Annotated in this window: 109 protein-coding genes and 2 tRNA genes; 62 read left to right on the top strand and 49 right to left on the bottom strand. The window is 63.9% G+C overall.

Translation table 11 applies throughout. The annotated features are described in order from the left end of the window. The 3 genes from BLT75_RS14120 to BLT75_RS14130 all read left to right on the top strand — a co-directional run. On the top strand, positions 1-446 hold a 446-nt coding region (locus BLT75_RS14120; RefSeq protein WP_143028534.1), incomplete at its 5' end, for a (2Fe-2S)-binding protein. Positions 447-496: 50 nt separating this feature from the next. Then, a complete protein-coding gene (locus tag BLT75_RS14125) occupies positions 497-2,863 on the top strand; it encodes a xanthine dehydrogenase family protein molybdopterin-binding subunit (RefSeq protein ID WP_093029739.1) in 2,367 nt (788 codons plus the stop codon). A 91-nt stretch (positions 2,864-2,954) separates the two neighbouring features. Next, positions 2,955-3,746 carry an FAD binding domain-containing protein gene (locus tag BLT75_RS14130; protein ID WP_093029741.1) on the top strand — a complete coding sequence of 264 codons (792 nt, stop codon included), beginning with the start codon at positions 2,955-2,957 and terminating at the stop codon, positions 3,744-3,746. Positions 3,747-3,991: 245 nt separating this feature from the next. Here the strand turns inward: BLT75_RS14130 and BLT75_RS14135 are convergent, their stop codons facing one another. Further along, on the bottom strand, positions 3,992-6,058 hold the full coding sequence (locus BLT75_RS14135; RefSeq protein WP_093032882.1) for a 4Fe-4S binding protein: 2,067 nt from the start codon (positions 6,056-6,058) through the stop codon (positions 3,992-3,994). 120 nt (positions 6,059-6,178) lie between these two features. Here BLT75_RS14135 and BLT75_RS14140 point away from each other — a divergent pair, with 120 nt between their 5' ends. After that, a complete protein-coding gene (locus BLT75_RS14140) occupies positions 6,179-6,766 on the top strand; it encodes a PQQ-dependent catabolism-associated CXXCW motif protein (protein ID WP_093032885.1) in 588 nt (195 codons plus the stop codon). Between the two features lie 14 nt (positions 6,767-6,780). Here the strand turns inward: BLT75_RS14140 and BLT75_RS14145 are convergent, their stop codons facing one another. From BLT75_RS14145 to BLT75_RS14180, 9 genes are all read right to left on the bottom strand, one after another. Then, positions 6,781-7,734 carry a quinoprotein relay system zinc metallohydrolase 1 gene (locus tag BLT75_RS14145; RefSeq protein WP_093032888.1) on the bottom strand — a complete coding sequence of 318 codons (954 nt, stop codon included), beginning with the start codon at positions 7,732-7,734 and terminating at the stop codon, positions 6,781-6,783. Then, positions 7,734-8,516, bottom strand: coding sequence for a quinoprotein dehydrogenase-associated SoxYZ-like carrier (locus BLT75_RS14150; RefSeq protein WP_093032891.1), 783 nt, complete (start codon positions 8,514-8,516; stop codon positions 7,734-7,736). Before BLT75_RS14150 ends, BLT75_RS14145 begins: the two co-directional genes overlap by 1 nt. 94 nt (positions 8,517-8,610) lie before the next feature. Then, a complete protein-coding gene (locus tag BLT75_RS14155) occupies positions 8,611-11,823 on the bottom strand; it encodes an efflux RND transporter permease subunit (protein WP_093032894.1) in 3,213 nt (1,070 codons plus the stop codon). Beyond that, the gene (locus BLT75_RS14160; RefSeq protein WP_093032897.1) at positions 11,816-12,799 is read right to left on the bottom strand and encodes an efflux RND transporter periplasmic adaptor subunit; all 984 of its coding nucleotides are present in this window, start codon (positions 12,797-12,799) and stop codon (positions 11,816-11,818) included. The genes BLT75_RS14155 and BLT75_RS14160 overlap by 8 nt, the downstream gene beginning before the upstream one ends. Positions 12,800-13,084: 285 nt before the next feature. After that, the gene (locus tag BLT75_RS14165; protein ID WP_093032900.1) at positions 13,085-14,233 is read right to left on the bottom strand and encodes a BamA/TamA family outer membrane protein; all 1,149 of its coding nucleotides are present in this window, start codon (positions 14,231-14,233) and stop codon (positions 13,085-13,087) included. 246 nt (positions 14,234-14,479) lie between these two features. After that, a complete protein-coding gene (locus BLT75_RS24385) occupies positions 14,480-14,626 on the bottom strand; it encodes a hypothetical protein (protein ID WP_176828029.1) in 147 nt (48 codons plus the stop codon). Continuing rightward, positions 14,623-15,228: a LysE family translocator gene (locus tag BLT75_RS14170; RefSeq protein WP_093032903.1), complete on the bottom strand. Its 606-nt coding sequence runs from the start codon at positions 15,226-15,228 to the stop codon at positions 14,623-14,625. Before BLT75_RS14170 ends, BLT75_RS24385 begins: the two co-directional genes overlap by 4 nt. Continuing rightward, positions 15,222-15,404 (bottom strand): hypothetical protein, encoded by a 183-nt coding sequence (locus tag BLT75_RS14175; protein WP_093032906.1) that lies wholly within the window; start codon positions 15,402-15,404, stop codon positions 15,222-15,224. Before BLT75_RS14175 ends, BLT75_RS14170 begins: the two co-directional genes overlap by 7 nt. Continuing rightward, positions 15,401-16,384, bottom strand: a complete 984-nt coding sequence (locus BLT75_RS14180; RefSeq protein ID WP_245706533.1) for a sugar kinase — start codon at positions 16,382-16,384, stop codon at positions 15,401-15,403. The genes BLT75_RS14175 and BLT75_RS14180 overlap by 4 nt, the downstream gene beginning before the upstream one ends. 252 nt (positions 16,385-16,636) lie before the next feature. Between BLT75_RS14180 and BLT75_RS14185 the strand changes: the two genes are divergently transcribed. After that, positions 16,637-17,029, top strand: a complete 393-nt coding sequence (locus tag BLT75_RS14185; RefSeq protein WP_093032909.1) for a hypothetical protein — start codon at positions 16,637-16,639, stop codon at positions 17,027-17,029. Here BLT75_RS14185 and denD read toward each other — a convergent pair. Continuing rightward, positions 17,026-17,997 (bottom strand): D-erythronate dehydrogenase, encoded by a 972-nt coding sequence (gene denD / locus BLT75_RS14190; protein ID WP_093032913.1) that lies wholly within the window; start codon positions 17,995-17,997, stop codon positions 17,026-17,028. The genes BLT75_RS14185 and denD overlap by 4 nt on opposite strands. 176 nt (positions 17,998-18,173) lie before the next feature. Here denD and BLT75_RS14195 point away from each other — a divergent pair, with 176 nt between their 5' ends. The 6 genes from BLT75_RS14195 to BLT75_RS14220 are packed head-to-tail and all read left to right on the top strand — an operon-like array spanning position 18,174 to position 23,461. Further along, on the top strand, positions 18,174-18,917 hold the full coding sequence (locus BLT75_RS14195; RefSeq protein ID WP_093032916.1) for an SDR family oxidoreductase: 744 nt from the start codon (positions 18,174-18,176) through the stop codon (positions 18,915-18,917). 16 nt (positions 18,918-18,933) lie between these two features. Beyond that, entirely contained in the window at positions 18,934-20,715 is a 1,782-nt protein-coding gene (locus tag BLT75_RS14200; RefSeq protein ID WP_093032919.1) for an IlvD/Edd family dehydratase, read from the top strand. A gap of 15 nt (positions 20,716-20,730) precedes the next feature. Beyond that, positions 20,731-21,576 (top strand): fumarylacetoacetate hydrolase family protein, encoded by an 846-nt coding sequence (locus BLT75_RS14205; RefSeq protein WP_093032922.1) that lies wholly within the window; start codon positions 20,731-20,733, stop codon positions 21,574-21,576. Then, the gene (locus tag BLT75_RS14210; protein ID WP_143028564.1) at positions 21,569-21,793 is read left to right on the top strand and encodes a hypothetical protein; all 225 of its coding nucleotides are present in this window, start codon (positions 21,569-21,571) and stop codon (positions 21,791-21,793) included. The genes BLT75_RS14205 and BLT75_RS14210 overlap by 8 nt, the downstream gene beginning before the upstream one ends. Positions 21,794-21,827: 34 nt before the next feature. Further along, the gene (locus tag BLT75_RS14215) at positions 21,828-22,646 is read left to right on the top strand and encodes an HpcH/HpaI aldolase family protein (protein ID WP_093032928.1); all 819 of its coding nucleotides are present in this window, start codon (positions 21,828-21,830) and stop codon (positions 22,644-22,646) included. An 11-nt stretch (positions 22,647-22,657) separates the two neighbouring features. Beyond that, the gene (locus BLT75_RS14220) at positions 22,658-23,461 is read left to right on the top strand and encodes an NAD-dependent epimerase/dehydratase family protein (protein ID WP_245706534.1); all 804 of its coding nucleotides are present in this window, start codon (positions 22,658-22,660) and stop codon (positions 23,459-23,461) included. A gap of 162 nt (positions 23,462-23,623) precedes the next feature. Here BLT75_RS14220 and BLT75_RS14225 read toward each other — a convergent pair. The 6 genes from BLT75_RS14225 to BLT75_RS14250 form a co-directional block, all read right to left on the bottom strand. Beyond that, positions 23,624-23,698 (bottom strand) — tRNA-Glu (locus BLT75_RS14225). Between the two features lie 144 nt (positions 23,699-23,842). After that, positions 23,843-23,917, bottom strand: a tRNA-Glu gene (locus BLT75_RS14230). Positions 23,918-24,028: 111 nt separating this feature from the next. After that, a complete protein-coding gene (gene recJ, locus BLT75_RS14235; RefSeq protein WP_093032931.1) occupies positions 24,029-25,768 on the bottom strand; it encodes a single-stranded-DNA-specific exonuclease RecJ in 1,740 nt (579 codons plus the stop codon). 109 nt (positions 25,769-25,877) lie between these two features. After that, positions 25,878-26,840 (bottom strand): class II fructose-bisphosphatase, encoded by a 963-nt coding sequence (gene glpX / locus BLT75_RS14240; protein ID WP_093032934.1) that lies wholly within the window; start codon positions 26,838-26,840, stop codon positions 25,878-25,880. A gap of 94 nt (positions 26,841-26,934) precedes the next feature. After that, on the bottom strand, positions 26,935-28,221 hold the full coding sequence (locus tag BLT75_RS14245; protein WP_093032937.1) for a homoserine dehydrogenase: 1,287 nt from the start codon (positions 28,219-28,221) through the stop codon (positions 26,935-26,937). 101 nt (positions 28,222-28,322) lie between these two features. Continuing rightward, positions 28,323-28,607 (bottom strand): hypothetical protein, encoded by a 285-nt coding sequence (locus tag BLT75_RS14250; RefSeq protein WP_143028565.1) that lies wholly within the window; start codon positions 28,605-28,607, stop codon positions 28,323-28,325. 101 nt (positions 28,608-28,708) lie between these two features. Here BLT75_RS14250 and BLT75_RS14255 point away from each other — a divergent pair, with 101 nt between their 5' ends. Further along, a complete protein-coding gene (locus tag BLT75_RS14255; protein WP_093032943.1) occupies positions 28,709-29,293 on the top strand; it encodes a TetR/AcrR family transcriptional regulator in 585 nt (194 codons plus the stop codon). Between the two features lie 23 nt (positions 29,294-29,316). On the opposite strand, the gene BLT75_RS14260 is transcribed toward BLT75_RS14255, so the two are convergent. After that, positions 29,317-30,228, bottom strand: coding sequence for a pirin family protein (locus BLT75_RS14260; RefSeq protein ID WP_093032946.1), 912 nt, complete (start codon positions 30,226-30,228; stop codon positions 29,317-29,319). Between the two features lie 398 nt (positions 30,229-30,626). On the opposite strand from BLT75_RS14260, the gene BLT75_RS14265 reads away from it, so the two are divergent. After that, a complete protein-coding gene (locus BLT75_RS14265) occupies positions 30,627-31,112 on the top strand; it encodes a hypothetical protein (RefSeq protein ID WP_093032949.1) in 486 nt (161 codons plus the stop codon). 3 nt (positions 31,113-31,115) lie between these two features. On the opposite strand, the gene BLT75_RS14270 is transcribed toward BLT75_RS14265, so the two are convergent. The 3 genes from BLT75_RS14270 to BLT75_RS14280 are packed head-to-tail and all read right to left on the bottom strand — an operon-like array spanning position 31,116 to position 33,874. After that, complete coding sequence (locus BLT75_RS14270) at positions 31,116-31,667, bottom strand: TadE/TadG family type IV pilus assembly protein (RefSeq protein ID WP_093032952.1); 552 nt, start codon at positions 31,665-31,667, stop codon at positions 31,116-31,118. 3 nt (positions 31,668-31,670) lie between these two features. Continuing rightward, complete coding sequence (locus BLT75_RS14275; protein ID WP_093032955.1) at positions 31,671-32,204, bottom strand: TadE/TadG family type IV pilus assembly protein; 534 nt, start codon at positions 32,202-32,204, stop codon at positions 31,671-31,673. Beyond that, positions 32,201-33,874: a TadE/TadG family type IV pilus assembly protein gene (locus BLT75_RS14280; protein ID WP_093032957.1), complete on the bottom strand. Its 1,674-nt coding sequence runs from the start codon at positions 33,872-33,874 to the stop codon at positions 32,201-32,203. The genes BLT75_RS14275 and BLT75_RS14280 overlap by 4 nt, the downstream gene beginning before the upstream one ends. Before the next feature lie 313 nt (positions 33,875-34,187). Here BLT75_RS14280 and BLT75_RS14285 point away from each other — a divergent pair, with 313 nt between their 5' ends. From BLT75_RS14285 to rpoD, 9 genes are all read left to right on the top strand, one after another. Next, the gene (locus tag BLT75_RS14285) at positions 34,188-35,618 is read left to right on the top strand and encodes a Glu/Leu/Phe/Val family dehydrogenase (RefSeq protein ID WP_093032960.1); all 1,431 of its coding nucleotides are present in this window, start codon (positions 34,188-34,190) and stop codon (positions 35,616-35,618) included. A 122-nt stretch (positions 35,619-35,740) separates the two neighbouring features. Next, a complete protein-coding gene (locus BLT75_RS14290) occupies positions 35,741-36,640 on the top strand; it encodes a hypothetical protein (protein ID WP_245706535.1) in 900 nt (299 codons plus the stop codon). Positions 36,641-36,890: 250 nt separating this feature from the next. Further along, a complete protein-coding gene (locus tag BLT75_RS14295) occupies positions 36,891-38,144 on the top strand; it encodes a sarcosine oxidase subunit beta family protein (RefSeq protein ID WP_093032963.1) in 1,254 nt (417 codons plus the stop codon). Between the two features lie 54 nt (positions 38,145-38,198). Beyond that, positions 38,199-38,462, top strand: coding sequence for a sarcosine oxidase subunit delta (locus tag BLT75_RS14300; protein WP_093032966.1), 264 nt, complete (start codon positions 38,199-38,201; stop codon positions 38,460-38,462). Further along, positions 38,459-41,392, top strand: coding sequence for a sarcosine oxidase subunit alpha family protein (locus BLT75_RS14305; protein ID WP_093032968.1), 2,934 nt, complete (start codon positions 38,459-38,461; stop codon positions 41,390-41,392). Before BLT75_RS14300 ends, BLT75_RS14305 begins: the two co-directional genes overlap by 4 nt. Further along, complete coding sequence (locus BLT75_RS14310; RefSeq protein WP_245706536.1) at positions 41,385-41,930, top strand: sarcosine oxidase subunit gamma; 546 nt, start codon at positions 41,385-41,387, stop codon at positions 41,928-41,930. Before BLT75_RS14305 ends, BLT75_RS14310 begins: the two co-directional genes overlap by 8 nt. A gap of 35 nt (positions 41,931-41,965) precedes the next feature. Continuing rightward, positions 41,966-42,262 (top strand): hypothetical protein, encoded by a 297-nt coding sequence (locus BLT75_RS14315; RefSeq protein WP_093032974.1) that lies wholly within the window; start codon positions 41,966-41,968, stop codon positions 42,260-42,262. Positions 42,263-42,355: 93 nt separating this feature from the next. Continuing rightward, entirely contained in the window at positions 42,356-44,305 is a 1,950-nt protein-coding gene (gene dnaG, locus BLT75_RS14320; protein ID WP_093032977.1) for a DNA primase, read from the top strand. A gap of 110 nt (positions 44,306-44,415) precedes the next feature. Continuing rightward, a complete protein-coding gene (rpoD, locus tag BLT75_RS14325) occupies positions 44,416-46,401 on the top strand; it encodes an RNA polymerase sigma factor RpoD (RefSeq protein WP_093032980.1) in 1,986 nt (661 codons plus the stop codon). Positions 46,402-46,457: 56 nt separating this feature from the next. Here rpoD and BLT75_RS14330 read toward each other — a convergent pair whose 3' ends face one another. Beyond that, positions 46,458-46,844, bottom strand: a complete 387-nt coding sequence (locus tag BLT75_RS14330; RefSeq protein ID WP_093032983.1) for a metallopeptidase family protein — start codon at positions 46,842-46,844, stop codon at positions 46,458-46,460. A 265-nt stretch (positions 46,845-47,109) separates the two neighbouring features. Here BLT75_RS14330 and BLT75_RS14335 point away from each other — a divergent pair, with 265 nt between their 5' ends. The 19 genes from BLT75_RS14335 to cysE all read left to right on the top strand — a co-directional run bounded on the left by BLT75_RS14335 (position 47,110) and on the right by cysE (position 62,410). After that, positions 47,110-47,454, top strand: a complete 345-nt coding sequence (locus tag BLT75_RS14335) for a hypothetical protein (RefSeq protein WP_093033291.1) — start codon at positions 47,110-47,112, stop codon at positions 47,452-47,454. Between the two features lie 52 nt (positions 47,455-47,506). Next, positions 47,507-48,733, top strand: coding sequence for a DNA-packaging protein (locus tag BLT75_RS14340; protein ID WP_093032986.1), 1,227 nt, complete (start codon positions 47,507-47,509; stop codon positions 48,731-48,733). Between the two features lie 124 nt (positions 48,734-48,857). Beyond that, entirely contained in the window at positions 48,858-50,030 is a 1,173-nt protein-coding gene (locus BLT75_RS14345) for a phage portal protein (RefSeq protein WP_093032989.1), read from the top strand. Then, positions 50,023-50,247 (top strand): GTA head formation protein, RCAP_rcc01685 family, encoded by a 225-nt coding sequence (locus tag BLT75_RS14350; protein WP_093032992.1) that lies wholly within the window; start codon positions 50,023-50,025, stop codon positions 50,245-50,247. Before BLT75_RS14345 ends, BLT75_RS14350 begins: the two co-directional genes overlap by 8 nt. A 28-nt stretch (positions 50,248-50,275) precedes the next feature. Further along, a complete protein-coding gene (locus BLT75_RS14355; RefSeq protein WP_093032995.1) occupies positions 50,276-50,833 on the top strand; it encodes an HK97 family phage prohead protease in 558 nt (185 codons plus the stop codon). Between the two features lie 33 nt (positions 50,834-50,866). After that, entirely contained in the window at positions 50,867-52,045 is a 1,179-nt protein-coding gene (locus BLT75_RS14360; protein WP_093032998.1) for a phage major capsid protein, read from the top strand. 166 nt (positions 52,046-52,211) lie between these two features. Beyond that, positions 52,212-52,811 (top strand): head-tail connector protein, encoded by a 600-nt coding sequence (locus BLT75_RS14365; RefSeq protein ID WP_093033001.1) that lies wholly within the window; start codon positions 52,212-52,214, stop codon positions 52,809-52,811. Beyond that, positions 52,808-53,146 carry a phage head closure protein gene (locus BLT75_RS14370; protein WP_093033005.1) on the top strand — a complete coding sequence of 113 codons (339 nt, stop codon included), beginning with the start codon at positions 52,808-52,810 and terminating at the stop codon, positions 53,144-53,146. The genes BLT75_RS14365 and BLT75_RS14370 overlap by 4 nt, the downstream gene beginning before the upstream one ends. Continuing rightward, positions 53,143-53,556 (top strand): DUF3168 domain-containing protein, encoded by a 414-nt coding sequence (locus tag BLT75_RS14375; RefSeq protein WP_093033008.1) that lies wholly within the window; start codon positions 53,143-53,145, stop codon positions 53,554-53,556. Before BLT75_RS14370 ends, BLT75_RS14375 begins: the two co-directional genes overlap by 4 nt. Before the next feature lie 24 nt (positions 53,557-53,580). Then, entirely contained in the window at positions 53,581-53,994 is a 414-nt protein-coding gene (locus BLT75_RS14380) for a phage major tail protein, TP901-1 family (RefSeq protein ID WP_093033011.1), read from the top strand. Positions 53,995-53,996: 2 nt separating this feature from the next. Then, positions 53,997-54,317 carry a gene transfer agent family protein gene (locus BLT75_RS14385; RefSeq protein ID WP_093033013.1) on the top strand — a complete coding sequence of 107 codons (321 nt, stop codon included), beginning with the start codon at positions 53,997-53,999 and terminating at the stop codon, positions 54,315-54,317. Continuing rightward, positions 54,314-54,523, top strand: coding sequence for a rcc01693 family protein (locus BLT75_RS14390; RefSeq protein WP_093033016.1), 210 nt, complete (start codon positions 54,314-54,316; stop codon positions 54,521-54,523). Before BLT75_RS14385 ends, BLT75_RS14390 begins: the two co-directional genes overlap by 4 nt. Further along, entirely contained in the window at positions 54,510-55,172 is a 663-nt protein-coding gene (locus tag BLT75_RS14395) for a phage tail tape measure protein (protein ID WP_093033019.1), read from the top strand. Before BLT75_RS14390 ends, BLT75_RS14395 begins: the two co-directional genes overlap by 14 nt. Positions 55,173-55,187: 15 nt before the next feature. Continuing rightward, positions 55,188-55,820 (top strand): DUF2460 domain-containing protein, encoded by a 633-nt coding sequence (locus BLT75_RS14400; protein WP_093033022.1) that lies wholly within the window; start codon positions 55,188-55,190, stop codon positions 55,818-55,820. After that, positions 55,820-56,707, top strand: coding sequence for a DUF2163 domain-containing protein (locus BLT75_RS14405; RefSeq protein WP_093033025.1), 888 nt, complete (start codon positions 55,820-55,822; stop codon positions 56,705-56,707). Before BLT75_RS14400 ends, BLT75_RS14405 begins: the two co-directional genes overlap by 1 nt. After that, the gene (locus BLT75_RS14410) at positions 56,704-57,150 is read left to right on the top strand and encodes an NlpC/P60 family protein (protein ID WP_093033028.1); all 447 of its coding nucleotides are present in this window, start codon (positions 56,704-56,706) and stop codon (positions 57,148-57,150) included. The genes BLT75_RS14405 and BLT75_RS14410 overlap by 4 nt, the downstream gene beginning before the upstream one ends. Further along, positions 57,150-61,106: a baseplate multidomain protein megatron gene (locus BLT75_RS14415; RefSeq protein WP_093033031.1), complete on the top strand. Its 3,957-nt coding sequence runs from the start codon at positions 57,150-57,152 to the stop codon at positions 61,104-61,106. Before BLT75_RS14410 ends, BLT75_RS14415 begins: the two co-directional genes overlap by 1 nt. A gap of 3 nt (positions 61,107-61,109) precedes the next feature. Then, positions 61,110-61,406 carry a DUF7742 family protein gene (locus BLT75_RS14420; RefSeq protein ID WP_093033034.1) on the top strand — a complete coding sequence of 99 codons (297 nt, stop codon included), beginning with the start codon at positions 61,110-61,112 and terminating at the stop codon, positions 61,404-61,406. 182 nt (positions 61,407-61,588) lie between these two features. After that, positions 61,589-62,410, top strand: coding sequence for a serine O-acetyltransferase (gene cysE / locus BLT75_RS14425; protein WP_093033038.1), 822 nt, complete (start codon positions 61,589-61,591; stop codon positions 62,408-62,410). A 68-nt stretch (positions 62,411-62,478) separates the two neighbouring features. Here the strand turns inward: cysE and BLT75_RS14430 are convergent, their stop codons facing one another. The 5 genes from BLT75_RS14430 to BLT75_RS14450 all read right to left on the bottom strand — a co-directional run bounded on the left by BLT75_RS14430 (position 62,479) and on the right by BLT75_RS14450 (position 67,725). Further along, positions 62,479-63,804: a pyruvate dehydrogenase complex dihydrolipoamide acetyltransferase gene (locus tag BLT75_RS14430; protein ID WP_093033041.1), complete on the bottom strand. Its 1,326-nt coding sequence runs from the start codon at positions 63,802-63,804 to the stop codon at positions 62,479-62,481. Between the two features lie 12 nt (positions 63,805-63,816). Continuing rightward, complete coding sequence (locus tag BLT75_RS14435) at positions 63,817-65,199, bottom strand: pyruvate dehydrogenase complex E1 component subunit beta (protein WP_093033044.1); 1,383 nt, start codon at positions 65,197-65,199, stop codon at positions 63,817-63,819. 14 nt (positions 65,200-65,213) lie between these two features. After that, on the bottom strand, positions 65,214-66,206 hold the full coding sequence (gene pdhA, locus BLT75_RS14440) for a pyruvate dehydrogenase (acetyl-transferring) E1 component subunit alpha (protein ID WP_093033047.1): 993 nt from the start codon (positions 66,204-66,206) through the stop codon (positions 65,214-65,216). A gap of 167 nt (positions 66,207-66,373) precedes the next feature. Further along, on the bottom strand, positions 66,374-66,673 hold the full coding sequence (locus tag BLT75_RS14445) for an FtsB family cell division protein (protein ID WP_093033050.1): 300 nt from the start codon (positions 66,671-66,673) through the stop codon (positions 66,374-66,376). 119 nt (positions 66,674-66,792) lie between these two features. Then, positions 66,793-67,725, bottom strand: a complete 933-nt coding sequence (locus BLT75_RS14450) for a hydrogen peroxide-inducible genes activator (RefSeq protein WP_093033053.1) — start codon at positions 67,723-67,725, stop codon at positions 66,793-66,795. A 134-nt stretch (positions 67,726-67,859) separates the two neighbouring features. Between BLT75_RS14450 and BLT75_RS14455 the strand changes: the two genes are divergently transcribed. Both BLT75_RS14455 and BLT75_RS24390 read left to right on the top strand, forming a co-directional pair. Beyond that, positions 67,860-68,108: an HP1242/YdcH family protein gene (locus BLT75_RS14455; protein WP_218128921.1), complete on the top strand. Its 249-nt coding sequence runs from the start codon at positions 67,860-67,862 to the stop codon at positions 68,106-68,108. Further along, positions 68,108-68,254: a hypothetical protein gene (locus BLT75_RS24390; protein WP_176828033.1), complete on the top strand. Its 147-nt coding sequence runs from the start codon at positions 68,108-68,110 to the stop codon at positions 68,252-68,254. Before BLT75_RS14455 ends, BLT75_RS24390 begins: the two co-directional genes overlap by 1 nt. Positions 68,255-68,280: 26 nt before the next feature. Here BLT75_RS24390 and BLT75_RS14460 read toward each other — a convergent pair whose 3' ends face one another. Beyond that, positions 68,281-69,477, bottom strand: coding sequence for a phosphoglycerate kinase (locus BLT75_RS14460; protein WP_093033059.1), 1,197 nt, complete (start codon positions 69,475-69,477; stop codon positions 68,281-68,283). Between the two features lie 130 nt (positions 69,478-69,607). On the opposite strand from BLT75_RS14460, the gene BLT75_RS14465 reads away from it, so the two are divergent. Next, positions 69,608-70,114: a peptidylprolyl isomerase gene (locus tag BLT75_RS14465; RefSeq protein ID WP_093033062.1), complete on the top strand. Its 507-nt coding sequence runs from the start codon at positions 69,608-69,610 to the stop codon at positions 70,112-70,114. Then, positions 70,107-70,652: a peptidylprolyl isomerase gene (locus BLT75_RS14470; protein WP_093033065.1), complete on the top strand. Its 546-nt coding sequence runs from the start codon at positions 70,107-70,109 to the stop codon at positions 70,650-70,652. The genes BLT75_RS14465 and BLT75_RS14470 overlap by 8 nt, the downstream gene beginning before the upstream one ends. 142 nt (positions 70,653-70,794) lie before the next feature. Here BLT75_RS14470 and BLT75_RS14475 read toward each other — a convergent pair whose 3' ends face one another. From BLT75_RS14475 to BLT75_RS14490, 4 genes are all read right to left on the bottom strand, one after another. Then, the gene (locus tag BLT75_RS14475) at positions 70,795-71,310 is read right to left on the bottom strand and encodes a bactofilin family protein (RefSeq protein WP_093033068.1); all 516 of its coding nucleotides are present in this window, start codon (positions 71,308-71,310) and stop codon (positions 70,795-70,797) included. Then, positions 71,300-72,628, bottom strand: coding sequence for a M23 family metallopeptidase (locus BLT75_RS14480; RefSeq protein ID WP_093033071.1), 1,329 nt, complete (start codon positions 72,626-72,628; stop codon positions 71,300-71,302). Before BLT75_RS14480 ends, BLT75_RS14475 begins: the two co-directional genes overlap by 11 nt. Before the next feature lie 171 nt (positions 72,629-72,799). Next, positions 72,800-73,621, bottom strand: a complete 822-nt coding sequence (locus tag BLT75_RS14485; RefSeq protein ID WP_176828039.1) for a ferritin-like domain-containing protein — start codon at positions 73,619-73,621, stop codon at positions 72,800-72,802. A gap of 17 nt (positions 73,622-73,638) precedes the next feature. Continuing rightward, complete coding sequence (locus BLT75_RS14490) at positions 73,639-74,100, bottom strand: peroxiredoxin (protein ID WP_093033077.1); 462 nt, start codon at positions 74,098-74,100, stop codon at positions 73,639-73,641. Between the two features lie 62 nt (positions 74,101-74,162). On the opposite strand from BLT75_RS14490, the gene BLT75_RS14495 reads away from it, so the two are divergent. The 4 genes from BLT75_RS14495 to BLT75_RS14510 all read left to right on the top strand — a co-directional run bounded on the left by BLT75_RS14495 (position 74,163) and on the right by BLT75_RS14510 (position 80,697). Beyond that, positions 74,163-77,531 (top strand): YhdP family protein, encoded by a 3,369-nt coding sequence (locus tag BLT75_RS14495; RefSeq protein ID WP_245706537.1) that lies wholly within the window; start codon positions 74,163-74,165, stop codon positions 77,529-77,531. Between the two features lie 49 nt (positions 77,532-77,580). Continuing rightward, a complete protein-coding gene (gene queA, locus BLT75_RS14500; protein ID WP_093033083.1) occupies positions 77,581-78,630 on the top strand; it encodes a tRNA preQ1(34) S-adenosylmethionine ribosyltransferase-isomerase QueA in 1,050 nt (349 codons plus the stop codon). A 104-nt stretch (positions 78,631-78,734) separates the two neighbouring features. After that, positions 78,735-79,997, top strand: coding sequence for an MFS transporter (locus tag BLT75_RS14505; RefSeq protein ID WP_093033086.1), 1,263 nt, complete (start codon positions 78,735-78,737; stop codon positions 79,995-79,997). Positions 79,998-80,115: 118 nt separating this feature from the next. Further along, positions 80,116-80,697 carry a DUF924 family protein gene (locus BLT75_RS14510; protein WP_093033089.1) on the top strand — a complete coding sequence of 194 codons (582 nt, stop codon included), beginning with the start codon at positions 80,116-80,118 and terminating at the stop codon, positions 80,695-80,697. A 7-nt stretch (positions 80,698-80,704) separates the two neighbouring features. Here the strand turns inward: BLT75_RS14510 and BLT75_RS14515 are convergent, their stop codons facing one another. After that, positions 80,705-81,112: an ATP synthase subunit B family protein gene (locus tag BLT75_RS14515; RefSeq protein ID WP_093033092.1), complete on the bottom strand. Its 408-nt coding sequence runs from the start codon at positions 81,110-81,112 to the stop codon at positions 80,705-80,707. Between the two features lie 203 nt (positions 81,113-81,315). Here BLT75_RS14515 and lpdA point away from each other — a divergent pair, with 203 nt between their 5' ends. Both lpdA and BLT75_RS14525 read left to right on the top strand, forming a co-directional pair. Next, complete coding sequence (gene lpdA, locus BLT75_RS14520; protein ID WP_093033095.1) at positions 81,316-82,710, top strand: dihydrolipoyl dehydrogenase; 1,395 nt, start codon at positions 81,316-81,318, stop codon at positions 82,708-82,710. Between the two features lie 242 nt (positions 82,711-82,952). Further along, complete coding sequence (locus BLT75_RS14525; protein ID WP_245706538.1) at positions 82,953-83,513, top strand: methyltransferase domain-containing protein; 561 nt, start codon at positions 82,953-82,955, stop codon at positions 83,511-83,513. 6 nt (positions 83,514-83,519) lie between these two features. On the opposite strand, the gene BLT75_RS14530 is transcribed toward BLT75_RS14525, so the two are convergent. Continuing rightward, a complete protein-coding gene (locus tag BLT75_RS14530) occupies positions 83,520-83,879 on the bottom strand; it encodes a rhodanese-like domain-containing protein (protein ID WP_093033296.1) in 360 nt (119 codons plus the stop codon). A gap of 183 nt (positions 83,880-84,062) precedes the next feature. On the opposite strand from BLT75_RS14530, the gene uvrA reads away from it, so the two are divergent. Both uvrA and BLT75_RS14540 read left to right on the top strand, forming a co-directional pair. Further along, positions 84,063-86,921 carry an excinuclease ABC subunit UvrA gene (gene uvrA, locus BLT75_RS14535; protein WP_093033098.1) on the top strand — a complete coding sequence of 953 codons (2,859 nt, stop codon included), beginning with the start codon at positions 84,063-84,065 and terminating at the stop codon, positions 86,919-86,921. A gap of 116 nt (positions 86,922-87,037) precedes the next feature. Then, on the top strand, positions 87,038-87,622 hold the full coding sequence (locus tag BLT75_RS14540) for a VOC family protein (RefSeq protein WP_093033101.1): 585 nt from the start codon (positions 87,038-87,040) through the stop codon (positions 87,620-87,622). A 2-nt stretch (positions 87,623-87,624) separates the two neighbouring features. Here BLT75_RS14540 and BLT75_RS14545 read toward each other — a convergent pair whose 3' ends face one another. The 5 genes from BLT75_RS14545 to BLT75_RS14565 all read right to left on the bottom strand — a co-directional run bounded on the left by BLT75_RS14545 (position 87,625) and on the right by BLT75_RS14565 (position 92,559). After that, on the bottom strand, positions 87,625-88,005 hold the full coding sequence (locus BLT75_RS14545; protein ID WP_093033105.1) for a hypothetical protein: 381 nt from the start codon (positions 88,003-88,005) through the stop codon (positions 87,625-87,627). A gap of 182 nt (positions 88,006-88,187) precedes the next feature. Next, positions 88,188-89,060: a 3-hydroxyisobutyrate dehydrogenase gene (mmsB, locus tag BLT75_RS14550; protein ID WP_093033108.1), complete on the bottom strand. Its 873-nt coding sequence runs from the start codon at positions 89,058-89,060 to the stop codon at positions 88,188-88,190. Continuing rightward, on the bottom strand, positions 89,057-90,103 hold the full coding sequence (locus BLT75_RS14555) for an enoyl-CoA hydratase/isomerase family protein (protein WP_093033111.1): 1,047 nt from the start codon (positions 90,101-90,103) through the stop codon (positions 89,057-89,059). Before BLT75_RS14555 ends, mmsB begins: the two co-directional genes overlap by 4 nt. A gap of 7 nt (positions 90,104-90,110) precedes the next feature. After that, positions 90,111-91,253 carry an acyl-CoA dehydrogenase family protein gene (locus tag BLT75_RS14560; RefSeq protein WP_093033114.1) on the bottom strand — a complete coding sequence of 381 codons (1,143 nt, stop codon included), beginning with the start codon at positions 91,251-91,253 and terminating at the stop codon, positions 90,111-90,113. 190 nt (positions 91,254-91,443) lie between these two features. Then, entirely contained in the window at positions 91,444-92,559 is a 1,116-nt protein-coding gene (locus BLT75_RS14565) for a carboxylate-amine ligase (RefSeq protein ID WP_093033117.1), read from the bottom strand. A gap of 133 nt (positions 92,560-92,692) precedes the next feature. Between BLT75_RS14565 and BLT75_RS14570 the strand changes: the two genes are divergently transcribed. Together BLT75_RS14570 and BLT75_RS14575 are read left to right on the top strand one after the other, a co-directional pair. After that, on the top strand, positions 92,693-93,538 hold the full coding sequence (locus tag BLT75_RS14570) for a class I SAM-dependent methyltransferase (protein WP_093033120.1): 846 nt from the start codon (positions 92,693-92,695) through the stop codon (positions 93,536-93,538). 114 nt (positions 93,539-93,652) lie between these two features. Then, positions 93,653-94,123, top strand: a complete 471-nt coding sequence (locus BLT75_RS14575) for a hypothetical protein (protein ID WP_143028566.1) — start codon at positions 93,653-93,655, stop codon at positions 94,121-94,123. On the opposite strand, the gene BLT75_RS14580 is transcribed toward BLT75_RS14575, so the two are convergent. Next, positions 94,120-94,719, bottom strand: coding sequence for a L,D-transpeptidase (locus tag BLT75_RS14580; protein ID WP_093033126.1), 600 nt, complete (start codon positions 94,717-94,719; stop codon positions 94,120-94,122). The genes BLT75_RS14575 and BLT75_RS14580 overlap by 4 nt on opposite strands. Before the next feature lie 164 nt (positions 94,720-94,883). Then, positions 94,884-96,383: a CoA-acylating methylmalonate-semialdehyde dehydrogenase gene (locus BLT75_RS14585; RefSeq protein WP_093033129.1), complete on the bottom strand. Its 1,500-nt coding sequence runs from the start codon at positions 96,381-96,383 to the stop codon at positions 94,884-94,886. Between the two features lie 105 nt (positions 96,384-96,488). Here BLT75_RS14585 and BLT75_RS14590 point away from each other — a divergent pair, with 105 nt between their 5' ends. The 3 genes from BLT75_RS14590 (at position 96,489) to coaD (ending at position 98,478) form a co-directional block, all read left to right on the top strand. Continuing rightward, positions 96,489-97,391 (top strand): LysR family transcriptional regulator, encoded by a 903-nt coding sequence (locus BLT75_RS14590; protein WP_093033132.1) that lies wholly within the window; start codon positions 96,489-96,491, stop codon positions 97,389-97,391. A 61-nt stretch (positions 97,392-97,452) separates the two neighbouring features. Continuing rightward, positions 97,453-97,887 carry a CBS domain-containing protein gene (locus BLT75_RS14595; RefSeq protein WP_093033135.1) on the top strand — a complete coding sequence of 145 codons (435 nt, stop codon included), beginning with the start codon at positions 97,453-97,455 and terminating at the stop codon, positions 97,885-97,887. 93 nt (positions 97,888-97,980) lie between these two features. After that, positions 97,981-98,478, top strand: coding sequence for a pantetheine-phosphate adenylyltransferase (coaD, locus tag BLT75_RS14600; protein WP_093033299.1), 498 nt, complete (start codon positions 97,981-97,983; stop codon positions 98,476-98,478). A gap of 22 nt (positions 98,479-98,500) precedes the next feature. On the opposite strand, the gene BLT75_RS24395 is transcribed toward coaD, so the two are convergent. Together BLT75_RS24395 and gap are read right to left on the bottom strand one after the other, a co-directional pair. Continuing rightward, on the bottom strand, positions 98,501-98,644 hold the full coding sequence (locus tag BLT75_RS24395) for a hypothetical protein (protein ID WP_176828035.1): 144 nt from the start codon (positions 98,642-98,644) through the stop codon (positions 98,501-98,503). 75 nt (positions 98,645-98,719) lie between these two features. Then, a complete protein-coding gene (gene gap, locus BLT75_RS14605; RefSeq protein ID WP_093033138.1) occupies positions 98,720-99,721 on the bottom strand; it encodes a type I glyceraldehyde-3-phosphate dehydrogenase in 1,002 nt (333 codons plus the stop codon). A gap of 183 nt (positions 99,722-99,904) precedes the next feature. Here gap and BLT75_RS14610 point away from each other — a divergent pair, with 183 nt between their 5' ends. Then, positions 99,905-100,879, top strand: coding sequence for a DUF808 domain-containing protein (locus tag BLT75_RS14610; RefSeq protein ID WP_093033141.1), 975 nt, complete (start codon positions 99,905-99,907; stop codon positions 100,877-100,879). A 43-nt stretch (positions 100,880-100,922) separates the two neighbouring features. Here the strand turns inward: BLT75_RS14610 and bfr are convergent, their stop codons facing one another. Next, the gene (gene bfr, locus BLT75_RS14615) at positions 100,923-101,411 is read right to left on the bottom strand and encodes a bacterioferritin (RefSeq protein WP_093033144.1); all 489 of its coding nucleotides are present in this window, start codon (positions 101,409-101,411) and stop codon (positions 100,923-100,925) included. Here bfr and BLT75_RS25200 point away from each other — a divergent pair. Further along, a complete protein-coding gene (locus tag BLT75_RS25200; RefSeq protein ID WP_176828037.1) occupies positions 101,398-101,688 on the top strand; it encodes a hypothetical protein in 291 nt (96 codons plus the stop codon). The two genes, bfr and BLT75_RS25200, sit on opposite strands and share 14 nt — an antisense overlap. Positions 101,689-101,794: 106 nt before the next feature. Here the strand turns inward: BLT75_RS25200 and tkt are convergent, their stop codons facing one another. Beyond that, positions 101,795-103,819, bottom strand: a complete 2,025-nt coding sequence (tkt, locus tag BLT75_RS14625) for a transketolase (RefSeq protein WP_093033147.1) — start codon at positions 103,817-103,819, stop codon at positions 101,795-101,797. A gap of 253 nt (positions 103,820-104,072) precedes the next feature. Between tkt and BLT75_RS14630 the strand changes: the two genes are divergently transcribed. Both BLT75_RS14630 and BLT75_RS14635 read left to right on the top strand, forming a co-directional pair. Then, positions 104,073-104,921, top strand: coding sequence for a hypothetical protein (locus BLT75_RS14630; RefSeq protein ID WP_093033150.1), 849 nt, complete (start codon positions 104,073-104,075; stop codon positions 104,919-104,921). Next, entirely contained in the window at positions 104,921-105,322 is a 402-nt protein-coding gene (locus tag BLT75_RS14635; RefSeq protein ID WP_093033153.1) for a cell division protein ZapA, read from the top strand. The genes BLT75_RS14630 and BLT75_RS14635 overlap by 1 nt, the downstream gene beginning before the upstream one ends. Before the next feature lie 130 nt (positions 105,323-105,452). Here BLT75_RS14635 and grxD read toward each other — a convergent pair whose 3' ends face one another. The 4 genes from grxD to BLT75_RS14655 form a co-directional block, all read right to left on the bottom strand. Further along, positions 105,453-105,815 (bottom strand): Grx4 family monothiol glutaredoxin, encoded by a 363-nt coding sequence (gene grxD / locus BLT75_RS14640; protein ID WP_093033156.1) that lies wholly within the window; start codon positions 105,813-105,815, stop codon positions 105,453-105,455. 87 nt (positions 105,816-105,902) lie between these two features. Beyond that, positions 105,903-106,139 carry a BolA/IbaG family iron-sulfur metabolism protein gene (locus BLT75_RS14645; protein ID WP_093033159.1) on the bottom strand — a complete coding sequence of 79 codons (237 nt, stop codon included), beginning with the start codon at positions 106,137-106,139 and terminating at the stop codon, positions 105,903-105,905. Positions 106,140-106,265: 126 nt separating this feature from the next. Then, positions 106,266-108,425, bottom strand: coding sequence for a phosphoribosylformylglycinamidine synthase subunit PurL (purL, locus tag BLT75_RS14650; RefSeq protein ID WP_093033162.1), 2,160 nt, complete (start codon positions 108,423-108,425; stop codon positions 106,266-106,268). Positions 108,426-108,614: 189 nt separating this feature from the next. Then, entirely contained in the window at positions 108,615-110,876 is a 2,262-nt protein-coding gene (locus BLT75_RS14655) for a mechanosensitive ion channel family protein (RefSeq protein ID WP_093033165.1), read from the bottom strand. Positions 110,877-111,076: the final 200 nt, after the last annotated feature.

Genomic DNA, 111,076 nt, shown 5'->3' on the forward strand with positions numbered 1-111,076 from the left:
GTGGAGAGGTTGAGGGTCGGACGTTGTTGTCGACGTTTTTGCGGGATCATCTTTCGCTGACGGGGACGCATGTTGGGTGTGACACGGGTCAGTGCGGGGCCTGTGTTGTGCATGTTGACGGTGTTGCGGTGAAGTCGTGCAACATGCTTGCCGCGGAGGCGTCTGGGTCTTCGGTCGGGACGATCGAGGGTCAGGCGGCGGCGGACGGGACGCTGAACGCGCTGCAGCAGGCGTTTCAGGATCATCACGGGCTTCAGTGCGGGTTCTGCACGCCGGGGATGGTGATGTCGGCGGCGGCGCTGCTCAAGGACAATCCGCGGCCGAGCGAGGCTGAGGTGCGGGCGCATCTGGAGGGGAACCTGTGCCGTTGCACGGGGTATCACAACATCGTCAAGGCGGTTCTTGCGGCGTCCGGTCAGGACGTGAGCGGGATCGCGGCGGAATAGGCTGACCGAGAATTTTCGGCGAAAATTCTTTTTCTGGGAGGAGACGAGACATGCCCAAGGACAGTGGCATCGGGGCGAGTTCGAAACGGCGCGAGGACGTGCGGTTTCTGACGGGCGCCGGCAATTACACCGACGACATCAACATTCACGGCCAGGCTTACGTGCATTTTCTGCGCTCGGACGTGGCGCATGGCCGGATCGTGAGCATCGACACGGCGGCGGCCTCGGCGATGCCGGGGGTGGTGCGGATATTCACCGGCGCCGATTTCGAGGGGGTGGGCGGTCTGCCCTGCGGCTGGCAGGTGACGGACCGGCATGGCCAGCCGATGGCCGAGCCCGGGCACCCGGTGCTGGCGCAGGGCAAGGTGCGGCACGTGGGCGACCCGATCGCGGCGGTTGTGGCGGACACGGCCGAGCAGGCGCGGGACGCGGCTGAGGCGATCGGTGTGGAGATCGAGGAGCTTCCGGCGGTTGTCGACATGAAGGCGGCGCTGGCCGGGGACGCGGCCAGGGTGCATGACGATCTGCCGTCGAACCTGTGCTACGACTGGGGTTTCGTCGAGGAGAACAAGGCGGCGGTGGACGCGGCCTTTGACACGGCGGCGCATGTGACGACGCTGGAGCTGGTGAACAACCGGCTGGTGGCCAACCCGATGGAACCGCGGGTGGCGATCGGCGATTATGCGCGGGCGACGGGCGAGTCGACGCTCTACACCACCAGCCAGAACCCGCATGTGATCCGGCTCCTGATGGGGGCCTTCGTGCTGGGCATTCCCGAGCACAAGCTGCGGGTGGTGGCGCCCGACGTGGGCGGCGGCTTCGGCTCGAAGATCTTCCACTATGCCGAGGAGGCGTTCTGCACCTTCGCGGCCAAGGCGATCAACCGGCCGGTGAAGTGGACCTCGTCGCGGTCGGAGGCGTTCATGTCGGACGCGCATGGGCGCGACCATGTGACCAGGATCGAACTGGCGCTGGACGCGGACAACAATTTCACCGCGATCCGGACCGAGACGCTGGCGAACATGGGGGCGTACCTGTCGACCTTCGCACCCTCGGTGCCGACCTGGCTGCACGGGACGCTGATGGCGGGCAATTACAAGACGCCGCTGATCTATGTGAACGTGAAGGCGGTGTTCACCAACACGGTGCCGGTGGATGCCTATCGCGGCGCGGGCCGTCCCGAGGCGACGTTCCAGCTGGAGCGGGTGATCGACAAGGCGGCGCGCGAGCTGGGGGTGGACCCGATCGCGCTGAGGCGGCAGAACTTCGTGACCGAGTTCCCCTATCAGACGCCGGTCGCGGTGGTCTATGACACCGGCGATTACAACGCCACGATGGACAAGCTGGAAGAGATCGCGGACATCGCGGGCTTTGCGGCGCGGCGGGCGGCGTCCGAGGCCAAGGGCAAGCTGCGCGGCCTCGGTGTGAACTGCTATATCGAGGCCTGCGGCATCGCGCCGTCGAACCTGGTGGGGCAGCTGGGCGCGCGGGCGGGTCTTTACGACGCGGCGACGGTGCGGGTGAACGCCACCGGCAGCATCAGCGTGATGGTGGGGGCGCACAGCCACGGCCAGGGCCACGAGACGGCGTTTCCGCAGGTGGTGGCCGAGATGCTGGGCATCGACGAGAGCATGATCGAGATCGTGCATGGCGACAGCTCGAAGATCCCGTTCGGCATGGGCACCTATGGCTCGCGCAGCCTTGCGGTCTGCGGCTCGGCGATGGTGCGGGCGACCGAGAAGATCATCAACAAGGCGAAGAAGATCGCGGCGCATCTGATGGAGGCCTCGGAGGCCGATATCGAGCTGAAGGGCGGCCAGTTCACGGTCGCGGGCACGGATAAATCCGTGGCCTGGGGCGACGTGACGCTGGCGGCCTATGTGCCGCACAACTACCCGCTGGAGGATATCGAGCCGGGTCTGGAGGAGACGGCGTTCTACGACCCATCGAACTTCACCTATCCGGCCGGTGCCTATGCCTGCGAGGTGGAGGTGGACCCCGAGACCGGCAAGGTGACGGTGGAGCGGTTCAGCGCGGCGGATGATTTCGGCAATATCGTCAACCCGATGATCGTGTCGGGGCAGGTGCATGGCGGCCTGGGCCAGGGGATCGGCCAGGCGCTGCTGGAGAACTGCGCCTATGATCCGGAGACCGGGCAGCTGCTCAGCGCGTCCTACATGGATTACGCGATGCCGCGCGCCGATGACGTGCCGTTCTACGCGGTGGATCATTCCTGCGCCACGCCCTGCACGCACAACCCGCTGGGGGTGAAGGGCTGCGGCGAGGCCGGGGCCATCGGCAGCCCGCCGGCGGTGGTGAACGCGGTGATCGACGCGCTGCAATCGGGCGGCAAGACTGTCGCGCATATCGACATGCCGGTGAGCCCGTCGCGGGTCTGGGCGGCGATGAACGGCTGAGACGGCCGGGGGGCGCTGCCCCCCGGACCCCCGGGATATTTTCAGCAAGAGGAAAGGGCAGGGACCCGGAGCCTCTTGGAGGAGGAGCGAGATGTATAATTTCGAGTTTGAGCGGCCTGGCAGCGTGGCCGAGGCGGTCGCGGCGCTGGCATCGGAAGGCGCGCAGGCGCTGGGAGGCGGTCAGACGCTGATCCCGACGCTGAAGCAGCGGCTGGCGGCGCCGGAAAAGCTGGTGTCGCTGGGCGGCATCGCCGAGATGAAGGGCGTCTGCGTCAATGACGACGGCTCGGTCTCGGTGGGCGGCGGCACCCCTCATGCCGAGGTGGCGCGGGCGGCGGCGGCGCATTACCCGGCGCTGGCGGCGCTCGCGGGGGGGATCGGCGACCCGGCGGTGCGCAATCGCGGCACCATCGGCGGCAGCCTGGCCAACAACGACCCCTCGGCCTGCTACCCGGCGGCGGCGCTGGGATCGGGGGCGACCATCGTGACCGACCGGCGCGAGATCGCGGCGGATGACTATTTCCAGGGCCTGTTCACCACCGCGCTGGAAGAGGGCGAGATCATCACCGGCGTGCGCTTCCCGGTGCCGGAGGCGGCGAATTACCAGAAGTTCGTGCAGCCGGCCTCGCGCTTTGCCCTGGTGGGGGTCTTCGTGGCGAAATACGCCGATGGCGTGCGGGTGGCGGTCACCGGCGCCTCGGAGGACGGGGTGTTCCGCTGGTCCGAGGCCGAGGCGGCGCTGAACCAGAGCTTCACCCCCGCGGCGCTGACGGACCTCGCCGTCGACCCCGACGGCATGATCGGCGACCTGCACGGCTCCAAACCCTACCGCGCCCATCTGGTCAACGTGATGACCCGCCGCGCCGTCCAGGCCGCATCCTGACCCGGACGCAAAAACAGCCAAAACCGAAGGCCCCCGCCCAAAAGCGGGGGCTTTTGCGACCCACGGGACAAAAGGCAGGCACTTGGCGGCAAATCGCGAAGAAAGCGGGACGCCCGCGCGTTTTTTCGTGACGGCAAGGCTGGTCCGCTTCTGGACCGGCGGCAGCGACGCTCGGAGGTCTCCCGGCCGATGCGCAGTGGCGGCGGTTCGCACGACTGCCATGCGCTGCTCCGGGCGGGCACCGATCAGGCCGCGCTGTCGCGCCGCCATGTCTGGCGGCGTGCCAGCACGAGGGGCACGCAGGTCTCGGTGGAATCGTGGATTGTCACGCAGTCCAGACACTGGAAGCACTCGTCATATTCTATCTCGCCGGTTGGCTTGATGGCGCGGTAGTTGCAGCGCACCCGGCAGAGCTGGCAGGGCGAGCCGCACTCGACGCGGCGGGGGATCCAGCGGCGCAGGCGCAGCAGGCCCCCGATTGCCATCAGGGCGCCCAGCGGGCAGACATAGCGGCAAAACCCCTTGAAGGTCGTCATGCCGAGCAGCAGCCAGAGCGCTGCATAGGCGGAAAAATACCATTCGCGCAGGAAAAAGGTCGTGATCGCGGTCTTGAAGGGTTCGACCTCGGCCGCGCTGTCCAGGTGATCGGGCGCCAGGAAGACAGTGGCGACCAGCCCGGCGAGGATCACGTATTTAAGGCTCTTGAGGCGTCGGTCCCAGGCGCGCGGCAAAATCAGGCGCGGCAGCCGCAGCATCCGGCCCAGATGGTGGGCGAATTCCTGCATCGCGCCGAACGGGCAGAGCCAGCCGCAGAACAGCCCGCGCCCCCACAGGACGAAGCCGAGAATGGTGACCATCCACAAGAGCAGCGAGAACGGATCGTAGAGCAGGAAGGCAAGACTGCCGCCGTCAAGCGCGGTGCGCAGCGTCGCCAGGGGCGTGACGATGGACAATTGCCCCTGTCCCCACCAGCCGATGAATCCGAGCGTCACCGCCAGCAAGCCAAGGCGTACCGGAGTGAAATGGCGCAGACCGGCCAGCCAGCTTTGCCGCCACAGAAGGACCGGCAGCAGGAGCGCCAGTCCCAGCCCCAGGGCAATGACGTCGGTCTGCCGGTTGCGCAGGGCCTCGCGCCAGGGCGACAGGGGTTCCAGGGCGTCTGGCGTGACGAAGAACCGGTCGGGCGTACGGTGGCTGACCGTGAAGTCCTGCGTTCCGACGACCGGGCGGAAACTGCCGTGTTCCCGGCGCACCTGAAGCGACAGCTGCCATTCCTGCGCCGGGTTGAACCCAAGGCGGCGGTCGGCGCGCAGGATCATGGCGGAGCCCTCGGGCAGGTCCGGCCGGAGTTCCACGTAGAGATCCGCATCGCGCAGGGCCACGGGCAGGCCGCCCTGTTCCGCCGAGATCCAGTCCGGCGCGGTGTTGCGCACGAAATCCTCACCGACCAGCCCGTGGCGGGCGGTTTCGATCAGCAGGATCGGTTCATCGTGCGGTGACAGCGTGAGAAAGTCGTTCAGTTCCTCCAGCGTCTGGTCCGACAGCACCGCCCGCGCGATGGAGGGCGGCCCCAGATCCACGATCCAGAGATCGATGTAAGCCTCTTGCGGGGCGGCCTGCGCCTCGGGATCGTCGTCCTCCCACAGCGTGCCGGCAAAGGCTTCCTGCGTTTCCGCGTTGCTGACGATATGGTGGCTGGCGAGGCCCTGGTTGACCAATGCTTCCCAGTCGAGATCCTCACGGTAATCGGGGTCGGGTTGCGCCGGCGGGCTGGTGGCCAGCCCCTGCATCCGGTCGCGCGCCACCGCAAGGGTTGCCGCCAGGATGGACTCGTGCGCAATCCGGACAGAGGCGGTGGCCTTGGTCACCCCGTCCAGGTAGGTGAGGCTGGATCCGTCTGCCCCGGTATTGCCATAGGGTGTGCCGACGACCATCGGCGTGGCGATGTTGAGCCCCTGATATTGCTCCAGAAAGCCCTCGAACGGGGCGACGCCCAGGCCGGAGACGAAAATCGGCTCGTTCTGTTCGACCAGTTCGACATCGATGAAATTGCCTTCTCGGTCGAGCATCACGATCATGTTGATCGGGGCGCCGGAGAAGCCGGGCAGGGGGGCTATGGGTTCGGTTTCGAAGATGAACCCCGCTTCGGCCCCATAGACATCGACCAGCGTGTAAACCCCCTTGTCCCCCACCGGTTCGCCCAGCAGATGGGGTGGCTTCACATAGGTGGCGATCTGGTCCGGGGTCAGCCTGTCGGCCTTTGCGACAAGCGCCGAGAAAAGCAGAAAAAGGGCTGATACAAGAAGATGCATGACGACAGGCTAGGAAAAGCGGGGCGCAGCGAACATTCGACAAAGGTACTAGCCTTTTGCCCCCCTTGACAGACCTGTCCATTCCGGGTGGCTATCGACAGATGTGAAGCGAGGAGAGCCATGCCCGTTGTAAGAGCAATTCTGGCTCTGGCCCTTTCGGGTCTGGCGGGCGCGGCCTGGGCCGATTCCTATGCCGCCATCCAGGCGCGGCGGCCCGAACTCTTCCATGCCGAGACCGGATATCGCATCGAGCACCAGCGGGCCCCCGTGCCCGATGACATTCCCGCGCCGGTCCGCCGGGTCTCGGCGCTGCGCACCAAGCTTCTGATGCAGCGCGGCGCGGTGATGCTCGATGTCTATGGCGCCGGGCAATCGCGCTATGACGATCTGGACGGAACCTGGCTGGTGCCTGAGCCGCGCGAAAGCCTGCCCGGGGCTGTCTGGCTGCCGGAAGTGGGGCGAGGGGCACTCGAACCGGCGCTGGAAACCTATCTGGCCCGGGAACTGGAGCGTCTGACCGAGGGTAGCAAGGCGCGTGCCATCGTGGTGTTCTGCGTGGCGGATTGCTGGATGAGCTGGAATGCCGCCCAGCGGATCGCTGCAATGGGCTATCTGCAGGTCCACTGGTTCCCGCTGGGGACGGATGGTTGGCACGACCTCGGCTGGCCGCTGCACCCGGTCGAGCCGGTGCCGGTTCAGCTGGACTGATCCCCCCGGCGCGGTTAGTTCGCGCGGGGCAGGATCGCCCGTTCGAGGGCCGGAAACAGATGGCTGACAGAACGGTGGAACTCCTCCGGCTGCGCACCCATGCCGGCAAATTCGGCCGGCAGCGGGGTCGCCATGATCTCGACCATGTCCTGGCCGGTGCGGGCCGCCTCGGTCAAGGTCTCCGAAAGCCAGGTCAGGTAGGCGCTTGTCTGCCGCAGCGAGGCACCGGTCCGATCCAGCGGGCCGTGGCCGGGCAGGATGGCGGGGGCCGCCACCGCCTGCAGAGTGTCAAGCGAGGCCTGCCATGTGGCCAGGTCCGCATGGGGCGTTGTCGGGGCCCGATCGAGAAAGGCAAGGTCGCCGGCGATCATCAGCCCGGTTTCCGCATCGACCAGCACGAGGTCCGCCTCGGTGTGTCCGGCCAGCGGAAGGGCGGTGAACCGGCGGCCGTCGATCTGCACCTCGTCGCTGGCGATCACCGTGTTTGGGGGCACCGGTTCCGTGCCGCGCATCCAGTCGCCCAGAAGCCGGTACATGTTGTCGGAAAACGCATCGCCATTGCTGCGCGCCGCTTCCATGGTGCCCCCCAGAGCTATGATCGGCCGGTCGGCAAACACCTGGTTGCCGAAATAGTGATCCGGGTGATGATGCGTGTTGACCACGGCCGACACCCCCCGCAGGTCGAGCTTGCGCAGGGTTGCGCTCAACGCCTCGCCATAGCGGCGCGAAGAGCCGGTATCGACCACGATCAGCCCCGTCTGTCCCTGAAGCACCGCACAGTTGACGATGGCGCCGCCGTTTTCCCTGGAGAAATACTCGGTCGAACCCTCGATCATCCAGATGCCGGGCAGCACCGGTTCGGGGCGCAGGTCGTAGCTGTGCCGGGCCTGCGCAAACACGGGGGCGGGCAGGACGACGGCGCCGGCCGTTGCGGCCAGCAGGCGCAAGGCCGCGCGGCGGCTGGGCATCAATTCACCTCCTCGCCGGTCAGCGTGCCCTCGATCTCGTTGCCGTTGTTGTCCCTGCCGCGCACATGCAGCAGCGGCGGCATCCGCTCCGGGTTGAAATAGAGGGTGAAGGCGGGATCCTCGTTGACCGGCTCGCTCAGCGCCAGTCGTGCCAGTTCCTCGCCGCTGTCATTGCTGAAGCGCAGTTCCTCGATGATGAAGAGAGGGATGCCATCGGCAAGACCGGTGTCCATCGGGTGATCGACGATCAGCCGCGCGCGGCCCGAGGCCGCCCACAGCCGGCCATGGATTTCGCCCAGCTTCTCCTCCCAGTCGTCCGATGCATAGGCCTGTGCAGGGGCGGTGCAGCCGCCGCCCGCGGCGTCGATCAGCGTTCCGCCCACATGCCACGCGCCCGAGCGGGTGCGTACCGAGGCGCGGATCGGCGTGGCCTGGTCGATCTTGAAGCGCAGGGCCAGCTTCGGCTCTGCCGCGCCCGGGAAGAAACTGAGGATCTTGGGGATCGGGCCGTAGTCGACCGAGATGACGATCTCTTCCACGTCATCCAGCGCGGTGGCATCCACCAGCAGCGGCACGTTGAAGGCATCCTCGGCCGCGGCCGGGGCGATGACCTTGACCCGGTCGTCGAAACGGATGTCGGCAGGATCGCCCAACAGGCCGATCTGGTGATATTCCCACATTCCCGAAGAAAACGGGTCGGTGAGCTGAACGCGTGGTGTATCCGCCGCGTGCGCTGTCGAGGCCAGAACCCCGGCAACCAGGGCAAGGCTATACCTGAACATGACGTGTCTCCTCCGCGCTGCATTGGGCCATGTCATGGCCCGGAAGGCAATTCAACTTTCGTCATAGGCCCGCGCGGGGTGCGCGGGCCGCCGCTCAGGTCCGGAACACCCGGTAGATCGCCGGGATCACCAGTACGGTCAGCAGGGTGGAACTGAGCAGGCCGAAGAGCAGCGACAAGGCCAGCCCCTGGAAGATCGGGTCGGTCAGGATCACAGCCGCGCCGATCATCGCGGCCACCGCGGTCAGCAGGATCGGCTTGAAACGGATCGCTCCGGCCTCGATCAGGGTCTCCAGCTTGTCGCGCTCCGGCTCGGCGTGGCGGATGAAATCCACCAGCAGGATCGAGTTGCGCACGATGATCCCCGCCAGCGCGATGAAACCGATCATCGACGGGGCCGAGAAGGGCGCGTTGAACAGCCAGTGGCCCGCGATGATGCCGAGGAAGGTCAGCGGGATCGGTGTGAGGATCACCAGCGGCAGCCGGAACGAGCCGAACTGCGCCACCACCAGGATGTAGATGCCCAGCAGCGCCACGCCAAAGGCCGCGCCCATGTCGCGGAAGGTGATCCAGGTCACTTCCCATTCGCCGTCCCACAGCAGCGTCACACCGCTTTCATCCTCGGGCTGGCCGTTGAAGCGGATCTGCGGTTTCTCGCCCTCGGGCCAGTCCATCGCCTCCAGGGCATCGGCCACGGCCAGCATGCCATAGAGCGGGGCCTCGAATTCGCCGGCAAGTTCGGCCATCACCATTTCGGCCGCCCGCCCGTTGTGCCGGAAGATCGGGTAGGAGGCGTGTTCCTCCTCGATCTGGACCACGTCGCCCAGTTCCACCACACCCCGCGCGCCGGGCAGCACATTCGCCGGCACCGGGGTGGACAGGAAACGCTCGTCCACGACGCGGTCGGACTTGTCCCGCTCCACCGTGATCGGGATCGGGCGGCGACCTTCGCCGCGATGCGAATAGCCCACCGTCTGACCGGCATTGAGCAAGGCCAGCGTGGTGAACACGTCCTGTTCCTGGACCCCGAAGAACTCCAGCTGGTCTGTCGAGATCGTGGCCCGCAGCCGCCGGGGCTGGGTGCCGAAACTGTCGTCCACGTCGACGATATAGGGCACGGATTCGAACGCCTCGCGGATTCGGGCTGCCGCCGCTCGCCGGGTGTCGCCATCCGGGCCGTAGACCTCGGCCAGAAGGGTGGCGATAACCGGCGGTCCCGGCGGCGGTTCGACGGTCTTCAGGCTGGTGCCGGTCGGTACGTCGAGACGCAGGATTCGCTCGCGGATGTCCAGCGCGATCTCGTGACTGGTGCGGTCGCGCTCGGTCTTGGGGGTCAGGTTGATCTGTACGTCGCCCATCTCGGGCCGGGCGCGCAGATAGTAGTGCCGCACCAGCCCGTTGAAGTTGAACGGCGCCGCGTCACCGGCATGGGTCTGGGCCGACAGGACTTCGGGCAGCTCCAGCACCGCGCGGGCCACTTTCTGCGCCACTGCGTCGGTTTCCTCGACCGAGGAGCCCTCGGGCAGGTCGATGACCACCGAGAGTTCGGACTTGTTGTCGAAGGGCAGCAGTTTGACCGTCACGTCGCGCGTGTAGAGCGCGCCGAGCGAGCCGAAGGAGAGCGTCGCGGCCACCAGCAGGAACATCCCGCTGCCGGTCTTGGTGCGCAGCAAGGGACGCGCGACCGAGCGGTAGAGACGCCCAAGGAAACCGCCGTGTTCGGCATCGTGGCCGTCGCCGTGCCCGTGCGCCGGTGCGCGGCCGGCGATCTTGACCATCAGCCAGGGGGTGATGATCACCGCCACAAAGAAGGAGAAGATCATCGCCGCCGACGCATTTGCCGGGATCGGGCTCATGTACGGGCCCATCAGGCCCGAGACGAACAGCATGGGCAGAAGCGCGGCCACCACGGTCAGCGTGGCGACGATGGTGGGATTGCCCACCTCGGCCACGGCGCGGATCGCCTTTTGCGTGCGGCTGGCCTTGTCCGGCATGGCCCAGTGACGGGCGATGTTCTCGATTACCACGATGGCGTCGTCCACCAGGATGCCGATCGAGAAGATCAGGGCAAACAGCGAGACTCGGTTCAGCGTGTACCCCATGATCCACGCTGAAAACAGGGTCAGAAGGATGGTGACAGGGATGACCACGGCCACAACGATGCTTTCGCGCCACCCGATCGAGAACAGCACCAGCACCACGATCGAGACCGTGGCCAGGCCGAGGTGGAACAACAGCTCGTTGGCCTTCTCGTTGGCGGTCTCGCCATAGTCGCGGGTGACCGTGATCTCGACACCGTCGGGGATCAGGTCGTGCTCCAGCATGTGCACGCGGTGCAGGATCTCCTCGGCCACGATCACCGCATTCGCGCCGGCGCGCTTGGCCAGGGCGAGGGTCACGGCGGGTGTCCGCTCGATCTGGCCATCCGCGTTGCGGGTGACATTGGCGACAATCCGGTCGGTGGTGTCGGGGACGAAACTGACATCGGCGACGTCCCGCACGTAGACGGGGCGATTGTCGCGGGTGGTCAGCAACAGGTTGGCGATTTCGGCGGGGGCGTGCAGCGTCTCGCCCGCGACCAGCGCAATCTGTTCGCCCGCGTCCCGCACAAGGCCGGTCGAAAAGGCTCGGTTTGCACCCGAAACCTTGCCGGCCAGCTGTTGCAGCGTCACCCCGTGCAGGGCCAGTCGCTCGGGGTCGGGCGCGATGCGGATCGCCTCGGTGGCCTCGCCGACCAGATAGGTCAGTCCCACATCCCCGATCTTGGCCAGTTGCACCTGCAATTCACGGGCGATCCTGGTCAGGTCGTTGGCGGTCATGCCGCTGCCCGGGTCGCGCGGTGACAGGGTCAGCGACACGATGGCCACGTCGTCGATGCCGCGCCCGACGATCAGCGGTTCCTGAATGCCGACCGGGATCCGGTCCATGTTGGCGCGGATCTTGTCATGCACCCGTAGGATCGCATTGTCCGACGGGGTGCCGACAAGGAACCGGGCGGTGACCATCGCATAATCGTCGCTGGTCTGCGAGTAGACATGTTCGACGCCGTTGATGCCCTTGACGATGGTTTCCATCGGTTCGGTCACCAGTTTCACGGCATCCGCGGCGCTCAGCCCCGGCGCCTGGATGTGAATATCGACCAGCGGCACCGAGATCTGCGGTTCCTCCTCGCGCGGCAGGCTGATCAGGGCGACAAGACCCATCGCCAGCGCGGCAAGGATCATGAGGGGGGTCAGGGCCGAGCCGATGAAGGCCCGTGTCAGCCCGCCGGCGATGCCGAGGCCGGCCTTGGATGTGTCGTCACTCATGGGCGGTCACCAGGGCTTCATCGCCAGAGAGGCCCGACAGGACCTCGACCAGCGCGCGACCGTCGATCTGCAATTTTTCGCCAAGCACGACCACCCGTTCGGTCGGGGGGGCGTCAGGGGGGGCGACCTGCACGAAATCGAGACCCATCCGCGTGCTCACGGCCTCTTGCGGAACGACCACGGTCTGGGTCCGCGCGACCGGCAGGCGCACCAGCACCCGCTTGCCGATGAATTCTGCAGACAGGCCGGAGAGTTCGACATCGGCGATCACCCTTCCGTTCTCGATCTGCGGATAGACCTTGGCGAGGGTGCCGGAGTCGGTGCCCTCGATCCCGTCGATGCGAATGTCATCGCCCTCGTTGAGGAAATCGGCATGCCGTTCGGGTACCGCCAGGCGCAGGTAGAACCCGCCGCCCCCGATCACGGCCACCATTTCGCCGGGCATGATCACCGAGCCCGCAGTGACGGGTACGTCGATCACCCGGCCCGAAATGGGGGCCAGCACGCGGCCTTCGGCAGTGCGCTGTAGCAGAACATCCTTCTGAGCCTCGGTAGAACCGATGCGCCCCTGGATCACTTCGACCCTGGTACGCAACCCATCCACGTTCTGTTCCGTCGTCACCCCGCGTTCGAGCAGGTTCAGACCGCGGGTTAACTCCGCCTGCGCATTGGTCAGTTCCGAGGTCAGCGCCTGCAATTGGGCGTCAACCGCGCGCAGTTCCAGCAACAGCTTCTCGTCCACCGTTGTGGCTATCTGCTGGCCTTCGGCCACCTCGGACCCTTCCGCCACCATCACCTGTTCCAGCGTGCCGCCAAGGCGGGATCGCGCCGGGATCGTGTTGCGCGCTTCGATCTTGGCAAAGACAGCCTTCCATTCGGTGATCGTGATCCGCTCGGCTTGCATGTCGGCAGCTGTGGCCAACCCTGGCAGCAGGGCCGTCAGGATGATCAGGGCGGCGGTGAGGGCGTGTTTCATGGAGCACCTTTCGGGTCACGGCCGACAGATCCTGCGCGATGGAGCGCAATGCGGCCTGAGACTATATATTCAAAAAAGTGATTATATGGCAATCCCCATTCGTGCAGGGGGCGCGCAAAAGGCTCTCGGTCACGGTGCGTTGCGCGGGGCGAGGGCGCGTCGGAATGCATGACCCAGTGCGCTGTTTTCATGCCCAATGCGTTGCAGGCCGAGACGGTGAACGATGTGATTCTGGAGGACGTGGCCCGGTGGATCCGAGCGCAGGTCCGATCTGCCTGCCGGCGATCAGAACCGCTGGCCGAGATAGACATACACATATTGCTGGCCCTCGTCATTCACGGCGAAGTCCAGTGCGTAATCCAGTGCGAATTTCCTGGAGAGTCTGAACCGCAGGCCGGTCCCGACGGCGGCGCCCCCGGCGCTGTCGGACATGTTGCTCGGATCGTTCCCGCCGACCCCGTAGCCGCCGAACAGGACATAACCGAACCGGCTCTGGCCGAAGCGGTCGCGGTATTCGGCCTGGATCGAGGCGGAGTAGTCGCGGATGTTGTCGGTGGCGGGAAATCCGCGCATGCCGTCCACCGCGCCGACACCGCAGGCATCGAAGAAGGGGGCCGATGCGGAGGCGCCGCAGACCACGCCCCGCACGGCGATGACCGCGTCGTTTTCCAGGGACCAGTAACTCGCGGCCGAGAGGATCGCCTTGGAGTATTGCCGGTCCTGGGTCGTGACCTTCCCGCCAAAGAGCGTACCCGTGTCGCGGGCATGGGATAGCGACAGTTTCGTCAGGTCGCCAGTGGTGGGATAGAACGTATCGTCGCGCGTATCCCATTGGAACCTGAGCCCGAATATCCCGACTTCGACGTTGGTGTCCTGCAACAGGGCGGCAGGTACGGTCGCCGTGTTGAATGCGATCGTCGAATCGAGATGGGTCAGCGATCCGGTCACGGAAAAGGAGGGCGAGAAATTGTAGCCCAGTTCCAGGGCGGCGAGTTTTGCCGATTGATCGAGGGGCAGGCGGAAGGAACGCACTCCGGGCAGTGTGGCCGGGAGATCGTAATTGAGGTCGGCGTTCCCGTAGACGAGGCCGAGGGTCCAGCGGCCATCGGCGAAATTCACGACGCCGCCGGCCCCGTAGCCTTCGCTGCCGTTTCCGGATTTCATTTTCGCGGCCCCGAAGCCGGATGGCCGCGAGCCGGAAACCGTGAAAAGATAACCCGCCCCGAGCGTCAGCCCACTTTCGAGAACCGGGTTGGAAAACGGGATGGGGGCCACGATGAAGGACCCGGCCCTGGCCCCGGTTTCCGTGCTGACGGCATCGGAAACCTCGCTGCCGCCGACGCCGGTGATGGAGGTGACCTGAGCCCTGGCGGCGGTCGCGGCCGCAGCACAGGCAAGCGCGAGAAAAGCCAGATTGCGAAGGACGCAGCTCATACCTGTCACATGTTCCCAAGAGACGCTTCCGGAGCGCGAGTTCATCCTGCCTGGTTTGTATTCTGTATAGCAGATGCGTTCGGTATTCGAAGTCTCAAAATAGCCGGTCCGCGCAGTTCGCCTACCTTCCGGGGGCGGGGGTGAAAGGCCTCCAAGGCGTCACGGGTCCGGGCAGGTTTTTCGGCAGGGCGGAAACCATGGTGAAGCGAGGCGGTCGGCTGTGCACCGGCGCCCAGACGGTCGGCATCAGCCGGACGTCGCGCAGCGCGCATGCCGGCGATGCGGCGGCCCTCGAAAATAGCCGCCGGCAGCGTCGGGACGGGCGCCTTCCCGGCCTTGCCCCTGAAAATCCCCGAGCGCGATGTCGATGCCCGAAAGCGCGGTGATCGTCATGGGCGTATGGCGATGAACTGGTAGGCCAGCGCGAGCGCGACGACGACCAGCATCGACAGGCTCATGGCGATGTTGATGGCCCGGTGGGCGCGCTGGCTGAGGTCGAGCCGGCGCAGGGTGATGCCCAGCCAGAGCCAAAGAAAATGGATGGGAATCCAGATCGTGTTGACGACGAGGAACTTGAGCAGAGTTTCCGCCAGTAGGCTGCCACCGCCGAAGGCAAAGCCGGAAAACAGCGTCGTGTTCACCGCATAGGCCTTGGGGTTGATCATTTGCAGCGCGACGCCGTCCAGCACGCCCGGCGGGCGCACCGCCTCGACAAAGGCGATCCGGCTGCCCGCCGTGGCGATGCGCAGGGCGAGGTACAGCAGGTATGCGGTCGAGGCCACGAAGAGCAGCGTCCGGATGGCCGGGTCTGCGAGGATCACTGCGGCCAGCCCGGATACCACGGCGAGCGCAACCATGTTGGTGCCGATGAAAAGACCCAGCACATAGCGCGTGCCCGGACGCGCCCCGAAGGCCGAGCCGACGCCAGCGGTGGACAGCACGCCCGGTCCGGGGGTGATGATCAGAAAGAACACTGCGGCGGCGAAAATCAGCATGCGGCCATCTCCTGTGCGCGCCGGGCAAGATCGCAGACGGTGAACACCCGGTTCTGCGACACGGCGGTTTGCGCGCGGTTTCGGTTATCATTTGCGAGGACGGGGATGGCTGCGGCAGGCATGTCCACGACCATGCTCAACCCGATCAGCACGGCATTCGGCGGCCTGTCTGTCATCGCTCCTCGCGTGGCAGGATGGCGCCCCTGTGGCCGATCACCCGAAGCGCCAGCCCGTGCCCGGCCTGCATGGATTCGGTCTCGTCCATTCCGTCGAGTTTCGCGGCGAGATAGCCCGCGTTGAAACTGTCGCCCGCCGCCGTGCTGTCGACGACGCCGGTTGCCGGTTTGATCGCGAGGGGCGGCGAGCCGTTCAGGGGCAGGGGGCCGCGGGCGCCGCGCTTGAGTACGCCTTCGCCAAGGCCGTATCGCCGGAGGCGCTCCAGAAGCGCCGCCTCGTCCGGGTCCCCGAACAGCGCCAGTTCGTCCTCGAGACTGGGCAGGCCGATGTCGGTAAGCCGCCAGGCATCGGTCACGGTTTCCTGCGCGGTGCCCTGATCGGACCAGAGCGCCGGGCGGTAATTGCTGTCGAAGGCGACGCGGCCGCCGGCATCGCGGTAATGCCTGAGCCAGCCCATAAGCCGTGCCCGGCCAGCAGGCGGCAGGATCGCCAGCGAAATCGCCGAGAGATAGACCAGATCGAAGCCGGAGAGGTCGCTTTCCTCCAGCCCCGGAGGCTCCATCAGTCGACGCGCGGCAGAATTCTCGCGCCAGTAGGTGAAGCTGCGTTCGCCGTTTCCGTCGGTGTTGATGGCATAAAGACCGGGCACGCGGGTTTCGCTGCGCCGGATCAGGGCGGTGTCGAGCCCTTCGGCCTCGATCATCGCGATCATGCGATCCGAGAGCCCGTCGCGCCCCAGTTTCGTGCCATAGGCCACGCGCAGGCCGGGAGCCGTGCGCTTGAGATAGATGGCGGTGTTCAGCGTGTCGCCGGCAAAGCCCAGACCGGCGGTATCGGGCCGGTCCGGGGCCAGCGCGATTTCGACCATCGCCTCGCCGATACACAGAACGGATGTCATGTCGTGCCTCCCCGGACGGTTTTCGCGCCACCAGATGATCTGCCCCGACACCACGATAATACCGGTGCCGGCAAGTGTCATCCTGTCCGGCTGCATCCAGGGTACTGGCGTCCAGGCTCGCCCGGCCCATGAGTTTCATCGTTGCACGAATATCCAAGTCGGACGGGTTTTCTGTCCTTGTCGCGGAGTCACGTACCGCCCATCCTGGCAAGGAAGCATTCATGTGCGAACAATAACTTCGGAAATTCTGAAATTCTGAAAATAATTGAAACGCCCAATAAAAGCGGCGCATCATGAATTCGGGTTGCAAACGGCCCGGCACAGGGCGCGCAGATGCAGTTGGTCATGGCCGAACCACATTCAAACGGATACGGGCCATCCGGCATGAAACGAAAAACCAAGTTTGAAACGGCGGATATTTGCGACGATCCGCATAGCAAGCTGATCATGCCTGTCATCAGACCCGGACAGCGGCTCGGGTCCTTAGAATTGCAGGGATCACATGGGGCTTCTGCCAATACCGTGTGGGACGTGCAGATGCGCCTGTTGCGCACGGCACCGGTCGAGTTCGAGAAAACGCGCGGCTTTCGCGCCTCGCCGATCCCGATGGAGACCTTCGGCCGGATCTATAAGCTGTTCCGCCAGCAGGTCGTCGGCGCCGTATGGAATTTCGGCTCCAATTACGTCGGGGTCATCATCCGCGACCACCAGCCGAGATCGCTTTAGCGGCGATGCAGGTCGTCATCGAGATAGATGCGGATGATCTCGGCAAAGTCGCTTTCGGCGGCGAAACCCAGTTTCCGGGCCCGCACTGTATCGAAATCGCGGGGCCAGCCCTCGATGATCCGCTGCACGGTTTCATCCGGTTCGGATCGGATCAGCGCCACCACGTTATTGCCCGCGATGGCGCGCAGGGCCTCGATCTGCTCGGCCACGGTGCAGGAGACGCCCGGCATGCTCAGCGCGCGGCGGTCGTGCAACTGGCCCAGGTCCATGGTGGCGGCGTGACGCAGGAAGCCGACAGCCGCGCGCGGCGAGGCGTGCCAGTGGCGCACCGTGTCGGGCACCGGCAGGATCGCTTCGACCCCGTTCAGCGGCTCGCGGATGATGCCCGAGAAGAAGGAGGAGGCGGCCTTGTTCGCCTTGCCGGGGCGGACGCAGATCGTGGGCAGGCGGATCGAAATGCCGTCGACAAACCCCTTGCGCGAGAAATCGGTCAGCATCAGTTCGTTGCACGCCTTTTGCGCGCCATAGGAAGTGAGCGGCGCGCTGAGGAATTCGTCGCCGATCCTGTCCGGGTAGGGTCCACCGAACACCGCGATGGACGAGGTGAAGACAAAGCGCGGCCGGTAGCGGCCGCCCGAGGCCAGGTGTTCGGTTCGCAGCGCTTCGAGCAGGGTCCAGAAGCTGTGCATATTGGTGAGCCAGCCCAGTTCGAAATCGGACTCGGCCTCGCCCGAGACGATGGAGGCGAGGTGAAAGATCACCTCTGGCCGTGCGGCGGCAAGGCGGCGCAGCGCCAGCGGGTCGGTGACCGAGCCGCGGATCTGCTTGCCCGGCGCGCCGGTTTCGGGGAAGCTGATGTCGAACAGGGTCACGGGCGACTTTTCGTGCCCGGTCAGGCCGTGATCGGCGAGCGATCTGGCGAGTTTCTGCCCCACCATACCACCGCCGCCGAGAATCAGGATACTCATCTATCGGTCTCCGTTTGGTGCAGGTTGCAAAGTTCGAGGAAAAGTGAGGAAATGTCGAGTTGGCCCTCCGCCATTATCGCCATTGTAACGGTCTCGGCGCCACCTGTTCCGCCCGATGCCCTCCAGTTGGCGGACGACCGGAGCAAATCAATGAAACTGCATCTGGATCTTGCGACATGACACAGAGACTGACTGGAAAGACGGCGCTGGTGACGGCTGCCGGGCAGGGGATCGGGCGGGCCACTGCGCTGGCCATGGCCGCCGAGGGGGCCAAGGTTCTGGCGACCGATATCAATGTCGAGACGCTGGCGGCGCTCAGGGCGGATGCGGCGGGCGATCTGGAGGTGACGCGACTTGACGTGCGCGACGATGCGCAGGTGGCCGAAATCGTGGGCGAGGCAAATCCCGACATCCTGTTCAACTGCGCCGGCTTTGTCCATCACGGCACCATCCTGGACGCCACAGACGAGGAATGGGACTTTGCCTTCGACCTCAACGTGCGCTCGATGTTCCGCACTATGCGGGCGGCGCTGCCGGGGATGCTGGCGCGTGGCAATGGCTCGATCATCAACATGTCCTCGGCGGCCTCGTCGATCATCGGGGCGCCGAACCGCTTCGTCTATGGCGCGACCAAGGCGGCGGTGATCGGCATGACCAAGGCGGTGGCGAAGGACTACATAACCCAGGGGGTGCGCTGCAACGCCATCTGCCCGGGGACGGTGGAAAGCCCCTCGCTGCACGACCGCTTGCGCGCCACCGGCGATTACGAGGCGGCGATGAAGGCGTTCGTCGCACGCCAGCCCATGGGCCGGATCGGTAAGGCCGAGGAGATTGCGGCACTTGCGGTCTATCTCGGCTCGGACGAAAGTGCGTTTACCACCGGGCAGGCCCATATCATCGACGGCGGCTGGGCCGGCTGATCGGGGAGAGGAAAAAATGACAAAACGGCGTCTGCGCTCGCAATTCTGGTTCGACAACCCGGACAATCGCGAAATGACCGCGCTCTATCTCGAGCGTTATCTGAACTATGGGCTGACGTGGGAGGAGTTGCAGTCGGGCAAGCCGATCATCGCCATCGCGCAGACCGGATCCGATCTGAGCCCTTGCAACCGTCACCATGTGGAACTGTCCAAGCGCGTACGCGACGGGATCATATCGGCCGGTGGCACAGTGATCGAGGTGCCGGTACACCCGATCCAGGAGACCGGCAAGCGGCCCACCGCGATGCTGGATCGCAACCTGGCCTATCTGAGCCTTGTGGAAACGCTGTTCGGCTATCCGCTGGATGGGGTGGTGCTGAACATCGGCTGCGACAAGACCACGCCGGCGCTCCTGATGGCGGCGGCGACGGTGAACATCCCGGCCATCGCCTTTTCGGTGGGGCCGATGCTGAACGGCTGGTTCAGGGGCGAGCGTACCGGATCGGGCACCATCGTCTGGAAGGCGCGCGAGTTGCTGGCGGCGGGCGAGATCGACGATGCGGGCTTCATGGAGTTGGTCGCCTCGTCGGCGCCTTCGGTCGGCTATTGCAACACGATGGGCACCGCGAGCACGATGAACAGCCTGGCCGAGGCGCTGGGCATGCAGCTGCCCGGATCTGCCGCGATCCCCGCGCCCTATCGCGAACGCGGGCAGATGGCCTATGAGACCGGGAGGCGCATCGTCGAGATGGTGCACGAGGATCTGAAACCCTCGGCCATCATGACGCGCGCGGCCTTCGAGAACGCGATCGTGGTGAATTCGGCCATCGGCGGGTCGACCAACGCGCCGATCCATCTGAACGGCATCGCGCGGCACCTGGGCGTGCCGCTGGACAATGACGACTGGCAAAGGCTGGGCCACAAGGTGCCGCTGCTGGTCAATCTCCAACCTGCGGGCGAATACCTTGCCGAGGATTATCACCGTGCAGGCGGGGTTCCCGCGGTGGTGGGCGAATTGCTGGCTGAGGGGCTGTTGCCGCATCCGGGCGCGTCTACGGTCAATGGCCGGTCAATGGGAGAGAATTGCGACGGGCGCCGCAGCGAGAACCCGGCGGTGATCAAGCCGGTCGCCGCGCCGATGAAGCGCGACGCGGGGTTCATCAACCTCAAGGGCAACCTGTTCGACAGCGCCATCATGAAGACCAGCGTGATCAGCGCCGAGTTCCAGCAGCGGTATCTGGACAATCCCGAGGATCCCAATGCCTTTGAAGGGCGGGCCATCGTGTTCGACGGGCCCGAGGATTTCCATGCCCGGATCGACGACGAGAGCCTGGCCATCGACGCCCGTTGCATCCTGATCATGCGCGGGTCGGGGCCGATCGGCTATCCCGGCGGGGCCGAGGTGGTGAATATGCGGCCGCCGTCCTATCTGCTGAAACAGGGCATCCATGCGCTGCCCTGCATCGGCGACGGGCGGCAATCGGGCACGTCTGGCTCGCCCTCGATTCTGAACGCCTCGCCCGAGGCGGCCGAAGGCGGCGGGCTTGCCCTGGTGCGCACCGGCGACCGGCTGCGGATCGACCTGAACACCTGCACCGCGAACATGCTGGTCAGCGACGAGGAACTGGCCGAGCGGCGGGCGGCGTTGCCGGACCATCCCTTTACCCCGCCCAGCCAGTCGCCCTGGCAGGAGATCTTCCGCGAGCGGGTGCGCCCGTTCTCGGAGGGGATGACTTTGCGCGGGGCGGACGCCTATCGCGACATCGGAAACAGCGCGGTGCCGCGCGACAATCACTGAGAAGGACAAGACGACATGAAACTTCTGCGATACGGGCCGGTCGGGGCCGAAAAGCCGGGTCTGCTGGACGCTGACGGCAACATCCGGGACCTGAGCGCGCATGTGGCCGACATCACCGGGGCGGTTCTGGACGACGCGAGCCTTGAGCGGTTGCGCGCGCTCGATCCCGCGAGCCTGCCGGTGGTGCCGGGCAACCCGCGCCTGGGGGCCTGTGTCAGCGGCTTCACCAAGTACATGTGTATCGGGCTGAACTATTCCGATCATGCCGACGAGATGAATCTGCCGTACCCCGAACACCCGATCCTGTTCATGAAGGCCAATTCGGCGATTGTCGGCCCCGATGACGATGTGGTGATGCCGCGCGGCTCGACCACGACCGACTGGGAATGCGAACTGGGCGTGGTGATCGGCAAGGCCGCGAAATATGTCAGCGAAGAGGATGCGCTGGACCATGTCGCGGGCTATTGCATCTGCAACGACGTGAGCGAGCGGACCTTCCAGAACAAGCTGACCGGGCAATGGACCAAGGGCAAGAGCTGCGACACGTTCGGGCCCACCGGCCCGTGGCTGGTGACCCGCGACGAGATCGCCGATCCGCAGGCGCTGGCGATGTCGCTGGACGTGAACGGCAAGCGGATGCAGACCGGCAATACCGCGACGATGATCTTTACCGTGCGCCAGATCATCTCGCATCTGAGCCAGCTCTTTACCCTGCATCCGGGCGACGTGATCTCGACCGGGACGCCGCCGGGCGTGGGCGGCGGCATGAAGCCGCCGACCTTCCTGAAGGCGGGCGACGTGATGGAGTTGCGGATCGAGGGGCTGGGCAGCCAGCGGCAGGAGGTGCGGGCCGATGACTAGGCCACGGCTGCTCCAGATCGGCAATGTGACCGATCGGATGCGCGTCCGGTTCGAAGCCGAGTTCGAGGTCACCCGACTGTTCGACACCCCCGAGGCTGGGCGCGCGGCCATGCTGGAAACACGGCAGGCGATGGGCGACCTGACTTGCGACAACCTCTCGCAATATCTCAAGGACGGCACAGTCCTGACGTCGGTGCCCGAATGCCGTTCTCTCTGATCATCAAAGGCACCGGGCAGGAAAGGAAACATCCATGATCCCCAACGCAGTCAAACAGGCCTGGGCCGAGGGCCGTCCCACTCTCAACGGCTGGCTTGGCATAGGCAACCCGTTCACGGCCGAGATCATGGCGACCGCCGGTTTCGACAGCCTGACCATCGACCTGCAACACGGGTTTCTCGACTATTCCCACGCCTGCACCATGTTGCAGGCGATGCGCGCCAGCGGCGTGACGCCGATCGCGCGGGCGCCGTGGCGCGAGCCGGGGATCATCATGAAACTGCTCGATGCCGGGGCCTATGGCATCATCTGCCCGATGGTCAACACCGCCGAAGAGGCCGCCGACCTGGTGGCGATGGTTCGCTATCCGCCGCGCGGCAACCGCAGCTTTGGCCCGACGCGGGTCAGTTTCTCGGCTGGCGCGAATTATCCTGCCGAGGCCAATGACCAGGTGATGGTGCTGGCGATGATCGAGACTGGCGAGGCATTTGCCAATGTCGACGCGATCTGCGCGACACCGGGGCTCGACGGCATCTATATCGGGCCGTCGGATCTGACGCTGGGGGTAACGAATGGCCGGTTGCCCTCGGGGGTTGACCGTACCGAGCCCGAGATGATCGACACGATCAAGGCCATCCTGGCGGCGGCCAAGCGTGCCGGCATTGCGGCGGGGCTGCATTGCGGAACGCCGGCCTATGCGGCGCAGGCGGTCGGCTGGGGCTTTGACATGGTCACCATTGCCGCCGACACGGCGCTGCTGGCGGCGGGGTCGCGCGGGGCGGTCGGCCAGGCGCGCGCGCTGCTGGGCGGCGGTGCGGGCGCGGGCGCGGGAGAGAAGGCAAGCGGCTACTGACGGAGGCGAAGATGGCGAAGCTGAAGCGCCTGCTGATCACTGGCGCTGCTGGCGCACTGGGCTCTCAGGCCCGCCGCCACCTGGCGGGTCTGGCCGAAGAGATCCGGCTGAGCGACCTGGTGGCGGTGGACGGGCTGGCGGCAAACGAGGAATTCGTCGCGGCAGATCTGGGCGATGCCACCGCCCTGCGCGACCTGGTCGATGGGTGCGACGCGGTGGCCCATTTCGGCGGGGTGAGCACCGAGAAGAGTTTCGACCTGATCGAACGGGGCAATATCCGGGGAGTCTATAACCTCTACGAGGCGGCGCGGGTGACCGGCAGGCCGCGCATCTTTCTTGCCTCGTCGAACCACGCGATCGGGTTCTACCGTACCGACGAGCGGCTTGACGCCTTTGCCGCGCCGATGGCGGACGGGCTTTATGGCGCCTCCAAGGTCTATGGCGAGCAACTGGCGCTGGTCTATTGGAAGAAATTCGGGATCGAGACCGCGCGGGTGCGCATCGGCTCGTGTTTTCCCAGACCGCGCAACCGGCGGATGCTGTCCACCTGGCTCAGCTATCGCGACCTCTTCGCGCTGGTCGAGCGCTGTTTCATCGTGCCGCGCCTGGGCTGTCCGGTGATCTACGGGGTGTCGCAGACACGCTCGGGCTGGTGGGACAATTCGCATGTCGCCTACCTGGGCTGGGAACCGCAGGACACGTCCGAGGTCTGGCGCGCGGAGCTGGAGGCGAGCGAGCCGCAGGGGGCGGTCGATGCGCCGGACGCGCTCTATCAGGGCGGCATGTTCACCGCCGAACCGATCCACCAGGAGTGACGGCTCGGGCTTTTGGGAAAACGGTTTGCGCCACGTGGCCAGGCGCTGCGCGTTACACGGACCACAGGCCCTTGACCCGCTTGCTGCCTCAGGGGCACCGCAGACCCTAGCGGGTTCACACGGCCCATACGGCTGTGCAAAACATGAAGCGCGATCGGGAAATGGCAGCCCGTAGGGGAATCGAACCCCTCTTTCCAGGTTGAAAACCTGGCGTCCTAACCGATAGACGAACGGGCCACGCTTGGCGTGAGAGGCTTTTACGAGGTCGCGCCCACGGGCGCAAGTGGGTAAAGAATATTTTTATCGCGGGAGAAAGTGTTTTTAATCAGATAGTTATGATGGGATTTTGAAGCCTTATTTCATCTCGATGTTGGGGAGATATGGCAGCCCGTAGGGGAATCGAACCCCTCTTTCCAGGTTGAAAACCTGGCGTCCTAACCGATAGACGAACGGGCCACGCTGGCTTGTGGAGGGCCTTTTACGGTGTCCCATTCAGCCCCGCAAGCAGAAAAATACGGTTTGATGAACTTTTTTGATTGGGACGAAAAACCCCCTGTTTTCAAGGCATCAGGCCTCTGCGGCATCCTCGACGCGCAGCTGGACGTTCTGCCTTCCGCCCCAGGTGTTGATCTCCAGCCGCCCGGCGAAATGAAAGCGTGCGCCGCCGTGGTTCTCGAACCGCGGCCCGAGCGGGCCATCGAAGGCGCCGAACAGTATCGCGTCGAGCCCGCCGCCCATGCCATCTTCCAGCGCGAGTTTCAGATGCGAGGCGCCGACGCGCCTGGCAAAGCGAATCCGGAGATCGGGCAAGGCATAGCGCGGGGCAGGGGCGCCGGCGCCAAAGGGGCCGGCCTGCTCGATCTGTTCCAGCAGATCCACAGTCGCGGCACCCGGCATCAGCGTGCCGTCCAGTTTCAATTCGGCCGGGCCGCCCTGTCCGGCCCCCTGCTTGGCCAGCAACTCGGACAGGCGCGCCATCGCCGCCTCGAGCTTGTCACGCGCCACCGTCAGGCCCGCAGCCATCCTGTGGCCGCCGCCCTTGACCAACAGCCCCTCGGCCGCCAGCCGCTGGATCGCCGCGCCAAGATCGACACCGGCGACCGAGCGCCCCGAGCCCTTGCCCTCGTCCCCGTCGAAGCCGATGACGATGGCGGGGCGGTTCGCGGTATCCTTCAGGCGCGAGGCGACGATTCCCACGACGCCCGGATGCCAGCCCTCGCCGGCGGCCCAGGCCAGCGGCCCGTCGAGCCCGCGCGCCTCGGCCTGTTCCAGCGCGGCGGCGCGCACGGCCTCCTCGATCTCGCGGCGCTCGCTGTTCAACTGGTCCAGCCGTGCGGCCAGCGCCTGCGCCTCGGACGGGCTGTCCGTGCTCAGCAGCCTTGCCCCAAGGTCCGCCTGGCCGATCCGCCCGCCGGCGTTGACCCTTGGCCCGAGCAGGAAACCGAGATGGTAGGTATTGGGGGCGGTATCCATCCGCGCCACATCCGCCAGCGCCACCAGGCCGGGCCGCCGCCGTTGCGCCATGACCTTCAGCCCCTGGCGCACCAGCGCCCGGTTCGCCCCGACCAGCGGCGCGACATCGGCCACCGTGGCCAGTGCCACAAGGTCGAGCATGGCCATCAGGTCCGGGCTTGCCGCGCCCGCTTCACGCATCTGCCGCCCGGCCTCGACCAGCATAAGGAACACCACGCCCGCGGCGCAGAGATAGCCCAGGTCGCCGCTTTCATCCTGCCGGTTGGGGTTCACCACCGCGACGCAGTCGGGCAGCGTCTCGCCGCCCAGGTGATGATCGAGCACGATCACGTCCGCGCCCTGTGCCGCGGCAATCGCCTCGTGGCTCAGCGTGCCGCAATCGACGCAGATGATCAGGTCATGGCTTGCCGCCAGATCCCGCATCGCCGGCACGTTGGGGCCATAGCCCTCGTCGATCCGGTCGGGCACATAGAGCGTCGCCTGCTGTCCCATCGCCCGCAGCCAGATCAGAAGCAGGGCCGCCGAACTGCCGCCATCAACGTCGTAATCGGCAAAGACGGCGACCCTTTGGCGGCGACGCACCGCCTCAAGAAACCGGCTTGCCGCCTCTTCCATATCCTTTAGCCCGCGCGGATCGGGCAGCAGTTCCTTCAAACGGGGGTCAAGAAATCCGCGGGCCTCCATCAGTGGCACGCCGCGCCGCGCCAGGACCTGGCAGACCGCCTGGGGCAGGTCGCTCTGCTGCCGCATCATCTCCGCCGCGCGCTCGGTCTCGATGTCCGGACCGACCCAGCGCCGGCCGCTCAGCGAACTCTCCACACCCAGATATGCCACCCTTCACCTCATGCGCAAAGGCCGGACCCTGCGCGGATCCGGCCCTTCATTTCGCCCCAAATACTCCCGCCGGAGGCTGCGGCGCAAGCCGCAACCCTGCGCAACAGGCTCAGACCGGCGTGCGATAGCTCATCCGCCGCACCGAGCCGGTCTTGGACCGCATCAGCAGGGTGGTGGTTTCCACCCAGCCCGGCTCGCGCTTGATGCGCGGCAACAGCGATCCGCCGGTCACCCCGGTGGCGGCAAAGATCACGTCCGATGTCACCATCTCGTCGCGCGAATAGACGCGGTCCAGGTCGGTGATGCCGGCCTTGGCGGCACGGCCGCGCTCGTCGTCGTTACGGAACAGCAGCCGGCCAAAGATCTGGCCGCCCATGCATTTCAGCGCCGCGGCCGCCAGCACGCCCTCGGGCGCGCCGCCCGATCCCATGTACATGTCGATGCCGGTCGTTTCGCTTTCGGCACAATGCATCACGCCGGCGACGTCGCCGTCGGTGATCAGCCGGATCGAGGCGCCGGTCTGGCGCACTTCGGCAATCATCGCCTCGTGGCGCGGGCGCTCCAGGATGCAGACGGTGATGTCCGACGGTTTGCAGCTCTTGGCCTTGGCCAGGGCTTCCACCCGCTCGCGTGGCGACATGTCGAGCGAGACGACACCCTCGGGATAGCCCGGACCGATGGCCAGCTTGTCCATGTAGACATCCGGCGCATGCAGCATCGAGCCGCGCGGACCCATGGCGATCACGGTCAGCGCGTTGGGCATGTCCTTGGCGGTCAGCGTCGTGCCCTCAAGAGGATCCAGCGCGATGTCCACGCCCGGCCCGTTGCCGGTGCCCACTTCCTCGCCGATGTAAAGCATCGGTGCCTCGTCACGCTCACCTTCGCCAATCACCACCACGCCGGCGATGTCGAGCAGGTTCAACTGTTCGCGCATGGCGTTCACGGCGGCCTGGTCGGCGGCTTTCTCGTCGCCGCGACCGATCAGCGAGGCCGAGGCCAGTGCAGCCTGTTCGGCCACGCGGGCGAGGCCCAGGGAAAGCATGCGGTCATGAAATTCGGGCTTGGACGACATGAAGAATTCCTTGCATATGGCTTTTTTGACCCTCTAGCGCAGCGCAGCGGGGGTTCACAAGCGTGTTTGCGAAAAAGAACTGGAGTTCGGCCGATTACACCGCCTCGATCCTCAAGGCCACCGGTTCGGCGGCCAGTACGCCGCTGTTGACCATGGCTTCGATCGCGGTGTCGATGGCCGCCCGCTGGGTCTTGTGGGTGACGATCACAACCGGCGCCTCGGCGCTTTCGTGCTGGGTCTGGCGCATCCGGTTGATGCTGACCCCGGCATCGCCGAGCGCCGCGGCCACCTTGGCCAGCGCGCCGGGACGGTCGGGCAGCAGGAGCCGCAGGTAGTAGGGGGCGGGCGAGTTCGACTGGGCGCTGTCGGCATCGGCGAGCGTGCTGGCCGGCTGCCCGAAGACCGGCAGCCGGAAGCCGCGCGCGATGTCGCAGATGTCGCCCAGAACCGCGCTGGCGGTTGGGCCTTCGCCAGCGCCCGGACCGCGCAGCACGATCTGTTCGACCGCGTCGCCTTCGATCACAACCATGTTGGTGCCGCCCTCGAGCTGGCCCAGCGGCGACTCCGCTGGCACCAGGCAGGGCCGCATCCGCTGTTCCAGCCCGCGACCGGTGCGCTGCGCCACGCCCAGCAGCTTGATGCGATAGCCCATGTCGGCGGCATAGGTGATGTCCTCGAGGTTGATGCGCTGGATACCCTCGATGTCGATCCCGTCGAAATCCGGCCTTGTGCCAAAGGCGATGGCCGACAGCAACGCCAGCTTGTGGGCCGCGTCGATGCCACCCACGTCGAGGTTCGGATCGGCTTCGAGGTATCCCAACTGGGCGCATTCCTCGAAGAGGGCATTGTAGCCTTTGCGCTGCGATTCCATGCGCGTCAGGATGTAGTTGCAGGTACCGTTCATCACCCCCATAACGCGGGTGATCCGGTTGCCGGCGAGCCCTTCGGTCAGCGCCTTGATGACGGGGATGCCACCGGCGACGGCCGCCTCGAACCGGATCACGCGGCCTGCGGCTTCGGCCTGTTCAGCCAGGGCCTGGCCATGGATGGCCAGCAGCGCCTTGTTGGCGGTGACCACGTCCTTGCCGGATTCCAGCGCGGCCTCGATCGAAGCCTTGGCGGGACCATTTTCGCCGCCCATCAGTTCGACATAGACGTCGATGTCGTCACGGCGAGCCAGCGCCACCGGATCGGTTTCCCAAGCATAAGACTTGAGGTTCACGCCCCTGTCCCTGGTCGCGTCGCGTGCAGATACGGCTACGATCTCGATGCGGCGGCCCGTGCGGGACTCCAGCAGATCGGCCTGGCGGCGAATGATGCGGACAACGCCTGCTCCAACAGTGCCCAATCCCGCGATCCCGAGCCGCAATGCTGGTTTCATGCTGTCAGTCCTTTCTGCTCGTCTCCGGCGCAGCCAGCGCGACCGCTGCCCTTGTGCCGTGCCTTAGCCGGATCAGCGCGGGCGTGCAACGTGTGCAGAGGTTATTCGGTGACGGATTCGTTCAGGCGGGTGCGCTCTGCCTCGTCCAGAACAGGCTGGCGCAGACGCCGGGCGCGCGCCTCGAGCGCGGCGCGGCGCGATGCAAGACTTTGCTCCAGCTTCCTGGCCTCGTCTTCGGCGATAACGGCAGGACCAAGGGTTTCGTCGAGCGGGATCAACCGGGGAAAGGATTTGCTCTGTAGATCGGGCCTGATCTGCTCGTTCAGTTCGGGCACCTGAGTACAGGCGGCAGTGAGGACGAGGAGGACGAGGCTGAGACGGGACATGCGGGAAGCCAGGGTGATGTTTCCGGTATCTTTGTCGCGCTTTCCGGGGGGGCGTGCAAGTGGGGCTTTTATCTGAACAAATGTTCAGATAGCGTTATGCCATGGCACGTACTCAGGGTTCCCATTCCGATATCACCGGCCCGCGCATCCAGGACGCCGCTCTGCGGTTGTTTGCGCAACATGGTTTTGCCGCAGTCTCCATGCGGCAGATTGCGGGTGAGGTCGGGGTGCAGGCGGGGGCGCTCTATAACTACACTCCCGACAAGCAGAGCCTGCTTTTCGGGTTGATGCATCGTCACATGGACGAACTCCTGACCGCGCGTGCCGGTCAGTGGGGGGGCGATGCGCTGTCGCGGCTGCGCGATTTCGTGAGCTTTCACATCCGGTTCCACCTCGACCGGCCCGACGAGGTGTTCATCGCCTACATGGAGTTGCGGAACCTCACGCCCGAGAATTTCGCCACCATCGAAGCGCTACGCAGGCGGTATGAGGACGATCTGGAAGCGATCCTGCGGGCGGGCGTGTCCGAAGGGGCATTCGATGTGCCCGACACCAAGATCGCGACACTTGCGGTGATCGCGATGCTGAATGGGGTCAATACCTGGTATCGCGCGGGCGGGCGCCTGTCACTGGACCAGGTCGAAGGCATCTACTGGGACATGGTGCGCAAGGCGGTCGCCGCGTAACCATCGGGTTACGCGGCTCCGTTTCAGTGCGCGGGGCGGATGAACGTGCCATTGCGCAGGTCGCGCATCGCCTGCATCAACTCTTCCTGCGTGTTCATCACGATCGGACCGTGCCAGGCCACCGGCTCGGCGATCGGCGCGCCCGAGATCAGCAGGAAGCGCACACCTTCGGGACCTGCCTGAACCGTCACCTCGTCGCCGGTACCGAAGCGGATCAGGGTGCGGTTGCCGGACAGGTCGCGGATGTTGACCTCCTCGCCCGCGACCTCCTTTTCCAGCAGCACGCCGGTGGGGGCGGAGGCGTCGGCGAAAGCGCCGGCCCCTTCGAACACATAGGCGAAGGCGCGGCGGTAGGTGTCGATCCTGAAGGTTTTCTTCACGCCGGCGGGCACGAAGACATCAAGGTACTGCGGATCGGCGGCGATTCCGTCCACAGGGCCGGTCTTGCCCCAGAAACTGCCGACGATGACCTTCACGCGGGTGCCGTCGTCGTCGATGATCTCGGGGATCTCGCTGCCGCGCACGTCCTGGTAGCGGGGGGCTGTCATCTTCTGCGCCGCCGGCAGGTTGCCCCAGAGCTGGAAGCCGTGCATCTGGCCTTGCGCATTGCCCTTGGGCATTTCCTGATGCAGGATGCCCGACCCGGCGGTCATCCACTGGACGTCGCCCGCACCCAGCGTGCCGGTATTACCCAGCGAGTCGCCGTGTTCAACGGTGCCCGAAAGCACATAGGTGATGGTTTCGATGCCGCGATGCGGGTGCCACGGGAACCCGCGCAGATAGTCCTGCGGATATTCGTTGCGGAAATCGTCGAACAGCAGGAACGGGTCCAGTTCGGTCGGGTCCTGGAACCCGAAGGCCCGGTGCAGCTTGACGCCCGCACCTTCGAGCGCCGGGGTGGCGCGGCGGGTTTCGAGGATCGGTCGGATGGACATATGAGTGCCTCCTGGCAAGTGGGTTGGCGTTAAGATAGTCACTCGACCGCGTCAGGCAAATCCGTATGCGGTCACCGTGACTGTGCAAATTTGCGAAGCGGTCGCCCCGGCGCGGGATGGCCTCCATCCGGTAGGAGGAGAAAAACGCCTGCTTCTGCCTGGATTTCACCCGCTTGTCCCGCATGGCGCGGATGAAAACATCGTTGCGCTGTGAGAAACGCTCGAAAGTCCCGGTCGCGTCGATGCAGGCCGAGGTATCGTCGGCGAGCCTGGGGCGGGGCGGTTGGCGGGAAAGCTCATGAACGGCACGCCAACTCGGGGTTTGTGGGTAGGGCAATGGGTCTGTTCCGTGCGTGTGCGATGGGATAAGGGAGGTGGAACGGAGAGAGGATCGGAACATGCAGGATGACGTGGTGGCGGTTGTGGAGGCATCGGCGCCCCGGCGGTGGCTGGCCCTTGTGATGCTTGTTGGGCTTGGCGGGCTGCTGATCTACGTGGCCCTGGCAACGCCGCCGACGTTCTTTTGGCAAGTTTTTCTGATCGCGCTCGGCGCGGCGTCATTGTGGATGGCGCAAGGCATGTATGCGGCAACTGCGGGACGGGTCGAATTGACGGACAGCACCTTGCGCAGCGGCACCGGCGAAGTGATCGCGCTGGTCGAGGATATCGAACAGATCGAGCGCGGCGCTTTCGCCTTCAAGCCGTCGAACGGGTTCCTGATCCGCACGCGGACTCCGGCCGCCCGTGCCTGGCGTCCCGGCCTGTGGTGGCGGATTGGCCGCCGCATCGGGGTGGGCGGGGTCACGCCCGGTTCGCAGACGAAATTCATGGCCGAGATGATCTCGGCCATGATTGCGGAGCGGGACGGGAATCTGCCGCACTGAGCGTCAGACGCTGCCGGCGATCTCGTTGGTGAAGCGCGGCCGCGTGAAGATGAAGCTTTCCATCACCGTATCGTCCAGGCCGACGCTGAAGGGCGCCTGATAGGTGTTCTTAGTTTCAACCAGGATCAGCGTGTCCAGATCCGACATCGGCGGCAGGCTCGCGCTGATCGCGTCAACATTCGTATTGGTCAGGCTGGTGGGGAAACCGCGGTTTGCCGACCACCGCACCCGGTGCCTGTTTTGCCTTGCCTCGTAGCGCAACAGCGATATGCGGACCTGCAGATTGTTGGGACTGCCCACCATTCGTGCATAAAGATCGACCATCGAGTTGATATAGGCGTCGTCGATCGTGCGGGTTTCGCGCGAGATCAGGTCGCCGATCGTATAGGCGGCCTTCACGTTCGAGGCCGCTTCGCGATAGCCATCGAAATAGGTGTAGCCGATCATCAGGGTCCAGAACAGGATCGGGATCGTAAGCAGCGCTTCGACCGCGATAGAGCCCTCCTCGTTCGAGCGAAACCGTTTTAGCCTCTTCTTGATGCGATCTGTAAACATGGCTTACAATGGCTCCTGCACGAAGACGGACATGGCGGTCAGGGCGTACTGGCCTTCGGCATTGGCAAGGGTCGCACCCAATGTTGACGAAGGAAAGATCGGGTTGATCTTTGCGCAAGCCCGCAGGACCATCAGTTCGTTGGCCTGGCCGTTTTCGAATTGACGCACCGGCCGGACCTCTTCCGAGAGATCCGTGCAGTCCGGCTGGAGCGGAATGGTGATGCCGACATAGGGATCCTGGCGGATCATCTCGAGCTTGAGATTGGTGCTGCAATTTCGGATGAAAACGGCCTTTTCACAAATATCCACCTTGAGCTGGTCATGTCCGGGGTTGCTGCCCGTGTTCAGGCGCAGATCCCGCACGACGATGTCGACGGCGCGTTCCAGCATGGCATGATTGAGTGTCATGAAGGTCAGTTCGACCGCTGCCAGCATGACGCCTACGATGGCGGGAAAGACAATGACGAATTCCACCGTGGCATTGCCGTCCTCGCATCTGCGGAACCGGCGCAGAAACCTGGTCAGTTTGCGGGTCATTGTGTCAGCCTCAGTTTGCGGATCGACGATGCGATCGAGGTGAAGGCGTCACTGATTTCCAGCCCGAACGCATCGTAATAGTGGCTGTCCGAGCTTGCACAGTCCTTTAGCACACGGCGACCGTTCGCAGGTGCTTCGAAACCGACACTGTAGACGATGATGCCTTGGTCCTTGGCGGCGTCGCAGACGTTCTTGGTTCTCTGGTCCTTGGCCGAGGCTTCCTTCTTGGAGAAAGCCGACTCGTACCAATCGGCCCAGGCGCTGCTGGTGAACTCGTAGTTGTAGTAGGCGTTGTAGGCCAGCGAGACCTTGTTGAGCAGCTCTGCATAGGTCAGCCGCACGGCGGTGCCGGGTTCGTCCTGCATGGCGCAGCTATAGGTCCCGCTCGAGTTGGTTCCGCAAACCTGGCTTTGGCCGTTGCCGTATGGATGATCGGACCAGGTGTTCTGATCCGGCCAGTAATACTGGTTTCCGCCATTGTCGTGGAAGACACTGAACGCGTTCCGTGTGTTGGTGTCGGGAGAGCCGCTGATAGCGTCCTCTGCCGCGTTGTACCAAACATTGGACAGGCCTGTGCGCATTGACGGGTTCAGCATGTACTGGTCGGTGTTCTCGCCGTCTGACATGACGATCAGCACTTTCAGGACATCCCCCGAGTCATAGGCGCTGGGTCGGCCGGAAAAGTGAGCTGCGACCTTGTTCTGCGCGATAAGCCCGTCGATCACGCTTTGAGTGCCAGGATCGAGCATGACGATGCCCCATTTCGCACCGATGTCGATGGAGGTATTCCCACGCGCGGTCATGCCGTCGATGTAGTTATCCAAGACGGTCTGGTTGTCGGTAAACGGCAGGATCGCGGCACTGGCGCGAATTGGGCAGACCGGAGTCTGGATCGGATCCTTGGAATAGGTGAACGGATCGAAATGCATCGTGCGTTCCAGCGGCGTGATGCGGGACAGGCCGGGCTGGCTGAATTCGTCGTCGATGAAGTTCACGCAATACGAATAGTCGTGCTCGGTGCTGACGTTGTAAAATTGCAGGATGTCTGAACCTGCGTTGACCTGGCTGGCATAGGGGATGATCGAGATCGAAACCGCACCCGGCTGGGTGGCTGAAAGCATCTGGTCCACGAAGTCCTTGGCCGCGACCTTCAGATTGTACAGGCGGTTGTTGCTGCTCATCGAACTCGATACGTCGAGCACGAGCGAAATCTCGACATTGCCGATGCTCTCCTCGGCGGTGCTTGCCGCCGGGATGGTGAGACTGTCATAGCCCGACAGTTTCATGAAATGGGTTGGCAATTCCGCCGTCGCCGTGGCGGAGACCCTGCGGAACCCCAATCCCTCGTCAACAACTATGGAGGAGAGGTATTGCAGCAGGCCGGCTTTTTCGAGGTAGGATCTTACCACCGTTTCCGGCGATACGAGCTGGTCCAGGTCGGCGGCGGCCAGAACGGCGCGGTCGAGCGTGTACTGAAGCGAGGCCCGTTTCTGCTCGTATCGCATCAGGTCGACGCCGATACCGGCGGCTCCTACCATGGCCAGGAAAAGGAAGAGGGCGAGGATGGTCATTGCGCCGTCCTCGGCGCGCATGAAGGCGCGGTATCCGCGAATTGCGCGACGCGGTGCATGTTTCACGGCAACGCGGCGGCGGCCAAGTGACTTGTACATCTTTCACCTACCTTTCCGGCAGAACCCCAGCCGGAGATCACAGTTCCAATGCGCAGAAATGCACGTGAAACATGGCAGCAATGGGGCGCAAATGGCCCCAAACAGAGAACGTTAACAATTGCTTGGCGACATTTTCGCCGGGAGCCCGGATTTGTTTCCGCAGCTGTTACAATGCGGCTCGAATCGCCGTTCGGACGCTTGACTGAAACTGCAACCGTTTAAAAAAGTGGCGCTTTGTGGATGCTGCGGCCTATGTTGCCTGCGACAAGGTGTCGTCAGTCGAGTCACCAAAGGTCATGGAGGTTTTGAGACAATGGCCCGTAAGAATGAGCCCAGTTTCCGTGAAAGCGTTGATTTGATGTTCAACCGGGCGGCAGCCCTGATGGACCTGCCGCCGGGGCTGGAAGAAAAGATCCGGGTCTGCAACGCAACCTATACGGTGCGGTTCGGCGTTCGGCTCAGAGGGCATATTCATACGTTCATCGGATATCGCTCGGTCCATTCCGAACATATGGAGCCCGTGAAGGGCGGCATTCGCTATGCCATGTCCGTCAATCAGGACGAGGTCGAGGCGCTGGCGGCGCTGATGACCTATAAATGCGCACTGGTCGAAGCACCGTTTGGCGGCTCGAAGGGCGGGCTCTGTATCGACCCGCGCCAGTACGAGGAGCACGAACTGGAGCAGATCACCCGCCGGTTTGCCTATGAATTGGCCAAGCGCGACCTGATCAATCCGTCACAGAACGTGCCCGCGCCGGACATGGGCACCAGTGAGCGCGAGATGGCATGGATTGCCGACCAGTACGCGCGGATGAACACCACCGATATCAACGCGCGCGCCTGCGTCACCGGCAAGCCGCTGAACGCGGGGGGCATCGCGGGCCGGGTCGAGGCCACGGGACGGGGTGTGCAATATGCGCTGCGCGAGTTCTTCCGCGACAGTAAGGCTGTGGCCAAGTCAGGCCTGGCGGGCCAGCTCGAAGGCAAGCGGGTGATCGTGCAGGGCCTGGGCAACGTGGGCTATCACGCTGCCAAGTTCCTGAGCGAGGAGGACGGATCGCTGATCACCGGGATCATCGAGCGGGATGGCGCGCTGATCAGCAAGGACGGGTTGGATGTGGACGGGGTGCGCAACTGGATCGTCAAGCATGGTGGCGTGACGGGATATCCGGACGGCACATTTGTCGCCGAGGGTTCCAAGGTACTGGAAGAGCCCTGCGATATCCTGATCCCGGCGGCGATGGAAGGTGTCATTCATCTTGGCAATGCCGACAATATCAAGGCGCCCCTGATCATCGAGGCCGCCAACGGCCCGATCACCGCCGGTGCCGACGAGGTGTTGCGCAACAAGGGGATCGTGATCATTCCCGACATGTATGCCAATGCCGGCGGCGTGACCGTGTCCTATTTCGAATGGGTCAAGAACCTCAGCCACATCCGGTTTGGCCGGATGCAGCGCCGTGCCGAAGAAGCGCGCACTCAGATGCTGGTCAACGAGTTGGAGCGGCTGTCGGCCGACAAGGAACTTGGATGGACGCTGAGTCCGGGATTCAAGCAGAACTATCTGCGCGGGGCCGACGAACTGGAACTTGTGCGCTCGGGTCTGGATGACACGATGCGCGCGGCCTATCAGTCGATGGCCGCGATCTGGCACGAGCGTGCGGATGCGGTGGACCTGCGAACCGCTGCCTACCTGGTGTCGATCGACCGGGTCGCCAAGAGCTACCGGGCCAAGGGGCTGTAATTGTGACATGACCGTTGGAAAAGGCGCGCTTCGGTGCGCCTTTTTCGCTTTTAGGTCGCTGTGCAGTGGGCAAGAAGGATCGCCGCTCTATTCTCAGGGCAAACATGTCAAGAGAGTGGTCCATGGTCATGAATTTTCGTGCGTTCTGGATTGTATTGCTATCGGTCTTTGCGGCCCATCCGGGTCACGCTCAACCGCGTCCGGGTTGGACACCGATTGTGGATGGTCTTGTCCTTTACCAGGACGAAGCCGATCTGTCCGGAGGCGGTCAGGTCTCGGCGACACGCAGTTTCATTCGGGCGGGCGGCCTTTACAGGGCGGAAAATGGGGCTTCGGCCGGTGTGCTGATCAGCTACGGGCAGGTCGACTACGATTTCGAGGGTGCGGTCGGGGTGCAGCCCTGGGGCGATGTCCGAGATATCCGGGTTTCGGCCCCATTGCGGTTTCCGGTGGGCGAGCGCGCAAGCCTGTTCGTTTCGCCACAGGTGCGGTGGAATCATGAAAAAGGTGCCAGCGCCTCGGACGGGCGGACTTGGGGTATGTTTGCCGGAATGGCCTGGCAAGTGAACGACAGGCTTCGCATAGGGCCCGCATTTGGAGCCTTCTCCGAACTGGGCGACAGTGGGGCAAAGGTCTTTCCTGCCTTATTGATAGACTGGCAGATGGCGGACCGCTGGTCGCTGAGCACCGGAGGCGGTCTCGGCGCAACGCAGGGGCCGGGCCTGACGCTGAGCTACGCGGTGTCCGATGCCTTGAGCCTGTCTTTCGGCGCGCGATCAGAGAACGTGCGGTTCAGGCTGGATGGAACCGGCCCCGCGCCTGGCGGGGTGGGCGAGGAGAAAAGCATTCCCGTCGTCCTGTCGCTGGACTATGCGCCGAACCCCGGAACCCGGCTGACCGTATTCGCGGGGGCAGAGCTTGATGGGGAATTGGTGCTGGAGAATGCTGCCGGAGCCGAGATCAGCCGCCAATCCTATGGCGCTGCACCGGTTGCCGGATTTGCCTTCAGGGTCCGCTTCTGAGAATCAGGAACGTCGGATCTCGAATAGCCCCCGGAAAATCTGCAACTGGCCCCAGAATTCTTTGTGCCTCGCGCGCGTCCAACAGGGTAAGACCGCTGTTGAGAGAACAGCGATGTGTGCCTGTCGTGAGAGCGACACAGTTAGTCGCGCATGGGACATTCATTGTCGATTACGGCCAAGAGACTGGCCGGTCGGATGGTAGTCCTTGAAGGGAAAGCAGTGGGCATGTGCCCGGCAAGGGGAGACAGGTATGCGTTTTTCGGGCCTTCGCGTGTTGAAGGAAGGATTGACCGGCAACAAGGGATGGCAGCCGCATTGGCGCGATCCCGAACCGAAACCCGAATATGACATCGTGATCATCGGCGGCGGCGGTCACGGGCTGAGCACGGCCTATTACCTCGCGCGCGACCATGGGCTGAAGAACATCGCGGTGCTGGAGCGCGGCTATATCGGCGGCGGCAACATAGGCCGCAACACCACCATCGTGCGCGCCAACTACTTCCTGCAAGGCAATTCCGAGTTCTATTCGCACTCGCTGAAACTGTGGGAAGGGCTGGAAGAGGACCTGAACTACAACGTGATGCATTCGCAGCGCGGCATCATCAACCTGTTCCATTCGGACGGGCAACGCGACGCGGCGGCCCGGCGGGGCAACATGATGATCAGCCAGGGCGACGACGCGATTCTGCTGGGGCGTGAAGAGCTGCGCAAGATGGTGCCGTTCCTGAACTTCGACGACCTGCGCTTTCCCCTGTATGGCGGTCTCTACCATCCGCGTGGGGGCACCGCGCGGCATGACGCCGTGGCCTGGGGCTATGCCCGGGGGGCGGATACCCGGGGCGTCGACCTGATCCAGAATTGCGAGGTCACCGGCATCGACATCGAGAACGGGCAGGTCAGGGGCGTGCAGACGGTGCGCGGCCCGATCCGGGCCAGGAAAGTGGCGATGGTGGTGGCCGGGCGCTCCAGCCAGGTGGCGGCTATGGCGGGCATGCGCCTGCCGATCGAGAGCCATATCCTGCAGGCCTTTGTCACCGAGGGGCTGAAACCGGTGATCGACCATGTGATCACCTTTGGCATGGGGCATTTCTACATCAGCCAGTCGGACAAGGGCGGACTGGTGTTCGGCGGAGACCTGGATTTCTATGCCTCCTACGCCGCGCGCGGCAACCTGCCGACGGTCGAGCATGTCATGGAGGCGGGCATGGCGCTGATGCCGATGATCGGCAAGGCCAGGGTGCTGCGCAGCTGGGGCGGGATCATGGACATGTCGCCCGACGGCTCGCCGATCATCGACAGGACCCATATCGACGGGCTCTATGTGAACTGCGGCTGGAACTACGGCGGGTTCAAGGCGGTACCGGGCTCGGGGAACGTGTTCGCGCATCTGATCGCGACCGGCAATTACCACCCGGCGGCGACACGGTTCCGGCTGGACCGGTTCCGCACCGGCCGTGGCATCATCGACGAAGAGGGCAAGGGCTCTCAACACAACCTGCACTGAGAGTGGAGGGGTTGGCATGAGTATTTTTGGCGAAATGAAGATGAGGGCGCGGTCATGAGGATCACCTGTCCGCATTGCGGCGAGCGGGATCACCGCGAGTTTTACTACAAGGGTCATGCTCTGGCGCTGGAAAGGCCGTCGCCGGATGCGGGCGAGGCGGCCTGGGACGACTATGTGCACCAGCGAGAGAACCCGGCCGGGGTGACCCGCGACCTGTGGTATCACGAGGGCGGCTGCGGCGCCTGGGTCGTGGTCAGCCGCAACACGCTGACGCATGAGGTGCTGGGCACGCAGGCGGCATCGGAGGCGCGGGCATGAGGATCGAGGGCAAGGGGCTTATCGCGCGCGATCACCGGGTGTCCTTCACCTTTGACGGGGTACGCTATTCGGGGTTTCAGGGCGATACGCTTGCCTCGGCGCTGCTGGCCAATGGCGTGCGGCTGGTGGCTCGGTCTTTCAAGTACCACCGGCCGCGCGGCATCCTGACCGCAGGTAGCGAGGAACCCAATGCGCTGGTGACCATCGGCACGGGCGGGCGGCAGGACCCCAACGTGCGCGCCACGGTGCAGGAGCTGTATGACGGGCTGGAGGCGCGCAGCCAGAACCGCTGGCCGTCGCTGAACCATGACCTGCTGTCGGTCAACGATCTGGCGGCGCCCTTCTTTGGCGCGGGGTTCTACTACAAGACCTTCATGTGGCCGCGCGCCTTCTGGGAGAAGCTGTACGAGCCGATGATCCGCAAGGCCGCTGGTCTGGGGGCGCTGTCGGGCGAGGACAATGCCGACCGGTACGAGCGCGCATTCGCCTTTTGCGACCTGCTGGTGATCGGGGCGGGACCTGCCGGGCTGATGGCAGCACTGGTCGCGGGCCGTGCGGGGGCGGATGTGATCCTGGCCGACGAGGACGCGCGCATCGGCGGGCGGCTCTTGGCCGAGACCTATGAGATCGACGGCAAGCCGGGCCATGTCTGGGCCGAAGAGGTTCTGGCCGAACTGCGCGCGATGGACAACGTGCGCCTGATGACACGGACCACCGTGGCCGGCGCCTATGACCATGGCACCTTCGCCGCGCTGGAGCGGGTGTCGCATCACCGGGCCGACCGGGGCGCGGGCGCGCCGCTGGAATGCTTTTGGCGGATCGTGGCCCGGCGCAGCGTGCTGGCCGCGGGCGCGCTGGAGCGCCCGGTCGCCTTCCGTGACAACGATCGGCCGGGCATCATGACGGCGGGCGCGGTGCGCGCCTATCTGAACCGCTGGGGCGTGGCACCGGGCAAGGCGGTCACCGTGTTCGGCAACAATGACGATGCACATCGCACCGCGCGCGACCTGATGGCCGCCGGCGTACATGTCGCGGGACTGATCGACAGCCGCCATGATGCGCCCGAGGTTCAGGGCGTGCATATGATCCGGGGCGGCCAGGTCTGTGGCAGCACGGGCCGCCGCTCACTGGAAGCGATCACCGTGCGGCGTGCCGGCGGCGAAGAGCGGATCCAGACCGATTGTCTGGCCATGTCGGGCGGCTGGAACCCGAGCGTGCACCTGACCTGCCACATGAACGGGCGGCCCGCATGGCGGCGCGACATCGCCTCCTTCGTGCCGGTGGCGGGGGCCATTCCGGGCCTGCGGGCGGCGGGGGCTTGTAATGGTGCCTTCTCCACGGCCGGTTGTCTGCGCGAGGGGGCTGCCGCGGCGGTGGAGGCTTTGGAAGACCTGGGGTTGAAGGCGTCGGAGCCGACGTTGCCTGCAGCAGATGATACACCTTATGCCCTTGAGCCGCTCTGGGCGGTGCCGGGCAAGGGACGGGCCTGGCTCGATTTCCAGAACGACGTGACGGTCAAGGACGTCAAGCAGGCGGCGGTCGAGAATTTCCGCTCGGTCGAGCATATGAAGCGCTATACCACGCAAGGGATGGCGACGGATCAGGGCAAGAATTCGAACGTTGCCGCGCTGGCGGTGCTGGCGGATGCGACCGGCCGGGGTATTCCGGAAACCGGAACGACGACCTTCCGGCCGCCCTACAGCCCGATTGCTATTGCTGCCCTTGGGGCCGGGGCCGAAGGCAAAGGGTTCCAGCCGCAACGCTTCACCACGTCGCACGCGGCGACGGTCGCGCGCGGTGCACCGTTGATCGAGGCGGGGCTGTGGTATCGTCCCAGCTACTTCCCCAAGCCGGGTGAGACCGACTGGCGGCAGAGTTGCGACCGCGAGGTGGGTTACGTGCGCAATGCCGTCGGCGTGGCCGATGTCTCGACCCTGGGCAAGATCGACATCCAGGGGGCGGATGCGGCAAAGCTGCTGGATTTTGTCTATACCAACATGTTCTCGACGCTGAAGGTGGGACGGGTGCGCTATGGCCTGATGCTGCGTGAGGATGGCCATGTGATGGACGACGGAACCACCGCAAGGCTGGGCGAGGATCATTACGTGATGACCACCACCACCGCAGCGGCGGGCGAGGTGATGAAGCATCTGGAATTCGCGACCCAGGGCCTGCACCCCGAATGGGACGTGTCGCTGTGCTCGGTGACCGAGCACTGGGCGCAGTTCGCGGTGGCTGGTCCCAAGGCGCGCGAAGTGCTGAACGGGTTGCTCGATACACCGCTTGATCCGCAGGACTGGCCCTTCATGTCCTGCGGTGCGGTCTCGGTGCTGGGGGTTGCGGGACGACTGTTCCGGATCTCGTTCTCGGGCGAGGAAGGTTACGAGATTGCGGTGCCGGCGCGATATGGCGCGAGCCTGTTCGATATTCTGGTCAAGCGGGCCGAAGGTTTGGGCGGCGGGCCCTACGGGATGGAGGCGCTGAACGTGCTGCGGATCGAGAAAGGGTTCATCACCCATTCCGAGATCCACGGTCGCACAACCGCCTATGACATCGGCATGGGCGGCATGGTGTCGGCCAGGAAGGACTGTATCGGCAAGACCATGTCGCAGAGACCGGGGCTGGAAGAGCCCGGGCGCGAGTGTCTGGTGGGGCTGAAGCCGGTCGGGCCGGATGGGCGCCTGCTGGCGGGCGCGCATCTTTACCGCAAGGAGGCGGAGGCCAAGCGTACGAATGACCAGGGTTATGTGACCTCGGTCTGCCATTCGCCGACGCTGGGCCACATGATCGGGTTGGCATTTCTGGCGGACGGGCCGGAGCGGCATGGCGAGATCGTCAAGATGGTCGACGGGTTGCGCGGGGTGACCACCCTGTGCGAGGTGGTGAACCCGGTCTTCTTTGACGCTGATGGAGGGCGGATGCGTGGGTAATCTGGTTGCGAAATCGCCCTGTAAGGGTCTGTTGCCGCTGTCTGTCGGCGCGATGTCGGCTTCCGAGGTCGAAACAGGCGCGATGACCATGCTGTCGCCGCGCAAGGGGCAGGACGGGGCGCTGGACGAGGCAATGCGGGCGGTGCATGGGCTGGGTTATCCAGCCCCCAGCGGCGTCGAGTCGGCGGGGGAAGCGCGCGCGATCTGGTTTGGCCATTCCAGTGTCTTGCTGGTTGGCGCGGAACCGGGTCAGAGGCTGGAGGAGCATGGCGTGCTGGTTGACCAGTCCGATGCCTGGGCGGTGGTGCGTCTCGACGGGCCGGGGGCCGAGGATGTGCTGGCCCGGCTGGTGCCGGTTGATGTCCGGTTGTGCGCCTTTCCGGTGGGCTCGACGGCACGCAGCAAGATTGGACACATGTCGGGCTCGGTCACGCGGGTCGGCGAGGCTTCCTTCTGGCTGATGGTTTTCCGCTCCATGGCCGAAACCCTGGTGCACGACCTGAAATCGGCCATGGAAGCGGTCGCGGCACGGGGTTAAACTTGGTCGAAAATTTCGAATCCGGGAGATCGCCGATGTATCGTTATGCCTTCATCGCCATGTTGGCGGCCTCGCCGCTGGCGGCGGCCGAGACCAAGGAGCAGAGCTGCCAGTACCAGTCCGACGTCGTGGCGGCGATCCAGCAAGCGCGGCTGGACCGGGTCAAGGAGCGTGATGTACCTGCGGCCGTCGCCGCGACGAACCCGACCTGGCCAGCAAGTTACAACAACGCGATCCCGCTGATCGCCCCTTGGGTCTATCAGCAGAAGATGGGTGATATCCGAAACAAGGACCTGTCGGAGGCCTGGCTGGAACTTTGCCTGAAGCAATAGGATCAATCCGTCGGCCCTGACGGGTCGTCTTCGTTGTGGATAAGGCACGCCACCCGCTTGGCGTGCCGCATCGTTTCTGCCATCCTGCCACCCATGTCACTGCCCCCCGGATTTCTGGACGAATTGCGCAACCGCCTGAGCCTGACACAGGTTGTCGGTCGCAAAGTCATGTGGGACATGCGCAAGTCGAACCAGGGCAAGGGCGACATGTGGGCGCCGTGTCCGTTCCACCATGAAAAGACCGCCTCGTTTCATGTGGATGACCGCAAGGGGTTCTATTACTGCTTTGGTTGCCACGCCAAGGGCGACGCTCTGAAATTCGTCCAGGAAACCGAGAATGTCGGCTTCATGGAAGCGGTCGAGATTCTGGCGCGCGAGGCAGGTATGCCGATGCCTGCTCGCGATCCGAAGGCGCAGGAAAAGCAGGATTTTCGGGGCCAGTTGGCCGAGGTGATGGAACAGGCGGTGCAGTTCTTTCGCCTGAACCTGAACGCGGGCAGCGGGGGGGCGGCGCGTGACTATCTGGTCCGGCGCGGGTTGAAGGGCGCGGCGCTGGAGCGTTGGGAAGTCGGCTTTGCCCCTGACGGCTGGCAGGGATTGTGGGATCATCTGCGCGGCAAAGGCGTGCGGGAGGAATTGATTTTTGGCGCGGGTCTGGCCAAGCCCTCGACCAGGGGCGGCAAGCCATATGACGTGTTCCGCAACCGGATCATGTTCCCGATCCGCGACGCGCGCGGGCGGTGTATCGCCTTTGGTGGTCGGGCAATGGACCCCAAGGACAATGCCAAGTACCTGAATTCACCCGAAACCGTGCTTTTCGACAAGGGGCGCAGCCTGTTCAACCACGGGCCTGCCCGCACGGCGGCCGGGCAGGGGCAGCCGCTGGTGGTGGCCGAGGGCTACATGGATGTGATCGCGCTGTCCGAGGCCGGGTTCGGCGCGGCGGTGGCGCCGCTGGGCACGGCGGTGACCGAAGAGCAGTTGCACATGCTCTGGCGCATTGCCGACGAGCCGATCATCGCGCTGGATGGCGACACGGCGGGATTGCGCGCGGCGATGCGGGTGATCGACCTGGCCCTGCCGCTGCTGGAGGCCGGAAAATCGCTGCGTTTTGCGATAATGCCCGAAGGCAAGGATCCTGATGATCTGATCCGGGCAGAGGGTTCGGCAGCGATGCAAAACGTTCTGGATCAGGCCGTGCCCATGGTGCGCCTCTTGTGGCAGCGCGAGACCGAGGGCCGAGTGTTCGACAGCCCCGAGCGCAAGGCAGCGCTGGACAAGAACCTGCGAGAAAAGATCATGCTGATCCGCGATCCTTCGATCCGGACCCACTACGGGCAGGAGATAAAGGATCTGCGTTGGCAGCTGTTCCGCCCGCAACGTGTGTCCCGGACGCAAACCTGGCAAAAACGGGGACCGGGTCGGCCGGAAAATGCGCCGGCCAGCTCAAGTGCGCGCAGTTCGTTCCTGGCCTCCACCCAGAACGCGGAAATCCACCTGCGCGAAGCAGCCATCCTGGCGATAGCGATCCTGAACCCGCAGGTTGTCGTGGAATTCGAGCACCAGCTTGAAGAAATGGAGTGCCATGATCCGGATTACGCGGCGCTGCGGCAGGCCCTTTTGCGCCATGCGATCGATGATCCGGAGAACCTCAAGGACCATATCATCGCGTCTTTGGGAGGAGAGGTCCTTGAAAACCTGCTGAACCTACGCCATGTGGCAGTCATCCCCTGTGTGTACAAACCTGGCGATGACGAGAAGGCCGCGATGACGATGGCCGAGGAGCTCGCGAAAATCAAGGCGCTCCGGGGGTATGAAGCTGAAGTGGACGAAGCGCGTGAGGATATAGCCGATACCGAAGACGAGGCGCTGACATACCGTTTGGCCAGGGCGGCGGAAGAAAGAAACCGCGCGAGCCGCAGCCAGAACGAGGACAAGGCGATCTTTGAGGTGGCGGACAACGGGGCGCGAATCAAGCGTGACGAACGCGAGGCTTTCGCCGCCATAATGGCGGGAATCAAATTCGACCGGAAACGCCGATAGGGCGTTTTCCTAAGGAACTGGCAAAATAAAACAGGTACACGGGTGGCCGAATCAATTCTGAGCACTAATGATTCGGCTTAACGAATCGCCCATCCCTGCAGGAGCACTGAATGGCCGCCAAGGACACTGCCGAAGACCAGAAGCCCGAAGATCAGGAAGACGAAGTCTCGCTCGACATGAGCCAGGCACAAGTCAAGAAGATGATCGCCGAGGCCCGTGAACGCGGGTACATCACCTACGATCAGCTGAATCAGGTGCTGCCTCCGGATCAGGTGAACTCGGAACAAATCGAAGATGTGATGTCCATGCTCAGCGAGATGGGTATCAACATCATTGAGGACGAAGAGGCCGAAGAGGAAGAGCAGAAGGGCACGACCGACCTGGTTACAACCGACAGCAACCGCGAGGTTGCCCTGGCGGGTGCGCAGGCCGAGAAACTTGACCGTACTGACGACCCGGTCCGCATGTACCTGCGCGAGATGGGTTCGGTCGAACTGCTGAGCCGCGAAGGCGAGATCGCCATCGCCAAGCGGATCGAGGCCGGCCGCAACACCATGATCGCCGGGCTGTGCGAAAGCCCGCTGACGTTTCAGGCGATCACCATCTGGCATGATGAACTTCTGAGCGAGGACATCCTGCTGCGCGATGTCATCGATCTGGAAGCCACGTTCGGCAACCAGTTGGATGAAGAAGGTGACGAAGAGCCTGTGGTGGACCCGTCGAGCGTCCAGTCGACGAAACCGCAGCGTGAGGACAGCCCGGAGTACGATGCGGACGGCAACCCGATCTCGCGGGAGGATGACGACGAAGACGACGAACAGGCCAACATGTCGCTGGCCGCGATGGAGGCCGCTCTCAAGGACAAGGTGCTGACCACGCTGGAGCGGATTTCCTCCGACTATGCGCAACTTTCCGAGATGCAGGACAGCCGGATTTCGGCGACCCTGAACGAGGACGGGTCGTTTTCGGACAAGGACGAGGACACGTACCAATCCCTGCGGTCGGAAATCGTGAAGCTCGTCAACGAGTTGCACTTGCACAACAACCGCATCGAGGCGTTGATCGACCAGCTATATGGCATCAACAAGCGGGTGATGTCGATCGACAGCTCGATGGTCAAGCTGGCTGACCAGGCCCGGATCAACCGGCGCGAATTCATTGACGCCTATCGCGGGCGCGAATTGGACCCGAACTGGCTGGGCGAGATGGCAGAGAAGCCGGGGCGCGGCTGGCAGATGTTCATCGAACGCTCGTCGGACAAGGTCGAGGAACTGCGCGCCGACATGGCCCAGGTGGGCCAGTATGTGGGTCTGGATATCAGCGAATTCCGCCGCATCGTCCAGCAGGTGCAGAAGGGCGAAAAAGAAGCCCGCCAGGCCAAGAAGGAAATGGTCGAGGCCAACCTGCGCCTGGTCATCTCGATCGCCAAGAAATACACGAACCGTGGTCTGCAATTCCTTGATCTCATTCAAGAAGGAAATATCGGCCTGATGAAGGCCGTGGACAAGTTCGAGTATCGCCGCGGCTACAAGTTCTCGACCTATGCGACCTGGTGGATCCGTCAGGCCATCACCCGGTCCATCGCGGATCAGGCGCGCACCATCCGTATCCCGGTGCACATGATCGAGACGATCAACAAGCTGGTTCGCACAAGCCGCCAGATGCTGCACGAGATCGGCCGCGAACCGACTCCCGAGGAACTGGCCGAAAAGCTGCAGATGCCGCTGGAAAAGGTTCGCAAGGTGATGAAGATCGCCAAGGAGCCGATCAGCCTCGAAACCCCGATCGGCGACGAGGAAGACAGCCAGCTGGGCGATTTCATCGAGGACAAGAACGCCATCCTGCCGCTCGATAGCGCCATTCAGGAAAACCTGAAGGAGACGACGACGCGGGTTCTGGCCAGTCTTACGCCGCGTGAGGAGCGGGTTCTGCGGATGCGTTTCGGCATCGGCATGAACACCGACCATACGCTGGAAGAAGTGGGGCAACAGTTCAGCGTGACGCGCGAACGGATCCGCCAGATCGAGGCGAAGGCATTGAGGAAACTGAAGCATCCCAGCCGCAGCCGCAAGTTGCGTAGTTTCCTCGACGAATAATCGGGTTTACACCACAGGCGCCCTTCGGGGCGCCTGTTTTTTCTGGCGCAGACAGATCAGGTCCACCATTCGTCGATCGTGGCGATGTCTTCGTCCGACCAGCCGAAGTGATGCGCGAACTCGTGCACGACCACATGCGCGATCAGATCGTCGAGGTCGATGTCGGCGCGCTCGCGCCACTCGGCAAGAATGGGTTCGCGGAACAGCCACACCGCGTCGGGCGGGGCGAGGAAATCCGCGATGGATTTCTCGGTCATCGGAATCCCGTCATAAAGACCGGTCAGATCGAGCGGATCCTCGATGCCGAGATCGGCGAGCATGTCGGGGGCCGGCCAGTCGGCGATGCGCAGCAGCACGAGCTGCGCGGCGGCGCGAAAGGCGGCGGGCATCGTGTCGACGGTGCGGCGGGCAACGGTTTCGAAATGGCTGAGGTCAGTGCGCATGACACAGATATGACTAAGGCGGTGCAAAGTGAAAAGCGTGAAACGCGCCGCAGGGTGGGCGCGCAGGCCGTCTGGTAAGGTTTTGTTAGGTATTACAGCGCGTTAGGCGTTGCGTTGTTGCGCGTTTTGCTTGACTCTGCGCGCGGTTTCACGTATAGGTTGTGACATGCTAGAAGAGGTGGGCAAACGGCCCCGGGGTGACCCGGCGGCCGTTTTTTCGTCTCTCTCGTGCGGAGATCACTCTCGCATGAGGTCACGAGCAAACATGACTTTGATTACCCCAGAGGAGCGGATTTCCCGGACGGCCGATTTGCTTCAGTCGCTCGAGAATTCCATTCGCGATCTGCGCAATGCGGCGGAAGACCTGCAACAGCGGATTCGAGCCGGGGAGGAAGGCGATCTTGCCGGTTTCGGCAAGCAGGTGGGTCAGGCCGCGAGCCTGATCCGCGAGTGTCAGAAAGTGGAGGCCAGTTTTGCCGAACAGATACGAAGGGAAGCGGGCATTGCCCAAGGGGGATACGCGCTCGATCTCGAGCGCGCCCGATCTGAGATCGGGTGCCGCCTTGCTCGCCTGCGCAAGTGCTGCCGAGAGGGAGCGGTTTCTGAGTGAGATCAGAGAGGGAGGGCTGTGCGCCCTCCCTTTTTTATTCGAGTTCTGGGCGATGGAGCATCAGTTGCCGCCTGAGGGCGATTGGCGCGCCTGGGTGATTCTGGGCGGGCGTGGCGCGGGCAAGACGCGCGCAGGCGCCGAATGGGTGCGCGCGCAGGTCGAAGGCTCGCGGCCGATGGACGAGGGGCGCGCACGGCGGGTGGCGCTGGTGGGCGAGACCTATGACCAGGTGCGCGACGTGATGGCGTTTGGCGACAGTGGTATCTTGCACTGTTCGCCGCCCGACCGGCGGCCGCAGTGGAAGGCCAGCGAGCGCAAGCTGATCTGGCCCAACGGGGCCGAGGCACAGACCTTTTCGGCGCAGGATCCCGAGGCGCTGCGCGGGCCGCAGTTCGACGCGGCCTGGGTGGACGAGCTCGCCAAGTGGAAAAAGGGCGTCGAGGCCTGGGACATGCTGCAATTCGCGCTGCGCCTGGGAGAGCGGCCACAGGTCTGTGTGACCACGACGCCGCGCAACGTGAAAGTGTTGAAGGACCTGCTGGCAGCACGCAGCACGGTGCAGACCCATGCGCCGACCGAAGCGAACCGGGCCAATCTGGCCGAGTCATTCCTGGAGGAGGTGCGGGCGCGTTATGCCGGGACCCGGTTGGGGCGGCAGGAGTTGGACGGGGTTCTGCTGGCCGATGCCGAGGGGGCGCTGTGGACCGGTGCGATGCTGGAGACGGCCCGGGGCGGCGCGGTACCGGTACTCGACCGGGTGGTGGTTGCGCTGGACCCCTCGGTGAGCGGCGGCGCAGGGGCCGATGCCTGCGGTATCGTGGTGGTGGGCGTGCAGATGCAGGGGCCGCCGCAGGATTGGTGCGCCTGGGTGCTAGCGGACCGAACGGTGAAGTGGGCGGGGCCGAACGGCTGGGCGCGGGCGGCGATTGCGGCGATGGATGAGTTCGGGGCCGAGCGGCTGGTGGCCGAGGTCAACCAGGGTGGCCAGCTGGTCGAAGAGGTGCTGCGCCAGGTGGACCCGCTGCTGCCGTTCAAGGCGGTGCATGCGGCGCGCGGCAAGGTGGCGCGGGCCGAACCGGTGGCGGCGCTCTACGAGCAGGGTCGGGTGCGCCATGTGGCGGGGCTGACGGATCTGGAAGAGCAGATGTGCCAGATGACCGCGCGCGGCTATGAAGGGCCGGGGTCGCCCGACCGGGTCGATGCGCTGGTCTGGGCGATGCACGAGGTCATGATCGCGCCGGCGGCGGCCTGGCGGCGGCCGAGGCTGCGGATGTTGTGAGCGCTGTGTTGCGCCAGGTGCGAACGGTCTGTTTCCGGCTTTTGAGCAATGATGGCGGATAACTCCCCTCAGCAAGTCCACAGAGCGCAACCGGCGCCGGGGCACAGAGATAGGAGCCAATGTCATGATCTTTGATTTCCTGCGTCGCGGAGCCGGGGTGGGGGCGCCCGAGGTCAAGGCGAGCGCCGCCGGGCCGGTGGTGGCCTGGCACAATGCCGGACGCGTCGCCTGGAGCCCGCGCGATACCGCCTCGCTGACGCGGACCGGGTTTGCGGGCAATCCGGTGGGGTTCCGCTCGGTCAAGCTGATCGCTGAGGCGGCGGCAGCGCTGCCGCTGGTGTTGCAGGATCATTGCCAGCGCTACGAGATCCATCCGATGCTGTCGCTGGTGCGCCGCCCGAACGCGGCGCAGGGGCGGGCCGAGCTGATGGAGGCGCTGTTCGGGCAGCTTTTGCTGACCGGCAACGCCTATGTCGAGGCGGTGGCGGGCGAAGCCGGGCTGCCGCTGGAGTTGCATGTGCTGCGCTCGGACCGGATGAGCGTGGTGCCGGGAACGGATGGCTGGCCGGTGGCCTATACCTATACCGTGGGGGCCAGGACGCATCGGTTCGATGCGGGTTCTATCTGTCATATCAAGGCGTTCCATCCGCAGGACGACCATTACGGGTTCTCGCCGATGCAGGCGGCGGCGATGGCGGTGGATGTGCATAATGCGGCTTCGCGCTGGTCGAAATCGCTCTTGGACAATGCGGCGCGGCCTTCGGGCGCGCTGGTGTGGAAGGGATCGGATGGGCAGGGCGTGATGGCCGAGGACCAGTTCCGCCGCCTGTCCGATGAGATCGAGGCGAATTTCCAGGGCGCGCGCAATGCCGGCCGGCCGATGGTGCTGGAGGGCGGGCTCGACTGGAAGCCGATGGGATTCTCGCCCTCGGACATGGAGTTTCAGAAGACCAAGGAAGCCGCCGCCCGCGAGATCGCGCTGGCCTTTGGCGTGCCGCCGATGCTGCTGGGCATCCAGGGGGACGCGACCTATTCGAACTACCAGGAGGCAAACCGGGCGTTCTATCGCCTGACCGTGCTGCCGCTGGTGACGCGGGTGGCGGCAAGTCTGTCGGAGTGGCTGTCGGGGTTTGCGGGCGAGGCGCTGGCGCTGAAACCCGACCTGGACCAGGTGCCGGCGCTGGCTGCCGAGCGCGATGCGCAATGGGCGCGGGTGACGGCGGCTGATTTCCTGTCTCCGGCGGAGAAGCGGGCGATCCTGGGTCTGCCGCCGCTGGCGGAGGGCGCCGATGGCTGATGGGCCGGGCTATGCGCCCTTTGACTGCGCGCCGGGGCTGCGGCTGGAGGCGCATGAGCGGGTCTCGGCCCTGCAACACGAGCATCTCTGCCGTCGGCTGGACCAGCTGGACGAGGTGCTGGAGCGACTGGAGCGGCGGCTGTGGCTGACGGTTTACGGCGTCGCAGGAGCGATCCTGGCCCAGGTGTTTCAATCGTTCCTGGTGGTGACGCCCTGAGATTTCAGAGGATTACAAGGAGTAGTTCATGGATATGAATGCGGGGCTGGAGCACAAGTTCGCCCGGTTTGGCGAGGGTCTGACGGTCAGCGAGGATGCGGTGATCGAGGGGTATGCGAGCCTGTTCGGTCAGACCGATCAGGGCGGCGACATTGTGCAGGCGGGGGCTTATGCGGCCTCGCTGAAGGCGCTGGAGGCCGGGGGGCAGCGGGTCAAGATGCTGTGGCAGCACGACCCGGCGCAACCCATCGGGGTCTGGGACGAGGTGCGCGAGGACGGGCGCGGGCTGTGGGTCAAGGGCCGGTTGCTGGAGAGCACCCAGAAGGGCCACGAGGCGGCGGCGCTGATCCGGGCCGGGGCGCTGGACGGGCTGTCGATCGGCTATCGCACGAAACGGGCCGTGAAGGATGACAAGGGCCGGCGGCTCTTGACCGAACTGGAGCTGTGGGAAGTGTCGCTGGTGACCTTTCCCATGCTGCCCAGTGCCCGGGTCGCGGCCAAGGGGATATCCCCCGAGGCCGAATGGACCTGGCGCAGCATTGCCGAGCTGTTCGACAGCGCGCGGCAGGAACTGGCGCGAAGGTAAGCGCGCCGCAACCCACCCAGAAAGGACGTGCCGATGAGCAAGACCGATGTCCCGGCCTTGGCCGGAGAGGGTGTGCCCCTGGTTCAGGAGGTGAAGCGGGCGATGGCTGGCTTCGTGAGTGAATTCAAGGGGTTTCAGGCCGAACTTGAAATCAAAATGCAACAGACGGAAGAGCGATTGACCATGCTGGATCGTAAATCTCAACTCGCGGCGCGTCCGCATCTGGCCGCCTCTCATGACGAGGGCGCGCCGCATCAGAAGGCGTTCGACGCCTACCTGCGTTCGGGCGACGATGACGCGCTGCGCGGGCTGGTGCTGGAAGGCAAGGCGATGTCGACCGCGATCAACAGCGACGGCGGCTTCCTGGTCGATCCGCAAACCGCCGAGCGCATAAAGGCGGTGCTTCATTCGACCGCTTCGATCCGGTCGATCGCCTCGGTGGTCAATGTGCAGGCGAATTCCTTCGACGTGCTGATCGACCATACCGATATCGGTGCGGGCTGGGCGGACGAGACCGCGGCGGCTACTGAAACCGGGACGCCGTCGATCGACCGGATCTCGATCCCGCTGCACGAGCTGAGCGCGCTGCCCAAGGCCAGCCAGCGCCTGCTGGACGACAGCGCCTTTGACATCGAGGGCTGGCTGGCGGGCCGGATCGCCGACAAGTTCGCGCGCGCCGAGGCCGACAGTTTCATCAATGGCGACGGGTTGAACAAGCCGCGCGGGTTCCTGAACCATCCGAAGGTCGCGAACGACAGCTGGGCCTGGGGCAGCCTGGGTTATGTCGCCTCGGGCGTGGCCGGGGGGATTGATGCTGACGATGTGGTCGACCTGGTCTATGCGCTGGGGGCGCAATACCGGGCCAACGGCGCGTTCGTGATGAACTCGAAGACCGCCGGGGTGATCCGCAAGCTGAAGGACGCCGATGGCCGCTTCCTGTGGTCGGATGGTCTGGCCGCGGGCGAACCTGCGCGCCTGATGGGTTATCCGGTGGTGATTGCCGAGGATATGCCGGATCCGGCGACCGACAGCTACTCCATCGCGTTTGGCGATTTTGGCGCGGGCTATACCGTGGCCGAGCGCCCCGACCTGCGGGTGCTGCGCGATCCGTTCAGCGCCAAGCCGCATGTGCTGTTCTACGCCACCAAGCGCGTGGGTGGCGATGTGAGCGACTTTGCCGCGATCAAGCTGCTGAAATTCGGCGTCGCCTGAGCGTAGCCGGGTCCGGGGCCGGGTAACCGGCCCCGGATGCGGGCGCGCGCCGGTTTTCCTGGCGTTGTCTAGCTGCTCCCCCTCCGTCCGAGCAACGCGAGGCGGCGCGGGCCCGCATGACCAGAGACGAACGGCCCGGAGGGGTCCGAGCTTGCGGAGTGAATTGATGATGTTGATCGAAGAGACAGCCGTTCCCGACGCCGCGCTGCCGGTGGCCGAGTTCAAGGCGCATTTGCGGCTGGGCACCGGGTTTGCCGAGAATGACGTTCAGGACGGGGTGCTGAACGGGTTCTTGCGGGCGGCGATTGCAGCGATCGAGGCGCGGACGGGCAAGGTTCTGATTTCCCGCCAGTACTCGTGGACGGTGTATGGCTGGCGCGACCAGACAGGCGAGGTTCTGCCGGTGGCGCCGGTGCAATCGGTCGTCTCGGTGACGCTGCGCGATGCGGGCGGTGGCGAGACGGTGCTGACTGCTGCGGCCTGTCGGCTGGAGCGTGACAGCCAGCGGCCCCGGCTGCGCCCGGCGGGCGCGCTGTTGCCGACGATACCCACGGGGGGGGCGGCAGAGATTGTCCTGATGGCGGGCATGGCGCCCGACTGGGGCGGGCTGCCGGCGGACCTGGGGCAAGCGGTTCTGCTCTTGGCGGCACATTACTACGAGTACCGGCACGAGACGGCGCTGGGGGATGGTTGCATGCCCTTTGGCGTCACCAGCCTGATCCAGCGTTACCGGACGGTGCGGTTCGGATCGGGGGTGGTGCAATGAAGGCGCCGCATCTGAACCGGCGGCTGGCGCTGGAGACACCCGCGCGGGTGGCCGATGGCGCGGGCGGCTTTTCTGAGAGCTGGGATGTGCTGGGCACGCTCTGGGCCGAGGTGAATGCGCGCAGCGGAACCGAGCGGTTCGAGGCGGGGGCGCCACGCTCGCGCGTGGCCTACCGGATCACGGTGCGCGCGGCGCCCCAGGGATCGAGCATGCGGCCCGCGCCCGAGCAGCGGTTTACCGAGGGCGGGCGGGCCTTTGTTATCCGAGCTGTGGCCGAGCACGACCCGGCAGGGCGGTTTTTGACCTGTTTTGCGGATGAGGAGGTAGCGGCATGAGTTACGGCATGGCGGCGGCGTTGCAGGCAGCGGTCTATCAGCACCTGCTGGCCGATCCGGGTGTTACGGCCCTGGTGGGGACGGATATCTACGATGCCCTACCCGCGGGGACGGTGCCGCAGACCTATGTGCTGCTGGGGCCGGAGGAGGTGCGCGACGCCTCGGACCGCGAGAGCGGTGGGGCCGAGCACCGGTTCACCGTCTCGGTGGTGTCCGAGGCCGCCGGTTTCGCCGGGACCAAGGCGGTGGCCGCTGCGGTGAGCGATGCGCTGGACAACCCGACGCTGGCGCTGACGCGCGGGCAGCTGGTGGGGCTGTGGTTCGAGCGGGCCTCGGCCCGGCGAACCGGAACGGGGGGCGCGGTCCGGCAGATCGACCTGCGGTTTCGCGCCCGCGTCGAAGACAATTGATCAACCTGAACGTGGAGTAACGACATGGGTGCCCAGAACGGCAAGGACCTGCTGGTCAAAGTGGATATGAACGGCACGGGCCAGTTCGAAACCATCGCGGGGCTGCGTGCGACCCGCGTGAGCTTTAACGCCGAGAGCGTGGATGTCACCAGCCTGGAGAGCCAGGGCGGCTGGCGTGAGCTGCTCTCGGGCGCCGGGGTCAAATCGGCCTCGATCTCGGGCTCGGGCGTGTTCAAGGACGCCGGCACCGACGAGCGGGCGCGGCAGCTGTTCTTTGACGGCGAGACGCCGGATTTCCAGGTGATCATCCCCGATTTCGGCATTGTCGAGGGGCCGTTCCAGGTGACCGGCATCGACTATGCGGGCAGCCATAACGGCGAGGCGACCTATGAGGTGAGCCTGGCCAGCGCCGGTGCCCTGGCCTTTACCGCGATCTGATCATGGCCAATCCGTGGACGGGAGAGGTGGCCCTGGTCATCGACGGGCAGCGGCGGGTGCTGAAGTTGACGCTGGGTGTGTTGGCCGAGCTGGAGGCCGAGCTGGAGAGCGGCTCGCTGGTGGAACTGGTGCAGCGGTTCGAGGGCGGTGCGTTCTCCAGCCGCGACGTGCTGGCGCTGGTGGTCGCGGGGCTGCGCGGTGGCGGGGCCGAGGTGACGCAGGCGAGCCTGCTCAGGGCGGAGATCGCGGGCGGCCCGATGGCGGCGGCGCGGGCGGCAGCGGAGCTTCTGGCGCGCGCCTTCATGCTGCCGGGCGAGACATGAACGGGTTCGACTGGCCCGCGCTGATGCGGGCCGGGATGCTGGGGCTGCGCTTGACGCCCGAGGCGTTCTGGCGGCTGACCCCGGCGGAGCTCCGGCTGATGCTGGGACAGGGCGCAGGGGTCGCGCCGATGAACCGGGCCGGGCTGGACGCCTTGCTGGCAGCCTGGCCGGACAAGAGTGAAGGAGAGGATCATGGCGGAGACTGACGGGTTTTCCGAATTGCAGGCCACCGGCGAGAGCCTGGGGGATACACTGGGCGACGCCGCCGTGATGGCGGCGGGCTTCGATGCCGAGTTGCGCCGGGTGCGGACATCGCTGGGCCAGACCGGCCAGGATGTGCAGTCGCTGGAACGCGGCCTGTCCAAGGGGCTCAGGCGGGCTTTTGACGGCGTGGTGCTGGACGGCATGAAACTGTCGGATGCGCTGGATACGATCGCGCTGTCGATGATCCAGACCACCTATTCGGCGGCGATCAAGCCGGTAGCCGACCATTTCGGCGGGCTGATCGCGGACGGGGTCGGATCCCTGGTTCAGGGGCTGTTGCCCTTTGCCAAGGGCGGATCGTTCAGCCAGGGGCGGGTGATGCCCTTTGCCAGCGGTGGCGTGGTCAGCGGGCCGGTGGCCTTTCCCATGCGCGGCGGCCTAGGGCTGATGGGCGAGGCGGGGCCCGAGGCGATCATGCCGCTGGCGCGCGGGCCGGATGGCAAGCTGGGTGTGCGCAACAGCGGCGGCGGCCGGGCGATCAACGTGGTGATGAACATCTCGACCCCCGATGTGCAGGGGTTCCGCCGTAGCCAGGGCCAGATCGCGGCCCAGATGAGCCGCGCCCTGGGGCGTGGCAACCGCAATCGTTGAGGGAAGGAGCGCGCAATGAATTTCCACGAGGTGAGATTTCCAACCAACCTGAGCTTTGGCTCGGTGGGGGGGCCGGAACGGCGCACCGATATCGTGACATTGGTCAACGGGTATGAGGAGCGCAACACGCCTTGGGCGCATTCGCGCCGCCGCTATGACGCGGGCGTGGGCATGCGCTCGCTCGACGATGTTGAGACGCTGATCGCGTTTTTCGAGGCGCGGCAGGGGCAGATGTACGGGTTCCGCTGGAAGGACTGGTCGGATTACAAATCCGGCCTGGCCTCGGTGGAGGTCAAGTTCGACGATCAGGTGATCGCCAGCGGCGACGGGATCGAGACCCGGTTTCCGCTGATCAAGACCTATCGCTCGGGGCAGTTCTCTTATGCGCGGCCGATTGCCAAGCCGGTGCTGGGCACCGTGCGTGTGGGCATCGACCAGGACGAGGTGAAGGAAGGCGTCGATTACACGGTGGATACGGCCACCGGGCTGGTGAGCTTTGTGACGCCGCCGACCGAAGGGTCGGTGATCCGCGCCGGGTTCGAGTTCGACGTGCCGGTGCGCTTCGATACCGACCGGATCCAGACCAGCGTCGCCAGTTTCCGGGCGGGCGACGTGCCCAATGTGCCGGTCGTCGAGGTGCGGGTCTGATGGGCGGTGTGAGCGAGGCCTTGCAGGCCCATCTGGCGCGCGGGGTGACCACTCTGTGCCGGTGCTGGGCCATTCGGCGCAAGGATGGCGTGACCTTCGGGTTCACCGACCATGATCGGGCGCTGGTCTTCGAGGGCGTGAATTTCAAGGCCGACAGCGGGTTGTCGGCGGCAGCGCTGGAGCAGAGCACCGGATTGTCGGTGGACAATTCCGAGGCGCTGGGCGCGCTCAGCGATGCGGCGGTGCGCGAGGAGGATATCGAGGCTGGCCGGTTCGACGGCGCCGAGGTGCTGTCCTGGCTGGTGAACTGGGCGGAGCCAGCGCAGCGATGGTTGCAGTTTCGCGGTTCCATCGGAGAGTTGCGCCGGGGCGGCGGGGCGTTTCACGCGGAATTGCGCGGCTTGACGGACAAGCTGAACCAGCCGCTGGGACGGGTCTATCAGAAGCCGTGCACGGCGGTTCTGGGCGATGCCCGGTGCCGGTTCGATCTGGCGGTGCCGGGCTATGCCTTGGAGCTGGTGGTGGAGCAGATGGACGAGGCGCGACTGTTCCGCTGGCCGTCGCTCGACGGGTTCGAGCCGGGCTGGTTCCAGCGCGGGCGGATCGACGTTGTCGGCGGCGCGGCGGCCGGTCTCTGGGCGCTGATCAAGAGCGACCGGATCGTGGACGGGCGGCGCGAGATCGAATTGTGGGAGCCGATGCGGGGCGGCATCCGGCCCGGCGACGCGGTGCGGCTGAGTGCGGGATGCGACAAGCGGATGGAGACCTGCCGGCTGAAGTTCAACAATCTGTTGAATTTCCAAGGATTTCCCGATCTGCCGCGCGAGGATTGGGTGATTGCCACACCGAAGCGGACCGGAGCGAATACCGGCGGGAGCCTGCGATGAGCGGTCATAGCGACAGGATCGTGGGCGTGGCGCGGCAATGGCTGGGCACGCCTTACCGACATCAATGCTCGGTCCAGGGTGCGGGCAGCGACTGCCTGGGCCTGATCCGTGGGGTCTGGCGCGAGTTGAACGGCAGCGAGCCCGAGGCGGTGCCGGCCTATTCGATGGACTGGTCCGAGCCGCAGGGCGAGGAGCGGCTGTGGGCCGCCGCGCGGCAGCATCTGCGCGAGGTTTCGGGCGGCGCAGTGGCGGCAGGCGACGTGCTGCTGTTCCGGATGCGGTTGGGCAGCGTGGCCAAGCATCTGGGTATCGTGTCCGAGATGGGGGCCTGTCCCCGGTTCATCCACGCCTATAGCGGGCATGGCGTGGTGGAAAGCGCGCTCAGCGCGCCGTGGATGCGGCGCGTGGTGGCCCGGTTCGAATTTCCCTTGGAGGTGTGCTGATGGCGACGATACTTCTTTCGACTGCGGGCGCGGCCATCGGCGGATCGGTCGGGGGGACGGTCGCGGGCCTATCCTCGGTCGTGCTGGGGCGCGCGGTGGGGGCCACGCTGGGCCGGGTGATCGACCAGCGGCTGCTGGGGACGGGGGCCGCTGCGGTCGAGACCGGCAAGGTGGACCGGTTCCGGCTGACCACGTCCGGCGAGGGCAATCCCATCGCGCAGGTGCATGGCCGGATGCGCGTCGGCGGTCAGGTGATCTGGGCGTCGGATTTTGTCGAGACCACCTCGGTCAGTGGCGGTGGCAAGGGCGGCCGGTCGCAACCCCGCACGACGACCTACAGCTATTCGGTCTCGCTGGCGGTGGCGCTGTGCGAGGGCGAGATCGCGGGCGTGCGGCGGATCTGGGCCGATGGCGAGGAGATCGCGCCCGCCGAACTGGACATGCGGGTCTATCGCGGGACGGAAGACCAGCTGCCTGATCCGCTGCTGGAGGCGGTCGAGGGGGCGGGCATGGTGCCCGCCTATCGGGGCACCACCTATGTGGTGTTCGACGATCTGGCGCTTGACCGGTTCGGCAACCGGGTACCGCAGTTCTCGTTCGAGGTGGTGCGCCTGGAGCAGCCTGGCAGTGAAGACCATGAGGAGAGCCTCGCACAACTGGTCCGGGGGGTGGCGGTCATTCCCGGAACGGGCGAGTATGCGCTGGCCACGAGCCAAGTGAATTACTCAAACGGGCCGGGCAGCTTTTGGGCGGCCAATGTGAACACGCCGTCGGGCCAGACCGATTTCCTGACCTCGATGGAGGCGTTGCGGGACGAGTTGCCCGGGGTCGGGGCGGCCTCGCTGGTCGTGTCCTGGTTCGGTGGCGACCTGCGGTGCGGCGAATGCCGGATCGTGCCCAAGGTCGAGCGCAAGGAGATCGACGGCGTCAACATGCCCTGGCTTGTGTCGGGACTGACCCGGGCCACGGCGACGGAAATCGCGCGGGACTCGGACAGACCGATCTATGGCGGCACACCGGCGGATGCCTCGGTGGTCGAGGCGATCCGGCACATGAAGGGGCAGGGCCAGCGTGTCATGTTCTATCCGTTCATCCTGATGGATCAGCTTGCCGGCAATACGCTGCCGGATCCCTGGACAGGCGCTGAGGGGCAGCCGCGCCTGCCTTGGCGCGGGCGGATCACGGTGAGCATGGCGCCGGGTCAGCCGGGCTCTCCTGATCAGAGTGCAGCCGCCGAGGCGGAGGTGGCGGCGTTTTTCGGTGCGGTCAGCGCGGCCGATTTCACGGTGGGCGACGGGGTGGTGACCTATTCCGGCCCGGCCGAGGATTGGGGGATGCGGCGGTTCATCCTGCATTATGCGGCGCTCTGTGCGGCGGCGGGCGGGGTGGATGCGTTCTGCATCGGCTCGGAGATGCGCGGGCTGACGCAGATCCGGGGCGCGGCAGGGTTTCCGGCTGTCGCGGCGCTGCGGGCGCTTGCGGCCGAAGTGCGGTCTGTTCTGGGTCCCGAGACGAAGATCGGCTATGCCGCGGACTGGAGCGAGTATTTCGGATATCAGCCGCAGGATGGCAGCGGCGACCGCTACTTTCACCTCGATCCGCTGTGGGCGGACGACAACATCGATTTTGTCGGGATCGACAATTACATGCCCCTGTCCGACTGGCGCGATGCGCCGGGCCATGCCGATGCGGCGGCCGGTGCGGCGGCGATCTATGAACAGGCCTATCTGCGCGGCAATGTCGAAGGTGGTGAGGGGTATGACTGGTTCTATCATTCGGCGGAGGCAGAGGCGGCGCAGATCCGGACCTCGATCACTGACGAGTCGCATGGCGAGCCCTGGGTCTGGCGCTACAAGGATATCCGCAACTGGTGGCTGAACAGCCATCATGAGAGGATCGGCGGTGTCCGCCAGACGGTGCCGACCGATTGGGTGCCGCAATCGAAACCGGTCTGGTTCACTGAACTGGGCTGTGCTGCTGTGGACAAGGGGACCAACCAGCCCAACGTATTCCTTGATCCCAAATCATCGGAATCGAGCCTCCCGAAACACTCGAACGGCGCACGTGACGATCTGATCCAGGTCCAGTACCTGCGCGCGGTGCTGGGGTATTGGGAGGATCCGGTGGTCAACCCGGTGTCCGAGGAGTATGGCGGGCCGATGATCGACCTGGACAATGCCTATGTCTGGGCGTGGGACGCGCGGCCTTTCCCGGCCTTCCCGAACAATCGCGACCTGTGGCCGGACGGGGCCAACCATGCGCGGGGCCACTGGTTGAACGGCCGCAGCGGAAACCGGACGCTGGCCGCGGTGGTGCGCGAGATCTGCGGACGGGCCGGACTGACGGAGATCGACATCAGCCGGCTCTGGGGTATCGTGCGCGGCTATGTGGTCGATCAGGTCAGCGATGCACGGGCGGCGCTGCAACCGCTGATGCTGCGCTACGGGTTCGATGCGATCGAGCGGGACGGCACTCTTGTGTTCCGGTTGCGCGACGGGCTGGAACCGGTGGTTCTGGATCCCGAAGTGCTGGCGGTACATGACGAGATCGACGGCGACCGCTTCTATCGGCGCGATGGCGAGGTCGAGATGACCGGCCGGGTGCGGCTGCGCTTCGTGCAGGCGGATGCCAACCATGACGTGGTATCGGAAGAGGCGGTGTTGCCGGATGCCGCCACCCATGCGGTTTCGTCCAGCGAAATGCCACTGGCACTGACTCGGGCCGAAGGCCGGCAGACCGTCGAGCGCTGGCTGGCCGAGGCCCGTGTGGCGCGCGAAACCGTCCGGTTCGCCCTGCCGCCTTCGCGCATGGCGCTGGGTGCGGGCGATATAGTGAGCCTGCCGGCGGCCGATGGCGAGACCGGTAGCCTGTTCCGGCTGGACCGGGTCGAGCAGGCCGAATTGCAATTGGTCGAGGCAGTCCGGATCGAGCCGAACGTCTATCTGCCCTCGGATATGGCCGAGGATCAGCCGGTTGCGCAGGAATTCGTTCCGCCGGTGCCGGTGCTGCCGGTCTTTCTCGACCTGCCGGTGCTGCCGGTCTTTCTCGACCTGCCTTTGCTGACCGGTGACGAGGTCCAGCATGCGCCGCATATCGCGGTATCGGCGCAGCCCTGGCCGGGGACCGTGGCGCTTTATTCTTCGGATGTCGACGAGGGGTATGTGCTGGACGAGATCCTGGCCTCGCGCGCGGTGATCGGATTGACAGAAACACCCTTGGAACGCGCGGCGGCGGGCCGGTGGGATCGGGGGCCGGGGGTGCAGGTCAAGCTGGTCGCCGGCGCATTGGAAACGCGCCCGGAAGAGGCGATCCTGAACGGCAAGAACCTCGCGGCGATCGGAGACGGGACCTCGGGCAATTGGGAGCTGTTCCAATTTCGTGACGCCGAACTGATCGCGCCGGATACCTATCTTTTGCGTCATCGGTTGAGGGGGCAGCTCGGCACTGATGGGGTGATGCCCCAGATATGGCCGGCAGGCTCTTTGTTCGTGCTGATCGACCCACGGGTGGTGCAGGTAGAGTTGAACAGTGCCCATCGCCGGATCGCGCGCCATTATCGGATCGGGCCGGCGCGGCGCGGCTATGATGATCCGTCTTACAAGCATCTTGTCGAAGCTTTCGAAGGGATCGGTCTGCGACCCTATGCGCCGGCACATCTGCGCGTGACAGATGCATCGGGCGATCTGTCGGCAAGCTGGATTCGGAGGACCCGGATCGACGGCGATGATTGGGCGCTGTCCGAAGTGCCGATTGGCGAGGAAAGCGAATCCTATCTGGTCCGAGTGAGCAAGAACGGGATCATCTTGCGCGAGCAGGTGGTCACCTTGCCGGAATGGACCTATTCCGCGGCACAGCAGTCGGCCGATGGTGCATTGCGCCCATTCGAGATCTCGGTTTCGCAGGTTTCGGCCCGTTTCGGACCCGGCCTTTTCCGCTCGGCTACTGTGGCGGCATAGATAATGCTGCCGGTCCTGCATGGCGATGTCTGCGCAGCGGCGCGTGTACTGTTGCGCACGCCCCCAACCAGTCGCGAGGCACTGTGCAGGCGCATGATCGTAGAAGCGGATGTGGCGGACCGGCACTTGCGCCGAACCGGTCGGCCGCATCCGCTGTTCGGCAACGGATCGCTGATGTCGGCGGCGCGCAAGCGGGTGCTGGCCGACGAGCCGGGTTTCGACGACCCCGACTATTGCCTCTGTTTCGAAACGGTGCTGCGGGCGCTGGTCGCCCGCAGCCAAGAGGTTTTCGGCACATGAACCCCGGCTCCTGAGACCAGGAGGCGAAAGGCACCGATTTTGGGGCCTTTTTCCGAACTGCCGCTTGGACAGGGGCCGTCACCGCGCTGGGCATTCATTTTCGTTGTCGCCTTGATCACGCATTGCGGTTGGCCAAATCCATCCTAATTCGATAGATTAGGCTCAGCAAAGGATGACAGGTCATGATGGAAACACGCACCAAACTCGCCCCCGTCGACCCGGTCTGGGACCGGATCACCGCCGAAGCACTTGAGGCTGTAGACAAGGAACCTCTGATGGGCGGGCTGGTCCACGCCTGTATCCTGCACCACCGGAACCTTGAGAAGGCCCTGTCCTACCGCATCGCGGCGAAGCTCTGCTCGAACGAAATGTCTATGATGGTCCTGCGCGAAATCGTTGACGAGGCCTATGACAGCGCGCCGGAACTGGTCGAGGCCGCGCGCGCCGACCTGATGGCGGTTTACGAGCGTGACCCGGCCTGCCACCGGCTGTTGCAGCCGATCCTCTATTTCAAGGGCTATCAGGCGATGCAGGCTTATCGGGTCGCGCATTGGCTGTGGACACGCAAGCGCTATGACCTGGCCTATTTCTTCCAGATGCGGGTGTCCGAGATCTTTGGCGTCGATATCCACCCGGCGGCCCGGATCGGCAAGGGCATCATGATCGACCACGCCCATTCCATCGTGATCGGCGAAACGGCCGTGGTGGGCGACAACGTGTCGATGTTGCACTCGGTGACGCTGGGCGGGACCGGCAAGGAGGAAGAGGACCGGCATCCCAAGATCGGCGATGGCGTGTTGATCGGGGCAGGCGCCAAGGTGCTGGGCAATATCAAGGTCGGCCATTGCAGCCGCATCGCGGCGGGTTCGGTCGTGCTGGCCGAGGTGCCCCCCTGCACCACGGTGGCCGGTATCCCGGCCAAGATCGTGGGCGAGGCGGGCTGCGCCCAGCCTTCGGTCAACATGGACCAGATGTTCGGCCCGCGCCAGCCCGCCACCGAGTGATCCGGTTTCAGGAAAGATAAGGCCCGCCGGAGCGATCCGGCGGGCCTTATCGTGATCTGTCCCGAAGGTCAGGCCAGCATGACCATCGGATTTTCCAGGTTGTCGACGATTGCCTGCAACAGTTGCGCGCCGAGCGCCCCGTCGATCACCCGGTGATCCACCGACATGGTCACCGACATGACGGTGGCCACGGTCAATTCGCCATCGGCGCCGACCACGGGCTTCTTGACTCCGCTGCCGACCGCCAGGATGCCCGCGTGCGGCGGGTTCACGATGGCGTCGAAATTGTCGATCCCGTACATGCCGAGGTTCGAGATGGCGAAGGTGCCGCCCTGGTATTCATGCGGTGCCAGCTTGCGGTCGCGGGCGCGGGCGGCGAGATCCTTCATCTCGGTCGAGAGCGCCGAGAGCGACTTCATGTCGGCATCCTTGAGCACCGGGGTGAAGAGGCCGCCTTCGATGGCGACCGCCACGGCCACGTCCGAGGGTTTGAGTTGCAGCACCCGGTCGCCGGCCCAGACCGCGTTGCAGGCCGGCACCTGCTGAAGCGCGTTGGCGACCGCCTTGATGATGAAGTCGTTGACGCTCAGTTTGACGCCGCGCCCTTCGAGCTGCTTGTTCAGCTGCGCGCGGAACTTCATCAGCGCATCCAGCTTGATGTCGCGGCGCAGGTAGAAATGCGGAATGGTCTGCTTGGCCTCGGACAGGCGCGCGGCAATGGTCTTGCGCATGCCGTCGAGTTTGACTTCTTCGTAGGCGCGGCCTTCGTACATGCGGGCGACCATGTCGGCGCTGGGGCCGCTGGGGGCCGCAGCCGGGGCGGCAGGCGCCGCGGCAGGGGTTGCTGCGGGTGCCGCAGCCTGCGCAGGCGCCGCAGCAGGCGCGGTTGCCCCGATCACATCCGCCTTGACGATGCGTCCATGCGGGCCGGAGCCCGCGATCTGTGTCAGGTCTAACCCCTTGTCGGCGGCAATCCGGCGTGCCAGCGGCGAGGCGAAGACGCGGCCGCCATCGGCGGCCTTCGGCGCGGCCGGGACCGGGGCCGGTGCGGGGGTGGCTGCGGGCGCCTCGGACGCTGCAGGGGCGGCCTCGTTGCCCGCGGCGGCGGCCGGGGCCGCCTTCGGTGCGCTGGGGATGTCGCCCGCGCTTTCACCCTCTTCCAGCAGAACCGCGATGGGGGTGTTTACCTTGACCCCTTCGGTGCCCTCGGGCACCAGGATTTTGCCGACCACGCCTTCGTCGACGGCTTCGAACTCCATCGTCGCCTTGTCGGTTTCGATTTCGGCCAGCAGGTCGCCCGAGGAGACGGTGTCGCCTTCCTTGACCAGCCATTTCGCCAGAGTGCCTTCCTCCATGGTCGGAGAGAGGGCGGGCATCAGGATTTCGGTGGGCATGTCTGTCGCTCCTTACCGATAGGTCACTTGTTTGACGGCCGCGACCACCTCGTCGGTGGTGACCAGCGCCAGTTTTTCCAGGTTCGCCGCATAGGGCATCGGAACGTCCTTGCCCGTGCAGGTGATGACCGGCGCATCGAGATAGTCGAACGCCTGTTGCATCACCTCGGAGGCGATGTAGCTGCCGACGGATCCCTGTGGCCAGCCTTCCTCGACGGTGACGAGGCGGTTTGTCTTCATCACCGAATTTATCACGGTCGGCAGGTCCATCGGACGCAGACTGCGCAGGTCGATCACCTCGGCGCTGATGCCGTCAGCGGCGAGGCGGTCGGCGGCCTCGAGCGCGTATTGCATGCCGATGCCGAAGCTGACGATGGTCACGTCGGTGCCCTCGCGCCAGATTCGGGCTTTGCCGAAGGGAACCACCAGGTCATCGATCTGCGGCACCTCGGAGCTGCGGCCATAGAGGATCTCGTTTTCCAGGAAGATCACCGGGTTCGGATCGCGGATCGCCGCTTTCATCAGGCCTTTGTAGTCGGCGGCCGAATAGGGCATCGCCACTTTCAGGCCGGGGATCTGCATGTACCAGGCGGCATAGTCCTGGCTGTGCTGGGCGGCCACGCGGGCGGCGGCGCCATTGGGTCCGCGGAAGACGATGGGGCAACCCATCTGCCCGCCCGACATGTAGAGCGTCTTGGCGGCAGAGTTGATGATCTGGTCGATCGCCTGCATGGCGAAGTTGAAGGTCATGAACTCTACAATCGGTTTCAGCCCGCCAAAGGCCGAGCCGACCGCAATGCCGGCAAACCCGTGTTCGGTGATCGGCGTGTCGATCACGCGCTTGGAGCCGAACTCGTCGAGCAGACCCTGAGAGACCTTGTAGGCGCCCTGGTACTCGGCGACTTCCTCGCCCATCAGGTAGACGCTTTCGTCGGCGCGCATCTCTTCGGCCATCGCGTCGCGCAGCGCCTCGCGTACGGTCTGCGTCTTCATCGGTGCATCCGCCGGCCAGTCGGGCGACAGGTCCACCTTGGGCGCGGCCGGTGCCGGTGCCGGTGCCGGGGCTGCGGGCGCCTCGGAGCCCCCTGCAGGGGCCGCCTCGTTGCCCGCGGCAGCCGCGGGTGCGGCCGCCGGCGTGGCGTCGACGCTTTCGCCTTCTTCGACCAGGATGGCGATCGGGGTGTTGACCTTTACGCCTTCGGTGCCCTCGGCGATCAGGATCTTTCCGACGATACCTTCGTCGACCGCCTCGAACTCCATCGTGGCCTTGTCGGTCTCGATCTCGGCCAGGATATCGCCAGAGGATACGGTGTCGCCTTCCTTGACCAGCCATTTGGCCAGGGTGCCTTCCTCCATGGTGGGGGACAGGGCGGGCATCAGAATTTCGGTTGCCATGTCGTGATGTCCTCTCAGGCGTAGATATCGGTCCAGAGCTCGTCTACGGACGGCTCGGGGCTTTCTTTCGAGAATTCGGCGGCCTGGTTGACGATCTCCTTGATTTCCTTGTCGATCGCCTTCAGGTCATCCTCGGTGGCGTGTTTGCCGCTCAGCAGCATCTCGCGCACCATCTCGATCGGGTCGCTTTGCTCGCGCACCTTCTGCACCTCTTCGCGGGTCCGGTACTTGGCCGGGTCCGACATCGAGTGGCCGCGATAGCGATAGGTCTTGACCTCAAGGATATAGGGCCCCTTGCCGGAGCGGCAGTGTGCAACGGCCTTCTCTCCGGCCTCCTTGACCGAGAGCACGTTCATCCCGTCGACCGTCTCGCCTGGAATGCCGAAGGCTTCGCCTCGCGTGTAGATATCGGGCGAGGAGGTGGAGCGTTTCTGCGCGGTACCCATGGCATACTGGTTGTTCTCGATCACGAAGATCACAGGCAATTGCCAGATTGCGGCCATGTTGAAGGTCTCGTAGACTTGGCCCTGGTTGGCGGCCCCATCGCCAAAATAGGCGAATGTCACGCGACCATTGCCTTGGTACTTGTCGGCAAAGGCGAGGCCTGCGCCCAGCGGCACCTGAGCGCCCACGATGCCGTGACCGCCGTAGAAATGCTTCTCTTTCGAGAACATGTGCATTGACCCGCCCTTGCCCTTGCTGAGGCCGCCGATCCGGCCGGTCAGTTCGGCCATCACGCCGCCCGGGTCCATGCCGCAAGCCAGCATGTGGCCGTGATCGCGGTAGGAGGTGATCCGCTTGTCGCCTTCCTCGGCGGCGGCCTCAAGTCCGACGACAACGGCCTCCTGTCCGATGTAGAGGTGGCAGAAACCGCCGATCAGACCCATCCCATAGAGCTGACCGGCCTTTTCCTCGAATCGGCGGATCAGCAGCATCTCGCGGTAGTAGTGTTTCAGCTCTTCAGCGGAAACATTTGATTTTCTTGGCGTCTTCTTGGTGGTCGTCACTGCGGTTCCCCCCTTTCGGCAAGATAGTTTAGCATTAAACTATTAAATAGAGCATTTGCGCGCCTATGGCGAGAGGTAATATGACGCGGCGTAAATCGGCAGACAGATGCACAAAATCTTCGCCGAAGATTTTGTTGCAGGATTTTCGGGAAATCCCACGCCCGGTATCAGCGGATCACGATCTCGTCGGCCCGGAGAAGACCCAGGACCGAACGGGCCTGTTCATCCAGAAGGTCCAGGTCAAGATAATCGTCGGAGAGCCTGCGTGTCAGATTTTCCATCTGGTCGATCTGGCCTTCGAGTTCTGCAAGCCTGCGCGACAGCATGTCCCGTTCTGCCGCGATTTCCACCCTGCGAAAAAGACCGTAATCTCCCTGGACGGCGGCAAAGGTAAAATAGGTGCCCAAAGCGAATGACACCGCGAAAAAGATCAGCGCGCCGAAACTCGGTCTTGTCGAAGTGGACACTCGGATACCTGCCGCTCAACTGCCTTTAAAGCGCCTCTTCCGGGCACCTGGCTGCACTATGCCATAAGCGCTTTGTCATGTGAATCCCTCTTTTTCCGGTGGTCGTCAGCTGTCCGGTCTCACGTGACAGGAAGGAGCACATTGGACATTTCCTCGCGAATGACCTGTCTCATTAGATCGGTGAACCTGTCGATCGCGGGTGGTTTGCCACTTGCGGCCCGCCAGGCCAACCCGACGGTCCGGTGCATTGCCGGGCGCAGCGGACGTGTCGTCACGTCGGCCTGGCGGGCACGGACTTCGGAGGCCACATAGAGAGCAGGCAGCAGTGTGATACCCATTCCCAGAGACACCATCTGGCGCAAGGCGTCCAGACTGGTGCCCTCGAACTCCGTGCTGAGATGGGCACCCGCGTTCTGGCACAGGACTTGAATCTGCCGATGGAGGGCATAGGCGGGGCTGAGGCTCAACATGGTTTCACCGGCAAGATCGAATTGCCGGACCTGGCCGGCGGCAGCCAGGCGATGATCCGGATCGACGGCCAGTTCCAGGGGTTCGCGGAAGAGGGCTGCCACCTTGATGTCGTCGCGCCCAACCGGCAACTGGGTCAATATCATGTCATAGCGACCTGCAACCAGATCCTCGGTCAGTTCCTGTGGCGCCCCGTCCCGGATCGCCAGTTTCAACTTTGGAAATTGCCTGTGCAGTTGCCGCAGGACGCGCGGCAGCAGATAGGGACCTATGGTCGGTGTCGACCCAAGCCGCAGGGTACCGCTCATGTTGTCCCGCATCGGGCTGGTATAAAGGGTCAGCGCGTCGACCTCGCGCAGGATTCGCGCGACCAGTTCCGAAACGTCGCGGCCTTCAGGCGTCAGGATCAGGCCGCTGCGGCGGCGCTCGATCAGCCGCGCACCGATCGCCTTTTCCAGCGCGGCGATCTGGAGGCTGAGCGAGGGCTGGCTGATCCCCAGGCTGCGCGCGGCCCGCCGATATTGGCCAGCGGCCACCAGGGTCGAGAAATAGGTGAGTTGGCGCAGGGTGATATCCGGGGGCATGGGGTCCTCGATAAAATAGGTAAAACCTATCCTAATCTATGGTCACATTGGCTTCTTTCCATGTGACCGGATCCCATCTTGGTTTCATGCCGCGAAGATGTCGCGGCAAACACGCCAAACGGAGGAGACCAATGATGACTGCAAAAGACCGGGTCCGCGCCTTCTCGCTGAAACTGAGAATGGCGGTACTGAAGGACCGCAGGGAGGAGTTGAAACAGCGCATCCTGCAAGAGTTGAAGCGTCCCGCGCCATGTGCCCAGACACTGCGAATGCTCAAGCGACGCAAACTTTCGCTGAAAGATGAACTGGCCCGCCACGAAGGGCTGCTGCGGACGCTCGACGCCATGCAGTCGCAGCCGGATAGGGACATGGGGAGGGCATGATGTTCCGTCTGGTCTTCATGACGACCGGGCTGCGCTGGCTGCACAGCCTGGACCTGAACGACATGCGCAACGCCATCGCACCCGAGGATGACGACGGGCCGGATGGCGGCAACCTTGGCCCCGCATGGGATCGCGCGCGCCGGTAGCGGCGCGCGGAAAACCGACGAGCCGGTCAGCCGTCCTGCATCAGGGCGGCAACACCCGGAAGGGTCTTGCCTTCCATCCACTCAAGGAATGCGCCGCCGGCGGTCGAGATATAGGTGAAATCGCCTGCCGCGCCACTTGCATTCAGCGCGGCCACCGTGTCACCGCCGCCTGCAACTGAAACCAGTTTGCCGGCGCGCGTCAGGGCCGCCGCCTTCAGGGCGGCGGCGTTGGTCGCTGCATCGAAGGGTTCAAGTTCAAAGGCGCCCAGCGGCCCGTTCCAGATCACCGTGCGGCTTTTCTCGAAAATGGCCTTGATGGTGGTGATGCTCTCGGGGCCGGCATCCAGAATCATCCCTTCGTCGGGGCAGCGGTCTGCCGGCAGCACCTGATGCGCAGCGTGGCTCTCGAATTTCTCCGCGACCACCACATCGGTCGGCAGCACGATCGTGCACCCTGCGGCCTCGGCCTTGGCCATGATCTCGACGGCGGTGTCCTTCATGATCCGTTCTGCCAGCGACTTGCCCACGGGCATGCCCTTGGCCGCCAGAAAGGTATTGGCCATGCCGCCACCGATCACCAGGTAATCGACCTTTTCGATGAGGTTGCCCAGCAGTTCCAGCTTGGTCGACACCTTGGCGCCGCCGACAACGGCCGTCACCGGGCGCTCGGGCTTGCCAAGGGCCTTTTCCAGCGCCTCCAGTTCAGCCTGCATGAGCCGCCCCGCGCAGGATGGCAGCAGGCGGGCGATTGCCTCGGTCGAGCTGTGGGCGCGGTGGGCGGCGGAAAACGCATCGTTGCAATAGACCTGGCCCAGCCGCGCCATGCCCGCGGCCAGCGTCGGGTCGTTCTTGGTCTCCGTGGCGTGGAAACGGGTGTTCTCCAAGAGCAGAACCTCGCCCGGTTGCAGGGACTCGGCGGCTTCCTCGGCGGCGGGGCCGACACAGTCGTCGGCAAAAAGAACCCTGGTCCCAAAGGCGCGTTCAAGCGTCGGCACCAGCTGGTTCAGCGACAGGTTCTTGCGCCGTTCGCCGCCGGGGCGCCCGAAATGCGCCAGCAGGATCGGGCGGCCACCTGCTGCGATGATGTCGCGGATGGTGGGCATCAGGCGACGGATACGTGTGGAGTCGGTCACGACGCCATCGACGATCGGCACGTTTATATCAACACGTACCAGCACGCGCTTGCCGTTCAGATCCATGTCGTCGAGTGTTTTCCAGCCCATCGCCCGCAATCTCCCTGATCAAATGCTTGCGCGTTTCTCTACCCGAAAGCGCGCGCCCGTCAATGGCGTGCCTTGTCGATTGCGCCCGTGATGGTTAGGTTCCGGGCAATCAACGCGACAGGAGGGCCCGATGGCCGAAATCAAGGATCCCGAAAACACCATCATCATCGAGCTCAAGGACGGCAATGTCGTCATCGAGCTTCTGCCCGACGTGGCGCCCAAGCATTCCGAGCGGATGAAGGAACTGGCCCGTGCCGGAGAATATGACAATGTCTGCTTTCATCGGGTGATCGACGGGTTCATGGCGCAGACCGGCGACGTGGCCAATGGCGATATGGAAGACGGGTTCAACATCCGCATGGCGGGTACCGGCGGTTCGTCGCTGCCGAACCTGCCGGCGGAATTCTCCAAGCTGCCGCACGACCGGGGCACTCTGGGCGCCGCGCGCTCGGCCAACCCGAATTCGGCCAACAGCCAGTTCTTCATCAACTTCAAGGACAACCATTTCCTGAACGGCCAGTACACCGTTTATGGCCGGGTCATCTCGGGTATGGAACATGTCGATGCGATCACCCGCGGCGAGCCGCCGGCGAATCCGGACCGTATGATCAGTGTCAAGGTGGCGGCAGATGTATAAGCTCGCAGCCCTTCTGGCGCTGATGGCCGTGCCGGCCGGTGCGACCGGCCTCAGGATCGAGGTCGCGGGCGAGGCCAACGGCACGATCACGATAGACCTGTTCGAGGATGTCGCGCCCAAACACGTGGAACAGATCACTGCGCTTGCCGCCGAGGGCAAATATGACGGCGTGGTGTTTCACCGGGTGATCGACGGGTTCATGGCACAGACCGGTGACGTTCAGTACGGGCTTCTGGGTGGTGACATGCGGCTGGCGGGACGCGGCGGGTCAGACCGCCCCGATCTGCCGGCCGAATTCTCGTCCATCTCCTATGAACGCGGTGTCGTCGGCATGGCGCGCGCGCAGGATCCCAACAGTGCCAACTCGCAGTTCTTCATCATGTTCGCGCCAGGCCCTTTCCTCGATGGACAATACACCGTCGTGGGCAAGGTAACCGATGGCATGGACGTGGTCGACGCGATCAAGCGCGGCACCGGTCCGAACGGGTCGGTGATCGGTCAGCCCGACATGATGAAGAAGGTTTCCGTAACCGAGTGAGAGCGCCGGTTGGTCCGTGAGGACAAGATTTTTCGACGAAAAATCTTCCGTCGCCTTCGACCAGACGCAACACGAGAAACGCCGCGAGAAACTTCTCGCGGCGTTTTTCCAATTTTGTCGGAGCAGTTCTCCGTATTCGGATTCAGGCGCTTTCGGGTTTGGCCGCCGGGGCCGCCGCTGCCGGGTTGGCGGCGGGTTTGGCCGCGCGACCGGGGTTCAGCGGATCGTCCTGGCGCTGCACCGAGCCTTCGAAATGAGCACCGCTTTCGATCGCGATGGTCTTGTGGATGATGTCGCCCTCGACCCGCGCGGTCGAGGTCAGGCGGACCTTGAGACCACGCACGCGGCCGACGATGCGGCCATTGATCACCACGTCGTCGGCAGTGACTTCTCCCTTGATGGTCGCGGTTTCACCGATGGTCAGCAGATGGGCGCGGATGTCGCCTTCGACCGAACCTTCGACCTGGATGTCGCCGGTGGTCTTGATGTTGCCGGTGATGTGCAGATCCGAGGACAGCACCGATGCCGGCGGTTTCGGCTTTGGAGCTGCCGCCTTGTAATCGCTCGGAGCGGGCGCAGCGGGGGCCGTGGGTGCGGCGGGTTTTGCCGCCTCGGGTGCCTTGGGGGCGGGCTCGTTGATTTTGCTCTTAGAAAACATTGCGTGCAGCCTTGATGTAAGTCATGGGGTTAACGGGTCGTCCGTTGACATGCACCTCGTAATGGAGGTGGGTACCGGTGGACCGTCCGGTGCTACCCATATCAGCAATATGATCCCCGCGCGAGACCCTTTGACCGACCTTCACGCGGATCTGCGAATTATGGGCGTAAAGCGTTTCGATGCCGAAGTCGTGCCTGATCCTCACGAGGCGGCCGAACCCCGATTCCCAGCCCGCATGAGTCACCACGCCATCAGCCGTGGCGTAGATGTCGGTGCCGTGCTTGCCCGCGAAATCCGATCCGTTGTGCATCCTCCGGCCGCCGGTCTTGGGGTCGCGCCGGTAGCCGAAACCGCTTGTGAACCGGACCGCGGCGCGCACCGGGTTGGCAAATGGCGCCCGTTCCGCGGCAATGCGATACAGGTTCAGCTGATCCATCTGCTGCAACAGGTTGTTGGCCCGGATCTCGTCGGCGGATGGTTCTTCACCTCGGGTGGAAAAGGATAAAGGGGTGAGCGGCCCGCCCTGGCCGCTGTATCCACGCCGTACCTGTTCCAGAATGCTGTCGGTGGGCATGCCAGCAGCGCGGAACATCTTGTCCAGCGGCTCGACCGAGACGGTCATCGCCTCTTCCAGCTGGCGGAAGATCTGGTCGTTGCGCTCCTGCATCAGCTTGATTTCCAGCTCCAGATCGGAGCGCGCCTGCAGCGCCGATTGTGCGTCCGAACGGATCTGGTCGCGCTGCTGTGCAGTACGTTCCAGCGCCTCGGCCATGAATGTCATCTGCGCCGGCATCTCGGTCGCGGCCAGCTGGATGGCCCCGTTTTCGCCGGTCTCTTCCTTCAGGGCGGCCAGCGCCTCACGCGCGATCTCGCGCTGTTTCATCGTGGCGCGCAGGGTGGTCTGGATCACTTCGATCCCGGTTTCCAGCTCACGCCGACGGGTCTCGGATTCCAGCAGTTCCGATTGCATCACCGAGATCTGCGCCAGCGCCGCATTGAACCGGCGCTGTGCTGCCACCGCTTCTTCCGCGCGGGCATCGCGCTCGGCCGAGATCGCGTTCAACCGGTCCTGATAGGTGGCCTGGTCTCGCTTGGCCTGTTCCCGGAAATTGCCCGACCCGATGCTGTCCATCAACAAGATCGCGGTGGCCACGATGGTCCAGGCCACGAAAAGCGTCGCCCCCGCGAAGGCGACGATCTGTGTTTCCGACCTGAGCCGGATGAATCGCGTGTCGCTGTCGGATTTCAGAAAGACCCGGCGTTCGGGAAACCGTTGCTCCAGAAACGCGTGTATCTTGATCGCCAGACGTGTCCGCACCCGCCCATCCCTTGCTAGTCCCCTCGAAGGCCCATCCGGCTGAGTGGCGCCGGGCCTTGGCCCGAGTGAATAAGCGCTTGTACCCGATCGGGCAAGTTTGTTTACCGATTGTGCGACAACACCCAAGGCATGCTTGATTTTTTGGCAAAAATCCGCCGACCGGATCAGATTTCACCCTCGGACTACACGGTCGCGCGCCTCGGTTTCTTCGGCGAGCGGCCAGTAGAAATCCGGCGGCAGGCCCGCTTCGGCGCGTTTCTCTTCGTTGAAAGGGGGCTTCAGCGCGCCATGGAAGTAGCGTCGGACCAAGGCATGGAACACGTCCTTGGGGTCGGCGTTCTCGCGGCCGCACAGGAAATGGAACCATTTCGACCCATAGGCCACATGGCCCACTTCCTCTGTATAGATCACCTCCAGCGCGGCGACTGCCTGAGCCAGTCCCGCCTTTCGGAATATCTCGATCATGCCCGGCGTCACGTCCAGCCCGCGGGCTTCCAGTACCATCGGCACCACCGCCAGCCGGCCCATCAGGTCCTCGGCCGTGTCCTCGGCTGCGCGCCACATGCCGGCATGGGCGGGAAGCGCGCCGTAATGGCTGCCGATGCTTTCAAGAACATCGCATACCATGTTGAAATGCCTGGATTCCTCGTCGGCACACTTGACCCAGTCGTCATAGAATCCGATCGGCATAGGAACATGCCCGAACCGCGCCACGATATCCCAGTGCAGATCGACCGCGTTCAGTTCGATATGCGCCACAGCGTGCAACAGGGCGATCCGCCCTGCCTCCGAACCTGGACGCCGCCGCGGCACGTCGCGCGGGTTCAGGAGTTCGGGTCTTGCAGGGCGGGCCGGATGCAACGGAGGGCTGGCGGCGCCCACCTTTATTGGCGCCGCCTCGCCCCGGCGCGCCGCGAACCATGCCTCCGCATGGCGGCGCGACAGCGCGGTCTTGGCGCGCCCGTCGGCGGTGGAGAGTACCTCCACCGCCATTTCAGTCAGCGTCAGGCTCACAGCGCCCGCACCGCGTCCAGCACCTCGGCCACGTGGCCATCGACCTTGACCTTGCGCCAGACCCTTGCGATCCGGCCCTCGGCGTCGATCAGGAAGGTCGACCTCTCGATTCCCATGGATTTTTTTCCATACATGTTCTTTTCCACCCAGACCCCGTAGCGTTCGCAGGTATCGCTGTCGGCATCCGACAGCATCGTCGTTGTCAACCCGTGCTTGGAAACGAACTTGTCATGCTTGGCCACCGTGTCCTTGGAAATCCCAAGAACCGTTGCGCCTGCATCGGCAAAGGCTTGCAGATGCTCGGAAAAGCCGATGGATTCCTTGGTGCAACCCGGAGTATCGTCACGGGGATAGAAGAAAACAACTACAGCGCCGCCGCGCAGGTCGGACAGGTTGACCTCGCCGCCGCCGTCCCGGGGCAGCGTGAAATCGGGGGCGATATCGGAAATGTCGGGCATCGGAAAACTCCGCCAAGGGTTTCATGGATAAGTTGCGTGCATAATAGGTCGCGGCAGGAAAGTTGAAAGAGACCGAGCCAAAAACAGGCCGGGATGCGCCGGAAAAATCGCGCCGCAGCAGGCGGCGGGTTACGCTTGTCTGGGCTATGCGCGGGGCAATTCTTCTGGTTTTTCTGGCCGCGTTTTCGGCGCTTATGGTCGTGGGACACAGGTTGCAGGCACCACCCTGGTTGCAGGCGCGGGTCGAATCCCGCCTGAACACCGTGCTCGGCGACAAGCGCGTCAGCTTTGGCGACGTGTCACTCGTCATCAACAAGGGCTGGCGACCCCGCCTGCGCCTGCGCGATGTCGAACTTTCCGATGCCGAGGGCCGCGTGATCGCCCGGCTCAGTGATGCCGAAGCCAGCCTCGCCATGCGGCCGCTTCTGCGCGGCCAGATACAACCCAAGCGGATCTCGCTCAGTGGCGCTCATGCCAATTTGCGGCGTGATGCCGAGGGCGCCTTCACCCTGTCTCTCGGCGATGGCAGGGCGGCGGTGGAACAGGCTCCGACCCTTGTTCGGATGCTCGAGACGTTCGACGGCGTATTCCTGAACCCGGCGCTTCAGGCGCTCACCTCGATCGAGGTGACGTCGCTTGGGCTGGAATACGAGGATATGCGCCAGGGCCGGGCCTGGACATTGGATGGCGGCCAGGTGCTGCTGACCCGAAACAGCGACGCAATACGCATGGCGACCGAATTCTCGGTTCTCAGCGGTCGCGATTATGCCAGCCGGTTCGAGGCCAACTACAGCTCCACCCTTGGTCAGCCCACCGCGAGCTTCGGAATTTCCGTGACGGATGTCGCCGCCATCGATATCGCGGCGCAGTCTCCGGCGCTGGCCTGGTTTCAGGTGCTCGACGCACCGATCTCGGGCGCAGTGCGCGGCGGCATTGGCGAGGATGGCGCACTCTTGCCGATCTCGGCGACCTTGCATATCGGCGCTGGCGTCGTTCAGCCCAACCCCAACACGCGCCCGATCCCCTTTACCGGGGCGCGGACCTATTTCACCTATTTGCCGGCAGAACGGAAACTGAGCTTTGCCGAAGTCTCGGTCGACAGTGCCTGGGGGGCCGCCGACGCCGAGGGCGATGCCTATCTTGATGGTCTCGACGAAGGGCGGCTCGACCGGTTGGTTGCGCAGTTTCGCCTGTCGGGCCTGCGGGTAAACCCGGCAAATGTCTTCGACGATCCGCTGGAACTGGAACGGGCCGAGATCGATTTCCAGATGCGGCTCGATCCGTTTCATGTGCAGGTCGGGCGGATGAACGTGATTGACGACGATCGCACCCTGCTGGTGCGCAGCGACCTGATGGCTGATCCCGAGGGCTGGCAGCTTGCGCTCGATGCCCAGCTTGACGCGATCACGCCTGCGCAGGTGCTGGGCTACTGGCCGGAAAAGGTAGCCCCCAAACCACGCGAATGGGTGGTGGAGAATCTGCGCAAGGCGCAACTGAGCGATCTCGACCTTGCGCTCAGGCTCAGGCCAGGCGTGCCTCCTGACCTCTATGCAGATTTCGACTTTGCCGATGCCGAGATCCGCTTTGCCAGGACATTGCCGCCTCTGGTCAACGCGCGTGGACAGGCCAGCCTTCTGGGGCGCCGGTTCGCGGTGACGGCGGACGCAGGTCAGATTCGGCCCGAGGCGGGTGGCCCGATCGACGCGAGCGGTACGTCCTTCATCATTCCCGATATCGGCATCCGAAAATCCGCGCCGGGAATTGCCAGGATCACTGCAAACGGTTCGGTTACTGCCGCATTGTCGCTGCTGAACCGTCCACCTCTAAGCATCATGGACAAGGCGGGTCTTCCGGTGAACATTGCCCAGGGACGGGCAGCCTTGGCCGGTACGCTGGCGCTGCCCTTGCGCGATCAGGTCAAGCTGAGCGATATGGAATTCCATTTCAGCGGAGCCATCGACGATGTGCGCAGCGCAGACCTGGTGCCGGGCACCGAGGTTTCGGCGAAACGCCTCGAGGTGACCGGCAACCAGGCCCAGGTATCGATTCGGGGCGATGGGCTCTTTGGCTCGGTGCCTGCCCGGGTGCAGTGGCGGCAACCGCTCGCCGAGGGCGCTGCGGCACGCAGCGAACTTGCGGGAACCATCGAACTCTCTCCGGTCCTCCTGCGCGAACAGCGGCTTGGTTTGCCCGAGGGTATGGTAACAGGCAGCGGCCAGGCGCGGTTCAGCCTCGGCATCGGTGGCGGCCAACCGATGCGGCTCGAAGCGGACACGAACCTCGCCGGGGTTCGTCTGGAGCTTCCCGAGTTGGGCTGGATCAAGCCCGAGGCAACAACCGGGCGTCTGGTCCTGGGGGCGACGCTGGGCGCGGGTGGCAGCGTGGACAAGCTCGAGATCGATGCCGCCAGCCTGCGCGCGACGGGCACCATCGATTTCCGGGACGATCGCAGTTTCGACAAGGCCCGGTTCAGCACCTTCGAACTGGGCGACTGGTTGGCGGTGCCTGTGGAACTGACCGGACGCGAGGGCCGGGTTCCCGATATCACGGTGCTTGGCGGACGTATGGACTTGCGCACTGCCACTTTCGGCGCCTCGGTCGGAGGCAGTGGGGGAGGGGGCGGCCCTGCGCTCAGCGTGACACTTGACCGGCTCCAGATCAGCGACACGCTGGCGCTGACCGGCATGCGCGGCGCCTTCTCCACCGCTGGCGGTCTGGCGGGCAGTTTCACAGGCAGGCTGAACGGGGCTGCGGAGCTCGAAGGCCAGATGATCCCCCGCAGCGGCCGCAGCGGCATGGTTCTGCGGTCTGCTGATGCGGGTGCGGTTTTTCGTGCCGCCGGCATCATCACGCAAGCGCATGGTGGCAGCTTCCAGTTGTCGCTCGACCCGGTGGGCGAGGCGGGAAACTATGATGGCCTGCTCCGCGTGCGTAGCACCCGCATCAAGGATGCGCCCGCCATGGCCGCATTGCTGAACGCCATGAGCCTTGTGGGGCTGCTGGACGAAATGTCGGGGCAGGGCATCCTGTTCGGAGAGATCGACGGGCGGATGCGGCTCGGTCCCACGACACTTACCGTGCTCGAAGGCAGCGCCGTCGGCCCGTCGATCGGCCTGTCCATGAACGGGGTCGTCGATACCGAACGGCGCATGCTGGACTTGCGCGGCGTGATCTCTCCGATCTACCTGGTCAACGGGATCGGCAGCGTGTTGACCCGCAAGGGCGAAGGGCTATTCGGTTTCAACTATACCCTGACCGGGCCGCTGGACAAACCGCAGGTCTTCGTGAACCCGCTTTCGGGTCTCGCGCCGGGGTTCCTGCGCGACGTGATCCGCGCTCCGGCCCCGCAGGTCCCGCTGGCTCCGGGTGAAACGCCGCCGCCAGACGCAGAGACGGAACCGCGCCCACCTTCGGATGGAGGCGACCGTTGATCACTTTGCCTGTGGTCAAACCATCCGGCGCCCTCTATAGGCGCGGGCCATGAAACTGAGCGATTTCGATTTCGACCTGCCCGAGGGGCTGATCGCAACCCGGCCGGCGCGGCCGCGTTCCTCGGCGCGCCTGCTGGTAGCCCAGGGCGACACGATCACCGATTCCATCGTATCGGACCTGACTGAATGGCTCCGCCCCGGGGATCGTCTGGTTCTGAATGACACCAGGGTGATTCCCGCCCGCCTCAGCGGCAGCCGGATCCGGCAGAGCGCTCAGGGCGAGGTCTCGGCCCGAATCGAGGTGACGCTTCTCGAGCCGCAGCCGGACGGAACCTGGGCCGCGCTGGTCAAACCGCTGCGCAAACTGCTTGAAGGCGAGACAATCACCTTTTCCGCCGATCTTTCGGCTATTGTCGACCGTATTGCCGAAGGTCAGGCATATCTGGGGTTCAATCTCGCGGGCGAGGATTTCGATGCCGCCCTGGCCGAGGCGGGCGCCATGCCCCTGCCGCCTTATATCGCGGCCAAGCGCGCAGCCGACGCACAGGACAAGACCGACTATCAGACAGTCTGGGCCCGCCATTCCGGGGCCGTTGCCGCCCCCACCGCGTCGCTGCATTTCGACGAACCGTTGCTGGCGGCGCTGGCTGCCCATGGCGTGAGCTTCAGCCATGTCACTCTGCACGTGGGCGCGGGCACGTTCCTGCCTGTCAAGGTCGAGGACGTGACAACCCACAGGATGCATGCCGAATGGGGCCGTGTCAGCCCCGAGGCCGCGGCCGAGATCGCCGCCACCAAGGCCGCCGGCGGACGGGTGATCCCGGTAGGCACCACCGCGCTGCGCCTGATCGAAAGCGCCGCGCGCGGCGGCGCCATTGCCCCCTGGGAGGGCGACACCGACATCTTCATCTACCCCGGTTTCCACTTCCGGGTCGCCGATGGGCTGATGACCAATTTCCACCTGCCGAAATCGACCCTGATGATGCTGGTCTCGGCGTTGATGGGGCAGGAGCGCATCCGGCGCATCTATGCCCATGCTGTCGACAGCGGTTACCGGTTCTTTTCTTATGGCGATGCCTCGCTGCTTTTTCCCGGCTAGACGGTAACGGTTGCGTCCCCGCCGCTTTTGGCGTGGACACGCCCGGTGCGGTCAGGCCATCTTTGGACAAGAGGTCCGCCCATCGCCATCGAAGGTGACGACTAATGCTTCAGGTTCTTTCCAGCGCATGGGCGCTGCTACTGGGTATCGGCCTTCTGATGGTCGGCAACGGGCTGCAAGGCACGTTGCTGGGCGTGCGCGGCGAGATCGAAGGGTTTACGACCTTCGAGATGTCGCTGGTGATGTCCGCCTATTTTGTCGGCTTTCTCGGCGGTTCGCGCATGGCGCCCGAGATGATCCGGCGGGTGGGGCATGTGCGCGTCTTTGCGGCACTGGCCTCGTTCATCTCGGCAGTGATGATCATGTATCCCGTTCTGCCTGATACCTATGCCTGGATGCTGGGGCGCGTCATCATTGGATTCTGCTTCTCGGGTGTCTACGTGACGGCGGAAAGCTGGCTCAACAATGCCGCCGACAACTCGAACCGGGGCAAGGCGCTGTCATTGTACATGATCGTCCAGGTGACCGGCATCATCGTGGCGCAGGGCCTGATCCAGGTAGGTGACCCGGGCGGCTACGAGGCTTTCATCATCGCATCGATCCTGGTGTCGGTCTCTTTCGGGCCGATCCTGCTGTCGATCTCGCCGACCCCGGCCTTCGACAGTACCAAGCCGATGAGCCTGAAGGCGCTGATGAAGACGTCGCCGCTGGGCTGTGTCGGCATGCTGCTGCTGGGGGGCGTGTTCTCGGCCCAGTTCGGGATGAGCGCCGTCTATGCCGCCAATGTCGGCCTGACGCTGACCCAGTTGTCGATCTTCATCGCGACCTTCTATGTCGGCGCCCTGTTCCTGCAATACCCGCTGGGCTGGCTGTCCGACCGTATGGACCGGCGGGTGCTGATCCTGTTCGTGGCGCTTCTGGGCGGCGGCGGGGCGATGCTGGGCGTCCTCATGGGCCAGCGGTTCGAACTGCTGCTGCTGGCGGCGCTGATCATCGGCGGGCTTTCCAACCCGCTCTATTCGCTGCTCATTGCCTATACCAACGACTATCTCGACTATGACGACATGCCGGCGGCCTCGGGCGGGCTGGTGTTCATCAACGGGCTCGGCGCCATTGCGGGGCCGGTCACGACCGGCTGGCTGATGTCGGACGGCGTTTTCGGCCCGCCGGGATTCTTCGTGTTCATCGCCGCGCTGATGTTCGCCACTGCAGCCTATGCCGCCTACCGCGCGACCCAGCGCGCTTCGACCCCGATCGAGGAAACCGGTAGCGTCGCCTACATGTATCCGACCGCTTCGCCGGTTGCCGTCGAGCTTGCACAAGAAGCCGCGCACGAGGCCAGCCAGACGGCGCCAGAGTCGCAATAATCGGCATTTTTCGCTTGTTCCATGTCGGTATGTTGCAAATTTTTACTGTGAAAAAATTGTAAAATATCGTTTAATACCCAAGTGTCTGGGGAAAAAACAGGAGCGTGGAGAAAGACCGATGGTCGGCCCCGAAGACATTCTGAATTTCTGGCTGGACGAGGTTGGTCCGGACGGGTGGTACATCGAGGACGAGGAAATAGACGCCCGCATCAGGGCAAAGTTCCTGCCGACATGGGAGGCAGCGTCAGAGGGCCGGTTCTCGCTCTGGTTGACCTATCCCAGCGGTGTTCTGGCGTATATCATCCTCACCGATCAATTCCCCCGCAACATGTTCCGTGGCTCGGGCCGGGCCTTTGCCACCGACCGCGCGGCGCTGATGGCCGCCAAATGTGCGGTCGACAAGGGCTGGGACATGAAGATCGACGAGCCTGCGCGGCAGTTCTTCTACCTGCCGTTGATGCATTCCGAAAATCTTTGCGACCAGGAGCGCTGCGTGCGCCTGATGTGCGAACGCATGCCGGCTTCGGGAGCATCCAACCTGCTGCACGCCCGTGCCCATCGCGAGGTGATCCGCCAGTTCGGCCGCTTCCCCTATCGCAATCACGCCCTGAAACGGCACAGTACCGAGCAGGAAAACGCCTATGTCGATGGCGGTGGCTATGGTTCGACCGTGCGCCGGTTGCAGGCTGCTGCCGGCTAGGCCACACCTAGTTGATGGGTTCGCAGCCCCTGACCGCCGACAGGCTGCGGGCAAACTTGTCCGCGGCCGTTTCGATCGCCGTGTCGATCAGCCGGTCGGGCAGGGTGGCCAGCTCGTCCATCCGCGCATGCATGTCGTCCAACCGGGCGCCCATCGCATCCAGTCGCGCCTCGACCCGTGTCATCGGCACCCCCTGCGCCCCGATCGCGGCAATGTCGGCGCGCAACCCGGATATCTCGGCCCTCAACCCGGCGACCTCGTCGCGCACCGGGGCGAAGATCCGGATGCTCTCGGTCAGGCGGTCGGTGATGTCATCGACGGTGGACATCAATTGCCAGGCCAGGAACAGACACAGCGCCACCAGGATCAGCGTCGCGTTGATCAATGCAAGAACCAAGTCTTTCAGTGTCTTCATCGTTGAAACCTCGGCTTGGGAATGGAACCAGTTTCCTCCTATCCAGTTCTAGCGAAACCGGGGCCAAGCGTATAGGCTTGACCATGACGGGTTCACTGGGTGCCCCTGCGTCAAATATGTCGCGGAACGCTGTTGTTGAAGTCGTTTAAAGATTAGTTTAATGGTAAACTAGTTTTTGAAGCAGGTCTGGCCGAGGGAAGAACATGGCTGCACAATCCTATGACGTGATCGTAATCGGTGCCGGACCGGGGGGCTATGTCGCCGCTATCCGCGCGGCGCAACTGGGGCTCAAGGCCTGTGTGGTCGAGCGCGAGCATCTGGGCGGCATCTGCCTGAACTGGGGCTGCATCCCGACCAAGGCGCTGCTGCGCTCCTCCGAGGTGTTCCACCTGATGGAGCGCGCCAAGGAATTCGGGCTGAAGGCCGACAACATCGGCTATGATCTCGACGCTGTGGTCAAACGCTCGCGCGGGGTGGCCAAGCAGCTGTCCTCGGGCATCGGCCACCTGATGAAGAAGAACAAGATCGACGTGGTGATGGGCGCGGCGACGATCCCGGCCAAGGGCAAGGTCTCGGTCAAGACCGACAAGGGCACGCAGGATCTGACCGCCAAGAACATCGTTCTGGCCACCGGCGCCCGCGCCCGTGAATTGCCGGGGCTCGAGGCCGATGGCGATCTGGTCTGGACCTACAAGCACGCGCTGCAACCGGTGCGGATGCCCAAGAAATTGCTCGTCATCGGCTCGGGCGCCATCGGCATTGAATTCGCCAGCTTCTACAACACGCTGGGTTCCGATACGACCGTGGTCGAGGTGATGGACCGTGTTCTGCCGGTGGAAGACGCGGAAATCAGCGCCTTTGCCAAGAAGAGCTTTGTCAAGCAAGGCATGAAGATCATGGAGAAATCCATGGTCAAGCAGCTGGATCGAGGCAAGGGCAAGGTGACCGCTCATATCGAGACCGGCGGCAAGGTCGAGAAGATGGAATTCGACACGGTGATCAGCGCTGTGGGCATTGTCGGCAACGTGGAGAACCTCGGGCTCGAGGCGCTGGGGGTCAAGATCGACCGCACCCATGTGGTGACCGACGCCTATTGCCGGACCGGGGTCGAGGGGCTTTATGCCATTGGCGACATCGCCGGCGCGCCCTGGCTGGCGCACAAGGCCAGCCACGAGGGCGTCATGGTGGCCGAGCTGATCGCGGGCAAACACGCCCACCCGGTCAAACCCGAAAGCATCGCGGGCTGCACCTATTGCCACCCGCAGGTGGCATCGGTCGGCTATACCGAGGCCAAGGCCAAGGAACTGGGCTACGACATCAAGGTCGGACGCTTCCCCTTCATCGGCAATGGCAAGGCGATCGCGCTCGGCGAGGCCGAAGGCATGGTCAAGACCATTTTCGACGCCAAGACCGGCGAGCTCTTGGGCGCACATATGGTCGGCGCCGAGGTGACCGAGATGATCCAGGGCTATGTGGTGGGCCGCCAGCTGGAGACCACCGAAGAGGACCTGATGCATACCGTCTTCCCGCATCCGACCCTGAGCGAGATGATGCACGAAAGTGTGCTCGACGCTTATGGGCGCGTTATTCACATGTGATAACAGGTGCTTGCAAAGCAAGGCTAACCCCTGCGCGGATGATCCGGGCGGGGTTTTTTTGTTCTGCCAGGCCCTTACCACAGATCGGGCACAGCTTTGCCGGAGAGGTCCGGATCCTTGTAGCCTTCGGTCCGAAGCGAATAGCCGTTTCTTCGTGCCGTTTGCGGGCAAAGATTGGCTAATCCCGACTGGACGCATCGGCCACAGGCTGCTTACCTGTCTTCTGCAAAGGGGAGGTGCTGGTGACGAGTCTGAATCGGATCGTGATGGCGCGATCCAGCCGCAGGATGATCAAAGATCTCGGCCCTGACCGGCTGGACGCGGCCGAGGTTTCGGGCAAATGGGGCCAGCAATTCACCTTTCGCAGCTATCGCCGGTTTGTCTATCCCGAGTATGACATCTGCGCCGGGCCATACCGCGACGAGGCCGGAGAGCTCTTGTCCTTCGACCTGATCATGGCCAACCAGGTCTGGGAACATCTCGACCGTCCCTACGAGGCGACGCTCAATGTGCTGGAAATGCTGCGGCCCGGCGGCCATTTCTGGCTCGCCGTTCCGTTCTTCATCCCGTTTCACGCCGCACCCATGGACAATTCGCGCTGGTCGGCGCGCGGGCTCAGGAACTTTCTGATCGAATGCGGGTTTGACGAGGATGAAATCTGGGCCGAGCAATGGGGCAACCGTCACGCCGCGTTGCGCAATCTCGAAACGCCCTGGCCGCCGGAATATCACCCCGAGAGCGATCCCCTGGACAACGACCCGGATTTTCCGATCTGCGCCTGGGCGCTGGCGCGCAAGACCTGACAGGGATCAGATGCGCTCCACCGCGCCGCCCGCCTGAACCCAGTGGCCCAGCCCGCCGATATTGTGCACCGGGTCAAACCCGAGGCCGCGCAGGATGGATTCGGCATGCGCAGACCGACCGCCCGACGCGCAATAGACCGCGATCGGTCCAGCATCGGCCAGCAACGGGTGAAAATCCGGGTGCCGCCGGTCGGCCATATCGCGCAGACGCATGAGCGGGATATGCAGCGCGCCCCTGGCCTTTCCGGTGGACTGCACCTCGCCATGCTCACGCACGTCGATGAGCAGAAGTCCGCCGTCAGCCGCCTGTTGCACGGCATCGGCCACGGAAAGTCCAACGGGAGAGGGTTTCTTGAAAAAGAACATGTCGCCTGCCTGAGGATATGGGCGTTTCGGCCCGGAAGTGATGACCTCGAATTTAACATTCATAAATATGAATTCAACAGGTAAATGCTGTGCGGATGATTTGTTCCCCTTACGTTCCGTTAATTGGGTTGGAGACTCGCGACAGATCGCCTATCTGTTGCGCATAGGATCCGAGGGCAGTTCATGGCTGAGCAGAAGTTCATCGAGGTACGCGGCGCGCGCGAGCACAATCTCAAGGGAATCGACGTCGATATTCCCCGCGACCAACTGGTGGTGATCACCGGGCTTTCCGGCTCTGGCAAATCGAGCCTTGCCTTCGACACGATCTATGCCGAAGGGCAGCGCCGCTATGTGGAAAGCCTGTCGGCCTATGCCCGCCAGTTCCTCGACATGATGGAAAAGCCGGATGTGGACCATATCAGTGGTCTTTCCCCGGCGATTTCCATCGAGCAGAAGACCACCAGCAAGAATCCGCGCTCGACCGTGGGCACGGTGACCGAGATCTACGACTACCTGCGCCTGCTGTTTGCCCGCGCCGGCACACCCTACAGCCCGGCCACTGGCCTGCCCATCGAGGCGCAGCAGGTGCAGGACATGGTCGACCGGATCATGGCGTTGGAGGAGGGCACGCGCGGCTACCTGCTGGCCCCCATCGTGCGTGATCGCAAGGGCGAATACCGCAAGGAATTCCTGGAGCTGCGCAAGCAGGGCTTTCAGCGGGTCAAGGTGGATGGCCAGTTCTACGAGCTGGACGAACCGCCCACGCTCGACAAGAAGTTCCGCCATGACATTGACGTGGTGGTGGACCGAATCGTGGTGCGCGAGGGGCTGGAAACCCGGCTGGCCGATAGCCTGCGGACCGCGCTGGACCTCGCCTCGGGCATCGCCATCCTGGAAACCGCCCCAAGCGAGGGCGACCCCGAACGCATCACATTTTCCGAGAATTTCGCCTGTCCCGTCTCGGGCTTCACCATCCCCGAGATCGAACCGCGGCTCTTTTCCTTCAACGCGCCTTATGGCGCCTGCCCGAAATGCGACGGTCTGGGAGTGGAGCTCTTCTTTGACGAACGCCTGGTGGTGCCCGATCAGAGCCTCAAGGTCTATGATGGCGCGCTGGCCCCCTGGCGCAAGGGCAAGTCGCCCTATTTTCTGCAAACCATCGAGGCCATCGCCCGCCATTACCAGTTCGACAAGAACACCGCATGGAAGGATCTGCCGGAAAAGGTGCAACAGGTTTTCCTCTACGGCTCGGGCGAGGAAGAGATCCAGTTCCGCTATGACGAGGGCGGCCGCGTCTATCAGGTGACCCGCAGTTTCGAAGGCGTCATCCCCAACATGGAACGCCGCTATCGCGAAACCGACAGCGCCTGGATCCGCGAGGAATTCGAACAGTACCAGAACAACCGTCCCTGCGGTGCCTGCGGCGGTTACCGCCTGAAACCCGAGGCACTGGCGGTCAAGATCGCGGGCCTGCATGTGGGCCAGGTCGTGCAGATGTCGATCAAGGAAGCCTATGCCTGGATCGACACCGCGCCCGCCGCGCTGAGCGCGCAGAAGAACGAGATCGCCCGCGCCATCCTCAAGGAAATCCGCGAGCGGCTGGGCTTCCTGAATAACGTGGGTCTGGAATACCTTACGCTGTCCCGTTCAAGTGGAACGCTGTCGGGCGGCGAAAGCCAGCGCATCCGCCTGGCCAGCCAGATCGGTTCGGGACTCACGGGTGTGCTCTATGTGCTCGACGAACCCTCCATCGGGCTGCACCAGCGCGACAATGACCGCCTGCTCACCACGCTCAAGAACCTGCGCGACCAGGGCAACACGGTGATCGTCGTTGAACATGACGAGGAAGCGATCCGCGAGGCTGATTACGTCTTCGACATCGGCCCAGGTGCCGGGGTGCATGGCGGCCGCGTGGTCAGCCACGGTACACCGACCCAGATTGCCGCCGACCCGGCCTCGGTCACCGGCCAGTACCTGTCCGGCACCCGCGAGATCTCGGTGCCCGCCGACCGCCGCCCGGGCAATGGCAAGAAACTGACCGTGGTCAAGGCCACCGGTAACAACCTTCGCGAGGTCACCGCCGATTTCCCGCTGGGCAAGTTCGTCTGCGTCACCGGCGTTTCCGGCGGGGGCAAGTCGACGCTGACCATCGAGACCCTGTTCAAGACCGCCAGCATGCGCCTGAATGGCGCCCGCCAGACGCCCGCGCCCTGCGAGACGATCAAGGGGCTGGAATTCCTCGACAAGGTGATCGACATCGACCAGCGTCCGATCGGCCGCACGCCGCGCTCCAACCCCGCCACCTATACCGGCGCCTTCACCCCGATCCGCGACTGGTTCGCCGGCCTGCCCGAGGCCAAGGCGCGCGGCTACAAGCCGGGCCGGTTTTCCTTCAACGTCAAGGGCGGCCGCTGCGAGGCCTGCCAGGGCGACGGTGTCATCAAGATCGAGATGCACTTCCTGCCCGACGTCTATGTTACCTGCGAAACCTGCAAGGGCGCGCGCTATAACCGCGAGACGCTCGAGGTCAAGTTCAAGGGCAAGAGCATCGCCGATGTGCTTGATATGACTGTGGAAGACGCGCAAGACTTCTTCAAGGCGGTGCCCTCGATCCGGGAAAAGATGGATGCGCTCTCCCGCGTTGGCCTGGGCTACATAAAGGTGGGCCAGCAGGCCACCACGCTCTCGGGCGGCGAGGCGCAGCGGGTGAAACTCAGCAAGGAACTCAGCCGCCGTTCGACCGGCCGCACGCTCTATATCCTCGACGAACCCACCACGGGCCTGCATTTCGAGGATGTGCGCAAACTGCTCGAAGTGCTGCATGAGCTGGTCGAACAGGGCAACACGGTGGTGGTGATCGAACATAATCTCGATGTGGTCAAAACCGCCGACTGGATCATCGACATCGGCCCCGAAGGCGGCGACGGCGGTGGCATGATCGTCGCTTGCGGCACCCCCGAAGAGGTCGCCGTCAGCGACCGCAGCCATACCGGGCGCTACCTGAAGCCGATGCTCAACCCCGAACGTGTGGCGGCGGAGTAGAGGGGCCGAAAGACGGTCCTGTAAAGGCACAGTGTTATCCCCGCCTGCAAGGGCGGGACATCGCGCGCAGGCCGTGGCAGACTGGGGGCAGACATGTCCGAACCAAGGAGGCGACCATGCGCAAGTTGCAGACCCAAGGGGTTCATCACATAACGCTCACCGGAGCCGACCGGCAATCCACCATCGATTTCTGGGAAGGCGTGCTGGGCATGCCTTTCGTCTTCGACCAGCCCAATCTCGACAACCCCGACGAGGGGCATGTCTATTTCGATCCGGGTGACGGGCGGCTGATCACCGTCTTCACCAATGAAACCCGCAGGGGCACGCCGGAGCGCACGCCCACCGACCCGGGCTGCGTACACCACATCGCCTTCAATGTCTCTCAGGCGACGTTCTGGCAGGCGGTGGAGCGGCTGGACGAACGCGGCATAAAGCATTCCGGTCCCCGCGACCGGGGTTTCATGGACTCGATCTATTTCACCGATCCGCTGGGCCTGCTGATCGAACTGGCCAGCTACCGGTTCGAGCCGCCGGCGGGCTGCACCCATGCAGATGTGCTGATCCGCGCCCACCGCATCCGGGTGGCGCGCGGCGATTACAACATCGACCGCATCCACCTCGCCGATGCGATCGAGGAGCTCGTGTCCATGCGGCAGGAAAGCCTGTCCAGAGACCGCGCGCCCAAAGATCCCTGGGGCTGATCTCAGTTCAGGATATCGATCACTGCGCCGATCAGGTTCAGCACCTTGTGGGTGTCGCGATCGACCTGATAGACATAGTCGCCCGCCCGTACGTAATAGCCATACCGTGACAGGCCATAGCGATAGGGATCGTCGATGCGGATATAGTCGCGCACGATGTAGTCGCCGATGCCATAGCGCGCCTTCGCCTGTCCGGGCGGCACGCAGGGAACGGCTTTCTTGGCCAGGCCAGGCGGGCAGTGTACCGAATTCGTTGGGTTGGCCGGACGGGTGATCTTGTTCCCGCCCTTCTGGGCGCCTTTGCCATTATCATTCCCGGCCAGCGCCGGTGCAGCGGACAGGGCCAGGCTCAGCACCAGTGTTATCGGGATCATCCGAGTCATGCTGTCATTTTCCTCTCGCCTCCGGCAACCTGCCGGAGATGTGCCATATATGAGGTCAAGTCGTGGGATCTGCAAACCGGTACGCGAAAACCCGCCGGTCGGGGCACCAGCGAGCCTGGCTTCTTTCTGGTCGAAAATACTCCGGGGGTGAGGCCCGCATGGGCCGAGGGGGCAGGGCCCCCTTACCCCCGACCGCGTTTTTCGAACCGCGGCAGCATGGCGCTGAAATCCATACCCTTGCCGTCCTCGCTCTCGACGAACTGCGCATAAAGCGCCTCGGCAAGTTGCCCCATCGGCGTGTCGGCATCGGCGCTGGCCGCCGCCTGCTGGCTCAGGCGCAGGTCCTTCAGCATCAATTCGGCCGCAAAACCCGGGCGATAGCCGTTGTCGGCCGGTGATTGCGGCCCAACACCGGGGGCCGGGCAATAGGCATTCATGCTCCAGCTGTAGCCCGACGAGGTTGAAACCACGTCGAACATCTTCTGCCGGTCCAGCCCCAGCTTGTCGGCCAGCGCAAAGGCTTCGCAGGTGGCGATCATGGTCACGCCCAGGATCATGTTGTTGCAGATCTTGGCCGCCTGTCCGGCGCCCGCCGCCCCGCAATGCACCGCCTTCTGCCCCATGATGTCAAAGAGCGGTTTCGCCTTGTCAAAAGCCGCGTCCGAGCCGCCCGCCATGAAGGTCAGCGTGCCCGCGGCCGCCCCGCCGATGCCGCCCGAGACCGGGGCATCGACGGCCAAAAGCCCTGCTTCTTCAGCCTGTTCGGCCACGGCTTTCGCGCTTTCCACGTCGACCGTGGAACAATCGACAAACGCGGCGCCCAGCGTCATCGCCGGGATCACCTCGGCGGCGACGGCCCGCAGTATCTGGCCGTTGGGCAGCATGGTGATCACCACATCGGCGCCCCGGACGGCCTCGGCGGCGCTGCCCGCCATGGTCGCTCCCTCGACCGTCACCGCTGCCATGTCGAAGCCGGTCACGTCATGCCCGGCCTTGACCAGGTTGGCGGCCATCGGCGCGCCCATGTTGCCCAGCCCAATGAACCCGATCTTCATGTGTTCTCCTCCTCGAATGTCAGCGCCTTCGCGCCCAGGGGTTGCAGCATGGCCGATACCGCGACCGCCGGTACGTTCATGTCGGAAAATTGCCAGCGCGGATTTCGGTCCTTGTCGATGATCTGGGCCCGAATTCCTTCCAGGAAATCGCCCTTCTCCATGGACCGGTAGGTATAGCGGTACTCCAGTTCCAGCGCCTTCCGGATGTTCAGCGACGGCCCACGCAGCCGGTGCAGCATCTCGACCGTGCAGGCCATCGAAAGCGGCGAATTGCGCCCGAGGCTCGCGAGAATTTTCGTCGAAAATTCTCCGCCGGCGCTCCGCAGCGCGGTCAGGATGTCCCCGAGCGTTTCGCCGCCGAAATGCGCATCGATTTCGGTCTGCAATCGGCGCAACTCACCTTCGGGCGGTGTTTGGGCATGGGTCTTGAGCATCTCCGGATCACCCGAAGCCTCCAGCATCTCGATCAGCCCCGGCCAGTCCGCTTGTGGAATGTAGAGGTCGGCAAACCCGGCATGGATCGCGTCATCCGGCCCCATTCGCCCGGCGGTGCAGCCCAGGTATTCCCCCAGCCGCCCCGGCGCCAGCGCCAGCATCAGCGTGCCGCCCACATCCGGCACCAGTCCGATCCCGCATTCCGGCATCGCGATCTTGCTGCTTTCGCCCACCACCCGGTGTGAGCCGTGACAGCCGATCCCGACACCACCGCCCATGGTGAACCCCTGCAGAAAACTCACCACCGGCTTGGGATATTCGAAGATCATCGCGTTCATGCGATATTCGTCGCGCCAGAAGGTGCGGCCATAGCTGTAATCACCCCTGGTGCCCGTGTCATACAGCTCGGCGATGTCACCACCGGCGCAGAACGCCTTGTCGCCCTCGGCGTCAAAAATCACCAGCGCGACCTCATCATCCTCGCGCCAGTTCCTGAGCGCAGCGTCGATCGCCATGCACATGTCATAGCTCATGGCGTTCAGCGCCTGCGGACGGGTCAGCGTGATCCGCCCCGCGCGTCCCGTGACCCGGATGTCGATATCTGCCATCAGACCCTCAGCGGTTGGCCAGCATGTGGCGGGCGACGATGACCCGCATGATCTCGTTGGTGCCTTCGAGGATCTGGTGCACGCGCAGGTCGCGCACCAGCTTCTCGATTCCGTAATCGGCAAGATAGCCATATCCGCCGTGCAATTGCAGGCATTGATCGACCACGTTCGATCCGGTCTCGGTCACGAATTTCTTGGCCATGGCGCAGAACTTGGTCGCGTCGGGTGCCTTCTGGTCCAGCTTCCACGCCGCCTGCCGCAAGAATGTTCGCGCGGCCTGCAATTCGATCTCCATATCCGCCAGCCGGAACTGCAGCGCCTGGAACTGGTCGATGGACTGGCCGAAGGCCTTGCGCTCGGACATGTATTGCAGCGTCATGTTCAGCGCCGTCTGTGCCGCGCCCAGGCTGCACGAAGCGATGTTCAACCGCCCGCCGTCCAGCCCCATCATCGCGTATTTGAACCCGTCTCCCTCGACGCCCACGAGGTTCGCCGCCGGCACCTTGCAATCGTCGAACTGTACCTGGGCGGTGGGCTGGCTCTTCCATCCCATCTTCTGCTCCAGCGCACCAAAGCTAAGCCCCGGCGTGCCGTCTTCCACATAGACGGTCGAGATACCCTTGGGTCCATCCTCTCCCGTGCGCACCATGCAGACATAGGCATCGGAATAGCCGCCACCCGAAATGAACGCCTTGGTGCCGTTCAGCGTGTAACCCTCGTTGGTCTTTTCCGCTCGTGTCTTCAACGCAGCCGCATCCGAGCCCGAGCCCGGTTCGGTCAGGCAATAGCTGAGCACTGTGTTGAGCGACAGCACATCCGGCATCACCCGCGCCTTCAACTCGTCGCTGGCGAACATGTCAAGCATCTTGGCGCACATGTTGTGGATCGACAGAAAGGCCGCGACCGAGGGGCAGGCCATGCTGAGCGCCTCGAAGACCAGCGTCGCATCCAGCCGGCTCAGGCCCGCGCCGCCCGCATCCTCGGAGACATAGAGCCCGCCAAAGCCCAGCTCACCCACCTGCGGCCACAGGTCCTTGGGAATGGTGCCTTCGGCCTCCCATTTGCGGGCGAATGGCGCGATATTGTCCTGGCCAAAGGCATGGGCCATGTCGAATATGGCGGTCTGTTCCTCGGTCAGCGCAAAATCCATGACGACTCCTCCATCGACAGGCAGTGGAAATGAACAGTTGTTTATTTTTACTTGTGGCCCGGCGTCCGATCAAGAGTCAAAGCCGCAAATGCCCCTTGCAGAAATGCAAAGCTCCTTCCACCTGTCTTCATCTTTTCCCAAATGCTCCGGGGTGACTTGGCCGCGGGTCAAGACGGGCAGTGCCCCTGTCCTACAGATCGGCATGGAACTCCTCGATCAGATGGCGCACCACCGCCTGGCCCGCATCCTCGCCGCGGGCCAGCGCCTCGGCATGAACCCGGCGCTGTCTGGTGGCCGAGTTGCCGTGCTCGGCGATCTGACGCAACCGGGCGATCTCGGGTAGTGTCCCAAGCGCTTCGGCGTCCTCGGACAGCAATCCCATCAACTCCCCCATCAACTCGCTCATCGGCTTGATCGAGCGGTCGCCAAAGTCGATCAGCCCCTCGCCCACGCCGTAGCGTTGCGCGCGCCAGCGGTTCTCGCCGATCAGGAACCGGTCGTAATGCCGCCAGCGCAGGTTGCGCGCCTTGAGCCGGCACAGCATCCGCACCAGCGCCTGGTTCATCGCCGCCAGCGACAGGGCGTGCTCCAGCCGCGGCTGCACGTCCATGATGCGGGTTTCCAGCGTCGGGAAGCGGTGCGAGGGGCGCAGATCCCACCAGATCTTGGTGGTGTCCTCGATCACCCCGAGTTCGACCAGAATGCCGGTGGTGCGTTCATATTCCGCCCAGCTTGCGAAAATGGGTGGCAGGCCGGTGCGAGGCAGGTTGTCGAAGATTGTCAGCCGATACGAGGACAGCCCGGTATCCTCGCCATTCCAGAAGGGCGAGGAGGCCGACAGCGCCAGCTGATGTGGCAGGAAATAGCTCAACTGGGGCATCAGGTCGGCCCGCAGGGAAGGGTCCTCGATTCCGATATGCACATGCATTCCGCAGATCAGCATCCGCCGGGCCACTCCGCCCAGGGCATGTTGAAGCGCGTCATATCGCTCCTTGCGGGTGTGCTGCTGATCCTTCCAGTTTGCGAACGGATGACAGGAGACCGCAATCGGCACGAGATTGTGCTCGGCGGCGCGCTTGGAAACGCAGGCGCGCAGCCGCTTCAGGTCTTCGCGCGCCCCGGCGATGGTGCTGTGCGGGCGTGTGCCGACCTCGATCTGGCATTGCAGGAATTCCGGACTGACCTGTCCTTCGAAATCCGCCTGGCAGGCCTCCATGAGGGCGGTCGGCGCTTCGGCCAGTTGCAGGCTGTCGCGATCGACGAGCAGATATTCCTCTTCGATCCCGAGCGTGAATTCCGTCTGCATGCGTCCTCCGCTTGTCTGGTTTGGCCAGTGAACAGGCTTCCGGTCGCTGGCTCAAGTACGAATGGCATTGGAACGGCTGCTTGGGCCAGATATGCAACGGGGCGGAGCAGGTGGCGGATGACAGGAGACGGCGGTGAAAAAGCGGAAATTCCCCAGGGCAAATGCGTTGCTGTCCCGTTGGGGTATGGCGCTGGTCGATGCGCGCGATGGGATCGCGGAGCAGCAGCGGCTGCGCGATTTCGAAACGCGCGGAGGCCTGGATGACATCGCCTATGCGCTCAGCCCCGGAATGGAGGGCTTCGACATTTCGGAACTGGCCCAGGAATACACCACCCATGCCGGGGCGCTCGCGGTCCTGCACGATCCGGCGCGGAACCGGACCGGGTATCGCGGCAACAACGGATACTACGACACACCCGATGCCGAGGCGCTCTATCTCATGGTCCGCCGGTATCGACCCGCGCGGGTTATCGAAGTCGGATGCGGCAACTCAACAAGGATTACTCGCCAGGCGGTATTTGACGGTAAGCTGGACACGACCATCACGGCGATCGACCCCTGGCCGCGCGCAGATATTGCTCATGTGGTCGACCGGTTCGAACAGAAACGGTTGGAAGAGGTCGACCCGGTTCTGTTCGCCGAACTGGGCGCAGGCGACATCCTGTTCATCGATTCAAGCCACCAGGTGCGGATGAGCAACGACGTGGCGCATCTGTTCTGCCGGATCATCCCGGCGTTGGCTCCGGGTGTGGTGATCCATGTGCACGATGTGTTCCTGCCCTATGAGTACCCCAAACGGTTCTTCTATGACTGCCCGTCCTGGGCGGAGCAATATGTCCTGCATGCGCTGATCCAGACCGGGGGTTACGAAATCTTGTGGCCTGGCTACTATCTGCAGAGGGCACGGCCCGATGTGGTCGAGGCGCTGCCGTTCCTGGGACAGGGGCGGGCGCAATCCTTCTGGATCCGAAAGCGCTGATCAATTGCCATTGTTTCGGTTCTGGCCTCAGTGCTGCCAAATTTTGTCAATAGCCTGTGTGTGTGGAAACAGAAGCCCGACCAAGAGTTCTGAGTAAAGGCAGGAAGAAGCGAAATGAAACTTGCAAGAGTATTGGCCATGACAAGCGTGGCTCTGGGTGTTGCCCTCGGCCATGCCGAGGCCGGGCCGGATCAGGTTTCGGTCCTGCTTGGCTCTCATCACATCGGAGCCACTCGGTCCTTCGAGGAATTCAACCCGGGGCTGTTCCTGACCTGGACCGAAGCTGCGGTCAGTCACCGGGTGGACCTGAGCGTGGGCGCTTTTCGCAACAGCTATGGTGACGCCTCTCTGGCTCTCAGCGGCGCGTATCCACTTTACCGGACAGAGACCTGGGGTTTCGATCTGTTTGCCGGCCTTGCCTGGTACCCTGGCAACGGCGATCAGTTCAGCCACGCCATCGATGACATGGTGCCGCTTGCCGGCGCGCAGATGCGGTATCGCAACCTGTTCATGCAGGCCTTGCCGGCGGGCGGCAACTCGGTCGATGCCACCCTGACCTTTGGTCTGACCTTTCAACTGGATTAGAGCAGCCGGACCTTGGTTCCGATCTGCACCAGCGGATAAAGCTCTTCCACGTGCTGGTTGTAGAGCCCGATGCAGCCGGACGAGCTTTGCCGTCCGATCTTGCGGGTGTCGTGGGTTCCATGCACCAGGTACGCGGGCCAGGACAGGTACATTGCACGGGTTCCGAGCGGGTTGCCCGGCACGCCGCCTTCAATTCTGTCGGGCAGCGTGGGGTCGCGCTCGCGCATCGAGGCCGTGGGGGTCCAGCTTGGGTTCTCGGTCTTGCGCACGACCTCGGTATAACCCCGGCGTGTCAGTTCCTCGGTCATCGGAACCGAGGACGGGTACAGCTTGTAGGTACCGTCGGCCGCCCAATAGTGGACAGCCCGGCTGGAGATATCGGCCAGCAGGCAGCCGACCCCGATGCTGTCGAAGTGATCCTGCCAGTTCTGTTGCATGAAGGCGGATATATTTCGACGCACCGCGACCTGATCGCGGATCACCTCTTCGTTGGTCGGAAAGGCATCCGTGGACTGTGCGCGGGCGATGGCCGGCGCAGCCAGAGTGGCAGCGAAGCCAAACAGGGTCGCGCGGCGGGTCAGGCGGGGCTGGGGCATAGGGTCTCCTGCTCGTGCGTGATGCGTTTTTGCGCAACATAGAGCTCTGGCACGCGCCTTTCCAGTAGGGTTATCTGAACATTTCGTGACGCCTGGCGCCCGTTCGGCAAAGAGCTGCCGAAAACGAAGCGCCCCGGCAGAGCCGGGGCGTTTCCTTTGTGCTGTTATTCCATCACCGGGATGGAGAATTCTCCGCCTTCCTTGATGCCCGAGGGCCAGCGGGCCGTCACCGTCTTGGTCCGGGTGTAGAACTTGAACGCGTCCGGGCCGTGCTGGTTCAGGTCGCCAAAGGCGGATTTCTTCCAGCCACCAAAGGTGTGATAGGCCAGCGGAACCGGGATCGGCACGTTGATGCCCACCATGCCGATGTTGATCCGGTTGGCGAAGTCGCGGGCGGTGTCGCCGTCACGGGTAAAGATCGCGGTGCCGTTGCCGTATTCGTGGCTCATCGCCAGATCCAGCGCTTCTTCATAGCTCTGGGCACGCACTGTGCTCAGGACCGGGCCGAAGATCTCTTTCTTGTAGATGTCCATGTCCGGGGTGACATTGTCAAAGAGATGCGGGCCGACAAAGAAGCCGTCCTCGTAGCCCTGCAGACTGAAGTCGCGGCCGTCGACCACCAGCTTGGCGCCCTGTTCCACCCCCGAATTGACGAGGCGCAGAATGTTTTCCTTGGCGGCGGCGGTCACGACCGGGCCGTAGTCCACATCCTTGCCGGCGGTATAGGGACCGACTTTCAGTTTCTCGATGCGGGGCACCAGTTTCTCGATCAGGCGGTCGGCGGTTTCATCGCCCACCGGCACAGCGACCGAGATCGCCATGCAGCGTTCACCCGCAGCACCGTAGCCCGCGCCCACCAGCGCGTCGGCTGCCTGGTCCATGTCGGCGTCCGGCATCACGATCATGTGGTTCTTGGCGCCGCCGAAACACTGCACGCGCTTGCCGTTGGAACAGCCGCGGCCATAGATGTATTCGGCGATCGGGGTAGAACCCACGAACCCGATCGACTGGATCACCGGATGGTCGAGGATGGCGTCCACCGCTTCCTTGTCGCCGTTGACGACCTGCAGGATACCCTTGGGCAGGCCGGCCTCTTCCATCAGTTCGGCCAGCATCAGCGGCACGGACGGATCCCGCTCGGAGGGTTTCAGGATGAAGGCGTTGCCGCAGGCGATGGCGGGCGCGAACATCCACATCGGGATCATCGCCGGGAAGTTGAAGGGGGTAATGCCGGCGGTGACGCCCAGGGCCTGGCGCATCGAATACATGTCGATACCGGGGCCTGCGCTGTCGGTGAATTCGCCCTTCAGCATCTGCGGCGCGGCAATGCAGTATTCCACGACCTCAAGGCCGCGCTGCACGTCACCGGCGGCATCGGGGAGGGTCTTGCCGTGCTCGCGGCTCAGCGCCTCGGCCAGCTTGTCCATGTCGCGGTTTAGAAGGTCCACGAACTTCATCATCACCCGCGCGCGGCGCTGCGGGTTAACGGCGGCCCAGGCGGGTTGCGCGGCTGCCGCGACTTCGACCGCGTGGGCCAGTTCGGCGGCCGAGGCCAGCGGCACGCGGGCCTGTACTTCACCGGTGGCGGGGTTGAAGACGTCGGCAAAACGGCCCGAGGTGCCTTTGACATGGGCGCCGCCGATATAGTGGGTCAGTTCCTGCATGGATACTCCTCCAAATTTTCTGCGGGCACTTTAGGCTTGCAGAAATCCCGAGAAAAGAGGCAAGATTTCAAAAGCGTTTTGCAAGAATGCAGGATTGGGGGAGGTATGGAGCCGCATTGGGATGATATGAAGGTATTTCTGGCAGTTGCGCGCGAGGAAAGTCTTTCCGGTGCGGGGCGATTGCTGAAGCTCGACCCGGCCACTGTCGGTCGGCGTATCGCCCGGTTGGAAGCGGCCTATGACACGCCGCTTTTTGCAAAATCGCCCCAGGGTTACACAATGACCGCGGCGGGCGAGCGTCTGCTGGCCCATGGCGAACAGGCCGAAGCGGCAATGCGCAGCGCCTCAGAGGCATTGGCCGGCACCACAGAGGGGTTGACCGGCCAGATTCGCATCGGAGCGCCGGACGGCAGCGCCAACTATTTGCTGCCTCAGGTCTGCGAGCGGATCAGCGACGAGAACCCTGATCTGGACATCCAGATTCTGGCCTTGCCACGCATCATCAACCTTTCCCGTCGTGAAGCGGACATGGCGATCACTGTCAGTACTCCGACAGCCGGGCACCTGCTGGTTCAGAAAATCACCGATTACAAGCTGCATCTGGTCGCATCGCGCCGCTATCTACGGCGCAGCCCGCCGATCGAGAAAGTCGAGGATCTGAAGGGGCACAGGATGATCGGCTATATTCCCGACATGATCTTTGACCGCGAACTGGATTACTTGAATGACATCGGTATCGAACGCGTTGCGCTTTCGTCGAATTCCGTGTCGGTTCAACTTCGGCAGGTCTCGCAGGGGTCCGGCGTTTGCGTGGCGCATGACTTCACGTTGCCCTATCACGGCAATCTGAGGCAAATCCTCATGGATCGGATCAGCCTGACGCGTTCTTTCTATCTGGTACGCCATCAGGGCGATCAGCGCAGCGAACGTTTGAACCGTTTTGCCGAGGCCCTGTCGCGTGGTATCCGCGACGAGGTGGCACGGCTGGAGGGAAATAGTGCGACTTGACAGGGCGGTGCAATATCGTAACGCTTTGGAATAAGAGAGGTTTATTTCGGAGGAGTTGCAAATGCTTGTTCAGGCCATTCTGAAGTCCAAGGCCAGCAACGAAGTGGTCACCGTCCCGGCGTCGGCAACCGTGTCGGAAGCGGCCGCAATTCTTGCGGAAAAGCGCATCGGAACGGTTGTGGTATCCGATGACGGAAAAACGGCTCTCGGGATATTTTCGGAACGCGATATCGTTCGGGAACTGGCAGCCAGCGGAAGCGGCTGCCTGACACAGAACGTCAGTGCCTACATGACTGTGAACGTGGTGACCTGCACTGTCGACGTAACGGCGCAGAGCGTGCTTGCCCAGATGACCGAAGGCCGGTTCCGCCATATGCCGGTCGTCGAGGGTGACAAGCTCATCGGGATCGTCACCCTTGGCGACGTGGTCAAGGCCCAGCTTTCCGAACTTGCAATGGAAAAAGATGCCCTTGAAGGCATGATCATGGGTCATTGAACGGGTTTGGCTTTTCGCCGCGGGATGTGACTCTTGCACCTGCGGCGAAGATGTGTTTGCTTGCGCAGCAATATTGTTGCGCAGGAGGGCGCCATGAGAGTTGCTTTGTATCCGGGGACCTTTGATCCAATCACCCTGGGGCACGTCGACATTATTCGCCGTGCCGCGGCGCTGGTGGATAAACTCGTGATCGGGGTTGCGATCAACCGGGACAAGGGGCCCTTGTTCACGCTTGAAGAGCGCGTGGCGATGATCGAGGCGGAATGCGCCAAGCTCAGCGCCGAGACCGGAACCGAGATCGTCGCGCATCCGTTCGAAAACCTTCTGATCGATTGCGCAAGGGATGTTGGCGCACAGATCATCGTTCGAGGGCTGCGGGCGGTCGCCGATTTCGAGTACGAATTCCAGATGGTCGGCATGAACCGCGTCCTGGACGACAAGATCGAAACCGTGTTCCTGATGGCAGACGCCCGGAGACAGGCCATCGCATCGAAGCTGGTCAAGGAAATCGCCCGCCTGGGCGGCGATGTATCGAAGTTCGTGACGCCTCTGGTCAATGATGCGCTCAAGGAGCGTTTGTCCGGCACGTAGCAGGGGACTTACGGCCCGCTGATCACCGCCAGAAGGCCATCCATTCGAGAAGTTCGAACATCTTCTTGCCAAGGAAAAGCATGTGCTCGGTGCCGAACATCGCAAAGTCCAGCATCATCCCGCCGAGGAGAAAGACGCCGAGCCAGAGGGCGATCTGATTTGTCATTGAGGGTCGGCTCCGACGAAAACGCCCGCTCAGATAACCTGAGCGGGCAAGCATTCTCAAGGGGTTCGGCGTAAATCAGCCGAGCCGGCCCATGGCGACGGCAACATCGGCCATGCGGACCGAGAAACCCCACTCGTTGTCGTACCAGGCCAGAACACGAACCATCCGGCCTTCGACGACGCGGGTTTGGTCGGGGGCGAAGATCGAGCTTTCGGGAGTGTGGTTGAAGTCGGTCGACACCAGCGGCGCGGGTTCATAGCCCAGCACCCCTTTCATCGGGCCGGTGGCGGCAGCCTGAACGGCGGCGTTCACCTCGTCCGCAGTCACGTTGCGGCCGGCGCGGAAGGTCAGGTCGACGGCCGAGACATTGGGTGTAGGCACCCGGATGGCCGATCCGTCAAGGCGACCCTTGAGGTTCGGCAGAACCTCACCCAGTGCCTTGGCCGCGCCGGTCGAGGTCGGGATCATCGACATCGCGGCAGCACGGGCACGGTACAGATCCTTGTGGCGGCGGTCCAGCGTCGGCTGGTCGCCCGTATAGGCGTGGATCGTGGTCATGATGCCATGCTCGATCCCAAATGCTTCGTCCAGCACCTTGGCCAGCGGCGCCAGGCAGTTTGTGGTGCAGGAGCCGTTCGAGATCATGGTGTCGGCGGCGGTCAGCTGGTCGTGGTTGACGCCATAGACGATGGTCTTGTCCACGTTCTTGCCGGGGGCGGACAGCAGCACCTTTTTGGCACCGCGCTCCAGATGCACCTTGGCCTTCTCACCGTCGTTGAACTTGCCGGTGCATTCCAGAACCACGTCGCATCCCGACCAGTCCAGTTCGTTCAGGTCGTAGGTCGAATACATCTGCATGTCGCCCCGGCCCAGGTTCATGGTGCCGTCACCGATGCTGACCTCGCCCGGAAAGCGGCCATGCACGCTGTCGTACTTGATCAAATGGGCGGCGGTTTCCAGCGGACCGGTGGCGTTGACCTTGATCACCTCGATATCGTCGCGGCCCGAGGCTGCGATATGCGACAGGGTGCAACGACCGATGCGGCCAAATCCGTTGATGCCAACCTTGATGGTCATTTTCCGACTCCGAACGACGTGAATTTGCCACGCCATATAGACGGACCATACGCCCGCAAAAAGAGCAAAAGCGTTTTATTTTGAATGTGTTAGCGCAAACTGTGTCCGGTTGCGCTAACGCTTGCGCGCCTGTTCCGATCGGTTAGGGTGTTGTGGACGAACATTTCTCGAAGGGTTTGCCGAATGAGCGGATTGTTGGCGCTACTGGACGATGTGGCGGGAATTGCCAAGGTGGCGGCGGCCTCGGTCGACGATGTGGCCTCGCAGGCAGCCAAGGCAGGGGCCAAGGCGGCGGGCGCGGTGATCGATGACGCGGCGGTGACGCCGAAATATGTTCATGGGTTTGCCCCCGCGCGCGAGTTGCCGATCATCTGGAAGATCGCCCGCGGTTCCATCCGCAACAAGATGTTGATCCTGCTTCCCGCTGCGCTGATCCTTGCGAATTTTGCGCCTTGGCTGATCGCGCCGCTCTTGATGCTGGGCGGGGCTTACCTGTGCTTTGAAGGCGCTGAGAAGGTGTATCACGCGCTTGTACCTCACGACACCAGCCATGTGTTCAAGGAAGACGAACCCGGCGACCCGCTGCATCTGGAGGAGGAAAAGGCCGCCGGCGCCATCAAGACCGATTTCATCCTGTCGGCCGAGATCATGACCATTATCCTCGCCGCAATCCCGGAAAGCGATTTCTGGATGGAGGCGGCGACGCTGGCGATGGCCGGAATAGGGATAACGGTGGCGGTTTACGGCTCCGTGGCACTGATCGTAAAGGCCGACGACTTCGGCCTGTTTATTGCCGAAAGAGGGCGCCTTGGCCTAACGCGCGCCCTGGGTCGGGGTCTCGTGCGCGGGATGCCGGGTTTCATGCATCTGCTGACGGTGGTCGGCACGGCGGCGATGCTCTGGGTCGGCGGCTCGATCGTCATCCACGGGATGGAGGAACTGGGGTTCGGCTGGCTGGGCCATCACATCCACGACTGGGCCTATGCCCTGGGCCATGCCGTGCCCCAAGGCTGGACCGCCGCCGTGGAATGGCTGTCCAAGGCGGCATTGGACGGGGTGTTCGGACTGGCGCTGGGTTTCCTGCTGATCCCGCTTGCGACACGGGTGATGGCCCCGGTCCTTTCAGTTTTCACCAAGAGCCGCGGCCAGAGAAATTGAGAGAGGTCTCCGCAAGGCAACTTGGTGGGACTTCGCCAACGGTCTAGTCGTCGACTTCGTTGGCCGGTTCAGCATTCAGCAGGCCATAGTTCTGCGCGCCGATCTCGTCATGCAGGCCAATCTGGGTTTCCAGAAAGTCGATATGACCCTGCTCGTCGCTGATCAGTTCCTCGAACAACTGCATGGACGCATAGTCACCTACTTCGGCACAGTACTTGCGGGCTTCGGAATAAAGCGCGACCGCTTCCATTTCCGCTGCCAGATCGCAAGTCAGGGACTCGCGTACGTTTTGACCGATACGCAGCGGATCGAGCGTCTGCAGGTTCGGGTGCCCTTCGAGAAAGATGATCCGATCAATCAACTTGTCCGCATGTTCCATCTCTTCGATGGATTCCTCGCGCATCTTCTTGGCAAGTCTGCCGTAACCCCAGTCCTTTTGAAGGCGATAGTGCAGCCAGAACTGGCTTACCGCTGTCAGTTCCACCCGAAGCGCCTTGTTCAGATATTCGATAACCTTCTTGTCGCCTTTCATCGCCGGGTTTCCTTTCGATTTGCTGCTGTCTGAGCCCTCGCAGGTTAGCGGGTACCTCAAGGTTGCCGTTATTGCGCATGGTGGCAATGAAAAGTTTCATGCAGCCGCCGCAATTTGGGGCTTTGCCCAAGGCATGGTAAACCTTGCCAGGTGTGATGATGGTGCCTGGATCCGCGGCGCGCATCCAGTCAATCGCGGCGTGGATATCGCGCTCGGTTATGACTTCGCAGCTACAGATGATCATGGGGGTCCTCCAGACGATCCCTTTAATTACTGACAAAAACACTAAGAAAGTCAATCCCGATAATCTTTGTCGGGAAATGGCGCAAAAAAACCCGCCAGCAAGTGGCGGGTTTCAAGCATTGTTTGGTCAAATTGGCTGTTTATGAGCCCAAAAGCTCTTTCACCTTGGCCACGGTGGCGGCGGCGGTGATGCCGAACTTCTCGTAAAGCTCCTCGGCCGGGGCCGATGCGCCGAAGCGGGTCATGCCGATGAAGCCCGCCTTGGCTTCGCGACCGCGCTCGCCCAGCAGCCAGCGGTCCCAGCCGCCGTCGCGAACCGCGGCCTCGATACCCACACGCACCGGGCCTGCGGGCAGGACCTTGCGGCGGTAGGATTCGTCCTGTTCGGCGAACAGTTCCATGCAGGGCATGGAGACCACTCGGGTGCCGATGCCCTCGGCTTCAAGCTGGGCGCGGGCCTCGAGGGCGATTTCAACCTCGGAGCCGGTCGCGATCAGGATGACCTGACGTTTTCCAGTGGCCTCGGCCAGAACATAGGCGCCTTGCGCGGTCAGGTTCCTGGCCTTGTTTTCCACCCGGACGGTCGGCAGGTTCTGGCGCGTCAGCGACAGGACCGAGGGGCTTTGGGTGAAGGTCAGCGCCAGTTCCCAGGCCTCGGCTGTTTCGACCGTGTCGGCGGGGCGGAACACATAGGTGTTCGGTGTTGCCCGGCTGATCGCCAGATGTTCGACCGGCTGGTGGGTCGGGCCGTCCTCGCCCAGGCCGATCGAGTCATGCGTCATCACAAAGACCGACGGGATCTGCATCAGCGCGGCCAGGCGCATCGAGGGGCGGGCATAATCGGTGAAGCACATGAAAGTGCCGCCATAGGGGCGGATGCCGCCGTGCAGCGCCATGCCGTTCATCGCTGCGGCCATGCCGTGTTCGCGGATGCCGTAATGGATGTAGCGGCCCTTGCGGTTCTCCGGCAGGAAGATGCCCAGATCGTCGGTCTTGGTGTTGTTCGATCCGGTCAGGTCAGCCGATCCGCCCACGGTTTCGGTCATGATCGGGTTGACGATCTTCAGCACTTCTTCCGAGCTCTTGCGCGTGGCCCATTTGGGCTGTTGTTCCGAGATCTGCTTCTTGAACGCGCGCAGGGCGCCGGCCAGTTTCCCGGGCACCTCGAAGGCATAGGCACGGTTGAACTCGGCCTGTTTACGCTCGGAAAGCTGCGCGAACCGCCCTTCCCAGGCCAAACGGTCGGCGGCACCCCGGCTGCCGATGGCCTCCCAGGCGGATTTCACTTCCGCTGGCACCTCGAACGGTCCATGGGCCCAGCCATAGGCCGCTTTTGCGGCCAGAAGCTGGCCCTGATCGGTCAGCGCGCCATGGCCCTTGGAGGTGTCCTGCGCCGCATGTCCCAGGGCGATATGGGTCTTGCAGGCGATCATCGTGGGTTTGTTCGATCCCTTGGCCTGCACCAGCGCGGCGTCGATGGCGGCCGGATCATGGCCGTCGATCTCGATCACATGCCAGCCCGAGGCCGCAAAACGGCGCACCTGGTCGGTCCGGTCGGCAATATCCACGGTGCCGTCGATCGTGATGTTGTTGTTGTCCCAAAGGACGATCAGCTTGCTCAGTTCCAGCCGCCCGGCCAGACCGATGGCCTCCTGGCTTACACCTTCCATCAGGCAGCCGTCGCCGGCGATGACATAGGTGTAATGGTCCACGACCTTCTTGCCATATTGGGCGCGCTGGATTTCTTCGGCGATGGCGAAACCCACGGCATTGGCGATGCCCTGACCCAGCGGGCCGGTGGTGGTCTCGATCCCCTTGGCCAGGAAATTTTCCGGGTGACCGGCGGTCTTGGCGCCCATCTGGCGGAAGTTCCGGATCTCGTCCAGCGTGATCTCGGGGTTGCCGGTGAGATAGAGCAGGGAGTAGAGCAGCATCGAGCCATGACCCGCCGACAGGATGAACCGGTCGCGGTCGGGCCAGGTGGGGTTTGCAGCGTCGAATTTCAGGTGCTTTTCAAACAACACTGTGGCCACGTCGGCCATGCCCATGGGCATGCCGGAATGGCCGGAATTGGCGGTAGCAACGGCATCCAGCGTCAGGGCGCGGATGGCGGTGGCCTTGGTCCAGTGGTCGGGGTTCGCAGTGCGCAGCGCAGTCAGGTCCACGAGGCTTTGTCCTTTGGGTTTCGGGCGGATTGCGCGCTCAATACCACTCACCCCCCAAAGTTCAAGCAGAACGGGCAGAAACGCGCGCAGGCTGGATCAGAAGAGGCGTCCAAGTTGTTGAAAGCAATGATGGGGGGTATTTTCGGTATCATTTGGTTAGACTACAGCTATGCATCCCGGCACCCGATTCGGTTCGGACCGATCGGCTTTGCCGGGCAGATAACAACAAACGCGTCACACGAAGGTGAGAGGCATGAGCCAGATCGAGGAATTGCAGGGCCGGATTTCGGCCGCGATGGAGCGGATCAGCGCCGGGGTCGAGGCCCTCGCCCTGCCGCGGCCTGCGGAACCGAGCGGAGAAGCGGAAACTGCGGACGCGGATTTGGTTGCCGCTCTTGAAGACGAGCGGATGGCGAATGCTCAGCTGGAAGAACGGCTGCGGTCGCTCAAGGCCAAGCATGCGGCCGAGATTGCGGCCTTGCAGGCTGCGGGTGCAGATGACCAGAACGAGGACGAGCTTGAGCGGTTGCGAGAGGAACTGGCGGAAGCAAGGGCCAGCCTGGCGAATGCCGAGTCCGAAGCCGCGGCCACAGATATGTCCGAAGAAGTGGAGGCGCTGCGAACCGAGGTCGCATTGCTCAAGGCGCAACTCGACGCGGTCGAGGATCCAGAGCCGCTGAAGAAGGAACTCGAGGCGCTGCGGATGCAGGCGGACAATTCCGAACTGGTGGACGGGCTGCGCGCCGAAATCGCGACGCTCAAGGCCGAACTGAGCAACACTGAACGCCTGTCCGAATTGCAGGCCGAGCTAGAGATGCTGCGTGCTGAACGGGTAAGCCATGGCGATGCAATGTCGCGGCTGGACGGCGATCTTCAGCGCCTGCGAAAGGCGAATGACCAGTTGCGTTCGGTGGTGTCAGACCTGCGGACGGCAAACGAGGCGGGCGTCGGCGAGCCGCACCTGATCAACAGCGCCATGCTGGCGGAACTGGAGGCGCTGCGTGCCCAGCGGGCGACCGATGCGGCCGAGGTGCACGCGGTCCTGAGCAAGCTGGGGCCGCTTTTGTCCGCTGCGAACCTGGCAGAAGGAGAGGATGAGTGATGCCGGAGGTGACCATTCACATAGGAGGCCGCGGGTTCGAAGTCTCCTGTCAGGAAGGCGAAGAAAGCTATCTGCAAGCCGCCGCGAAAATGCTGGACGACGAGGCGCAGGTCCTGTCCGATCAGATCGGCCGCATGCCTGAGGCGCGGATGCTGCTGATGGCTGGTCTGATGCTGGCAGACAAGACCGCGGCTGTGGAAGACAAGATCAAGGCGATGGAAAGCCAACTCGCCGAACGCGATGCGGAAATCGCCCGGCTGCGCAGCGCCCCGGCGCCCGAGCCCGAGCGGATCGAAGTGGCGGTCATCCCGCCCTCGGTTACCGATACACTTGCCGAATTGGCTGCCCGTGCCGAGGCGCTGGCAGCCCAGGTCGAGGAAAAGGCAGCCGGATCAGAATGAACCCGGCCATGCAAGATGATGAAAACCATCATGAAAAAGCGCCCGGACGGGCGCTTTGCGCAGGATTGAAATCGAAATCCTGAAAGCAAGGTCTTGAGAGACCTGCTGGTCGCCGGTCTCCCGCGTACACTCAGGCGTTGGCGGCGCGAATTTTTTCGGCCGCATCCTTGTCATAGGCGACACCGTTTTCGTCGAACAACGTGTCCAGCTCGCCCGAGAGGGTCATTTCGGTGATGATGTCGCAGCCGCCGACGAACTCGCCCTTGACGTAGAGCTGGGGAATGGTGGGCCAGTCGGAATAGTCCTTGATGCCCTGGCGGATTTCTTCGTCGGCGAGAACGTTTACGTCCTTGTAGGCGACGCCCATGTAGTTCAGCACACCAGCGACACGGCTGGAAAACCCGCATTGCGGCATTTCCTTGGTCCCTTTCATGTAGAGCACCACGTCGTTGGCTTTGACGGTTTCGTAGATACGGTTTTTTGCGTCGGTCATTGTCTGGTTTCCTCTTTCGCCTGCAGCTTTCCGCCAGCAGTTTGAAGATCGCTATTGTCGAGAGACCAGGCCGGAGAGCCCCGGTCCTTACTCGGGTGCCTTGGTCGTCAGTGCCAGCGCATGCAGCTTGCCGCTGTCGATCTCGGATCTTACGGCTGCATTCACGGCGCGTTGTTGCTGCACGCGGCTCTTGCCTTTGAAACTCGGGTCGATGACCTCGGCCGCCCAATGATTGCCATCGCCCGCCAGGTCGGTGATTGTGATCTTTGCCTGCGGAAAACTGGCGCGGATCAGCGCTTCGATTTCATGGGCTTCCATGGCCATTTGACTTTCTCCAGCTGTCTTGCTTCCAGATGTAGAGCGATGCGTCCCCGCGCGCAAGAGACCGGCATCGAACAGGCGAACGACGTGCCGCCGGGGCGAGCCGTTTGCACTGCATCCGGTTGTGGCTCAGGCGATAGCTGCCGCGAAACTGCCGCGGTACAGGGCGGCAAGCTCTGCCAGCGGGGCTTCGGACGCGCCAAGGCGGACCCTGTCGCCGCCAAAACGGCCGACTGCGGAGACTTGCACGCCCGCGGCTGCGGCCGCGGTCATCAGGGCTTCGGCCTGATCGAAGTTGCAGGCGACCAGATAGCGGGCCTGGTCCTCGCCGAACAGGGCCGCTGTAGCAGCGTCGTCGATCTGCACGCCAACACCCGCGCTTTCGGCCAGTTCGAAGGCCGCCAGCGCCAGACCGCCATCGCCCAGATCGGTGCAGGCCTTGATCAGGGACCGGTTCGCGCGGATGAACTCGCCATTGCGGCGCTCGGCCTCAAGGTCGACATGCGGCGCGTCGCCATCCTCGCGGTTGAACACTTCGGCCAGCAGGGCGGACTGGCCCAGGTGGCCCCTGGTTTCACCGACTACCAAGGCAACATGCCCTTCGCGGACGTCCTTGCCGATGATCTCGTCGGTCGAGGCCAGCAAACCGACGGCTCCGATCGTGGGGGTGGGCAGGATCGCCTTGCCGTCGGTCTCGTTGTAGAGAGAGACGTTGCCTGACACGATGGGCATGTCGAGCGCCGAACAGGCCGCGCCGATGCCTTTGATCGCACCGACGAACTGGCCCATGATCTCGGGTTTTTCAGGGTTGCCGAAATTCAGGTTGTCGGTGGTGGCAAGCGGTTTGGCCCCCACGGCGGTCAGGTTGCGATAGGCTTCGGCCACGGCCTGCTTGCCGCCTTCTTCAGGGTTGGCACGCACGTAGCGAGGGGTCACGTCGCTGGTGAAGGCCAGCGCCTTGTCGGTGCCATGCACCCGCACGATGCCCGCGCCCAGACCGGGTGTGCGGGCACTGTCGGCCATCACCATGGTGTCATACTGTTCATAGACCCACTGCTTGCCGCCATAGTTGGGCGAGCCGATCAGGGCGCGCAGCCCGTCGATCGGGTCGATCTGCGGCACCTCGCCCAGGGGGGCTGCGGCCGGGGTTGCCACCCAGGGGCGGTCATATTCGGGGGCGCGGCCCGAGAGCGGCGACAGCGGCAGGTCGGCGCGCACCTCGCCCTTGTGCATGATGATGAAGCGGTCTTCGGTGATGGTCTCGCCGACGATGGCGAAATCGAGGTCCCACTTGTCGAACACCGCCTTGGCCTCGGCCTCTTTCTCGGGCTTCAGCACCATGAGCATCCGTTCCTGGCTTTCGCTCAGCATCATCTCGTAGGCGGTCATGTTCTCTTCACGCTGCGGGACAGCGTCGAGGTTCAGCCGGATGCCCAGGCCGCCCTTGTCGCCCATTTCGACGGCAGAGCAGGTGAGGCCAGCGGCCCCCATGTCCTGGATCGAGATCACCGCGCCGGTCTGCATCAGTTCGAGACAGGCTTCCATCAGGCGTTTTTCGGTGAACGGGTCGCCCACCTGCACGGTGGGGCGCTTTTCCTCGATTGTGTCGTCGAATTCAGCGCTTGCCATGGTGGCGCCGCCAACGCCGTCGCGCCCGGTCTTGGCGCCAAGATAGACCACCGGCATGCCGATGCCCGAAGCGGCGGAGTAGAAGATCTTGTCGCTGTCGGCGAGGCCGGCGGCGAAGGCGTTCACAAGGCAGTTGCCGTTATAGGCCGGATGGAACCGCACCTCGCCGCCCACGCAAGGTACGCCGAAACAGTTGCCGTAGCCGCCGATACCTTCGACCACGCCATTGACCAGGCGCCGGGTCTTGGGGTGGCCGGGTTCGCCGAAGCTGAGCGCGTTCATCGATGCAATGGGTCGCGCACCCATGGTGAAGACATCGCGCAGAATGCCGCCCACGCCGGTAGCCGCGCCCTGATAGGGCTCGATATACGAGGGGTGGTTGTGGCTTTCCATCTTGAAGACCACGGCCTGGCCATCGCCGATGTCGACAACACCCGCGTTCTCGCCTGGGCCACAGATCACCTGCGGGCCGCTGGTGGGCAGGGTCCGGAGCCATTTCTTGGAGCTTTTGTAGGAACAATGCTCGTTCCACATGGCCGAGAAAATGCCAAGCTCGGTGAAGGTCGGCTCGCGCCCGATGATCTCGAGGATCATGTCGTATTCGTCGGGCTTCAACCCGTGCGCGGCGATCAGGTCCTGAGTGATTGCGGGCTCTTGCATCTGATGTGGTGTCCCCAAGCTGGCCGAGATTGCGGGCCTTTTAGGGCAAGCCAGCGTCGGGGGAAAGAGGCAAGAGGGCGCAGATCGAGGCCAGTCAGGCGGGTTTTCCCCGAGCGGGGAGAAAAAAGAATGCCCCCGCCAGTGTAATGGCGGGGGCCTCGATGTTTCGAGCGGAACGCGCAGCCAGCCCTAATCGCCACCATTCTGGTGGGACTGTTCGTTTGCTGCCTGCGCCGCAGCCGCAGCTACTGCCGATTTCTGATCGGGGGTCAGGTGGTCGGCCTCGTCCAGTCCGGGGATCGCAACGCGCACTTCGCGGCGGGCGAATTCGATACCGTTCGCCTTGAACTCGTTTTTCACCTTGTTAAAGATTTCCTTGCGTAGGGTGAACTGCTTGCCGGGCTTGGCCATGAACTTGCCGCGGATGATCATGCCGACATCATCGAAGTCGAACACGCCCTGCGACTTGAACGGTTGCAGGAACCCCTCCTTGTGCACGGGGTCCTCCATCATCTCGGTGCCGATCTTCTTGAAGATCTTCTTGACCTTGTTGGGGTCGGTGTCGAAGGGCACGGTGAACTTGAGCTTCATGATCACCCAGTCGCGGCTGTAGTTGGTCAGCTTCGCGATCTCGCCATAGGGAATCGTGTGCACCGGTCCGCGATGATGGCGCAGTTGCATCGACCGGATCGAGATTTTCTCGACGGTTCCGGTCGTTCCTCCCACATCGACATATTCACCCACGCGGAAGGCATCGTCGATCAGAAAGAATATTCCACCGACGATGTCGGCAACCAGTTTTTGCGCGCCAAAGCCGATGGCCAGGCCGAGGATACCGGCACCGGCAAGCAAGGGCGTGATGTCCAGCCCGAGAGCCCCGAGAGCAAGCAGGCCAAAGATCACCGCAATGGCGACCTGGGCCGTGACACGAAGCAGCGGCAGAACGGTCACCAGACGGGAGCCACCGGCGCCACCACCTTCGCCCGCTTCCTCGTCCGGGCTTTGCGCTATTGCCGTCTGTTCCTTGGCCAGTCGTCGATTGATCCAGAGCGATACGGCTTCGTTCAGGATGTAGCCGATGGCGATGATGATCAGGAACTCGATGACAGCCCCGCCTGCATCGAGCCCTGCGCCTGCGACTGCACGCAGATCGATATCCCATGCGTTGGCGATCATCAGGATAACGAAAACGCCGGCAATCACGCGACCGATGCGGATGAAACTGCGTTTGGTGGACTTGTAGGCGCGCTCGGCGACCGGGCCGTCCCCGATCATTGGCGGTTGCAGATGGCGAACCAGCCCGCGGATCAGCGTGTCGATGGCGGGGGCCATGAGAAGCCAGAACATGGTGATGTAATGGGCGCCGGCGACGATGCGCGCAAGGGCCTCGCGATCGTCGATCGCCGAATAGTATTCGACAATCAGCCATACGGCAGCGGATACACCAATGGCGAAATAGGGGTAGTATTCCGCAACCTTCTCGTCGAACCTGGTCCGGTCCGGATCCGTGCCGAGCATCATGTCGGACAAGCCGGCGCGCGCCGTCCACGCGATGATCGCGATATAGGCGTGAATCGAGAGGTTGAGCCAGAATCCCAGCCGCATCTCACCCATTGCGATCCCGTTGAGTCCGTTGAAGGTAACGATGAACAGGGTGAAACCGATCAGCAGGAACAGTCCGATCTGGTTGCGGTGCAGGTATTTCGCCCAGTGATCGTCGATGTTCACCAGTCTCATTTCCGGACGTTCCGGCGCGAGGATGAAGCGTGAGAGCGCCGCGCCGAGGCGCGGAACCCAGATCATGTAGAGTACGAAAGGGGCGGCGAACGCGATATCTTCGGGCGAAAGCAACCTGCGTCCGACAAAGACCAGAACATAGTAGAAGACAACCAGTCCGAGAATTTCGCGGCAGAACCGGCGGAACAGAAAGCCGACCGCACCGCGCAGATCGTCAGCTGACCCGCTGGGCACCTTTCTCAGCCATGAGCGCGTAAGGTAGGTCGCGGCCTTCTCCGCCGCGTAGCCGATTGCCAGTGCAAGAAAGGTAAAGCCAAAAAGGGAGGCCAGACCCGACGTTCCGAATGTCGTCGTGAAGTTGTGCAGGGCCTCGGCCTGTTTTCCGACCAGTTGCGGAACCTTGCTGAGCACGTCGAGCCAGCTTGCAATCATCGCGTTTGCGGTTTCGGTGATTTCGGCGATAAGCCCTTTTTGCGGTGCCGGGGAGTCTCCTGCGCGAGCCTCGGCGACAGCGTCCAATCTCTCGAGCAAAAGCGCGCGGACCTGGTCGTCCGAGAGACGGGCAACAAGATCGTCGACCTGCTCGGGCGTCAAGTCATCGGGAATGACGGGCACTGCGGTCGCCGCTCCGGTTTCTGTCGCTTGGGCGGCGGCCGGTTCGGCAATCGTGACAAAGCCGATCAGGGCAGCAAGGGCGAATACCCATCGTAGCATTTGATGTCCCTCTAAAAGAATGGATTTTTTTGCAATCTAGCCGAGATGCGAGGCGATTCAAATCCGTTTGCAGGGTGTCCAAAGGGACAGCTGGCCCTGAAATGACTCTCGGATAAGACACAGGTTTTTGCGCCGCCGGCCACCTGGCGAAAAAAAAGGCCGAGCGCTAAGCTCGGCCGTAGTCCAACAGGGAGGTTGAA

The organism is Ruegeria marina, assembly GCF_900101475.1.
Classification (GTDB): domain Bacteria; phylum Pseudomonadota; class Alphaproteobacteria; order Rhodobacterales; family Rhodobacteraceae; genus Ruegeria_B; species Ruegeria_B marina.

What these genes read in the sequence shown, in the direction of transcription:
- BLT75_RS14335 (WP_093033291.1), top strand. Translation starts at nt 47,110, where the DNA reads ATGACTTTGATTACCCCAGAGGAGCGGATTTCCCGGACGGCCGATTTG.
- BLT75_RS14250 (WP_143028565.1), bottom strand. Translation starts at nt 28,607, where the DNA reads ATGTCCCGTCTCAGCCTCGTCCTCCTCGTCCTCACTGCCGCCTGTACT.
- BLT75_RS14270 (WP_093032952.1), bottom strand. Translation starts at nt 31,667, where the DNA reads ATGTTTACAGATCGCATCAAGAAGAGGCTAAAACGGTTTCGCTCGAAC.
- BLT75_RS14210 (WP_143028564.1), top strand. Translation starts at nt 21,569, where the DNA reads ATGACTAGGCCACGGCTGCTCCAGATCGGCAATGTGACCGATCGGATG.
- BLT75_RS14330 (WP_093032983.1), bottom strand. Translation starts at nt 46,844, where the DNA reads ATGCGCACTGACCTCAGCCATTTCGAAACCGTTGCCCGCCGCACCGTC.
- BLT75_RS14145 (WP_093032888.1), bottom strand. Translation starts at nt 7,734, where the DNA reads ATGCCCAGCCGCCGCGCGGCCTTGCGCCTGCTGGCCGCAACGGCCGGC.
- BLT75_RS14290 (WP_245706535.1), top strand. Translation starts at nt 35,741, where the DNA reads ATGGTCATGAATTTTCGTGCGTTCTGGATTGTATTGCTATCGGTCTTT.
- BLT75_RS14595 (WP_093033135.1), top strand. Translation starts at nt 97,453, where the DNA reads ATGCTTGTTCAGGCCATTCTGAAGTCCAAGGCCAGCAACGAAGTGGTC.
- BLT75_RS14345 (WP_093032989.1), top strand. Translation starts at nt 48,858, where the DNA reads ATGATCTTTGATTTCCTGCGTCGCGGAGCCGGGGTGGGGGCGCCCGAG.
- BLT75_RS14410 (WP_093033028.1), top strand. Translation starts at nt 56,704, where the DNA reads ATGAGCGGTCATAGCGACAGGATCGTGGGCGTGGCGCGGCAATGGCTG.
- BLT75_RS14220 (WP_245706534.1), top strand. Translation starts at nt 22,658, where the DNA reads ATGGCGAAGCTGAAGCGCCTGCTGATCACTGGCGCTGCTGGCGCACTG.
- uvrA (WP_093033098.1), top strand. Translation starts at nt 84,063, where the DNA reads ATGGCTGAGCAGAAGTTCATCGAGGTACGCGGCGCGCGCGAGCACAAT.
- BLT75_RS14460 (WP_093033059.1), bottom strand. Translation starts at nt 69,477, where the DNA reads ATGGGCTGGAAAACACTCGACGACATGGATCTGAACGGCAAGCGCGTG.
- BLT75_RS24395 (WP_176828035.1), bottom strand. Translation starts at nt 98,644, where the DNA reads ATGACAAATCAGATCGCCCTCTGGCTCGGCGTCTTTCTCCTCGGCGGG.
- BLT75_RS14265 (WP_093032949.1), top strand. Translation starts at nt 30,627, where the DNA reads ATGCAGGATGACGTGGTGGCGGTTGTGGAGGCATCGGCGCCCCGGCGG.
- BLT75_RS14205 (WP_093032922.1), top strand. Translation starts at nt 20,731, where the DNA reads ATGAAACTTCTGCGATACGGGCCGGTCGGGGCCGAAAAGCCGGGTCTG.
- BLT75_RS14150 (WP_093032891.1), bottom strand. Translation starts at nt 8,516, where the DNA reads ATGTTCAGGTATAGCCTTGCCCTGGTTGCCGGGGTTCTGGCCTCGACA.
- BLT75_RS14560 (WP_093033114.1), bottom strand. Translation starts at nt 91,253, where the DNA reads ATGGATTTTGCGCTGACCGAGGAACAGACCGCCATATTCGACATGGCC.
- BLT75_RS14490 (WP_093033077.1), bottom strand. Translation starts at nt 74,100, where the DNA reads ATGCCCGACATTTCCGATATCGCCCCCGATTTCACGCTGCCCCGGGAC.
- BLT75_RS14200 (WP_093032919.1), top strand. Translation starts at nt 18,934, where the DNA reads ATGACAAAACGGCGTCTGCGCTCGCAATTCTGGTTCGACAACCCGGAC.
- BLT75_RS14645 (WP_093033159.1), bottom strand. Translation starts at nt 106,139, where the DNA reads ATGGCCATGGAAGCCCATGAAATCGAAGCGCTGATCCGCGCCAGTTTT.
- BLT75_RS14260 (WP_093032946.1), bottom strand. Translation starts at nt 30,228, where the DNA reads ATGTCCATCCGACCGATCCTCGAAACCCGCCGCGCCACCCCGGCGCTC.
- BLT75_RS14610 (WP_093033141.1), top strand. Translation starts at nt 99,905, where the DNA reads ATGAGCGGATTGTTGGCGCTACTGGACGATGTGGCGGGAATTGCCAAG.
- bfr (WP_093033144.1), bottom strand. Translation starts at nt 101,411, where the DNA reads ATGAAAGGCGACAAGAAGGTTATCGAATATCTGAACAAGGCGCTTCGG.
- lpdA (WP_093033095.1), top strand. Translation starts at nt 81,316, where the DNA reads ATGGCTGCACAATCCTATGACGTGATCGTAATCGGTGCCGGACCGGGG.
- BLT75_RS14180 (WP_245706533.1), bottom strand. Translation starts at nt 16,384, where the DNA reads ATGACACTTGCCGGCACCGGTATTATCGTGGTGTCGGGGCAGATCATC.
- BLT75_RS14140 (WP_093032885.1), top strand. Translation starts at nt 6,179, where the DNA reads ATGCCCGTTGTAAGAGCAATTCTGGCTCTGGCCCTTTCGGGTCTGGCG.
- BLT75_RS14430 (WP_093033041.1), bottom strand. Translation starts at nt 63,804, where the DNA reads ATGCCCACCGAAATCCTGATGCCCGCCCTCTCTCCGACCATGGAGGAA.
- BLT75_RS14155 (WP_093032894.1), bottom strand. Translation starts at nt 11,823, where the DNA reads ATGAGTGACGACACATCCAAGGCCGGCCTCGGCATCGCCGGCGGGCTG.
- BLT75_RS14375 (WP_093033008.1), top strand. Translation starts at nt 53,143, where the DNA reads ATGAGTTACGGCATGGCGGCGGCGTTGCAGGCAGCGGTCTATCAGCAC.
- BLT75_RS14295 (WP_093032963.1), top strand. Translation starts at nt 36,891, where the DNA reads ATGCGTTTTTCGGGCCTTCGCGTGTTGAAGGAAGGATTGACCGGCAAC.
- BLT75_RS14165 (WP_093032900.1), bottom strand. Translation starts at nt 14,233, where the DNA reads ATGAGCTGCGTCCTTCGCAATCTGGCTTTTCTCGCGCTTGCCTGTGCT.
- BLT75_RS14370 (WP_093033005.1), top strand. Translation starts at nt 52,808, where the DNA reads ATGAAGGCGCCGCATCTGAACCGGCGGCTGGCGCTGGAGACACCCGCG.
- BLT75_RS14655 (WP_093033165.1), bottom strand. Translation starts at nt 110,876, where the DNA reads ATGCTACGATGGGTATTCGCCCTTGCTGCCCTGATCGGCTTTGTCACG.
- BLT75_RS14305 (WP_093032968.1), top strand. Translation starts at nt 38,459, where the DNA reads ATGAGGATCGAGGGCAAGGGGCTTATCGCGCGCGATCACCGGGTGTCC.
- BLT75_RS14280 (WP_093032957.1), bottom strand. Translation starts at nt 33,874, where the DNA reads ATGTACAAGTCACTTGGCCGCCGCCGCGTTGCCGTGAAACATGCACCG.
- BLT75_RS14575 (WP_143028566.1), top strand. Translation starts at nt 93,653, where the DNA reads ATGAAACTTGCAAGAGTATTGGCCATGACAAGCGTGGCTCTGGGTGTT.
- BLT75_RS14355 (WP_093032995.1), top strand. Translation starts at nt 50,276, where the DNA reads ATGGATATGAATGCGGGGCTGGAGCACAAGTTCGCCCGGTTTGGCGAG.
- BLT75_RS14585 (WP_093033129.1), bottom strand. Translation starts at nt 96,383, where the DNA reads ATGCAGGAACTGACCCACTATATCGGCGGCGCCCATGTCAAAGGCACC.
- grxD (WP_093033156.1), bottom strand. Translation starts at nt 105,815, where the DNA reads ATGACCGACGCAAAAAACCGTATCTACGAAACCGTCAAAGCCAACGAC.
- BLT75_RS14435 (WP_093033044.1), bottom strand. Translation starts at nt 65,199, where the DNA reads ATGGCAACCGAAATTCTGATGCCCGCCCTGTCCCCCACCATGGAGGAA.
- BLT75_RS14505 (WP_093033086.1), top strand. Translation starts at nt 78,735, where the DNA reads ATGCTTCAGGTTCTTTCCAGCGCATGGGCGCTGCTACTGGGTATCGGC.
- BLT75_RS14635 (WP_093033153.1), top strand. Translation starts at nt 104,921, where the DNA reads ATGCCGGAGGTGACCATTCACATAGGAGGCCGCGGGTTCGAAGTCTCC.
- BLT75_RS14125 (WP_093029739.1), top strand. Translation starts at nt 497, where the DNA reads ATGCCCAAGGACAGTGGCATCGGGGCGAGTTCGAAACGGCGCGAGGAC.
- dnaG (WP_093032977.1), top strand. Translation starts at nt 42,356, where the DNA reads ATGTCACTGCCCCCCGGATTTCTGGACGAATTGCGCAACCGCCTGAGC.
- BLT75_RS14515 (WP_093033092.1), bottom strand. Translation starts at nt 81,112, where the DNA reads ATGAAGACACTGAAAGACTTGGTTCTTGCATTGATCAACGCGACGCTG.
- BLT75_RS14450 (WP_093033053.1), bottom strand. Translation starts at nt 67,725, where the DNA reads ATGCCCCCGGATATCACCCTGCGCCAACTCACCTATTTCTCGACCCTG.
- BLT75_RS14135 (WP_093032882.1), bottom strand. Translation starts at nt 6,058, where the DNA reads ATGCATCTTCTTGTATCAGCCCTTTTTCTGCTTTTCTCGGCGCTTGTC.
- BLT75_RS14160 (WP_093032897.1), bottom strand. Translation starts at nt 12,799, where the DNA reads ATGAAACACGCCCTCACCGCCGCCCTGATCATCCTGACGGCCCTGCTG.
- BLT75_RS14545 (WP_093033105.1), bottom strand. Translation starts at nt 88,005, where the DNA reads ATGACTCGGATGATCCCGATAACACTGGTGCTGAGCCTGGCCCTGTCC.
- BLT75_RS14455 (WP_218128921.1), top strand. Translation starts at nt 67,860, where the DNA reads ATGACTGCAAAAGACCGGGTCCGCGCCTTCTCGCTGAAACTGAGAATG.
- BLT75_RS14340 (WP_093032986.1), top strand. Translation starts at nt 47,507, where the DNA reads ATGGAGCATCAGTTGCCGCCTGAGGGCGATTGGCGCGCCTGGGTGATT.
- BLT75_RS14400 (WP_093033022.1), top strand. Translation starts at nt 55,188, where the DNA reads ATGAATTTCCACGAGGTGAGATTTCCAACCAACCTGAGCTTTGGCTCG.
- queA (WP_093033083.1), top strand. Translation starts at nt 77,581, where the DNA reads ATGAAACTGAGCGATTTCGATTTCGACCTGCCCGAGGGGCTGATCGCA.
- BLT75_RS14215 (WP_093032928.1), top strand. Translation starts at nt 21,828, where the DNA reads ATGATCCCCAACGCAGTCAAACAGGCCTGGGCCGAGGGCCGTCCCACT.
- gap (WP_093033138.1), bottom strand. Translation starts at nt 99,721, where the DNA reads ATGACCATCAAGGTTGGCATCAACGGATTTGGCCGCATCGGTCGTTGC.
- BLT75_RS14540 (WP_093033101.1), top strand. Translation starts at nt 87,038, where the DNA reads ATGCGCAAGTTGCAGACCCAAGGGGTTCATCACATAACGCTCACCGGA.
- BLT75_RS14380 (WP_093033011.1), top strand. Translation starts at nt 53,581, where the DNA reads ATGGGTGCCCAGAACGGCAAGGACCTGCTGGTCAAAGTGGATATGAAC.
- BLT75_RS14470 (WP_093033065.1), top strand. Translation starts at nt 70,107, where the DNA reads ATGTATAAGCTCGCAGCCCTTCTGGCGCTGATGGCCGTGCCGGCCGGT.
- BLT75_RS24390 (WP_176828033.1), top strand. Translation starts at nt 68,108, where the DNA reads ATGTTCCGTCTGGTCTTCATGACGACCGGGCTGCGCTGGCTGCACAGC.
- BLT75_RS14420 (WP_093033034.1), top strand. Translation starts at nt 61,110, where the DNA reads ATGCTGCCGGTCCTGCATGGCGATGTCTGCGCAGCGGCGCGTGTACTG.
- BLT75_RS14465 (WP_093033062.1), top strand. Translation starts at nt 69,608, where the DNA reads ATGGCCGAAATCAAGGATCCCGAAAACACCATCATCATCGAGCTCAAG.
- BLT75_RS14555 (WP_093033111.1), bottom strand. Translation starts at nt 90,103, where the DNA reads ATGGCAGATATCGACATCCGGGTCACGGGACGCGCGGGGCGGATCACG.
- BLT75_RS14385 (WP_093033013.1), top strand. Translation starts at nt 53,997, where the DNA reads ATGGCCAATCCGTGGACGGGAGAGGTGGCCCTGGTCATCGACGGGCAG.
- BLT75_RS14415 (WP_093033031.1), top strand. Translation starts at nt 57,150, where the DNA reads ATGGCGACGATACTTCTTTCGACTGCGGGCGCGGCCATCGGCGGATCG.
- cysE (WP_093033038.1), top strand. Translation starts at nt 61,589, where the DNA reads ATGATGGAAACACGCACCAAACTCGCCCCCGTCGACCCGGTCTGGGAC.
- BLT75_RS14510 (WP_093033089.1), top strand. Translation starts at nt 80,116, where the DNA reads ATGGTCGGCCCCGAAGACATTCTGAATTTCTGGCTGGACGAGGTTGGT.
- BLT75_RS14350 (WP_093032992.1), top strand. Translation starts at nt 50,023, where the DNA reads ATGGCTGATGGGCCGGGCTATGCGCCCTTTGACTGCGCGCCGGGGCTG.
- BLT75_RS14365 (WP_093033001.1), top strand. Translation starts at nt 52,212, where the DNA reads ATGATGTTGATCGAAGAGACAGCCGTTCCCGACGCCGCGCTGCCGGTG.
- BLT75_RS14315 (WP_093032974.1), top strand. Translation starts at nt 41,966, where the DNA reads ATGTATCGTTATGCCTTCATCGCCATGTTGGCGGCCTCGCCGCTGGCG.
- BLT75_RS14255 (WP_093032943.1), top strand. Translation starts at nt 28,709, where the DNA reads ATGGCACGTACTCAGGGTTCCCATTCCGATATCACCGGCCCGCGCATC.
- BLT75_RS14130 (WP_093029741.1), top strand. Translation starts at nt 2,955, where the DNA reads ATGTATAATTTCGAGTTTGAGCGGCCTGGCAGCGTGGCCGAGGCGGTC.
- BLT75_RS14185 (WP_093032909.1), top strand. Translation starts at nt 16,637, where the DNA reads ATGCAGTTGGTCATGGCCGAACCACATTCAAACGGATACGGGCCATCC.
- denD (WP_093032913.1), bottom strand. Translation starts at nt 17,997, where the DNA reads ATGAGTATCCTGATTCTCGGCGGCGGTGGTATGGTGGGGCAGAAACTC.
- BLT75_RS14475 (WP_093033068.1), bottom strand. Translation starts at nt 71,310, where the DNA reads ATGTTTTCTAAGAGCAAAATCAACGAGCCCGCCCCCAAGGCACCCGAG.
- BLT75_RS14405 (WP_093033025.1), top strand. Translation starts at nt 55,820, where the DNA reads ATGGGCGGTGTGAGCGAGGCCTTGCAGGCCCATCTGGCGCGCGGGGTG.
- BLT75_RS14170 (WP_093032903.1), bottom strand. Translation starts at nt 15,228, where the DNA reads ATGCTGATTTTCGCCGCCGCAGTGTTCTTTCTGATCATCACCCCCGGA.
- purL (WP_093033162.1), bottom strand. Translation starts at nt 108,425, where the DNA reads ATGCAAGAGCCCGCAATCACTCAGGACCTGATCGCCGCGCACGGGTTG.
- BLT75_RS14590 (WP_093033132.1), top strand. Translation starts at nt 96,489, where the DNA reads ATGGAGCCGCATTGGGATGATATGAAGGTATTTCTGGCAGTTGCGCGC.
- BLT75_RS14300 (WP_093032966.1), top strand. Translation starts at nt 38,199, where the DNA reads ATGAGGATCACCTGTCCGCATTGCGGCGAGCGGGATCACCGCGAGTTT.
- BLT75_RS14360 (WP_093032998.1), top strand. Translation starts at nt 50,867, where the DNA reads ATGAGCAAGACCGATGTCCCGGCCTTGGCCGGAGAGGGTGTGCCCCTG.
- coaD (WP_093033299.1), top strand. Translation starts at nt 97,981, where the DNA reads ATGAGAGTTGCTTTGTATCCGGGGACCTTTGATCCAATCACCCTGGGG.
- BLT75_RS24385 (WP_176828029.1), bottom strand. Translation starts at nt 14,626, where the DNA reads ATGACGATCACCGCGCTTTCGGGCATCGACATCGCGCTCGGGGATTTT.
- BLT75_RS14630 (WP_093033150.1), top strand. Translation starts at nt 104,073, where the DNA reads ATGAGCCAGATCGAGGAATTGCAGGGCCGGATTTCGGCCGCGATGGAG.
- mmsB (WP_093033108.1), bottom strand. Translation starts at nt 89,060, where the DNA reads ATGAAGATCGGGTTCATTGGGCTGGGCAACATGGGCGCGCCGATGGCC.
- BLT75_RS14245 (WP_093032937.1), bottom strand. Translation starts at nt 28,221, where the DNA reads ATGAAACCAGCATTGCGGCTCGGGATCGCGGGATTGGGCACTGTTGGA.
- BLT75_RS14530 (WP_093033296.1), bottom strand. Translation starts at nt 83,879, where the DNA reads ATGTTCTTTTTCAAGAAACCCTCTCCCGTTGGACTTTCCGTGGCCGAT.
- BLT75_RS14565 (WP_093033117.1), bottom strand. Translation starts at nt 92,559, where the DNA reads ATGCAGACGGAATTCACGCTCGGGATCGAAGAGGAATATCTGCTCGTC.
- BLT75_RS14175 (WP_093032906.1), bottom strand. Translation starts at nt 15,404, where the DNA reads ATGACAGACAGGCCGCCGAATGCCGTGCTGATCGGGTTGAGCATGGTC.
- BLT75_RS14390 (WP_093033016.1), top strand. Translation starts at nt 54,314, where the DNA reads ATGAACGGGTTCGACTGGCCCGCGCTGATGCGGGCCGGGATGCTGGGG.
- BLT75_RS14580 (WP_093033126.1), bottom strand. Translation starts at nt 94,719, where the DNA reads ATGCCCCAGCCCCGCCTGACCCGCCGCGCGACCCTGTTTGGCTTCGCT.
- BLT75_RS14275 (WP_093032955.1), bottom strand. Translation starts at nt 32,204, where the DNA reads ATGACCCGCAAACTGACCAGGTTTCTGCGCCGGTTCCGCAGATGCGAG.
- BLT75_RS14285 (WP_093032960.1), top strand. Translation starts at nt 34,188, where the DNA reads ATGGCCCGTAAGAATGAGCCCAGTTTCCGTGAAAGCGTTGATTTGATG.
- BLT75_RS14195 (WP_093032916.1), top strand. Translation starts at nt 18,174, where the DNA reads ATGACACAGAGACTGACTGGAAAGACGGCGCTGGTGACGGCTGCCGGG.
- rpoD (WP_093032980.1), top strand. Translation starts at nt 44,416, where the DNA reads ATGGCCGCCAAGGACACTGCCGAAGACCAGAAGCCCGAAGATCAGGAA.
- BLT75_RS14485 (WP_176828039.1), bottom strand. Translation starts at nt 73,621, where the DNA reads ATGGCGGTGGAGGTACTCTCCACCGCCGACGGGCGCGCCAAGACCGCG.
- glpX (WP_093032934.1), bottom strand. Translation starts at nt 26,840, where the DNA reads ATGTCGTCCAAGCCCGAATTTCATGACCGCATGCTTTCCCTGGGCCTC.
- BLT75_RS14395 (WP_093033019.1), top strand. Translation starts at nt 54,510, where the DNA reads ATGGCGGAGACTGACGGGTTTTCCGAATTGCAGGCCACCGGCGAGAGC.